The following is a 91908-nucleotide window of genomic DNA, read 5'->3' as shown; positions in this document are numbered from 1 at the left end:
GGCTTGATGGCCCGGGGCGCCCCCTTTCGCGTATCCGGACTAGGCCGATCACACCCCCCTGAAGAGCGCCAATCGGGCAATAGCGATAATTAGTAGGATGAGCCGGTAACTGACTGGAGGGACGCATGGGAGCGATAGGTGAGCGGGGGACGCCGGAGGCGCGACCCGATGTGTCCGTAGGCGGGCCCATGGATGTGTCCGTGGATGTGCCCGTAGATGTGTCCGTAGTGGTGATCGTCTACAACGACGCCGAGCGGCTGCCGACCGCCGTACAGTCGGTGCTCGACCAGACGCTGCACGGCGTCGAGATCGTCATCGTCGACGACTGCAGCACGGACGACTCGTACGGGACGGCACAGCGCCTGGCCGCCGAGCACCCCGAGCGGATACGGGCCTACCAGCTGCCGGAGAACAGCGGCGCGGGCGGTGAGCCCCGCAACGTGGGCATCGGCCACACCGTCGGCACGCACGTGATGTTCCTCGACAGCGACGACGTCCTTGAGCGCAACGCCTGTCGCAACCTCCTCGAAGCCGCCGAGCGCGACGGCTCCGACATCGTCTCCGGGCTCTGCGTACGCCTTTCCATGGACACCCGCAACAAGAAGCGCGACCAGTGGTACCCCTGGCTCTACGCCACGACCCGCACCCTGGAGTCCGTCACCGAACTGCCCGACCTGTTCGTCTGGGACACGCTCTCCACGAACAAGCTCTACCGCCGTGACTTCCTCGTCGAGAACGCCCTCCGCTTCCCCAAGGGGATGTTCTACGAGGACCTGATGTTCATCGCCGAGGCCTACCTCGCGGCCGGGCGCATCACGCTCATCCCCAACCAGGTCTACTTCTGGCACGTCCACGAGCGCGCCGCCGCGAAGTCGGTGACCAACCGGCGCCACGAGATGACGAACTTCCAGCACCGCCTGGAGATCCACCGCCGGATCGACGCGCTGCTCGCGGCGCGCGGCCTCGACGAGCTGCGGCTCTTCAAGGACATCAAGTTCCTCAAGCACGACCTGGTGCTCCACCTGCGCGACCTGCCGTTCCGCGACGACTCCTACCGCCAGGAGTTCGCGGGCCTCGCCGGCGACTACCTCGCCGGGATCAACCGCGCCGCCTACGCCGAGGTGCAGCCCACCCAGGCCATCTGCGCCTACCTCCTGGCGCAGGGCGACTGGGAGAACCTCCTTCCCGCCGTCGACACCCTCACCAACCGCGACAAGATCTCCTCGCCGCTCGCCGAGCGGGACGGCCACGTGTACTGGTGCGCCGACCACCTCGACGACCCGTTCGGCCGCCAGGTCCTCGACGTGACCGCGCTCGGCTATCACAGCAAGCGCCTCGACCAGATGTTCCTGCGCAATGTGCTGACCGGCTACGAGGAGTCGGCCGGAGTCGTGAAGATGGCGGGCCGCATCACCAACCCGCTCGGCGTCGTCGGCCCGGACGCCGTGCTCACCGCCGAGCTGGAGTTCAGCGCCCGGCGCCGCAGCCTGCAGTCCTTCCGCTTCCCGGTCTCCGCCGTGCGCTACGAGGGGGAGAGCGTGACCTGGGAGGCCTCGGTCGACCTCGCGCGGGGGCTGCGCCCGCTCGGCGTCGTCGACGCGGTGTGGGACGTACGCCTCCACCTCGTCGCGGACGGCGTACGCACCCGGACGCGGCTCACCCCGAGCACTCCGGGTCTCGCCGAGGGAATGCTTCCGGTGCGGCCGAGGCTGACCCGGCTCGTCGCCGATCATCTGGAGCCCGAGGTCTCGCAGCGCGGGCACCTCGCGTTCCGGCTCGTCACGCGGGACGCGGCGGGCGGCCGGATCCAGGACCTGGTGGCGCGCGGCACGCAGGGCGCGCCGGGGCGGGTCGCCAAGTCCGGCTTCCGCAGGGCGAAGAAGCTCCGCAAGGACCTCACGTCCGGGCGGAGCAGACTGCGCGTGTACGACGAGGTGTTCAGCCGCCTGCCGGTGAAGAAGGGCACGGTCGTCTTCGAGAGCCACCTCGGCAAGCAGTACAGCGACAGCCCCCGGGCGATCTACGAGGAGATGCGCCGCCAGGGTCTCGACTTCGACGCCGTGTGGTCCTACGCCGGGAAGCCCGAGGGCTTCCCCGAGGACGCGACGCTGGTGCGGCGTTGGTCGTTGCCGTACCTCCGGGCCCTCGCGCAGGCCGAGTTCTGGGTCGACAACCAGAGTTACCCGCTCAAGCTCACCAAGCGTCCCGAGACGACGTACATACAGACCTGGCACGGCTCGGCGCTCAAGCGCATGGGCTTCGACGAGCCCGCCTGGAAGCTGCGCAGCAAGGCGCGGCAGGACGAGCAGGAGCGGGTGCTCGACCGCTTCGACCGCTTCCTCATCCGGTCCGAGCACGATGTGCGGACCCTTGCGAAGGCCTTGCGTCTCAAGGAGAAGGTGCTGCTCCGGGTCGGCTATCCGCGCAACGACGCCCTGGTGCGGGCGAAGCGGGCCGAGGACGCGAGCGGCGTGCGGGAACGCGGGCCGCTGGCAGCGGAGTTGGGCATCCCCGACGACAAACGGGTGCTGCTGTACGCGCCGACCTTCCGGCGGCACGGCGGTCGTTACGGGCGCTTCGAGCTGCCCTTCGACGTGGAGCGGTTCGCGGAGGAGTTCGGCGACCGGTATGTGCTGCTCGTGCGCTCGCACTACCTGAACCACGTGGTGCTCCCGCCGTCCGTGCGCGGACGCGTCATCGACGTCTCCGCACACCACGACGTCACACCGCTCTATCAGCTCGCCGATGCGATGATCACCGACTACTCGTCCGTGATGTTCGACTACGCCCTCCTCGACCGGCCGATGCTGTTCTTCACGTACGACTACGAGGAGTACGTCCACGAGGGGCGAGGAACGTACTTCGACCTGCGGGAACGGGCTCCGGGGCCGGTGCTCGACACCGAGGACGAGCTGTTCGGGGCGCTGAAATCGCTGAACGCGCTGGATGAACAGGCCCTTGAGTACCGGGCGGCGCGGGCGCGGTTCGTGGCCGAGTTCGGCGAGTACGACCGGGGCGATGCCGCCAAGAGCGTCGTGGATCAGTTCTTCTCGCACTGGAGCGGCAAGTGAAACGGGACATCTTCTTCGTCTCCAACAGCGTCAACGAGCTGGGCGGGATCACCAGTTGGTCCCATCAGATGGCCCGCCTCTTCGTCGAGCGCGGCCACCGCGTGCACGTCATCGGCATCACGGAGCCCGGCGAACCGCAGGACATCGGAACGGACCTGCCGTACCCCACCACGACCCTGTACGACGAGCATCCGCCGCGCGTCGGTCCGGCGCGCGGCATCAAGGGGCGGCTCAACGTGGCCGAACACCGGCTGCGCACGCGGCGCGCGGAGGGCATGCTGGAGCAGGCCGCCAAGCTGAGCGCCATGTTCGCGCAGGCCGGACCCGGCGCCGTCGTCATCGTCACCCAGGTGTGGGCGATGGAGTGGGTCGAACTCGCCGACACCGACGGTCTGTTGGTCATCGGCATGAGCCATGAGTCGTTCGGCTACTCGCGGTCGTCCTCGCGCGGCGCGCGCGTGCGCAAGCACTACAAGGAAATCGACCGGATGCTCGCGCTGACCCGCGAGGACGCCGACCTGTGGATCAGACAGGGCCTGGACAACGCGTCCTTCATGCCGAACCCGCTGCCGTTCATGCCCGATGTGCCCTCGCGGCGTACCGAGAAGGTCGTCACCAGCATCGGCCGCCTGCACGATCAGAAGGGCATCGACATGCTCCTCGACACCTGGGCGGAGGTCGCGCCGCTGCACCCGGACTGGAAGCTGCGGATCTACGGCTCCGGCGAGGACGAGGAGATACTCAAGAAGCAGTGCACGGCCCTCGGCCTCGACGGCTCCGTGGAGTGGATGGGGCGCACCAGCGATGTGCCGGGCGCGCTGCGGGGCGGATCGGTGTTCGTGCAGTCGTCGCGGGGCGAGGGGTTCCCGCTCGCGCTGATGGAGGCGATGGCCACCGCGGTGCCGTGCGCCGCCTTCGACTGCGCCCCCGGCGTGCACGAGATCGTCCAGGACGGCGTCGACGGGCTGCTCGCGCGGCTCGGGAACACGGGCGAACTGGCGCGCAGGCTCGACACGTTGATGTCCGACAAGGAGCTGCGGGACCGGATGGGGGAGCTGGCCAGGGTGAACATCCAGCGCTACACGACGGGTGAGGTCGTGCGGCGCTGGGAGGAGTTGTTCGCGTTCCTGGAGCGGTAGCCGGGCGGGGCGGCTCGGCTACTTCTTGCCGCCCGTGAAGCTCTCGTACTCCTTCAGTACGTCCTCGGTCGGGCCGTCCATGCGCAGCTCGCCGTGTTCGAGCCAGAGCACGCGCTCGCAGGTGTCGCGGATGGACTTGTTGTTGTGGCTGACCAGGAAGACCGTGCCCGCGCGCTTGCGCAGCTCGCGGATGCGGGCCTCCGAACGCTTCTGGAAGGAGCGGTCGCCGGTCGCGAGGGCCTCGTCGATGAGGAGTACGTCGTGGTCCTTGGCGGAGCCGATGGAGAAGCGGAGGCGTGCCGCCATGCCGGAGGAGTACGTGCGCATGGGGAGCGTGATGAAGTCGCCCTTCTCGTTGATGCCGGAGAAGTCGACGATGTCCTGGTAGCGCTCCTGGACCTGCTCGCGGGTCATGCCCATCGCCAGGCCGCCGAGGCGGACGTTGCGCTCGCCGGTCAGGTCGTTCATCAGGGCCGCGTTCACGCCGAGGAGCGAGGGCTGGCCGTCGGTGAAGATGCGGCCGTGCTCGACGGGCAGGAGCCCCGCGACCGCCTTCAGGAGGGTCGACTTGCCCGAGCCGTTCGTGCCGATCAGGCCGATGGCCTCGCCCTTGTGGGCGGTGAAGGAGACCTTCCTGACGGCGTGCACCTTGCGTACGCCGGACTCTTCGCCGCCCTTTCCGCCCTTGCCGCGCTTGAGGATGCGGCCGAGAGCGGCGGTCGCGCTGCCCCGGCCCGTGGGGGATCCCGCGCCGTGCACCCGGTAGACGATGTCGACCTCGTCGACGATGACCGTGGGGGCGGGGGTGGCGGTCGGTGCGGGGGTGTCGGTGGAGAGGTTTGTCTTTGCGAGGGTTGCTGTTGTTTCAGCCACGGCCGTACGTCTCCTCTGCCTTCCAGAAGTAGATGAATCCGCCGACTCCGGCGAGCAGCGCCCAGCCGACGGCCCACGCCCAGACGTGGTGCGGGAGCTGGTCCGCGTGGAAGCTGTCGATCAGCGCGAACCGCATCAGGTCGATGTAGACGGCGGCCGGGTTGCACTCCAGGAGGACCTGCAGCGCGTGCGGCAGGTGCTGGTCCTTGAGGACCGCGTCGATGCTCCACATCACGCCGGACACGTACATCCACGTACGCAGCACGAACGGCATCAGCTGGGCGATGTCCGGCGTCTTGCTGCCCAGGCGGGCCATCACGAGGGCCAGGCCCATGTTGAACGTGAACTGCAGGGTCAGGACCGGGAGCACCAGGAGCCAGGACAGCGTCGGCGGTACGCCGAAGCAGAGCAGGATCACGACAAGCGCGCACATGGAGAAGAGGAGCTGCTGGAGCTGTTGCAGGCAGTACGAGATCGGCAGCGCGGCCCGCGGGAAGTGCAGGGCGCGGACCAGGCCGAGGCTGCCGGCGATGGCGCGGGTGCCCGCCATCACGGAGCTCTGCGTGAACGTGAAGATGAAGACGCCGGTGACCAGGAACGGGACGTAGTCCGGGACGTCGTGCTTGGTGTTCATCAGCACGCCGAAGATGAAGTAGTAGACCGCCGCGTTCAGGAGCGGCGTCATCACCTGCCAGACCTGTCCGAGCTTCGCCTGGCTGTATTGGGCGGTGAGCTTGGCGGTCGCGAAGGCGGTGATGAAGTGGCGTCGCTGCCACAGCTGCCGGACATACGCGGGGAGCGTGGGGCGGGCACCGCTGACGGTCAGGCCGTACTGAGCCGCGAGCTCGGCGGGGTCGGGCGCGGCGACCGCGTCCGCGGTGCGGGATGGAGCGTCGAGGACCTGACTCACGTCCGCTGCTTTCACTCGGGAGCCATGGAGCATGGGGGTGCGTATTGGCGTGCGTACTGGCGTGCGCACTGGGGTGCGTACCGGCGTGCGTACTGGTGTCCCCACGTCGGGACGGGACCGTATCGTCGCCACGTCGAGAGTAGGGTCATTCAACGTCGGAACGCAACCGTATCGTCGTCACGTTCTATGCTGTCCGTATGACGACGAGCAGGCCAGGAGATGAACAGTCGCGCGAGCAGTCGCGCCGCAGAGCCCCCGCAGGGGCCGCGGTGCTCCGTGAGGATGTGACCGAGGCCATCAGGTCCGCCGTCTTCGAGGAGCTGGCGGCGGTCGGGTACGCGCGTATGTCCATCGAGGGCATCGCGCGCCGCGCGGGCGTCGGCAAGACCGCCGTCTACCGGCGCTGGCGCTCCAAGCTGCATCTCGTGCTCGACCTGGTGTCGGCGATAGCGGTCCAGGGCCTGCCGATGCCGGACAGCGGCTCTCTGGAGGGCGACCTGCGGCTGCTGTACGAGGTGACGTCGCGCGCCCTGCGCCACCCCGTGGCCTCGCAGGTGATCCCCGATCTGCAGGCGGAGGCGGCACGCAACCCGGAGATCGCGGAGGCCATGCAGAAGGCCCTGCGGGAGGGGCAGCACGGGGTGGCGAACGGCATCGTGCGGGCGGCAGTGGCGCGGGGCGAGGTGCGGGAGGGGGCCGACGAGGACCTGGCCCTCGACCTGGTGTCGGGCCCGCTCTACTGGCGCTCCGTGGTGGTGCGGGCCGAGCTGCCCAAGGGGTACCTGGGCAGTCTCGCGACGGCTACGGCGGCGGCGCTTCGGGCGCTGTGAGGGTTGGGCGTACTCAGGCGTGCTTCTCCCGCATCAGGAACAGGGCCGTGCCCGAGCCGAGTGTGGCGATGCCGGTGGCGATGCTGATCAGGACCTGCTGCACCCCGTCGAAGGCGAAGCTGGTGGAGACGTTGACGACCAGGGCGATCGCGAGGACGAGCCAGAGCAGGGCCTTCATGGCGGGGCCTTTCAAGTCGGAGGCGGGGCGCGGGTCGTGTCCCGCTGTGTGATCAACTCTCCCGGATCGCGGGCCGCGTGACGATGGTGTCCTCTCCCGGACCGGGGGTGTAGTGCGCTACACCCTCCCCCGGGGAGCGGCCTCGCCCGCGCGTGCGAACGGGGTCGCATAGCCTCATGACCCATGACCATGCGAGGCATGCGGGAGACAGTGCGACGGACGGAACGGGCCCTGGAACAGCTGGGCGCTGCGGCGCTCCTGTCCCTCGCGTCGTACCTCTTCATCGGGGTCATCCTCCTCACCCTCGTCACCACGCTCCTCGTCGTCGGCGCGGGCATCATGCCCGAGACGGTGCTGATGCTGCGTCGCATGGCGGGCTTCAAGCGGCGCCGCGTCGCCCTCTGGACGGGCAAGGAGATCCCCGAGGCGTACGTGCCGCTGACCGGCACACTCACCCACCGGGTGCGCGCGGGGGTCACGGACCCGGCGACGTACCGCGATCTGCGGTGGCTCGGCCTGCACTTCTTCTACGGCTGGCTGTTGTTGTACGTCGCCCTGCCGGTGTTCATCGTCGGGATGCTGGTCGACGGTGTCTGGTGCGGGCTGCTCGGCCGCCGCGCCGTGGTCCTTCCGCTGGTGGCGCGCATCGCCGATCTGGAAGCTCGGTGGTCGGGTGCGCTGCTCAAGGCGTCGCCCGAGGCGGAGCGGGCCGCGCGGCTCACCGAGCGGGTCGAGGAGCTGACCGTCACGCGGGCCGGCGCGGTCGCCGCGCACGGCGCCGAACTGCGCCGCATCGAACGGGACTTGCACGACGGTACGCAGGCGCGCCTCGTCTCGATGTCGATGCGGGTGGGGCTCGCGAGGCGCGCGTTCGACAAGGACCCCGAAGCGGCGCGGAAGCTCCTCGCCGATGTGCAGGACCAGGCCGAGGAGGCCCTGACCGAGCTGCGGCACGTCGTGCGCGGCATCCATCCGCCGATCCTGACGGACCGGGGCCTGGTGGGGGCGGTGCGGGCGCTGGCCGCGAGCAGCGGGCTCGATGTGGCCGTGCGCGCGGAGGGGGTCGAGGATGACGCGGTTCGTGCTCCGGCAGCAGTGGAGGCCGCCGCGTACTTCGTCGTCGCGGAGGCGCTGACCAACGCCGCCAAGCACAGTGGGGCGGAGCGGGCCTCCGTGGAACTTGTCCGGACGGGCGGGGTGTTGAGGATTTCGGTGCGTGACGAGGGGCGGGGCGGGGCCGACGACGCGGGCGGCACCGGGCTGCTCGGGATGCGGCGCCGGGTCGCCGCGCTCGACGGGACCGTGGAAGTGGCGAGCCCCGTCGGGGGGCCGACCGTGATCGAAGTGGAGCTGCCGTGCGCGTGGTGATCGCCGAGGACAATGCCTTGCTGCGGGAGGGGATGGTGCTGCTGCTGTCCTCCGCCGGGCACGAGGTGGTGGCGGTGGCGTCGAGCGGTCCCGAGGTGCTCCCTGCGCTTCTGGAGCACCGGCCCGATGCCGCCGTCCTGGACGTGCGGATGCCGCCGGGGTTCCGGGACGAGGGGTTGCGGGCCGCGCTCGCGGCCCGGGAACGGATTCCCGGCCTTCCGGTGCTCGTGCTCTCGCAGTACGTCGAGGAGACGTACGCCGCCGAGCTGTTGGGCGGGGGTGCGAGTGGCGTCGGGTATCTCCTGAAGGACCGGGTGGGGCGGGTCGACGAGTTCCTGGACGCGCTGGAGCGGGTGGCAGGGGGCGGCACCGCGCTTGACCCGGAGGTGGTCACGGAGCTGCTTACGCGGCGCAGGGACGACCCGCTGGACTCGCTGACGCCTCGGGAGCGGGAAGTGCTTCAGCTGATGGCTGAGGGGCGGGACAACGGGACGATCGCGTCGGCGCTGGTGGTGTCGGACCGCGCGGTGAGCAAGCACATCGGGAACGTGTTCGCGAAGCTGGGGCTGCCGCCGAGTGACAGCGGGCATCGGCGGGTGTTGGCCGTGCTGGCTTACTTGAACAGGGGGTAGGGCCGGGTCCGGGTCAGCTCGTGGTGCGGGTCCTGCGGTGCGGGTCCGTCTGTGGGGGCGGGGGCGCGCCGGTATGTCCGTCCTCGCCATCCGCTGGTGGGCGCTTGGCTGCTTCGGTCCCGGAGTACTGCGAACCGTGCTCCGGGCGGAAATACCGACACACCCCCTCACGTCTCGATGCCGACAGCGGGCGCGTGGGGCTCACTCATCGCCCTCTGCTTGTTCCCCCACGGGTGCATGCGGGGCAATCGGGCGGGTGGGAGGGAGAGCTTGTTCGTTGAGGTGGGGACGCGGGGTGAACGGGCGGGCGGGTGGGTGGGAGAGGACTGTTCGTACGGTCAACGCCCCTGCGAGGGATAGCGCCCCCGCAGCACCCGCCAGGCCGGCGGCAACGTGCCCGCGGCGGTGGTCGCCGTGACCACCAGAGCTATGAACCCCGCCTGCGTCACCGCCACGTGCGGCACCGTGCGCAGCATCCCCACGCTGAAGGCGAGTAGCGGGATCAGGGCCACCACCCCGCCCACCGCGAGGCCGGTGACCGCGGAGGCCGCCGCCTCCAGGCGCAGCATGCGGCGCAGTTGGCTCCGCCCCGCCCCGGCGAGCCGGAGGAGGGAGAGCTCGGGGCGCCGCCCGATGGTGATGAGGCACAGCGTGCTGAGGATGGCGATGACGGTGAAGCCGCCGATCGCTCCGACCGCCGCCACGGTCACCACCTCACCCAGCGCCCGGTCCTCCGGTTCGAGCAGCTCGGGCGCGGGGTCCCGTTCGACCCGCGCCCCGGGTGCGGCCGCCCGCAGGGCAGAGGCATCGGCGCCACTGCCGTCCGCAGCGACCAGGATCCGGTCCGCCGACCCCGGCGAGGACAGGTGACGTAGCAGCTGTTCCTGCGAGAAGAGGAAGGCGCCGAGCGCCAGTTCGCGCTCATACGTCGCCACCACCCTGAGCCGCGCCTCGACCCCGTCCCCGAACCGCACCGTCACCGTCGAGCCGGGGTGCGCGTCCAAGGAGCGAGCCTGGTCACGGCCCACCGCCACCGTGCCGGGGCGCAGCTCGCCGATGTCGCCGTCCCGGACGCCGGGGTCGAGGGTCCGGGCCAGGCCGTCGGGGGTGACGCCGAGCACCGGCAGGCGGTCGAGGCGGGGCGAGCCCGTCTCCCGGCGGGCCAGAACCACCGTGCTCTGCGTGACGCCGGTCGCTGCCGCCACCCCGGGTACCTCCCGGACCCGCTCCAGCGTGCCCTCGGGCAGGCCACCGCCCTCCGCGCTCACCGCGAAGTCCGCCCGCGCGGCGTCCCGCGCCTGCGTACCCGCCGCCTGCGTCACCGTCGCGCCCGCGGAGAGCTGGACCAGGATGAACGCCGTCACCAGGATGATCGGGGTGATCGCAGCACCCAACCGCCGTGCCGATGCCGTGCAGTTGGCCGCCGCGAGGTGACCTGCCGCACCGCCGAAGCGGCGCATCGGCGCCCCGAGCACCCGCATCGCGCCCTCGGCGATCCACGGACCGAGCAGCGCGCAGCCGATGGCGAGGACCACCGTCGCCGCACCGGCGGCAGCCGCCGCGGCCTCCCCGCGCTGGAGTGTGGCGGTGCCCGCCGAGCTCACACCGAGGAACAGCAGCACCAGGCCGGTGATCCTGCGGGCCGTGCCGGGAGCCGCCTCGCGCAGCGCCTCCGCGGGGCGTACCTTCGCGGTCCTCGCGCAGGCGATCAGCGCGGCCAGGCGGGCGACGAGAAGCGTCAGGCCCGCGGTGGCGAGGGGAGCGGGCAACAGCCAAGGGGGGAGGGGTAGTTCGAGGCCGGGCGGGAGCGCGTCACGCGCGTCGAGGAGTTCGCGGAGGCCGAGAAAGGCGGGGATCGCCGCGACCGCCCCCACAAGCCCCGCCACCGTCGCGACCCGGCCGACCTCCCGGCCCACCGCCCCCCGCAGCTGCCCCGGCGTGGCACCGACCGCCCGCAAGAGGCCCAGTTCGCGCGAGCGTTGCTGCAGTGCCTGCACGATCGTCGACGACACGACGAGCAGTGCGATGAGTACGACGGTGCCTGCCACGGAGCCGAGCAGCGCGAGCATGCCCGCGCGGGCGGGGGCGGCGTGGAGGAATTCGGCGCCTCCGCGCCCGTCCCCGGTCAGGACGCGCAGCCCGGCGCTGTCCCCGTCCGCCCGGTGCCCCACGCTCTTGAGTTTCGCGGTGTCCAGAGCGTGCCGCACGCGCGCGTGGAGGGTGGATGTACTGGTGCCGGACTCCGCCGTGACGCCTATCGCCGCCACCGACCCGGGGCGACCGGCAAGGCGGTGGGCCTCGGCGGTGGTGAAGTAGACGGCGGCGCGCGGGCCTTCGGCTACCCCGGTCACCTTGTACGTCGCGTCGGTGCCGGACGTGCGGACGGTGATGCGGTCGCCGACGCGGGCCGTCCCCTCGCCCACGACGACCTCGCGGGCGCGCTCCGGTCCGCCCCCGTCTCGTAGGGCATGGGGAGCCAGCCGGGCGGCACTCCACGGCCGCCCGGTGGCCTCGCCGCCATGTACGCCCGCCACGCCCACCTGGAAGACCTCGTCGGCGATGGCCGAACGGACGCCGGGGACCTCGCGCACGGCCTTGAGCGCTGTCTGCGGGACCCGCACGCGCTCGGTCAGGCCCGCTGTCGCCGTCTCGGGCTCGCTGCCCCACGGCTTCGCCGTGAAGCGGGTGTTCTGGTCGCCGGTGACGACGAGGTCGGCCCCGGCGTAGCGCTCCACGCGCGCGTGCCCGAGTCCGGCCGATGCGAGTGCCAGGCCGAAGGAGCCGAGGAGGAGGGAGGTGAGGGCGAGCGAGGCGAAGACCGCTGCCCAGGCCTTGCGGTGCATGCGGGCGGCGCGCGAGGCCAGGAGCCGGGTGACACTCGGGTTCGCCGCCATCACGCCGATGCTCCCTTCAAGTTCCGCATGATGCCGTGCACTTGCTCGCTGTCCGGCTGGAGGAGCCGGTTGGCGACGTGACCGTCGGCGAGGAAGAGGGCCTCGTCCGCCCAGGCCGCGGCGGCCGGGTCGTGGGTCACCATCACCACGGTGTGGCCGTCCTGGTCGACGGCCTGGCGCAGCAGCGCGAGCACGCCGTGTGCGGTGACGGGGTCGAGGGCGCCGGTGGGCTCGTCGGCGAAGACGACTTCGGGCCTGGTGACGAGGGCGCGGGCGATGGCCACGCGTTGTTGCTGGCCGCCGGAGAGTTCGGCCGGGCGGTCGTTCCCGCGGTCGCCGAGCCCGACTTCGGCGAGGCCGAGCGCGACGCGGTCGTCGTCGGGCTCGCCGCCCAGGAGCAGCGGCAGGGCGACGTTCTCGGCGACGCTGAGCGAGGGCACGAGGTTGTGGGCCTGGAACACGAACCCGACGCGTTCGCGCCGCAGCCGGGTGAGTGCGGCTTCCTTGAGGGAGCCGATGTCCACGCCCCCGATGCGTACGGTCCCGGCGCTTGGCCGGTCGAGCCCGGCGGCGCACTGCAGCAGCGTGGACTTGCCGGACCCGGAGGGCCCCATCACGGCGAGGAACCTGCCGCGGGGGAGGGTCAGTCGGAGGGGCGCGAGTGCGGCGGGCCCGCCGCGCCGGTAGGTCCGGGTCACCCCTTCGAGACTGAGTGCCTCGGTGGCACCCGAGGGGCCGCTTTCCAGGGTTCCTGCCACGGAACCTTGCCGCCTGAACATCGCTGAGAGCTCCCTGCCGCCGACCGTCACTGCCACCGGAAACGCTAGGCAGCGAGGACCGCGGGAACGAGAGAGCGCGGTCCCGGAACGGGGGTGTAGCGGGGTCCACCAGGGGCGGGGGTGCGGGCGTGAGGGTTACTCCCGCGCCGCCCCCGGATGCGTCCGCACCCATCCCGCCCACGCCGACGCGACCATCTCGCGCACGTCCCGCTTGGCCGACCAGCCGAGTTCCGCGGCGATGCGGTCCGCCGACGCCACGACGCGGGCCGGGTCGCCGGGGCGGCGGGGGGCCACGGTGGGCGCGCGGTCGTAGCCCGCGACCTCGTTGATCAGGGTGGCCATCTCCTGGACCGAGACGCCCTCGCCGCGGCCGATGTTGAGCGTCAGGTCGGTGCCGCGCGGTGCCGTGGCCAGCTTGCGGGCCGTCGCCACATGGGCCTCCGCGATGTCGACCACGTGGATGTAGTCGCGTACGCACGTGCCGTCCGGCGTCGGGTAGTCCGCGCCGAAGACGCGCGGGGCCTCGCCGTCCGTGAGCTTCTCGAAGACCATCGGGACCAGGTTGAAGACGCCCGTGTCGGCCAGGTCGGCGCTCGCCGCGCCCGCCACGTTGAAGTACCGGAGCGACGCCGTGGACAGGCCGTGCGCCCGGCCCGTGGCGCGGACGAGCCACTCGCCCGCCAGCTTCGTCTCGCCGTACGGGCTCATCGGGAGGCAGGGGGTCTCCTCCGTCACCAGGTCCACGTCGGGCATGCCGTACACCGCGGCCGACGAGGAGAAGACGAAGGAGGCGACACCGGCCTCGGTCACCGCCGAGAGCAGGACCCGCAGGCCCTCCACGTTCTCGTGGTAGTAGTGCAGCGGCATCTCCACCGACTCGCCCACCTGCTTCTTCCCCGCCAGGTGCACGACACCGGTGACGGCGTGCTCCGTCAGCGTGCGGGACAGCAGGTCCGCGTCGAGGGTCGACCCTGTCACCAGCGGTACGCCGTCCGGGACGCGCTCGGCGATGCCCGTGGACAGGTCGTCGTAGACCACGGCCCGCTCGCCCGCCTCCGTCATGGCGCGGACCACGTGGGCTCCGATGTAGCCGGCCCCGCCGGTGATCAGCCAGGTCATCGTCAGTCAGCCAGCCTTCTCTGTCGTCAGCGGTTCGGACGTGCAGTCTCGCAGAGCCCCGTGTACGGGCGACGTCAGCGCCCGCCGACGCCCGCCCACCGCGCAAGGCGTCTGCGCGCCACCCCCGCCACGCCCCGCAACCCCGGCGCGAGCCGCACCGCGAGGTTCCCCGCCTGTGTCGCGTACGGCTGGGCGAGCAGGAGGCCCCGGCGCGACGGCAGTGCCGTGCGCCGCAGCAGGCCCGGGCCCGCGACCGCCCGCGCCGTCGTCTCGCGCGCCGTACCGTCGCCGAAGTGGAGGCGCAGCCGCAGGTCCCATACGCCGCCGCCGAGCGAGCCCAGGTCCAGGACGACGTCCGTCAGCCAGGTGCCACCGCCTTCTGAGGGATTGAACGCGGTCGTGCGGCGCAGCACCGGGCCCTCGCCGTTCCTCGGCGCGAGCTCCACGTCGACCGTGGTCGGGCCCGCGTCGGCCACCCGCCCGTACAGCTCGTGCAGCCGCAGCGTCAGGCGGCTGCCGTGCGCCCGGGGACGCAGTTCGGCGTCCACCGCCAGCGGGAGCAGACGGATGGGGCGTACGAGGAGGTGTTCCAGGGTGACCTGGGGGAGGTCGGGGGACCAGAGCGGGGTGGTGCCGTCGGGCGAGCGCGCGTACGGGGGTGAGAGGCGCGCGGGGCGGGCCGCCACCTCCTGGAGGCGGGGCAGGTCGCGCGGCTCGGGGGACGCCAGGATCACGCGGGCGATGATCCTGCCCGGCGCGGGCGCCGCGTCCAGGTCGGCCGTGTCGAAGGTCGCGAGGTACGCGCGCGTGGCCGTCCACCACTCCTTGCGGTACTCGGGGCTGCGCGCGGTGAGCTCACGCGCGTACATCCGCAGGCTGTGGTCGACGAACTTCGCGCGGGAGGCCTGCGCGAGCCGTTTGCCCGCCGTGCCCGTCGGGCTCCGCGCCTCGCGGAGGATGTCGACCGACAGGCGGTGGGCCTCCATACGGGCCTGCCAGTTGTCGATGCCGGAGCGGTCGAGGGAGATCGACAGTTTGGCCGCCGTGCGGCGCACGTTCCACACGTAGACGTGGTCGGTGATCAGCGCGATGCGCGGGCCCGCCGCGAGGACGCGCGCCGTGAAGACGAAGTCCTCGTACGTGAAGCGGCCCTCGGGGAAGCGGAGGGCGTGTCGTCGGAGGAAATCCATGCGGTAGAGCTTGTTGACGCAGAGCGTGTCGTGGACCAGGCGGGTGCGCAGCTCGGGGCGGGCGATGAAGAGGGCCTTCTTGTAGAGCATGGGCTGCCAGGGGGCCTCGCATCCGGAGGGCAGTTCGCGGCGTACGCACAGGCCGGTGACCACCTCGGCGTCGTGGCGTGCGGCGGCCTTGAGGAGGGCGTCCACCGCGCCGGGCGGCAGGACGTCGTCGCTGTCGAGGAACATCACGTACGCGGACGTCGTGGCCTCGATCCCGTCGTTGCGGGGAGTGCCGCAGCCGCCGCTGTTCTCGGCGCGGCGGATGGGCTTGACGCGCGGATCCTCCTGGGCGAGCGCCGCGAGGAGCGCGCCGCTGTCGTCCGTCGAGCAGTCGTCGACGGCGATCACCTCGCGGACGGCGGGGCCCTGGGCGAGCGCCGAGCGCACCGCGTCCGCGAGGTGCGCGGCGTCGTTGTAGCCGATCACGACGACGCAGACCTGGGGCGACGGGGGCGAGAGAGACAGAAAGGGATCCACGGGGGAAATTTTAGAGGTTGCTGGTAATTATCCGATTAGGGGGGTTAGTGGGGTTAGGGGGATTTCTGCTCACTCTTGTGCTGGCCCGCCTTGTGGTGCTTGTGCTGGTCCGCCTTGTAGTGGTCCGCGTTTCCGCCGCTCACCCGCGCGAGCACCTCGCCCGTCCGCGGCCCCCACGCCACCACCACGGCCTCCTCGGGCACCTTCTGGTCCGGCGAGAGCAGCAGCCAGCGCACGTGGTTGCGGCGGACCGTCTGCGTGCGTTCGGCGCGGGTCGAGTCCGGGGCGAGGTAGTCCCGCACCTCCTGGAGGCGCCGGTTGCGTGTGTCCTCGGCCAGTGAGGCGTCAGGCCAGGCGGGCGCGACGAGGTTCGCGCCGTACGCCGGGAGGGAGCGGGTGGGGTAGTAGCCGTCGGTGAGGACGACGTCCCCCTTGTGCAGCCGGCTCACCGCCCAGCCGTAGCCGGGCCAGCGCGGCGGCTGGTCGAAGCCCACCGGGTCCACGGCGCGCGGCACGACCGCACCCGCCTGGAGCGTGAAGAAGCCGATGGCCGCTCCGGTGGCCGCGACGCCCCCGAGCGCCATGCGCCACCGGCGCCAGGGCCGTGGCGCCGCCAGCTCGATCGCGAGGGCGAACTGGAGCGGGACGAGGGTCAGGCCCAGGATGCGGCCGTAGGTGTAGTGGCCGCTCACCCAGCCGTACGCGACGACCGCGCAGTCCAGGGCGAACATCAGGACCAGGGGGTCGCGGCGGTTCTTGCGGAACCTCAGGGCGAGGGCCGGGAGGCCGATCAGCGCGAGCCAGAACCTCCCGGGCATCTCGGTGTAGAGCTGCTGATGGATCCAGTCGACGCTCTCGTCGCCGACGAGGGAGAACACGGAGTAGTAGGGCCAGCTCGCCGCGATCACCGCCGCCGTCACCGCGGTCACCGCCCATTTCCACAGCGCGGAGAAGGGGAGGGGGCGCCGGGCCGAGGCCGCGAACGCCACCACGCCGGTCACCGCCGCCACGGACGAGATCGGGTGGACGAGGAGGATGACCCCGCACAGCACGCCGAGACCCGCGTACGACATGACGCCCCGAGGCGCCTTCGCGAGCGAGCCCGCCAAGGCCCACGCCCAGAACGCCAGGCCGATCGCGAACGTCGACGGATACCCGAGGTTCCCCGTCATCGACATCAGGCCGAGGTAGCCGCTCCACCACGCCATCCGGGTGCCCCAGAGCACCACCATCGCGAACAGGGCCAGGACAGGAGCCCATTGACGTGGCGTCAGGACTTTCACGAACCGGCCAAGGCCCGTGAGCAGCACAAGCAGGTTCAGCGGCCCCGCGAGCTTGACGATCTCCCAGCCCGCGAGCCCTGTGACCCGCGCGAAGGCACCCTGCGCGACCGCGTACGGCGAGTAGTACGGGCTGCCCGCGCCCGGCAGGTCCGCCATCGGGTGGCGCGGGTGCAGGAGGTCGGCCTTGAGCCGCTCGATCACCGCCGCGTGCTGCCCGAAGTCGCAGCACATCGGCACCCGCCAGAAGGCGAGGGACATGACGATCCAGAAGAGCCCGCCGAACACCACGTACGGGCTCGGCCGCCACCGCCCCCGCCCGTGCAGGGCCGTCGAGCCGTGGACCTGGCGCCGCGTGAGGAGCGCGGCCCCCCGCGTGGCCATGGTCATCGCATGAGCCTCTCCGCGACGCGCGCCGACGCCCGCCCGTCGTCCAGGTCGCAGTAGGCCTCGCGGAACGCCGCGTACGCGTCCGCGTGCCGGGCCGTCAGGGAGTCCAGGTCGCGAAGGGCCTCGACGACCTCGCCGGTGGAGGCGAGCAGCGGGCCCGGCGCCCGGGTCTCGAAGTCCAGGTAGAAGCCGCGGACCGTGTCGCGGTAGTGCTCCAGGTCGTAGGCGTGGAAGAGCATCGGGCGCCCGGTGTGCGCGAAGTCGAACATCAGGGACGAGTAGTCCGTCACCAACACGTCCGAGATCAGGAGGAGTTCGGCCGTGCGGGGGTGGGACGAAACATCGCGTACGAAGGGCGCCCGGGCCCCGGCCAGGCGGCCTGCCGTCAGTGGGTGCTTGCGTACGAGGAGGACGTGGTCGTCGCCGAGTACTTCCTGCGCCGCGGCGAAGTCGAGCGCGGGTTCGTAGCGGAAGCGGCCGGGGGAGTAGGCGAGGTGGTCCCGGTAGGTCGGCGCGTACAGGACGATCCGTTTGCCGGGGTCGATGCCCAGGTCGCGGCGCACGCGTTCGGCGACCTTGCCGCGGTCCTCGGAGAAGAGGACGTCGTTGCGGGGCGAGCCCGCCTCCATGACCTCGCCCTCGTAGGCGAGCGCGCGCCCCAGGTGAGGGGTCGAGAAGCGGTTCGGGGACACCAGCACGTCCCACTGCCGTGAGAGCTTCGGCAGGGCGTCGAGGTGGCCGTGGTCGGCGTAGAGGGTGTCGGTGAGATCGGTGCCGATGCGTTTGAGGGGCGCGCCGTTCCAGGTCTGTACGACCGTCTGCCCGTCCCGCCTCTCGAAGAAGTCGGGCAGATGGCCCGCCGTGACGATGCGCCGGCAGCGGGCGAGCGCCTCGTACCAGGCGGCGCTGTGCTCCTCCACGCCCTTCGCCCCGGCAGGGACCCGCGTCTGCTGGTCCTGTGTCACCCACAGGTGCTCGACGTCCGCGCCGCGCCGCACCAGCTCCTCGTGGACCGCGCGCGGGGAGTCCCCGTCGAAGTAGAGCACCGCGTCCCGCAGGGGCTGTGTGCGCCGGCTCGGGTAGTGCGCGGTACGCAGCCGGTGCCGACGGTAGGCACCCCGCTCGCCCCGCGCGAGCACGGACCCGGACTCCAGGAGCAGCCGGTCGCCGAAGCGCCGGTCGACGGTGAACTCCCGTCCCTGAACGGTCTGGTGGAGCGGGAAGGCGGCGGACACGGAGGCGAGGAGGCGCACGGGCATGCCGTCCTGCGGAACGCCGTGCGCGGCGGCGTCACCTCCCACCTCCCGCAGGAACGCGTACCACCGCCCCTCCCGCAGCACCCCGCCCCCGGGCGCCACCACCCCTCGGAAGCGACCGGCGGCGCGCTCCACCGGCACGGTCAGTTCCTCGTCCCTGCCGCTGTGCCGGAGCACCAGTTCCGCCGCGTCCCAGCTCGCGTCGGACACCGTCCCCTCGACCGTCAGGGTGCCGTCCTCGCTCCACACCACCCGGTCGGCGATCGGCTGCCGGGTCAGTTCGACGACGAGCTGCCCCTGGTCGTTGGCCGATGCGCACAGCTCACGGCCACTCGCGTCACGGCCGCTCACGCGCGAGGCGTAGCATCCCGGCGGCAGGTCGAGGGCGGCGGCGAGGGACTTCAGCTTGCCGTCGGGCAGGACCAGGTTGGCCTGCCAGCGGTCGCCGTGCGGGGGCTCGACCTCCTTGGGGGCGAGGTGCGGGGTCGGTGCGACGTCCTCCAGGTCCGGGAGGCGCACGCGGACGTCGAAGCGGTCGTCGTCCGAGAGCGCCACGGGGTAGTCGAACTCCGCCGACGAGTGCTTGTGCGTCAGGCGCAGGGCCGTGGGGCGCAGATGGCTCGGCAGGTGGCCGCTGAGGACCATCTCGTCGCCGTCCTGGTGATGGGCGTCGACCCGCGCCACGTAGTCCTGGATCCGCAGCACGAGGCGGCCCTTGCTGTAGCCGAGTACCAGGCGGAGACCGTCGCCCAGTTCGCGCAGGACGGACTGGGCGGCCGAACCGTCCAGGGGGCGGACCGCGGCCCGCCGCACCGCACCGTGGCCCGCCACGACCACGCCGAGCAGCCAGTTGCCGGGCCGCCACCGGCCGCCCGTCTTCAGCTGCTCGGGGTCGATGGTCAGCTCGAACCCGGAGAGGTCGTAGCAGTGCAGCTGCTGCTGGGAGTTCTCGGTGGCCTGCGGGGCGGCGACGGTCCGGGTGGAGACCTTCCTCAACTGCGCCCTGCTGTGTGCCGACTTGAGGACGGCCGCCTTGATGGAGTGCCCTGGACGCGTCGCCTCCAGGTTGCGCACGTACGCGTATCCGCTGATCCGCAGCAGCCCGTCCGCACCCCAACCGGCCTCCCGGACCCGCGCGATGACCGGCAATTCGCCCCGCCCGATGCGGGCCAGCTCCTGCGGCACCCGGATATGACCGCCCGACGCACGGGGGTACGCGGCACTGCGCCGCACCACCCCGCGGATCTGGAAGGCGCTCCCGTTGCGCTGCTCGAACGTGAGGAGGTCGATCAGGTCGGCGGTGCGGCCCTCGCGCACGAGATGCCATTTCACGCGCAGGGACACCGGGAGCCCCGTGATCACCTCCGGATCGGCGCGGCGCAGGAACGCCGACGCGCCCTTCATGAAGGTCGCGCGGTACTCGGGCCCGCCCATCGGCAGACCCTGGAGGAAGTACACGAAGTCGTCGCGCAGGCAGGAGGTGTCGTACGTCTTGCGCATCTCGGGCGCGTGCTCCGCGAGGAACGCGCTGACGTGCGCGCACGCCGCGATCCGGTCGCGCACGCCCTTGACGTCCGTGCGCCGCCGGGTGATCGAACCCTCGCGCACCCGCCAGTAATAGACGTGGTCGCTGAGCACGTCCACGGAGCCCGCGAGGAAGTGCGCGGGGATCATGACGGGCGTGTCCTCGTAGAGCTTGCCCTCGGGGAAGGTGAAGCCGTGCCGGTCCCAGAAGGCGCGGCGGAAGACCTTGTTCCAGGCGACGCGGTCGGCGAGCAGCTCCAGGTCACGGCTGATGTGGGTGCGCGAGCGCGGCTCGGTGAGCCATTTGTACTGCCAGGCCTGCTGGCGTCCGCGCTCGTTCAGGCGCCAGACGTTGCCGCTCGCGAAGTCGGATCCGGTCGAGTCGAGGCTCGCGGTCATCCGCGCGTACGCGTCGTGCGGCACGACGTCGTCGCTGTCGACGAACGTCAGATACTCGGCGGTCGGGGTCGCGTGCCGCACCCCGGTGTTACGGGCGGCGCTGAGCCCCGCGTTCGGCTGGCGCACATAGACGAACCGTGGATCCTTCGCCGCGAACTCGCGTGCGATCCGCGGACTGCCGTCCGTCGAGCCGTCGTCGACGAGCACGGCCTCCAGGTCGGCCATGGTCTGCCCGGCGATCGACTCCAGGCACTCTTCCAGGAACTCTTCGACGTTGTAGATGGGCACGACGACGCTGAGACGGGGCTGCACGGCGACCGGCCTTTCGTACGCTCCCGGGCATGGGGGCATGGGAGTAATCATGGGAATACGGGCGTATTCATCCCCTTTGCCCCTTCTCGTCAATATCTTTGCCTTCCTTCACCCCAATGAGTGAGGCAGGGTCTTCGACAGGACGTGTTCGGTTGACTACCTTCGGTGTTCATGTCGCGCTTCTCGGTCGTCGTCCCCGCCCACCGCGTCCAGGGCTATCTGCGGGAGTGCCTGGACTCCGTGCTCGCCCAGAGCAGCCGCGATCTGGAGCTGATCGTCGTGGACGACGCGTCGCCGGACGCCTCCGCCGCGATCGCCGCGGAGTCTGCGGAGCGCGACCCGCGCGTGCAACTCGTGCGCATCCCGGCGCACGCGGGTCCGGGCCCGGCCCGCAACATCGGCGCGGACCGCGCCACCGGCGACTACCTCCTCTTCCTCGACGGCGACGACCTGCTCCTGCCGGGCGCCATCGAGGCGATCGCCGAAGCCCTGGACGAGGCCGAAGACCCGGACGTCCTGCTCTTCGCCCACGACCGCGTCGACTGGTGGGAGAACGTCCGCGCGGGCGGCGACGACCTGACGGGCGACCCCCTTGCCGTCACCGTCGCCGCCTGGAACCGCGTCTTTCGGCGCGGCTTCTGGCAGGAGCGCCGCCTCGCGTTCAGCGACGGGGCGTACGAGGACGTGGTGCCGGTGCGGCGCGCGACCCTGGCCGTGGGCGGACGCACCGTCACCCTCGACAAGGCGTGCGTCCGCTGGCGCGAGCGGCGCGGCGGCAGCTTCGCCACCTCACCGGGCCGGGCCCACTTCGCCGTCATCGGGCGGTACGAGGAACTGCTCGCCGCCGCCGACCCGGCCGACCGCGCCCGGCTCGTCCCGCACGCCGCCGCGCATCTGCTCGCGGTGCTCGACGACGCCGGGCGCATCACGCCGCGCGACCGGCGGGACTTCTTCCGCGGGGCGGCCCGCCTCTACCGGACGTACGGGCCGGTGGAGGCGGCGGCCACACCGGGAGAGAGGGCCCTGGCCACCGCCTCGTACGCCGCCTACGAAGCGCAGCGCAAGAGCCGCTCCCGCAGGAAAGGCGTCACTCAGAAGCTCAAGGAGCAGAAGAAGAAGCTCCGCGCCCGCGCCATGCGCCTGACCTACCGCACCGACCTGCGCCGCCCCCTCGACCCCCACCTCGCGGTCTACGGCGCGTACTGGAACCGCGGAATCTCCTGCAACCCGGCCGCCATCCACACCAAGGCCCGCGAACTCGCCCCGCACATCAAGGGCGTATGGGTGGTCTCGTCCCGGCACAAGCACCGCGTACCCGCCGGGGTCGAGTACGTCGTCGAAGGCTCGCGGCGCTACTGGCGGACGATGGCGAGGGCGACGTACCTGATCAACAACTCCAGCTTCCCCGGCGGCTTCACCAAGCGCCCCGGCCAGGTCTACCTCCAGACCCACCACGGGACACCGCTCAAGAAGATGGGCCTCGACCAGCGCCGCTACCCCGCCGGCACGCACGGCATCAGCTTCCAGAAGGTCCTCGACCACACCGACCAGTGGGACTTCAGCCTCTCCGCGAACCCGCACTCCACGGAGGTCTGGGAGCGGGTCTACCCCTCGACGGCGTACCAGGCCCTGGAGGCGGGCTACCCCCGCAACGACGTCTACTTCACGACGGGCGAGGGCGAAATCAGCCGCATCCGCGAGGAGCTGGGGGTCGCGGACGGCCGCACGGTGCTGCTCTACGCACCCACCCACCGCGACTACCAGAAGGGCTTTCTGCCCCGCGTCGACCTGGAGCGCTTCGTGGGCTCGCTCGGCCCCTCGTACGTGGTGCTCGTGCGCGCCCACTACTTCTACGGTGCCGACGCGGGCCTGCGCCGCCACCCGCAGCTCGTCGACGTCACCGGGCACGCGCGCGTGGAGGACCTCTGCCTGGCCGCCGACGCCCTTGTCACGGACTACTCGTCGCTGATGTTCGACTACGCCTGTCTGGACCGCCCGATCGTGACGTACGCCCCCGACTGGCAGGCCTACCGCCTCGCCCGCGGCACCTACTTCGACCTCCTGTCGGGGCGCGCGGGCGAGACGCCGGGGGCCGTGGCCACCACCGAGGACGAGCTCGCCGGGCTCTTCCGCAGCGGCGAGTGGGACACGGCCGAAGCGGCACAGCTGCGCAAGGCCTTCCGTGCGCGGTTCTGCCCGTACGACGACGGGGGCGCCGCCGAACGTGTGGTCCGGCGGCTTTTTCTGGACGGTCAGCCCCGCTCGTAGGGCGAGCGGACCGGGAAGTACGCCGCAAGGAACGAGCGCATGGCAAGGGCCATCTCCTCGTCGGCGAGCTCGCTGTCCGGGGACTCGCCGATGCAGAACGCCGTCTTGCTGCGGCCCTGGAGCAGCTGGCCGAGGCGCGCGTGGTCGGCGCGGGTCCCGATGTCGATGAAGTCGTAGGAGATGCCCGCAGGTACCGCGCGCCCGGTGAGGTAGGCGTAGTGGTGGTGCAGGGACGACACCAGGGCGAGGTCGCTGTTCGAGCGGAAGCGGCTGCGCGCGGTGGCTCCGAGCTCGTCCGGGAAGCGCTCGGTGAGCTCCGCGAGGACGCTGCGGTGCAGGGCGTAGGGCGCGTGGAAGAAGCTGTGCGTCGTCGTCCTGCCGAACTCCCGCCGGAGCAGTTCCCGGTTGTTCTTCGCCGCGGCCAGATAGCCCTCGTCGTCCGGCGATACGGGCAGGGCGGGCACGGACGCCGACGACCAGAAGAAGCGGGAGGTGCCCGAGCTGAGGAAGAAGGTCTCCGGGGTGGTGGGGCGGCCGAGGAACATGTCGTCGTTGAGGTAGAGGAAGTGCTCCGACAGGCCCTCGATGCGGTGCAGTTGGCTCTCGATGGAGTGGGAGTTGAAGGTGGGCAGCGCCGAGTCCGGATCGGCGAACAGGTCGCGGTGGTCGACGACCGTGACGCCCGGGTGGGCCTCGTTCAGCCAGGACGGGGTCTGGCCCGCCGTGACGAGGTAGATGTGCCGGATCCAGGGTGCGTGCATCGCCAGGGAGCGCAGTGAGTAGCGCAGCTCGTCGCGGTTGCGGAAGCGGACGCTGCCGTGGTCCGGCGACGACTCGTCGTCGGGGCGGCCGAGTGCCGCCTTGCGGCGGGCGTGCCATTCGGGGTCGGAGTCGTCGACCCAGGTGTAGACCGCGTCGATCGGGAAGTCGATGTCGCCGATGAGGAGTTGGGAGAAGACGTTGAGCGTCGGATACGTGCGGTCGGCGACGCGCAGGGTGGCGGTGGGGGAGAGGGAGGGCAGCTCGGACCCGGCGAGGGTGCTGCCGAAGGGCGCGCGCCGGGTTTCGCTCACGTCGCTCACGTCGGTCCTGCCGGTCCTGCCGGTCCTGGCGGTCCTGGCGGCCCCGCCGACTCCGCCGTCTGCGAGTCGCGGCCAGAACGCCACCGTGCAGGACTGCCCGACGCCGTGCCGCAGGGAGAGCGTCGTCGTGGTCACCGGCTTGAAGATCTTGATGCCCGCGACCTCACCGATGCCGTCAAGGCGCTCGGCGAGCACGACTCCGGGTGCGGCGTCCCGCGGATGGATCAGCTCGGCGTAGACGGGCTGCCCGTGCAGGGACTCGGCCAGCGCCTTGAGCGCGCCATCGCGTTCGTCGTCGGCCACGGCGAGGGTGTGTGTGGTGCCTGATGTGCGCACGAGGACGTAGGGGATGTCCTCGGACTCCAGGGCGGTGGCGGTGAGTTCGAGGTTCCAGTCGGTCATGTCGGGCGCGAGGACGTCGTCACGGCGCTCGGCGAGCCTGCCGACCGAGCGGATGAGGATGCCGCTGGTGTCGGTGGCGATGATCTCGTCCTCGCGGGCCCGCTCCTCGGCGTTGGGCGCGGCATCCAGGGTGTACGGCGTGGTCGGGCGGAAGCCGCACCCGCCGGACGCGACCCCGAGCGCCACCCGGTCCGCGCGGTCGTCGAGCCGTTCGGGGGCGTCGCGCCTGGCCACGAGCCGCGAGTACAGCTCCTGCCAGCGCGCGGTGACGTCGGTGGAGGAGAAGCGGGCGTAGACGCCTTCGCGGGCGGCGTGGGCATAGCTTCGGCGGGTCTCCGGATCGCCCATCAACTCGCTCATGGCGGATGCTAGTTCATGAACCTCGCCGGGTGGTACGAGCAGGCCGTCGACGCGGTGCCTGACGATCTCCGCGGGCCCGGTCAGGACGTCGTACGCCACGACGGGCACACCCGCGGCGAGCGCTTCGAGCAGCACGAGCGGGAAGGCCTCGTTGTGCCCTGCGGTCATCAGGGTGAGCCCCGCCTTGGCCCACTCGGCGGCCATGTCCTGGCAGGGGCCGAGGAGTTCGACGCGGTCCTGAAGACCGAAGCCGTCGACCAGGCGGCGCAGTTGCTGCTCGCGGTGGCCGCCGCCGAAGACGCGCAGGGTCCAGTCCGGGTAGGCGTCGGCGATCTCGGCGAAGGCCCGTACGGCGTGGTCGACGCGCTTCTCGCCGGTGAGGCGCGCGGCCATGACGATGACCTTGCTCTCGCCGTCGGCGCGGGGCCTGAAGCCGTCGGGCACGGCGTTCGGGATGACCGCGAGCTCGGGGGCGGTGGCGCCGAGGGACTCCGCGATCCAGTCGCGGGTGCGCTCGGTGAGGGTGACCAGGGCGTCAAGGCGCGGCGCGTGCAGGAGCAGGGGTTCGCCGGAGGGGCCGCGGCGCTGGGTCGGGCGGTGCTCCTGGTGCACGGTGACGACCCTGGCAGGGACGAGTCCGACGGCGGCGGCCATCAGGGCGGGCGTCGTGGTGACCAGGACGTCGGTGTCCAGGGTGGTCAGGGCGGCGGCCATCTCGACGTCGGAGAGCCGGTCGAAGGCGGACTCCCAGGAGGGCTTGATCAGTTCGCTGGGCAGCGCGGCCAGGGTGCGGCAGGCGGCCTCGTCAAGGCGCGACGCGCGCACCGGACGCTCGGGGGCCGCCGTGCGGTCGACGAGATAGCGGACGGGGAGGCTGCGGGCCTCGGGGAAGAAGGGCTCGGGGCGGGTCCGGAAGACGGAGATGACCTCGACGTCGTGCCGGTCCGCGAGGTGCTGCGCCTGGGTGTACGTGGCCAGCTCGGTGCCGCCCATCTCGTCGCCCCAGCCGAGGAGGTACGTGATTTTCATGAGGTCTCCTTCGAGATGTCCCAGCACGTCAGGGCGAAGGCGCCGGACTTGGTGAAGTGGGCGTGGGCGCGAACCAGGGCGCCGCTCGGCAGGGCGAAGACACGGAAGGGGGTGGGGCAGGCGGTCGAGGGGTCGCGTACGTCGGAGAGCCACCGCCCGAGGGGGAGCGGGGTGCCGCGGCTCTCCGCCTCCACGTGGAAGTCCCACACCCACTGCCCGGGGCTCGCTCCTGCCATCTCGCCGAGGGGCAGCCGGAAGCTGAAATCGGTGCCGTGCCACATCGCCCCGACGGGCACGGTGACCCCGTCGCGCCGCCGCACGGCCTTCGCCCGCCACTGCCGCCGGTCGCCCGCCATGACGAGCCGTCCGTGCACGGTGATGCCGTCGCCGCCGGGCACGAACCGTACGAGCTCGGCGCGGGGCCTGGACCGGGTCACTTGAAGGACCGCGCGCCCGCTGCGGCACCGGACGACGCGGATGAGCGTGCCGGTGCGGGGGTCCGGGGCGTGCGGAAGGGTGGGCGTGGGCGGCAGTTCGGTGTTCCCGTCGATGCCGATGCCGATGCCGATGCCGATGCCGCGCCGCAGGACGCGTCCGCGGGCGTCGGCGGTGACGACCGTGAGCCGCCAGACGCCTTCGCCGAGACGCGGGCGGGCGGGGGTGGCGGGGTCGTCGAGCAGGTCGCGTACGTCGCGCAACGTCGCCGTTCCGGCAAGCAGCAGGCCACCGTGGGCGTGCTGTTCGAAGGCGAGCGGGATCCGGAACCGGCGGTGGCCGCGCGAGACGACCAGCTGGGCCCGGTCGATCTGCTCATCGGGGAGGGCGGCGACGGCGAGGTTGAGCGTACGGCTGTCCCGGATCGACAGATGCACGGGCGCCAGGAGCGCCTGCGCCCCGCCGCCGGACCGGCCCGCCGCGGCGCGTTCCGCGCGGAAGCGGGTGGACCGGGCGGTGGTGAGGAGCCGCCGTGCGGCGGGCGGCAGAGCCGGGGTCATGGCGTGAACCCAATGTGGTGCATTGGGCCACTTTGCCCGTTGTTCGCTCCGATGTGCCCGGTGTTCGCGCCGGTGCGGGGTGTGGCCGCGTGCGGGTCACCCGGCTGGCGGACCGGAGCGTAACTTGTGGCGATATGTGTAAGTTGACCCCTTAATGGTTATTTCTCTCGCGCAGTTCCAGCGCCGTAAGCAACCATCCGCACCACCGGGGTCCGCGCAACCGGCCGAAGCCCCCTCTTCGGCCCGCCCGCCGCGCGCAGTCGCCCTGTGCCGCCGCTGGGCCGACCCCGCGGCCGTGGCGCTCACGACCCTCCTGGTCACCTGGCGCGCGAGCTCGCTCGGCCAGTGGATCGTCGACGACGCGGCCATCACCTTCGCCTACGCCCGCAGCATCGACGAGGGGTTCGGCCCCGTGCAGCAGCCGGGCGCCGACCCCGTCGAGGGATACTCCAACCCCGCCTGGCTCGCCCTGCTCGTCATCGGCCGCAGGCTCGGCCTCTTCGACCACGGCGCACTCCTCGGCGTCAGTGACCTGGTGCTCTACCCCAAGGCCCTCGCGCTGCTCTGCACGGCGGGCGTGCTCGCCTGCGTGGCCGCGACGGCGCGGGCCGTCCTTCGGGGCCGGGCCTGGGTGGTGACGCTGCTCGCCGGTGGCGTCCTCGCCGCGAACCTCTCGTACGTGGCCTGGTCCTTCTCGGGACTTGAGAACCCGCTGTACGCGCTGACCGCCGCCGCGACCGGGGCGCTGCTCGTCCGGGGCGCCGTGCGCGGCACCCTGCTGCGGCCCGCCGTCGCCGCGGGCGCGGGCGCCCTCGCGCTGCTCGCCGCCCTGACCCGCCCTGACGGCGCGGTACTCGCGGCGGCCTACCCGGTGACGGTGCTGCTCTTCCTGCGCCGGGGCGACCTCGTGCGGTCCGCGCGGGCGGTGGCCCTGAGCTGCGGCACGTTCGCGCTGCCGTACGCGGTGTTCCTGCTCTGGCGCCACGCGACCTTCGGGCTCTGGGTCCCCAACACGGCGGTCGCCAAGTCCCAGAAGGCCCCGCAGCTCGCCCAACTGTCCTCCGCCGGTGAGCTGCTGACGTACGGCGGCTGGGCGCTCGCCCTGATCGGCGCGGCCTGTGCCGGCCTCGCGCTCGCCCGCCGGGGACCGGCACGCAGAGCCCTGGCGGCGCTGCTCGTCCCCCTGGCCCTGACCCTCTTCGCGTACGGCGTGCTGGGCCGGGACTGGATGAAGCTGTACCGCTTCGCGACCCCGGTGTGGGTGCTCGCGGCGACGGCGCTCGCCCTGGCCGCGGTCACCGTGTGGCATGCGGAACAGGAGCAACGCCCTCGCGCGCGCATCCTCCTCGGCTGCGTCCTCGCGGGCGCCCTGCTGCTCTCGGTCACCGGACAGGCCGCGCAGGACCGGAAGTTCGTCCAGCGCCCGACCTTGTCCATGTGCTTCGTGGCCGAGCGCTACGGCGAGACCTTCAACGCGTACGCCCGCCACCTCGGCCTGCGCGACGCCACCGTCGCCCTGCCCGACCTGGGCGGCACCCTGCTCACCTCACGGCTGCGCGTCGTGGACGTCGCGGGCCTGACCGACCGTCGCGTCGCCGACACGTACGCCGCCGCCGACACGGCCGCCCTGCGCCACTACGTACTGAACGAGGTGCGCCCCGAACTCCTCCACGTCCACGCCGCCTGGACTCGCAGAACGGGCCTGACCCCGCCCCTCCTGGCGGCTGCGGGCTACTTCCCCCTCTACACCGAGGGCGACGGCGGCGACTTCGTACGGGCCGACGCGGTGAAGGACCCGGCCCGGATCACCGCGGTGCGCGAACGCGTCCGCCCGGCCCTGGACGCCATGGTCGCCGAGATGCGCCCGGCAGGATGCGGCCCGGCCCTGCGCGCCGGAGAGGGGTCCCCCGCATGACGACGGCTCTCCCGCGCCAGACCCGCCCGCTTCCCGAACTCCCCGCCGCCGACCCGGCGCCCCGGGTCGACTCCCTCACCGGGATGCGCTTCCTCGCCGCCTTCGCGGTGTTCGTGCACCACTTCACCGGCCTCAGCGCACAGGGCGGTGTCGCCCACGCGCCGCTGCTCTTCCCGTACTCGACGCTCGGCGCGAACGGCGTGGGGTTCTTCTTCGTGCTCTCCGGCTTCCTGCTCACCTGGGGGCACCGCCCCGGCACCCTCGCCCGCCTCTTCTACTGGCGTCGGGCCGGTCGCATCCTGCCCGCCCACCTGGTCGCGACCATCCCCTGCATCTGGGTCTTCTACCTCTGGGCCGGTGTGCCGACGGACGACTTCAGCTTCGTCGCCTCGCTCTTCCTCGTGCAGACCTGGTTCCCCGGTGTCGTGCCGACGCTCCCCGGCAACGGCGTCGCCTGGACCCTCAGCGTCGAGGCCTTCTTCTACCTCCTCTTCCCGTTCGCCATCCGGGGCGCCCTGCGCCTGCGCACCCGCACCCTCGCCCTGCTCGCGGGCGGCGGACTCGTCGCCATGTGGCTGGTCAAATGGTGGACGGCCGTGCACCTCTCGCCCTTCGCCAGCGAGTGGATCATGCGCAACCCGGTGAGCAGGCTCCCCGAGTTCGGCGTCGGAATGGCCTGCGCGCTCGCCCTGCGCCGGGGGCACCGGCTGCGGCTCAGCCCGCCCGCGCTGCTCGCCTGCCTCGCCGCGTACGCCGTCATCTACTGCCACCGCACGACCTGGTTCGGCCCGCACACGGCCGAACAACTTCTGTGGACCCTGAGGCCGTTCGCCGCTCTCTTCTCCGTCCTCTTCATCGCCGCCTACGTCCAGCGCGAGCTGACAGGGCGGCGCGGCTGGCTCTGCTCGCGCCCGATGGTGCTGCTCGGGCTCTGGTCGTACGCCTTCTATCTGCTGCACCAGACCCTCAACCGGCTGATCCTCGACACCTGGGGCCGCCCGCAGCCGGGGAACTCCGCGCTGTTCATGCTCCTGGGCGTCGCGGTCACCGTGGTCGCGCTGTCCTGGGCGATGTTCACGTACGTCGAGGAACCGGCACGGAAGTGGTGCGCCCGGCGCACTCCGGACGGCTGGCGCCGCTGTGTCGGTACGCGGTAAACGCAGGTATTGCAGAGAAGATCCCTGTTGAGGCCCATGTAGGAGGAGACGTGCACCAGTCCGCGTACGAACAGATGGAACTCTGTGTGGAGCGGTACATGCCCACGGGGAAGCGCCACCGGGTGGTCGATCTCGGCGCCCGGGTCTCCGACGGGCAGACCCGCACCCACAAGGCCCTGCTCGATGGGCGCGACACGGAGTACGTGGGCGTCGACGTGCTCGACGGCCGCAACGTCGACGCGGTGATGACGAAGCCGTACCGCATCCCCGTGAAGTCCCGCAGCGCCGACTACGTCATCTCCGGACAGGCGTTCGAGCACATCCCCTTCTTCTGGGCGACGATGCTCGAGATCGCCCGCGTCCTGAAGCCGCAGGGCATCGCCTTCGTGACGGCGCCATCGCGCGGCCATGTGCACGACGCGCAGGACTGCTGGCGCTACTACCCCGACGGGTTCCGCGCCATGGCCGCGTACAGCAGGCTCGAACTCCGCGAGGCCTACACGGACTTCCCGCCCATGAAGGGCATCCGTCACGCCTACGGAAGCATCGACGCCAAGCACGCCTACTGGGGCGACTCCGTGGGCGTCTTCCAGCGCCCCAAGAACTACCCGGGTCTCACCATGGCCTTCGTGCGGGGCACGACCACGTGGTGGGCGAACAGGATCGGCGGGGTCGACGGCGTCCCGCTGCCCGAGCCCATCGAGGGCCGCGCCCTTTGCGGCAGGCCGAAGACGGTGGTGGCGCCGCGCTCGGTGGACGAGCAGTCGGATCAGCCCGTGCAGTCTCCCGTGCAGTCTGCGCAGCCCGTTTCGACACCAAGTGACGCCACATGAACCTATGTTGACGAAATGTGACATCGCGGATGAGATGGGCGTATCGTCCGCTTCCATGGCATGGCGACGCGCTGTGAATGGCGCACTGAAGCAACTGACCGGATACCAGCTGACGCGCAAGCCCGTACCGGCCCCGCGTACGGCGGCGGCCCCGGCGCCGAAGCCCACCCCCGCATCGAAGCCGAAGCCCAAGCCGAAGGCCCTGAACCTCCCCGCCGACTACGACGACGAGGCGAAGGACATCATCCGTGCGGTGAAGCCGTACACGATGACCTCCCCCGAACGCCTCAACGCCTTCATCCTGGCGACCCGGCACGTCGTCCGGCACAACATCCCCGGCGACATCGTCGAGTGCGGTGTGTGGCGCGGCGGTTCGATGCAGGCGTGCGCGAAGGCGCTGCTCGCCGTCGGGGAGACCGAGCGCGACCTGTACCTCTTCGACACCTACGAGGGCATGACCCCGCCCACCGAGGAGGACCTGCGCCTCGACGGCAAGTCCGCCGAGGAGCTGCTCAAGACGCAGGGCAAGGACCGTCCGATCTGGGCGGTCGCCTCGCTCGACGACGTCAAGTCCGGCTTCGAGAAGGTGCCTTACCCCAAGGAGCGCGTGCACTACGTACGGGGAATGGTCGAGGAGACCATCCCGCGCGAGGCGCCCGAGCGGATCTCCATCCTGCGTCTGGACACCGACTGGTACGCCTCGACCAAGCACGAACTCGAAGAGCTGTACTCGCGGTTGGTCAGCGGCGGAGTCCTGCTCATCGACGACTACGGCTACTGGCAGGGATCGCGTCAGGCGGTCGACGAATTCATGGACAAGACCGGCGAACGGCTGCTGCTCCTGCGCATGGACGAGGGACGCATCGCCGTGAAGCCCTGACCCGGGCGGCAACCGACTGTATGTGGCAGGTATTTGAGCGGGCCCTGTGTCCGGCAGCCCCGAGCTGCCCGGCGCAGGGCCCCTCGCGTGATCACTCGAATGGCCCTGCGCGGGTGACCCAAAAGGGCGGTGGTTGTTAACCGAGTGGCCCCCGCAGGACGCGCAGCCGTGCCCGTCAGTACTCCGGAAGGAATGTGCGCAGCGCATGACACCCCGACTCGCCGTCGTCGTCCCCGTCTACAACGTCGAGGAGTTCCTCGGCCCCTGCCTACGGTCACTGGCCGAGCAGACCATGCCGGACCTCGAAGTCGTCATGGTCAACGACGGTTCCACCGACGGGAGTGCGCGCATCGCCCGCGCGTTCGCCGACGGGGACGACAGATTCCGGCTCGTCGAGCAGGAGAACGCGGGACTCGGGGCGGCCCGCAACGCGGGAGTGCGAGAGGCGCGGGGGACGTACCTGGCGTTCGTCGACAGCGACGACGTAGTACCCAAGGACGCGTACGAGCGGATGCTCGCGGCCCTGGAGAAGTCAGGATCCGACTTCGTCACCGGCAACGTCCACCGGCTGCGCTCCGGCGACAGGACCGAGCAGTCGCCGATGTTCCGCAAGGTGATGGAGAGCGACCGCAGCGGCACGCACGTCACCCGCGACTGGGACCTGCTCGGCGACCGCATCGCCTGCAACAAGGTCTTCCGCAGGGACTTCTGGGACCGGCACGCGTTCGTCTTCCCCGAGGGCGTGCTGTTCGAGGACACCCCCGTCATGATCCCGGCCCACTTCCTGGCCGAGTCCGTCGACGTACTGAAGGAGCCCGTCTACCTCTGGCGCGACCGCGACGGCTCCATCACCAGCCGCCGCGCCAAGCCCCGCGCCGTCCGCGACCGCACGGCCGCCGTCCTCGCGGCCAGCGGCTTCCTGGCGGCGCAGGCCGCGGAGGCGGCGGGCACACCGCGCGCCAAGGTCCTCGCCCGCGCCAAGCGGCGTTACGACACGACGGTGCTCTCCGGGGATCTGTGGCTGTTCATGGAGGCCCTGCCGCACGGCGACGCCACGTACCACGACGTCTTCATGGAGCAGGCCAACTCCTTCGCCGACACCGTCGACCCCGCGGTCCTCGCCGCACTGCCGCTCCCCCTGCGCGTGCGCTGGCAGCTCATCCGCCAGTTCCGCGTCACCGAGCTCCTCGCCTTCATGGCGTTCGAGAAGTCCCACCCCGGCGCCTTCCGCGTCCGGGGCCTGCGCGCACGCCGGGCCGACTTCCCCGGCATCGGAAGCCTGCCGCGCGAGACCGTCGCCCTGAAACGCTCCGACCTGCCGCTCACCGCGGAGCTCACGCACGCCGCCTGGGACGAGCAGGGAAAGCTGCGGCTCAAGGGCTACGCCTACATCCCCAACCTGCCCGCCGGGCGGATCGGGGCGCGCGCCAGGGTCGCCTGGCTGCGGGCCGGGCGGCGGCGGGTCCTTCCGCTGAAGCTGCGCACGGTGCGGGCGCGCGAGGCGACGTACCGCTCCAAGCAGGGCCTGCACAGCTACGACCGGTCGGGGTTCGAGACGGTCATCGACCCCCGCAGGACCGTCACCAAGGCGCGCAGCACCACCTGGAAGGTGGAGATGGGTGTGGTCAGCGGGCTCCTGCCGCGTACGGGGCCGGTCCGGACGAGCGCGGCACCCCGGCTTCCCGTGCGGTATCTGGAGGAGTTCCTGCGGGTGGCCGTCACCCTCAGCAAGGGGCGCCTGAGACTGCGTACGGAGCGGGTCGCGGCGCGGCTCGTCGCGCACGAGGGGTGCGGCGGCGTCGTCCGGCTGCACGGCAGGCTCGCGCCGGGGGAGTCACAGGCCGTCGACGCCCTGCGGATCGAGAACTGGCACACCAAGGAGGCGCACTACGCCCCGGCCCTGGTCAACGGCCGTGACTTCAGCGCCGATGTGCCGCTCGGCCTCTTCCACGCCGGTGAGGACGCGCGCACAGGACGGCCGCGAAAGGCCGACCCGTGGGGCGTCGCGATCGTCCGCGAGGGCGGCAGCCGCACACCGCTCGCCGCCCGCCCCGATGTGCCGCCGGGGCGCTACGGCCTGCTGCCGGGGCGTGAACTCCTCGTCCTCGCCAACGCGTCGGGGAACCTGGAGCTGCGCGACCAGACCGTACGGCCGCTCGTGGACACCGTGACCTGGCAGGACGAACTGCTCATCGAGGGCAGCCACCCCGACACGGCGGCCCGCGCGGGGGAGCTGATGCTCGTGCACGGCGGCCACGGCGACGAGGCCGTGGCGCCGGTACGGATCGAGGGCGGCCGGTTCACCGCGAAGCTGCGCCCCGAGGCCGTGCCGGGCCCCGGCGGCACCCTGCCCCTCGCCGAAGGACGCTGGAATCTCTTCCTGCGCGAGCCGGGCGAGAGCGACCCCGAGCAGTACACCCCGGTGTGCGTGGCGCCGGGCAAGGGCGGTGAACTCCCGCTCGTACGCACCAGGTCGGGCCGTGACATCAGCCTGAAGCGCCACGCCCACGACGGCCTCCACCTGCGCTCGGGATCCTCGCTCCCCATGGCCGACCGGGGCGGCCCGCGCCAGCGCCGCCTTCGCGAGGTGTACGCGGCGCGGCGCGGCGGGCCGCTGCGGGACGCCGTCCTGTACTGCAGCTTCGACGGACGGCAGTACTCGGACTCACCCCGCGCCGTGCACGAGCACCTCGTCGCCAAGGGCGCGGACCTCGAACACCTGTGGGTGGTCCGCGACCAGCAGGTGGGGCTGCCCGGGAGCGCGTCGCCCGTCGCCCTGTGGAGCGCCGAGTGGTACGAGGCACTCGCCCGCTGCCGCTACATCGTCACCAACACCCAGCTGCCCGAATGGTTCGAGCGCGCAGAGGGCCAGTACGTCGTACAGACCTGGCACGGCACCCCCCTCAAGCGCATCGGGCTCGACCTCGCGGGCCGCTCGTCCGGAGACCGCGCCTACATGGACACCCTGCCCGGCAGGGCGGCCCAGTGGAGCGTGCTCGTCTCGCCGAACCGCTTCTCGACGCCCGTCCTGCGCGGCGCCTTCGGCTACACCGGCGAGGTCCTGGAACGCGGCTATCCGCGCAACGACCTGCTGCACGCCGCCGACCGCGCGAAGGTCGCCGCCTCCGTGCGCGAGCGGCTCGGCATCCCCGAGGGCAGACGCGTCGTCCTGTACGCGCCCACCTGGCGCGAGAACCAGCCCAAGCAGGCAGGCCGCTACGGCCTCGACCTCCAGCTCGACCTCGACGCCGCCGAACGCGCCATCGGCGACGACCAGGTGCTCCTCGTCCGCAGGCACTACCTCGTCGGCGGCGCCGTCCCCGGCTCGGACTTCGTCCGCGACGTCACCCGCTACCCGGACGTCAGCGAACTGCTCCTGATCAGCGACGTCCTGGTCACGGACTACTCCTCCCTGATGTTCGACTTCGCGCAGACCGGGCGCCCGATGCTCTTCCACACCTACGACCTCGACCACTACCGCGACACCCTGCGCGGCTTCTGCTTCGACTTCGCCGCCCAGGCGCCGGGACCGCTGCTCGCCACCAGCGACGAGGTGATCGCCGCGCTGCGCGACCCGCGGGCGGCCACCGCCGCGTACGCCGACGCGTACGACAGGTTCCGCGAGGTCTTCTGCGATCTGGACGACGGGAACGCGGCCGCAGGAGTCGCGGACGCCATGCTTGAGGGAGGCCGCGCATGAGCACGCCGGAACTGCACGACGTCAGCTGTGTCGTGGTCGCGGGCCCGGACACCGACGCCCTTGAGCAGTCGGTGCGGTCGGTGCTCGACCAGACGATGGGCAACGTCGAGGCGGTCGTCGTCGACCCCGGGGCGGACGGCCCCGCCCGCGCCGCGGCCCAGGCGCTCGCCGCCGATCAGCCGCACCGGGTGCGCCTGGTCCGTGCCCCGAGCCCGATGTCCGTCGGCGCGTCGCGGAACCTCGGCCTCGACGCGGCACGCGGGCGGTACGTCATCGTGCTCGGCGACGGCGAACTCCTGGAGCGGCACGCCTGCCGCAACCTCTTCGACGCCGCGCGCACCACCGGGGCCGACCTGGTGGCGGGGCGCTGGACGCGGCTCACGGCCGGCGGCAAGAAGGAGCGGGGCCCCGGCTGGCATCCTCAACTGCACGCGAGGACGAGGAGCGTCGAGAATCTCGCGGACGTCCCCGAACTCGTCGCAAGGGACTCCCTGGTCACCGGGTTCTGCGTCCGCAGGGACTTCCTGCGCACAGCGCGTCTGCGGTACGCGGAGGACCTCGCCCACAGTGAGGTCCTCTTCGGCGTCGAGGCCGCCGTCGGGGCCCGCGGCATCACCCTCGTACCGAACCTGATCACCACCCACCGCGCGGAGCCCGATCCCGCCCGCGAAACCCCCGCCATCGCCGAGGCCAACGACCGCGTCGCGGGCCTCCTCATCACCCTGGGCCGCCTCGACCTGTGCGACCGGCGCGAGCGGGCCTTCCTCGTCGACCACGTACTGCCCTGCGCCCGTACGTTCCCGCAGCTCACCGCGGAGGCCCGGCGCCGCGCCACGGCCGGACTCGCCCCGCACCTCGAAGGCCGCGTCGACACCCGCGCCCTGGACGCCCTCGAACCCGTGGAGCGGGTGTGCGTGCGGCTGCTCGCCGAGTGCGACACGGACGGTGTGCTCGCGGCCGCGTACGCCCTTGGACGACCGGGCACCGTCGTGTCGGAGCTGACCGAGTGGGAGGGGAAGGTCTACTGGCGCGCGCACGGGCTCGACGATCCCCGCGTACGAGAAGTGCTCGACGTCAGTGAACTCGGCCACCAGCACCGGACGTTGGGCGAGGTGCGTCTCCTGAACCGCCTCACCAGGTGCGGCGTCGAGGGCGGCAAGGCGGTACTCGAAGGGCAGGTCGTGCTGCCCGGCGGCCTGGTGCCCGACCGGCCGCCGCTCACCGCCTGGCTCGACGTGCGGGTGCGCGGCACGGGACGGCGCGGATTCCGCGTACCCGTGGAAGAGGTGCACTACGACGGCGGCGCGGTCGTCTGGCGGGCCACAGTGGGCCTCACCGCCCCACTGCGGGACGTCGGCATCCGCGACCGGCCCTGGGAGCCGCAACTCCAACTCGGCGCGGGCGGGCAGGACATCACCACCGAACTCGTCGCCGAACAGGAGACGGTGGGCACAGGCCACGGGCTCACCGTCACCGGCACGAACAGACTGGAGCTGCGCCTCGCACCCCGCCACCGCGCCGCCCGCACCGCGCGCGCGGCCCTGCACTACGCCACGCACTTCCGCCCCGCACGCAAGGTGAGGCTTCGGCTGCGTGCCCTGCGCAAGAGGTGGGGCAGGCTCAGCGGCAAGGCGTTCAAGGTGCGCGTCTACCGGCGTGTGCTGCGGCGCCTTCCCGTCAGCAAGGGCTCGGTGGTCTTCGAGAGCCACACGGGCAAGTGCTACGGCGACAGCCCCCGCGCGGTCCACCAGGAGATCCTCGACCGGGGCCTCCGGCTGCGCTGCGTCTGGTCGTACGGCGCTTCGGCCGAAGGATTCCCCGACTCGGCCCGGCTCGTGCCCCGTTGGTCCTGGCGCTATCTGTGGGCCCTCGGCCGGGCAGAGTTCTGGATCGACAACCAGGGCTTCCCGCACGCACTCGCCAAGCCGCGCCACACCACGTATCTGCAGACCTGGCACGGCTCCGCGTACAAGCGGATGGGCTTCGACGAGGCGCGCCTGAAGACACAGAACGCCCCGCAGCGCGAGCGGCTCCAGGAAGCCGTCGACCGCTTCGACCACTTCCTGGTGCGCTCCGAGCACGACGTGAACACCCTGGCCCGCGCCTACGGCATCGCCGACGAGCGGCTGCTGCGCTGCGGCTACCCGCGCAACGACAGCCTGGTCGCGGCGCGCGCCAGGGACGAGTCGTCGGGCCGCTTCCCGCGGCCCTCCGTGGCCGCGGAGCTCGGCATCCCCGACCACAAGACGGTGGTGCTCTACGCGCCGACGTTCCGCGGTCTTCCCTCGGGCAACAAGCCGGTGCGGCTGCCCCTGGACGTACGCGGGTTCGCGGACCGCTTCGGCGACACCCACGTACTCCTGGTGCGCGCCCACTACATGGAGGCGGCGAGCCTCCCGGCGTGCCCGCCAGGCACCGTCGCGGACGTCTCGGCCCACCACGACGTGAGCGAGCTGCTCTGCCTCGCCGACGTCCTGGTGACCGACTACTCGTCGATCATGTTCGACTTCGCGCTCCTGGACCGGCCGTTGGTGCACTTCGCGCCCGACCTCGACGCGTACGCGGCCGAGCGTGGCAGCTACTTCGCGCTGCGGGACGACGCGGGCGGGCCCGTCGTCGAGACGGAGGAGGAGCTGCTTCGCGTGCTCGCCACCCTGAAGCAGACCGACGGCGCGTGGGCAGAGGCGCGGCGGGCGTTCGCCGTGCGGTTCGGCGCGTACGACCAGGGGCGGGCCGCGGCCGGCGTGGTGGACGCGCTCTTCGGCGAGCGGTTCGGGAACAGCGAGCGGTTCGGGAACACGGAGAAGAGGGACGGCGCATGACCACGACGACGACGATCGCGAGCGGGCCGAGCACGACGAAGAGCCGCGACCTCTTCCTCGTCGCGAACACCGTCGACGAACTCGGCGGCGTCACCGCCTGGGCCCACCAGATGGCCCGGCTCTTCCAGGGCAACGGCCACCGGGTGCACGTCATCGGCGTCCACGAGGCCGAGCTGAAACTGGCGCTCCCCGACGACATCGGCTACCCCGTGACCAGCCTGTACGACGAGCACCCCGCGACCCCCCGCCCGGCGCGCGGCCTGGGCCGCCTGAACGTGGTGGCGCGCTGCCGCGAGTCGGCGAGGGCCGCCGCCCAGCGCCGCGTCGTGGACCGGCTCTCGGAGCTCTTCCGCGCCGCACGCCCCGGCGCCGTCGCCATCGTCACGCAGGTCTGGCCGATGGAGTGGATCAGGGAGGCGGACACCGCGGGCCTGCGCATCATCGGCATGAGCCACGAGTCGTACGCCTACACCCGCGCCTGCCACCGCTACCGCGCGGTCAAGCGCAGCTACCCGTCCCTGGACCGCTGGCTCGCCCTCACCCAGGAGGACGCCGACGACTGGATCGCCGACGGCATGCACAACGTCGGCGCGATGCCCAACGCCCTCGCCCACCTCCCCGCTGTGCCCTCGCGGCGCCGGGGCAATGTGGTGTGCAGCATCGGCAGGCTCGCCGACCAGAAGGGCGTCGACATGCTCGTCGACACCTGGGCGCTTGTGGCCCCGCAGCGCCCCGACTGGACGCTGCGGATCTACGGCGCGGGCGCGGACGAGGCCGACCTCAAGCGGCAGTGCACGCGGCTCGGCCTCGACGGTTCGGTTCAGTGGCGGGGCCGCACAAGCGATGTGCCGGGCGTCCTCGCCGAGAGCTCCCTCTTCGTGCAGTCATCGCGGGGCGAGGGCTTTCCGCTGGCCCTGATGGAGGCCATGGCGAGCGCGGTGCCGTGCGCCGCCTTCGACTGCGCGCCAGGCGTACGCGAGATCGTGCGCCACGGCGAGGACGGCCTGCTCGCCCCCGCCGGCGACATCGAGGCCCTCGCCGACCGCATCCTGCGCCTCACCGGCAATCCGCGGCTGCGGGACGCGATGGGGGAGCGGGCCCGGATGAACGTGCAACGGTTTTCGCAGGCACGGGTCCTTGAGCGCTGGGAGGCGCTGTTCGAACTCCTGGAACGCTGAGTACTCACCGCGCCTCTTACGAGGCGCGGGGACCCGGCGTCAGGAGCGCCCCGAGCGGGCGAGCAGCGATGACAGCAGGCCCCTGGCACGGCTCCCGGCCCCGGCGGGTTCGGGCGTCGCGTCCCGCAGCTGGGGGACGGCCTCGCCCGCGTGCCGTGACACCGGCTGCTCCGGCGGCTTGGCCTTCTTGCCGCTGATGCGGATCATCGGGAGGCCCGCGACATCCTCGGCGCCGTGCCACATGTCGTCGCGCCCCTTCAGGAACGCGGCGAGATCGGCGTGGATCGCGTCGTAGTCGCCCCACGTCCCGTAGAACTTCGTGGCCGTGATGCACAGCGGTTTGAGCCCGGTGCTCGCCACCGCGCCCCAGGTCGCCGCGGCCACCCCCGGACAGTGCTCGGCCCGGAAGTCGTCGAGCACGACGATCCCGTCCTGCCCGAGCACCTCCTGGGCGGCGGCGATGTCCGCGTGGACGTGCTCGTACAGATGCGAGGCGTCGATGTGCACGAAGCGGCAGCTGTCCGCCTCCACGTGCGCGGTGATCCCGGAGGACGGCTCCTGGACGATCCGCGGCAGACCTTCGTGGAAGGAGCGGTAGTTGGCCTCGAAGGCGCGGCGCGTGAGCGTGGCGTACGAGCGGCCCATCTCGGCGGAGTTGGCCTCGTCGGGGGCGGGCGAGTCGAAGAGGTCGCAGACCGTGAAGGTCTCCTCCGCGCGCAGATAGGCGCCCATGAAGATGGCGCTCTTGCCCAGATACGCGCCGAGCTCGAGGAGGTCACCCCGCTGGCTCTTCTCCAGCTGCCTGCTCATGATCCAGTCGAAGAGCACCTGGTCGACGGGATGGAACCAGCCCTTCACATCGGAGAGCCCGCGCGGCCGCGGCAGCTGACCGGGGGCGTCGGCGGGCGTGGTGGCTGAAGCGTTCTGCATATCTGGTCCCGGAGGTGGGGGGAGATGAGGACGGTGCGGCAGACGCGTGGGGGGCGTCGGAAGCTCGGTGCGGCTAGAAGCGTGGGGTGGGCCGGGAGGCGTCGGCCCGCGGCAGCGGCTCATCGGCCGTCCCCGCGGCAGGCGCGGGGTGCCGGTCCGCCAGTGGCGCCACAGACGGTAGACCCCCTGCCTCGCCGAGCACCACATGCCTCACAACCCGTTCAGCCGCCCGCCCGTCGTCGTACACGCAGAAGCGGTCTCGGAACGCCGCGCGCAGCTGCGCCGAGCGCGAGCCGCGCCAGTGCCCGGTGGCGAAGATGTCGGTGAGCTCGTCCTCGCTGCGCGCGACCGCGCCCGGCGGGAACCGGCGCACGTCGAAATAGGTGCCGCGGGTCGCCTCGTACGCCTCCCAGTCGTCGGCGTGCAGGACGATGGGGCGGTCGAGGTTGGCGTAGTCGAACATCAGCGACGAGAAGTCCGTGACCAGGGCGTCCGATGCCAGGCAGAGGGACTCGACGCTCGGGTGGTCCGACACGTCGATCAGGCGGCCCGCCGAGGGCGCCATGGGTGCCCCGTACGTGTGGTGGGCGCGGGTCAGGATGACGAAGCGGGGACCGAGGTTCTGCAGCATCCGCTCCAGGTCGAGGGAGCGCAGCTGCGTGTGGCGGTAGTCGCGGTGGGTGGGCGCGTACAGGATGGCGACGGCACCCCGGGGGATGCCGATGGTCTCGCGGAGGCGGGCCACGTCGGCGGAGCTCGCCCGCTGGTAGATGTCGTTGCGCGGGTAGCCGTACTCCAGGGTCGTGTAGGAGGCGGGGAACACGCGCTCCCAGACCAGTGTCGAGTGCCGGTTCGCCGACAGGAGGTAGTCCCATTTGTCGGCGTTGCGCATGAGGGCGGCGAAGTCCATGCCCCGCGCGGCGGCCGGGCGGTCCTGGAGGTCGAGGCCCATCAGCTTCAGGGGTGTGCCGTGCTGGGTCTGGATCATGATCTGGCCGGGGCGTTTGACGAGCCTTCGGTCGAAGTTCACGTTGTTCACGAGGTACTTGGAGCGCGCGAGCGCAGTCCAGTACGCCGCCGTGCCGGGGCGGAGCCTGCGGGTCGCCGTGGGCAGGGTGTGGTGGTGGACCTGCTCCGCGATCCACGCGGTGCGGATGTGCGGGGCGTGCTCGCGCAGCGCGGCTTCCAGGGCGCCGGGGTTGCAGCCGTAGCCGCGCCCCCAGTACGAGGAGAAGACGGCACGGTCGGCGCGCACCGGCAGGCGCAGCTGGATCCGGTAGTGCAGTTGCAGCACGGCGCCCTTGGAGCGGCGCCGCGCGGTGGCCGCGTACCGCCTGGCCCTGGTCCTCAGCCGCAGCGCCGTCCACAGCGTCCGGTACGTGCGGTGCGTGCCCAGGCGTACGAGGCCGTGCCGCAGCCGGGTGCGGGCCCCCGGGCGGGCGCCGGGGACGCGGTAACGGCGGTAGTGGGTGCGGGCCTTGCGCAGGAACGCGGGGCGGCTGCCGCGCGGGAGGCGGTCCCGCTTGGTGAAGACCGTCGAGAGGTGGTCGACCATCCGTCTGAAGAGGAGGGACCGCCAGGCCGCCGAGAGCTCCGGGTGCTGGTCGAGGAACGTGAAGACCCGCTCGTACTGGTCGAAGATGTCGAAGTGCCGGCGGGTCGTGGTCCGCAGGATGCTGCCGCGGCGGCGCTGGAGGTAGTGCACGCAGACCCGGTCGAGGGTGGCGATCGTGCCCGCCTTCATCAGGACCGGGTACGTCCAGGGCGTGTCCTCGTAGAGGCCGGGCGGGAAGGTGAAGCCCTCGCGCTCGATGAAGTCGCGGCGGTAGGCCTTGTTCCAGGCGACCATCAGGAGCCTCAGCAGGCCGGGCCGCTCGCTCAGCCGGAAGGGGACATCGCCGTCTTCCTTGAGGAGCCCCGAGAACTGGTTGCGCACGGCCTCGCCCGACCAGAACACGCGCGCGTAGTCGTAGATCAGTACGTCCGGCTCGTCCGTCTCCTTGATGCGGTCGGAGATCGCGTGCAGGGAGTCGGGGGTGAGGGTGTCGTCGCTGTCGAGGAAGATCAGGTAGTCGCCGGTGGCGTGCTCCATGCCCGCGTTGCGGGCTCTGCCCAGGCCCACGTTCTCCTTGAGATGGACGGCCTTGACCCGGGTGTCACCGGCCGCGCATTCGTCGATGAGGGCGCCGCACGCATCGGGTGAGCAGTCGTCGACCACGATCAGTTCGAGGTCCGTGAACGACTGACCGAGGACGGATCCGAGGCATGCGTGCAGATAGGCCTGCACCTTGTACACGGGCACGATGACACTGAACCGGGGCAAGGCACATCCATGGGTCGACGGTGGCATACCACCATAAAACGCCCCGGCGGCCGGTCGGGTTACGCCGCTCCGGCATCCGGGGGACGCGGCGAGCGGTGACGGACGCGGGTGAGGCGGCCCCCGTCGTGGGCCGCCTCACTCGTCGTCGTCGAACTTATGTGCCTAGACGTATGCGCCTCTTCGTGGATGACCGGCTACTTGACCGCGCCCGCCATCACGCCGGACACGAACTGCCGCTGGAACGCGAAGAACACGGCCAGCGGGATCACCATCGAGATGAACGCGCCGGGCGCCAGGATCTGCACGTTGTCGCCGAAGGAGCGCACCTGCTGCTGGAGCGCGACCGTGATCGGCGGGCTCTTGGAGTCGGCGAAGATCAGCGCGATCAGCATGTCGTTCCAGACCCAGAGGAACTGGAAGATGCCGAGCGAGGCGATCGCGGGCGCGCCGAGCGGCATCACGACCCGGAAGAAGAGCCGCAGTTCACCGGCTCCGTCCAGGCGCGCCGCCTCCAGGAGTTCGCGGGGGATCTCCGCGAAGAAGTTCCGCAGGAGGAAGATCGCGAACGGCAGACCGAAGGCCACGTGGAAGACGACCACACCGACCGTCGTCTCGAAGATGCCGATCGCGCCGAAGATCTTCGACACCGGGAGCAGCGCCACCTGCACGGGCACCACGAGCAGCCCCACGACACCGAGGAACCACCAGTCGCGCCCCGGGAACTCCATCCAGGCGAAGGCGTACCCGGCGAGGGACCCGATGACCACGACGAGCAGCGTCGCCGGGACGGTGATCATGATGCTGGACAGGATCGAGTCGGTGATCGTCTCGTCCTTGAGGAGGTTCGTGTAGTTGTCGAGGGTCATCTGCGACGGCGCGCTGAACACCTTCCACCAGCCGCTCTCGGCCATGTCGGCCGAGCTGCGCAGCGACCCGAGAAGCAGACCGACCGTCGGCACCAGCCAGAAGAGCCCGACGAGGACCAGGAAGACGCGTACGGCGGTGCCGCTCAGGACGGACGCGATCCGCCCGCCGAGGGACTGCTTGGCCTTCACTACTTCGACTTGGGTGGTCATCGCTGTCGCTCCCGCCGAAGTCGCCGGACGTTAAAAAGCATCACCGGGATGACGAGTAGGAAGAGCAGCACGGCGATCGCGCTCGCCACGCCGGAATCGTCATCGAGGAACGCGGAGTTGTAGAGCTGAAGCGCCAGGACGTTCGCGTCGTCCTTCGACGAGTTCGGCGGGATGATGAAGATCAGGTCGAAGATCTTCAGTACGTTGATCATGAGCGTGACCGCCACCACCGCGAGCACCGGCGCGAGGACCGGCACCGTGATCCGGCGGAACACCTGCCACTCGTTGGCGCCGTCCACGCGGGCGGCCTCCAGGAGTTCACGCGGCACACTCGCGAGCCCGGCCGCGATCAGGACCATCGCGAAGCCCACCCAGATCCACAGGTACGAGCCGATGACCGCGGGCGTGATGAGGGAGGGGCCGAGCCAGTCCACTCCGTTGTACGGCTCGCGGAAGTTCGAAGCGGGGAAACGGAGTTGAGCCCCGTCGGCCTCCTTGGGAAGCGCGAAGGTGCCGTCGCCCGCCGCCTCGGTCGAAGCCACCACCTTGCCGTCCTTGACGGCTTCGACCTTGATCCCGTCATAGCCGAACTCGGCCTTGTCCGGGGCGTTCATCTCGCCCCGGCCCTTGCCGCGCGTGAAGTCCTGCCAGGCCGTCCCCGTGACCTTGTCGGGGTCCGGCTTCGCGGCCGCCGCGGACTTGGCGCCGTCCGGCATGTTGTCCGGCGCGACACCCGTCAGCGGCAGCGCCACCGGAGTGCCCGCGCTGACCGGCTCGCGCGTGATGAACGCGCCGCCGCCCGCGGGCTTCAGGGGCGACTCCGTACTGGGGTGCGCCTGCGGGAAGGATGACGACTCGGCGAACGTGTCGTGCACGCCCACGACGACGGCGTTGGCGACACCCCGGTCGGGGTCGGACTCGTACACGAGCCGGAAGATGATGCCGGCCGCGAGCATCGAGATCGCCATCGGCATGAAGATGACCAGCTTGAACGCCGTGCCCCAGCGGATCCGTTCGGTGAGCACGGCGAAGATCAGGCCGAGTCCGGTCGCCAGGGTCGGGGCGACGACCACCCAGATCGCGTTGTTCTTGACCGCGGTCAGGATGGTGTCGTCCGTGAACAGGGTCTTGTAGTTGCCGAACGCCGTGAAGTCGCCCGACTTGTCGAAGAAGCTGCGGAAGACGGAGTACCCGATGGGGTAGAGGACGAGCGCGCCGAGCAGCACCAGGGCGGGCAGCAGGAAGAGCACCGCCATACCCTTGTGCGTTCCGGTCACGCTCTTGCGCGGCTTGGGAGCCGGGGACAGCGCCGCACTCGGCGTGCCCCCGGCGTTCGCGGACGCCATCGCGTCAGTCCTTGTAGGCCTTGGCGGCGGCCGTCTCCAGCGCCTTCTGCGTGCCGGCGACGTCCTTCGGGTTCTTCAGGAAGTCCTGCAGCGCCTTCCACTCGCCCTTGCCCGGCGTGCCGCCGAAGGCCTGCGGGGCCTGGTCGGACATGTCGAAGCGGATGTCGTCGCCCGCCGCGATAAGGGCCTTGGCGATGCTCCGCTGCACGTCGTTCGGGTACGCCGTCATGTCGAGGCTCTTGTTCGGCGAGACGAAACCGCCCGCCTCGGCCCAGATCTTGGCCGAGTCGGGTGACGCGAGATAGGTGAGAAGGGCCTGGGCGCCCTTGCTGTCCTTCAGCGCCACGGCTGCGTCACCGCCGACGACCGCGGGGGACTCGGCCCCGACCGCGGGGAACGGGAACACCTTGGCGTCCGTGCCCACCTTGGCCTTCGTCTCCGAGATCGGCAGCGAGACCATGTCGCCCTCGAAGACCATGCCCGCCTTGGGCTGGTCGCCGCCGGTGAAGGTCTGCTTGACCGACACGGGGAACTCGGTCTGCAGCGCGCCGTCGGCGCCGCCCGCGACGAAGCCCTTCGTGCCGAAGACCTGGCCGAGCGTGATCAGTGCCTTCTTCACGGACGGGTCCGTCCACTTGATCTCGTGCTTGGCGAGCTTGTCGTACTTCTCGGGGCCAGCCTGCGAGAGGTAGATGTTCTCGAACCAGTCGGTGAGGGTCCAGCCGTCGGCGCCCGCGACCGAGATCGGCGGTACGCCGGAGTCGTACACGGTCTGGGCCGTCTTCATGAAGTCGTTCCAGGTCTTGGCCGGCTTGGCGCCCGCGTTGTCGAAGACCTGGGTGTTGTACCAGACCAGGGACTTGTTGGCGGCCTTGAAGTACACGCCGTACTGCTTGCCGTCGACGGTCCCGAGGTCCTGCCAGCCCTTCGCGTAGTTCTTGTCGATCTCCTTCTGCGCCGCGGGCCCGACCGGCTTGGCCCACTTGTTGGCCACGGCCTGCTTGATCGCGCCGACCTGCGGAAGCATCGCGACGTCCGGCGGCTGACCGCCCGCGACCTTCGACTCCAGGAAGCTGATGATGGGGTCCTGGGCGGGTACGAAGGTGACCTTGGCCCCGGTCCGCTTCTCGAACTCGTCAAGAACCTTGAGGAAGACCTTCCGCTCCGAGCCGCCCCATACGGCGGCGACCGAGACGGTCTGGCCGTCCAGCTTGGGCAGTTGGACCGCGGCACCGCTCTCCTTGCCGCTGCCCTTGTCCCCGCCGTCCTTGTCGTTGTCGTCGTCCCCGCCACCGCACGCGGTGACGGTGAGCGCGAGGGCGCTCGCGACGACTGCCGCGGCGATTTTGGCTGTGGTACGCCGGTGGTGCGTTGCCCTGCGTGTACGAAGAGTGCTGCGCATCACTGCCCCGTTCTCTTCCCTGGTCCCTGGCGAGTCCGTGCGGCCTGTCTACGCCCGCGCGGGGAGTAGCGGCAAGAGCACAAACAGTGCCAACCAGCTGATCGTGATGGCGTTGTGACGTGCCGTCATGAGCTGCGGGGCGCCCACGTTGTGGATGGGTGAGCCGCTCCCGTTGTGGGCAGGCGTTTCGCAAGGCGGAACGGGTGGGCACAACGCGGCAGCACCGGGCACAGATAGGAGAGGTGCCCGGTGCCAGTAGCAGCGCAGAGCTACAAAAGGGACGGCACCTGATCCGCGGCAACAGATCGCGCAGCCCGCTCCAGCGCACTGGCGAGAAGGGCCAAGTCGGTGGGCCCATTACCGAGTTCACGGACGGGACGGCGGGCCGGGGGATCGCCCATCCGCTCCCACTCCAGAGGAACAACCGTGGGCCGCAAAGTGGACGTACGAGGGATGCGGCCGGTAACCCGCCCCGCCTGAAAGGGACTCACCCGCCCCTCGGCGGTACGAAGCTCCCCCCGCCCGGGAGCAGGCTCCTCCGCCCCAGGAGAAACCGCGTCCAGAGCGATCCGCAGAGCGGCACGCCGCCCGAGCTCGGTCTCGGACATCCGCTCACTGAGAGCCGTGGTGGCGACCAGATGTACCCCGAGCCGCTCACCGTCCCTGGCGACAGCCTCGAGCGCCCGCACGACGGACCCCGCGGCAGGCCGCCCGGGCGACCCGAGTGCAGGCGAGAGCAGTGCGTCGAAGTCATCGACGAGCACGACGAGCCGAGGCAACGGAGGCCCGGGCTCGACCCCCTTGCTGACGGCGACGGGCCGCAGCCGCATCGTGGAACTCGGCGGCGGCTCAAGATCGCCGCCCCCACCACTGCCGACGCTGCCGAGGCTCCCGCCACCCCCGCCGGCCGCAGGCGCACGCGTATGCCACTCGGCGAACCCGAGCCGCCCGAGCAGCTCGGCCCGCCGCTTCAGCTCGGCGGTCAGGGACTGGGCGAACTCCCGCATCCGCACCGGGTCGTTGGCGGCCAGATGCGTGGTGACATGCGGCAGGTCCATACAGACCGCGAGGCCTTCGACCAGCCGTATGTTCCCCCCGTTCGTCCCGCTGTTCCCGCTCCCTGTGCTGTCCCGTCCGTCGATGAGGACCATGCCGAGGCGGTCGGGCCGCTCAGCCGCGGCCAGCGAGGCGGCGATGGACCGCAGCAGTTCCGTACGACCGCTTCCCGAAGGGCCTTCGGCCAGCACATGCGGGCCCTCGGCGGCGAGGTCCACGACCACGGGTCCGCGCGGCCCCGCCCCGAGCACCGTCCAGGCCCGTCCGCCCGACGCCTCCGTGTCGTCGGCGGCAGCGGCCCACCGTGCCATCAGGGATGCGGGGGTGGCCCGGGCGAGCCCCAACTCGTCGAGCAGCCGTGCCATTTGGGGCAATGGAGCAGACACGCGCGCGTGCCCGTCGCCGGGCGCCCCGTCCGTGCGGAAAGGCGCCAGGGCGCGGGCGAACCGCTCGGCCCAGGCCTGCGACACCGCGTCCACCGCGGCGACGGTGCCGTGCCCCGCCGGGTGCCCGTCCACGGTCCGCAGCAGCCGCAGCGCGGTGGCCACGTCGCCGCTGAGCAGCGCTACAGCACCGCAGGCGCGGAAGGCGGGCGACACCGAACAGGCGGCTTCGTACGTGGCGGAGACCGGGGACGCGGGCGACGCGGCGGGCGTCTCCGCCAGGCAGACGACATGGATCCCGGCGCTGCCCCCTTCGCGCGCGAGGCGCGTCACGGCTTCGCGCAGACCGGCGGAGCCGGGATCACCGTCCACGACGACGACGGTGCGGGCCCCGGCGTCCAAGGGGCTTTCGGCAGTGCGGTCGGCCGTGCCGGCGGACGCCGATGCCCTGTCCGCCACGTAATCCTCCAGGCGCCGCAGCAGCTCTCCCGTGCGGGCGGCCGCCTGCTCGCGGTCGTAGGCGAGGAGGAGGCGGCAGTCCTGGCCGTGCGTGGGGCGCAGGTGCGGGAGCCAGCCGAGCCAGGACCACTCGGCGGCGCGCTCCGGTGTGGGCCGTGCGCGGTCCGTGCTGAGCAGCACGATCTCCAGGGCGTCGGGGGAGTGCAGCGCCGCGAGCTGGGCGACGACGGCACGGGCGAGCCCCGTGAGCCGCTCGCGCGGTCCCGCGAGGCCGAGTGCGCCCGCCTCCCGCAGGCTGACCGTCACGGGGACGGCGGGCAGCAGGCCGCGCTCGTCCGGGGCCGTGCGGTCGACCGTGCCGAGCCGGACCGCGAGCGCCTCTGGGTGGCCGGGCCCGCGCTCCCAGAGCCGGGGCCCTGGACCGAGCGCCGTGAGCAGCAGGGCCGCGGGATCGGGCCAGGACTCCGGGGTCCGCGCGGCGGCGGCCACCGCGAGGTCCTCGGGGGTGGGAGCCGCCGACTGCGGGTAATCGGCGTCGCTCCCCGATGTTCCGTACGCGTCGTCCTCGTGGCCGGTCTGTCCGGGCTCCTCGTCGCGGGCGCCCGTGAACCGCCGGGCCCAGGCGGAGAGGCCGCCCCGCTTGCGGAGGGTGCGCGGCACGGTCGTCCCGCGCGCGGGGGTGCCGGTGCGGGTGCTCTCGGTGTCCGGGGCGCCGCCCTGCTGGGGCACGAGCGGCACATCGGTGAGGGAGGTCTGGCCGTACGCCCCTTGCGCTCCCTGCGCCCCGCCCCAGCCGTCGTCGCCCGCGGAACCCCAGCCCGCGGAGCCGAATGCGTGATGGGTGCCGCCGGAGGGCGCGTGGCCCGCTTCAGGGGGCGCACTCCGGGGGTCGTCGCCGCTCGGGCCGCTCGCGGCGACCCGCACGCGCACGTGCCCCTCGCCGTCGGCGGCCGTCGGCAGCGCGCCGCCCGTTCCGTCCCCGGTGGTGAGCCGCAGCGCGGACTCGCCGAGCCGCAGCAGGGAGCCGGGGGAGAGGCGCACCGGGTGGTCGGTGATCTCGCGGCCGTCCACCGTCGTGCCGTTCGTGGACCCCAGGTCCGTGACGGTCACCTGGCCGTCCGGGGCGAGCGTCACCGCGCAGTGCAGCCGCGAGACGTCCGGGTCGTCCAGCGGGACATCGGCGTCCCCGGAGCGGCCGACGCGGATCTGGCCGCCGTGCAGGAGGTGCACGCCGCCCGCGTCGGGGCCCGCGATCACGTGCAACTGGGCGGCGGCTGCCGCGAGTTCGGGTCCGGGTTCGGCGGGGGAGCCGAGCGAGAGCACCGCTCCGTCGATGAGCGGGGGCTCCCCGACGGTGCAGCGCTGGGCGTCGAGCCGCTCCGACTCCGCGTACAGGACGACGGGTCCTTCGCCGCCCGCGACGGCCGCGGCGAGACCGGAGGCGACAGTGGCGAGCGCGGTCCCGGCCGGGGCGGTGACCAGCACGTCACAGGCGCCGCGCGGCACGGCAGGGCGGCCTTGGGGCTCGGCGGTCTGGCCGCTGCGCGGCCCGAGGACGGTCAGCCGGATCTGCATCGCCGTCAGCGGTCCCTTCTGCCCTTGCCGCAGGGCGCGGGGACGCGCGCTGTACTCGCGCTGTGATTCCCCCCACCGCACACGGCCACGTCGGCCAGTAACAAGAAGGCATCTTCGCACCTGCCGCTGACAACACGCCCGGCGGCCACCCGTAAGTGATCTTGATTGGTCGGCTCTGCTCGGAAAAGTGCCTGCTTGGACCGTTGCGATCGTCAGTCGGCGCATCGTGACGAAGGTCAATTCGACGCCCATCGGCAACCAACGGCCCCGGTGGAGCGTCTTTCCACCGAACAGCTATCCGGTCACCTGTCCGGTCACCCGGTGGCCGGGTCGGAATGAGACCGGCCGGTGCCCCGTTCGGCGGCACTAGAGTGGGTCGGAACACCTTCCGGCGGGTAGCCGGGTACGGACAGACCAGTCAGATCAGTAGATCAGCAGGGAGCCTGACGTGCGGCCGGTAGGCAGCAAGTACCTGCTCGAGGAGCCGCTCGGTCGCGGCGCCACGGGCACCGTCTGGCGGGCCCGCCAGCGCGAGACCGCGGGTGCCGAGGCGGCAGTCCCGGGCCAGCCCGGCGAGACCGTCGCGATCAAGGTCCTCAAGGAGGAACTCGCCAACGACGCGGACATCGTGATGCGCTTCCTGCGCGAGCGATCCGTCCTGCTCAGGCTCACGCACCCGAACATCGTGCGGACCCGTGACCTGGTCGTCGAGGGAGAGCTCCTCGCCCTGGTCATGGACCTGGTCGAAGGCCCTGACCTGCACCGCTACCTCCGCGAGAACGGCCCGTTCTCGCCGGTCGGTGCGGCCCTCATGACCGCCCAGATCGCCGACGCCCTCGCAGCGAGCCACGCGGACGGAGTCGTGCACCGCGACCTGAAGCCCGCGAACGTCCTGCTCAAGCAGGACGCCGACGGCTCGATGCACCCGATGCTCACCGACTTCGGCATCGCGCGCCTCGCCGACTCCCCGGGTCTGACCCGCACCCACGAATTCGTCGGCACGCCCGCGTACGTGGCGCCCGAGTCCGCCGAGGGCCGCCCGCAGACCAGCGCGGTCGACATCTACGGCGCGGGCATCCTCCTGTACGAGCTCGTCACCGGCAGCCCGCCCTTCGGCGGCGGCTCGGCCCTCGAGGTCCTGCACCAGCACCTGAGCGCCGAACCGCGCCGGCCCTCCACGGTCCCCGACCCGTTGTGGACGGTCATAGAACGCTGCCTCAGCAAGAACCCCGACCACCGCCCCAGCGCCGAGAACCTCGCGCGCGGCCTGCGGGCCGTCGCGGAGGGCGTGGGCGTGCACGCGTCCAGCGCGCAGATCGCCGCCGCGGAGGGTGTGGGGGCCCTTCTCATGCCCGACCCGTCGCCCGCCGCGGTGCCGGGCACGGCCGGTGCGGCCGACCCCACCCAGGTGCTTCCGAACAACGCGGGGTCGTACGACCCGAGCGCGGCGACGAGCGTCATGCACAGCACCGGCGGCCCCGGTTCCGGGGACGCCGACCCGACGTCGGTGCTCCCCACCGGCAGCGGCAACCGGGGTGGGGCCGATCCGACGGCGGTCATGCCGCCCGTGCCGCCTGGCCAGCCCGGCGGCACCCCCGACGACCAGCATCCCTGGCAGAACCAGATGCGGGCGGCCCGGGACCGCAACGAACAGACGCAGGTCCAGTCGTACGTGGACCCCAACGACGACCCGCTGCGCCGCCGCCCCCAGCGCCAGGTGGCCCGCCCGCCGCAGCAGCAGCCGCAGCAGCGCCCCCAGCAGTACGCGCCGCAGCAGCAGCGCCAGCAGCGTCCTCAGCAGCAGTACGCTCCCACGCCCCAGCCCCAGCAGCAGTACGCGCCGCCGCAGCAGACGCCGCCCCAGCAGCCGCCCGCGGGACGGCCGCCGCGTGAGCCCAGGGAACCCAGGCAGCGCGGCTCGAACCCGAACCGGATGAAGATCCCGGGTCTCGGCTGCCTCAAGGGGTGCCTCTTCACGATCATCATCCTCTTCGTGGCGAGCTGGCTCGTCTGGGAGCTGAGCCCGCTCCAGGAGTGGATCGGCACGACGAAGGGTTACTGGGAACAGCTGACGGACTGGTACGACACGGTCTCGGGCTGGATGGGCAAAGTGAGCGGCAACTAGCCGTGCCCGGCTGCCCTGCGGTCAGTGATGGGCGAATCCCCGACCGACTCTGGGGATTTGTCGACACCTGCAGGGTGATTTCTGCTCCTGGAGTGAAGGTTGGCGTCGAGGCCGCGTAGCTTTGTCGCCAACACGCATCCGTAGGAGCAGTCTTGGCACGCAAGATCGGCAGCCGGTACACCGCCCACCAGATCCTTGGTCGGGGCAGCGCCGGCACGGTGTGGCTCGGCGAGGGACCCGAGGGTCCCGTCGCCATCAAGCTGCTGCGCGAGGACCTGGCGTCCGACCAGGAGCTCGTCGGCCGCTTCGTCCAGGAGCGCACGGCACTCCTCAGCCTCGACCACGCGCGCGTGGTGGGCGTCCACGACCTGGTGGTGGACGGCAACGACCTCGCCCTGGTGATGGACCTGGTCCGTGGCACGGACCTGCGCACCCGCCTGGACCGCGAACGGCGCCTGGCTCCGGAAGCGGCGGTGGCGATCGTCGCGGACGTCGCGGACGGCCTCGCGGCGGCGCACGCGGCGGGGATCGTGCACCGTGACGTGAAGCCGGAGAACGTGCTGCTCGACATGCAGGGCCCGCTGGGCCCCGGCGGCTCGCACCCCGCCCTCCTCACGGACTTCGGCGTCGCCAAACTGATCGACTCCCCGCGCCGCACCCGCGCGACAAAGATCATCGGTACGCCCGACTACCTCGCCCCGGAGATCATCGAGGGCCTGCCCCCGCGCGCGGCCGTCGACATCTACGCGCTCGCGACCGTCCTGTACGAACTCCTCGCGGGGTTCACGCCGTTCGGCGGAGGCCACCCCGGGGCGGTCCTTCGCCGCCACGTGACGGAAACGGTTGTGCCGCTGCCCGGCATCCCGGACGAGCTCTGGCAGCTGATGGTCCAGTGCCTGGCGAAGGCCCCGGCGTCCCGCCTGCGCGCCTCGGAGCTCGCGGCACGGCTGCGGGAGCTGCAGACGCTGGTGGCGGGGATGCCGCCGCTCGACGTGGACGAGCCGGATACGGAGCCGCTCGCCGAGGAGGCGGAGGAGGAACCGGCGCCGGAGCCGGCCCAGGGCGCCCCGCGCCGCGGAGCGGTCCCCCTCGTCCCCGGGTCGTCCCCCGACTCGAACCGCGACACGCACACCTCCATGCGCGTCCCGGGCCCCGACGAACTCGCCGGGGGCGCCCGCGGCACGGCCCGCGCCCCTCGCGCGTCCGGGGCGGCCCGCCCCGGCTCGGCGCGTCATCGGGCATCGGCGCGGCGCCGCAGGATCACGCTCGGCGTGGCGGGGGCGGTCCTTGTGGCCGCGGCAGGCATCGGCACCTGGGCCGCCACGAACGGCGACGACGCCGACGCAACCCCCCAGGACCAGAAAAACTCCTCCCCCGCAACACCGTGACCCCCACCCGGAGATCCCCCTGCCCGCCGCTTCGCGGCGGATTTCCCCGCCCACCCACCCGTTTACCCCGGGTGATCGGGTGGGCGGGCGGGGAAATTCCGTCGCGAATCGGCGGTTCAGGCTTGGCCGGAGCGGGCCGGTAAGCGGAGGCAGGGGCCGGGCCTGGCTGGGGTGGCCGGGCGGGAGACGTCCGCCGCGGAGCGGCGGGCCAGGGCCAGGGCCTGGGCCCGGGCAAGCCGCCCGGCAGGGGCGGCGACCATGCCCCCGTAGCCGCGAGGGAAGACCGCTTGCCCCCAGCCGTTAGGCTGGACCCGTGGCAGTCGTCGATGTATCCGAAGAGCTCAAGTCCCTCTCCTCGACCATGGAGTCGATCGAGGCCGTCCTGGACCTCGACAAGCTGAGGGCAGACATCGCTGTGCTCGAGGAGCAGGCGGCCGCGCCGTCCCTGTGGGACGACCCCGAAGCGGCACAGAAGATCACCAGCAAGCTGAGCCACCTCCAGGCGGAGGTTCGCAAGGCCGAGGCGCTCCGTAACAGGATCGACGACCTCAGCGTGCTCTTCGAGATGGCCGAGGAGGAGGACGACCCGGACACCCGCGCCGAGGCCGAGACCGAGCTCACGGCCGTCAAGAAGGCGCTGGACGAGATGGAGGTCCGCACCCTCCTCTCCGGCGAGTACGACGCCCGCGAGGCGCTCGTCACCATCCGCGCGGAAGCCGGCGGCGTGGACGCCTCCGACTTCGCCGAGAAGCTGCAGCGCATGTACCTGCGCTGGGCCGAGCGCCACGGCTACAAGACGGAGCTCTACGAGACGTCGTACGCGGAAGAGGCCGGCATCAAGTCGACCACCTTCGCCGTCCAGGTCCCGTACGCCTACGGAACGCTCTCGGTCGAGCAGGGCACCCACCGTCTCGTCCGCATCTCGCCCTTCGACAACCAGGGCCGTCGCCAGACCTCCTTCGCCGGAGTCGAGATCCTCCCGGTCGTCGAGCAGACCGACCACATCGAGATCGACGAGTCCGAGCTGCGCATCGACGTCTACCGCTCGTCGGGCCCCGGCGGCCAGGGCGTGAACACGACCGACTCCGCGGTCCGCCTGACGCACCTGCCGACCGGCATCGTCGTCTCCTGTCAGAACGAGCGCTCGCAGATCCAGAACAAGGCGAGCGCGATGAACGTCCTTCAGGCCAAGCTCCTCGAGCGCCGCCGCCAGGAGGAGCAGGCGAAGATGAACGCCCTCAAGGGGGACGGCGGCAATTCCTGGGGCAACCAGATGCGTTCGTACGTCCTGCACCCGTACCAAATGGTCAAGGACCTGCGCACGGACTGCGAGGTGGGTAACCCCGAGTCCGTTTTCAACGGCGAGATCGACGGTTTCCTCGAAGCCGGAATTCGCTGGCGCAAGCAGCAGGAGAAGTAAGCGCCGCTTTATCGACAAGGCAACGTGAGGCAACTGCGGCCCAAGAGGCGGCAGTTGCCTTTTACGTCACAGTCACATCTCCGTACGCCGGTCAACTGCTGCTATTTCAGACATCGCTCGCGCAACGACCTTGACGTTGCTCTGGAAACTGGAAAGGCTAGCGAGCGGCATGCGTATCTCTGGGGCGCGTGTGATCTGTGGGGGGCGGATTCAGCGCTCCTGACGAACGCGGACCCGGACGCTGCCTCACTGACGATTCAGCTACTGGGGGTAGCAGCCAGATGACCAAGAAGACGCGGATCCGCGTTGCACGCATAGCGGCCGGTGCGGTGATAGCCGCCGGTGCTTCGCTGACCGCCGCGGGTGCCGCTTCGGCCCTCGACGTCGGCGTCGACCTCGGCGGCGGTGTGGGCGCAAGCGCCAGCGCCGACGAGAACGGCATCGGGGTCGACGTCGGCCTCGGCGGCGACGAGACCGAGGACCCCACTGACCCCACTCCGCCCACGGAGATCCCGACGGAGCCCACCGAGGACCCGACGGAGCCCACCGAGGACCCGACGGAGCCCACCGAGGAGCCCACGGAGCCCACCGAGGACCCGACGGACCCGGGTACGCCCACCGACGACCCGACGGACCCCTCGGACCCGGGTACGCCCACCCAGGACCCCAGCGACCCCGGTAACGGCAACGGCACCGGTGGTGGCGGCAACGACAACGACCCTGACGGCGGCGCCAACAACCCCGTCGAGCAGGGCAAGGGCAAGGACAGCCTGACCGACACGGGCACCGCCCCGGTCGAGCAGGGTGACAAGGCCGACAAGGGTGAGCTCGCCGAGACGGGTGCCGCCGAGACCACGTTCCTGCTGATCGGTGCCGCGACGATGATCGCCGGCGGCATCGGCTTCCGCATTCTGCCGCGCTTCGTCGGCAACCGCGGTGCCGCTGCCTGATCCAGGGCGACGACATGAAAGAAGGGCCCGGAGCATCCAGCTCCGGGCCCTTCTTTTTCATGTCCTGGCACGCGCTCCGGCGTACTGGGCGGCGTGCTCTAAGCGGTCTGGTGCGCCAGCAGAGCCACCGCCGCTATCAGCACGACGAGTACCCCTATCAGAGCCGCAGGGCTGAGGCCGCCGAACGGCCCCTCTTGCTGCATGCGCTCGCGATTGACCCGGCACACGGGGCAGCGGCCTTCGCTCACGGGCGCCGCGCAGTTCGCGCACACCAACCTGTCGTAGGTCATGCGCTCCTCCTCCCGCACAGTCACAGCCTGCCCAACGCTAGGGGGAACTCAACCGTTCCCCCTACCACTGTGCCAGCTTCCACGAGTTTCGGCGCGGCCCGCCCGTCCTCGTCGGTTTCCGACTGTTACGTTCCGTGGTATATCCGCGACAATTTGCGCAACTCAGGACGCTGACTGCGCTCGCGTACCGGCTTCGCGTATGGTCACGCTCACCTACCCCCGGCGACCCGTGGTGCATCCGTGATCCGATTCGACAACGTCTCCAAGGCCTACCCCAAGCAGACCCGGCCCGCCCTCCGGGATGTCTCTCTGGAGATCGAAAAGGGCGAGTTCGTCTTCCTGGTGGGCTCTTCCGGCTCCGGAAAGTCCACCTTCCTGCGTCTTGTCCTGCGCGAAGAGCGCACCAGCCACGGCCAGGTGCACGTCCTCGGCAAGGACCTCGCCCGCCTCTCCAACTTCAAGGTGCCGCACATGCGGCGCCAGTTGGGCACCGTCTTCCAGGACTTCCGTCTCCTTCCGAACAAGACGGTCGCCGAGAACGTCGCCTTCGCGCAGGAAGTCATCGGCAAGTCCCGCGGCGAGATCCGCAAGTCCGTGCCGCAGGTCCTCGACCTCGTCGGCCTCGGCGGCAAGGAGGACCGGATGCCCGGCGAGCTCTCCGGTGGTGAGCAGCAGCGGGTGGCGATCGCGCGAGCCTTCGTCAACCGTCCCAAGCTCCTGATCGCCGACGAGCCGACCGGCAACCTCGACCCGCAGACGTCGGTCGGCATCATGAAGCTGCTCGACCGGATCAACCGGACCGGCACGACCGTCGTCATGGCGACCCACGACCAGCAGATCGTGGACCAGATGCGCAAGCGGGTCATTGAGCTGGAGAAGGGCCGTCTCGTCCGCGACCAGTCGCGCGGCGTTTACGGCTACCAGCACTGACGACCCGTACTGATCCACTGAAAGGACGCCATGCGCGCCCAGTTCGTCCTGTCGGAGATCGGCGTCGGTCTCCGCCGTAATCTCACGATGACCTTCGCGGTCATCGTCTCCGTGGCCCTCTCGCTCGCCCTGTTCGGCGGCTCGCTGCTCATGCGTGACCAGGTGAGCACGATGAAGGGCTTCTGGTACGACAAGGTCAACGTCTCGATCTTCCTCTGCAACAAGGGTGACGCCGAGCAGGACCCCAAGTGCGCCAAGGGCGCGGTCACGAACGAGCAGAAGGAACAGGTCAAGGTCGACCTGAAGAAGATGCCCGTCGTGGAGAAGGTCGAGTACGAATCGGCCGACGACGCGTACAAGCACTACAAGGAGCAGTTCGGCGACTCCCCGCTGTCCAGCTCCCTCACGCCGGACCAGATGCAGGAGTCGTACCGCATCAAGCTGAAGGACCCGGAGAAGTACCAGGTGGTCGCGACCGCCTTCTCCGGGCGTGACGGCGTGCAGTCCGTGCAGGACCAGAAGGGCATCCTGGAGAACCTCTTCGGGCTGCTCAACGGCATGAACTGGGCGGCGCTCGCGGTGATGGCGCTGATGCTCGTCGTCGCGCTGATGCTGATCGTCAACACGGTGCGTGTTTCCGCGTTCAGCCGGAGACGTGAAACCGGGATCATGCGGCTCGTCGGTGCTTCCAGTTTCTACATCCAGATGCCGTTCATCATGGAGGCCGCCGTCGCCGGGCTCATCGGTGGCGGTGTCGCCTGCGGGATGCTCCTCGTGGGCCGGTACTTCATCATCGACCACGGCCTCGCGCTCTCCGAGAAGCTGAATCTGATCCAGTTCATCGGGTGGGACGCGGTCCTGGCCAAGCTGCCGCTTGTGCTCGCGATCAGCCTGCTGATGCCCGCGCTCGCCGCGTTCTTCGCGTTGCGCAAGTACCTGAAGGTGTGACAAAACCCGCTCGAGTGTCGGGGCGCTGTGCGGTTCAACCGACCGTACGGCGCCCTTCGTTGTCCTAGACTCACCGGCATGTCAGGCCCCGACCGGTTCTGCGACCGGCTCTCCCGGCCCCGCCGTATCCGCCGCGGGGCGACCCTGACGTTGGTGTTCGCGAGCGTGCTCGCCACCGGTGCGGCCACCGGGTCCTGGGACGACGTGGCCGACGAAGGCCGGAAGTCGCCTGCTCCTTCCACTTCCACCCGTTCCGTCGCCTCATCCACTGACGCCGCCTCCGAAGCGGCCGATGCGGCCGCGGAGGCGATGGCCGACGGCAAGTCCGGCGAGGAGGCCGCGGAGGACGCCGTCAGCCGCAGCGGTGACCGCTGGGGTGCGGTGTACTCCCCCGGGGAGTATCAGGAGTTCGAGCAGTCCCTGGACGGCGCGTACACCGGCGTCGGCCTCTGGGCCAGGCGCGCGGCCGACGGGCGCATCGAGGTGTCCCGGGTCCAGCGCGGTGGCCCCGCCGGACAGGCCGGCATCCGCGAGGGCGATCAGCTCGGCAGCATCGACGGCAAGCGCGTCGCGGGCCTTCCCGTCACCGAGGTCGTGTCCCTGCTGCGCGGCACCCGCGCGGGCAGCCCGGTCGAGCTCGGCCTGAAGCGGGGCACGCGCGCGTGGAGCGAGACGCTGCACCGGGCCCGCCTCTCCACGGACTCCGTCACGGTCACGCAGCTCGCGGGCGGCGCCGTCCTGATCAAGGTCGAGGCCTTCACCAAGGGGTCGGGCGAGCGCGTACGTTCCGCGGTGCGGGACGCTCCCAAGGGCGCCGGGATCCTGCTCGACCTGCGCGGCAACTCCGGGGGTCTGGTGTCGGAGGCGGTCACCGCGGCCTCGGGGCTCGTCGACGGGGGCCTGGTGGCCACGTACGACGTACGCGGGCGGCAGAAGGCCCTGCACGCGGAGCGGGGCGGTGACACCACCAGACCCGTGGTCACCCTGGTCGACGGCGGCACGATGAGCGCGGCCGAGCTGCTCACGGGCGCCCTGCAGGATCGAGGCCGCGCGGTCGTGGTGGGCTCGCGGACCTTCGGCAAGGGCTCGGTCCAGATGCCGAGCCGGCTGCCCGACGGCTCGGTCGCCGAGCTGACGGTCGGGCACTACCGCACACCTTCGGGGCAGGCGGTCGACGGCCGGGGCATCACCCCGGACCTGGAGGCCGAGGACAGCGCCGAGAGACGGGCCGAGACAGTATTGACTGGCCTCGGACCCCCCTCGTAGTGCGAAAATGGCCTGACTATGGCCAAGGAAAAGGTAAAGCGCAAGGCCGCGAAGGCCGCTGAGAAGGCCCCTGCCCGGAAGATGATCGCGCAGAACAAGAAGGCGCGGCACGACTACCACATCATCGACACGTACGAGTGCGGCCTCGTCCTGATGGGCACCGAGGTCAAGTCGCTGCGGATGGGCAGAGCCTCCCTGGTGGACGGCTTCGTGCACATCGACGGCGGCGAGGCGTGGCTGCACAACATCCACGTCCCGGAGTACGTGCAAGGGACCTGGACCAACCACTCCGCCACGCGGAAGCGCAAGCTCCTGCTGCACCGCGCGGAGATCGACAAGCTGGACTCCAAGTCGCAGGAGACGGGTCACACGATCGTGCCCCTTGCCCTGTACTTCGTGGACAGCCGGGTCAAGGTCGAGATCGCCCTTGCCAAGGGCAAGAAGGAGTACGACAAGCGCCAGACGCTCAAGGAGAAGCAGGATCTGCGCGAGACGAACCGCGCGGTCGCAGACGTCAAGAAGCGTCAGCGCAGCGCCTAGCTGGCGGCGCCCGGCCCGCGGCCGGAGGGGCACGCGGGAATTGGCTGGCCCCGTCGGGCGTTGGTCACGTACGATGGGCACTGCCCCGCACAGCCGGGGCGCGCATTGATAAAAAAACATGGGGATGATCGGTTTCGACAGCGGATGTCGAAGCAGGGGAAGCGAGCCGAGGAAGCGACAATGATCTCGTAAACCACCTGTCGCAACCAATAATCGCCAATTCCAAGAGCGATTCCCAGTCCTTCGCCCTCGCTGCTTAATTAGCAGTGAGTGAAGGACCCTTAATGGGTGTCAGCCCGGGGGTGTTCCCGACCCGGATCCTGGCATAATTTAGGGAACTAAACCGTCGAGCCCGGTCACGGGGTTCGGCGGGAAATCAAACAGTGACTGGGCCCGTCGGAGACTTGTTCGCGAGATCACCGGGGCCGAGAAAATCGTAGCGAACTGCGCTCGGAGAAGCCCTCCTTTTGCACCGTTGGACGCGGGTTCGATTCCCGCCATCTCCACAATTCCCATGTGAGGTTGAAGCCTCCTGGCCACTGGCCAGGGGGCTTTTTCCGTGTCCGGGGAACGGAAACGGAGCGGGAACGGTGGGGCGGGGCGGGCGCTGGGGCGAACGGGCGGGCACATCCTCTGGGCATGTGACTCGTTACTGCATCCGAGTGCAGGTTCCAGACAGCCCGGCGCGCAGAGGCCGGGCTGAGTACGCAAGTGCAGGAGGCAGTCGCTTGGATGCCACCGTCACTCTATTCGGCTCCCTTCTCGCCAGCCTCGGAGTTCTGGGCGCGGCAGTGGTGGCGTATCTCGGCAAACGCGGGGAGAACGCGCTTACCGGTTACTCCAGCCTCACGGAGAAGCTCCAGACAGAGCGGGACCGGTTGGAGCGCCAGGTCGCCGAACGCGACACGAAATTAGCCGAGTTAAACGCTCTGCACGTCCATGACCAGAGCGAGATCGCCCGGCTGCTCAACGACAACCAACGGCTCGGAGGCACTCCGTGATCCAGCTCGAGCGTGTCCTGGCCCACCGTTGGCGCAGTGTGTTCCTCGTCTGTGTGCTTGTGGCGCTCTCCGGTGTCGCGGCGCTGCTCTGGGCCCGTATCGACGCCGGTGACCGCCGTGCGGACCGGCTGTCCACGGAGGCGGACCGGCGCGGCGAGGCCGTGTCCACCCTGGCCCGGGATGTACGGACCCTGCGCGCGCAGGTCCGCGCCCACGGTGACACCCCCGCCGCGCCGGACCCCTCCGACGCCGTGGACGACCTCCTGACCCGGGTACGGGTGCCCGCATCGGCGCCCGGTTCGCCCGGCGCGGACGGCGCGGACGGGACACCGGGGGAGCAGGGCACGCGGGGGACCGGCGGCCGGAACGGGGATCGGGGCGCGGCCGGGGGCCCCGGGAGACCGGGATCGCCCGGTCGGCCAGGACCGACCGGGGCCGCGGGCTCGGACGGCACGACCGGCGAACAGGGTCCGGAAGGACCGGCAGGGGCGGCGGGCCCTTCGGGCTCGGACGGCGCCGACGGTGCTGACGGCTCCCATGGCTCCGACGGCGCGGGCGGCGCCTCGGGTCCCACAGGCCCCCAGGGACCGGCCGGTCCCGCGGGCCCCCGCGGCGAGCGTGGCCCCAAGGGAGAGACGGGCGACGCCGGTTCCCCCTGCCCCGGGGGCTACAGCCTCCAGCAGCCCCCGGGCGACCCCGACGCCCTGGTCTGCCGCCGCGACGGCGTGACCCCCGCAGACCCCGCACCGGCCCTCCTGCTGCTGCCCGCGCTCCTGCCCCGGTGCCGCAGGATGCCTGGTGCGGCGGACTGACGGGGTGCTGTGCGCACGGGCGGGGTGATCCGAAGCCCCGCCGCCCCGCTGACCCGCCGCGCCGCCCCGCTCTCCTCCGGCTCCCCGCGCTCCTGCCCGGTGCCGCCGGACGCCTGTCGCGCCGGACTGACAGCGGGCCGCGGCGCCACAGCGGAGGGTGCGGCGCCCAGCGAAGGACACGGCAGAGATGTCCGGAGTGGGGTCTGTCGCGGGGGGCCCGAGTCGGGGATGCTCCTGGGTCATGAGTAGACCCGTGAGACGCGTCAACGCCCGTATGCGCCACTGGATCTGGCCCGCCGTGCTCGGCGTCGCGGCGGCCACCCTCTCCGTCAGCTCGCCCGCCGGGGCCGACTCCGACCGCAGCGGCCTGCCCGAAGCCATCGACACCGTCCTCGGCGATCCGAGGATGGAGGGCGGCGCCGCGAGCGTCGTCGTCGCCGACGCCGCGTCCGGTGACGTGCTCTACCAACACCTGCCGAGCGGGCGCCTGATGCCCGCGTCCAACACCAAGCTGCTGACCTCGACGGCGGCCATGGAGCAGCTCGGCCCCGACCACCGCTTCACCACCGATGTGCTCACCGACGGCAAGCAGCACGGCCCCGTCCTCTCCGGTGACCTCTACCTGCGCGGCACCGGCGACCCGACGACGCTGGCCAAGGACTACGACCAGCTCGCCGCGGAGATCGCCGACTCGGGGGTCCGGAAGGTCTCGGGGCGGCTTGTCGCGGACGACACCCGGTTCGACGACAAGCGCATCGGCGACACCTGGTCCGGGGACGACGAATTCGCGTACTACGCCGCCCAGATCTCCGCACTGAGCGTCGCCCCGGACACCGATTACGACACCGGCACCGTCATCGTCGAGGCCACGCCAGGAGCGAAGGCCGGGGACAGGCCCAAGGTGACGGTCACCCCGAAGACGGACTACGTGGACGTCGACAACAGCGCCAAGACCGTCGCCGCGGGCGGCGAGGACACGCTCACCATCGAGCGCGAGCACGGCACCAACACGATCACGGTCACCGGCACCGTTCCGGTGGGGGGTTCCGCCACCAAGGAGTGGATCACCGTCTGGGAGCCGACCGGATACGCGGCGGCGATCTTCCGGGACGCGCTGAAGGCGCACGGGGTGCGGGTGAGCGGGCCGACCAAGGCCGGGCTCGCCACACCCAAGGGCGCGCGGCAGCTCGCGTCGCACGACTCCATGCCGCTGAAGGAGCTGATGGTCCCCTTCATGAAGCTCTCCAACAACATGCACGCGGAGAACCTCACGAAGGCGATGGGGCACGCGGCGACGGGCCGGCCCGGAAGCTGGCCCGACGGACTCGCCTCGATCAGCGCCTACTTGAAGACCGCCGGTGTCGACCCCGGCAAGGTGCGCCAGGTCGACGGCTCCGGGCTCTCGCGCAAGGACAACGCCCCCGCCGAGCAGCTGATCAAGCTCCTTCTCTCGGTGAAGGGCGAGCCCTGGTACGCCGACTGGTACAAGTCACTTCCGGTGGCCTGCGACCCGGACAAGTTCGTCGGCGGGACGCTTCGCACGCGCATGTGCGGGACTCCGGCGGCCCTGAACGTACGGGCGAAGACGGGGTCGTTGACCGCGGCGTCCGCGCTTTCGGGGTACGTGAAGGACGCGGGCGGGCGTGAGCTGGTGTTCAGCATCATCCTGAACAACTACATGCCCTCTTCGGTGAAGGCCCTGGAGGACGCGATCGTCGTGACGCTCGCCAAGTCGACCGAGGACAAGGCCGTGCCGGTCATGCCGCGCTCGCGGCGCGCGGCCGAGCCGAGCGGGGATCTGGAGTGCTCGTGGCGCAAGCCTGCGCGATGCTGAGCAGCAGGGCGCAGCACGCGGCGGTGACCGGGACCGCGTAACCCTGGGCGGGGCTCAGGTGCTCCACCGTCCAGCCGCCCGCCGCGGCGCCGCACGCGATGCCCCCGAGGATGCCGGTGACGGCGAGGGTCATGCCCTCGTTCAACCGGCCCTCGGGGGTCCGCTGTTGGACCAGGGTCATGCCGGTGACCATCGTCGGTGCCGTCGCCATTCCGGCGACAAGGAGAGCCCCGGCGAGCACAAGGAGTGATCCGGTGAGCGTGGCGGCCAGGAGCGGCAGCGTCATCAGGGCCGCCATCGCGGTGACGCACAGGATGTGGCGGCGGTGCAGGGGCCCGCTCGGCTTGAGCGTTCCGTAGAGGAGGCCCGCCGCGCAGGAGCCCGCGGCCTGGAGCGCGAGGATCGCACCCGCGGCCGCCTTGTGCCCCTGCGTGTCCGCGTAGGCGATCGTCACGACCTCCATCGAGCCGAAGACGGCGCCGGTGGCGAGGAAGGCGGCGAGCAGTGCGGGCATCCCGCGCGCGTGGAGGGGCGATTTCTCCTTCGTGGTCGTACGTCCCCGGGGCGGCGGTTCCGTGGTGCGCTGGGCGGCGAAGAGCAGGACGCCGGTCAGGAGCAGCACGACTCCGATGAGGGTGCCCGCCTCCGGGAAGAGCGCTCCGCACAGGAAGGCCGCGAGTACGGGACCGAGCATGAAGCACAGCTCGTCCGCCGCCTGCTCGAAGGAGTTGGCGGTGTGCACGGCCCGCTCGTCGTCCTTGAGGAGGTGGGCCCAGCGGGCGCGGGACATGCCGCCGGTGTTGGGGGTCGTGGCCGTCGCTGCGTACGAGGCGAACAGGGTCCAGTCGGGCGCTCCGTAGTGCACGCACAGCAGCAGGGAGAGCGAGCCGAGCGCGGCGATCGCGGTGGCGGGGACGGCGATCCGGGCCTGGCCGTACCGGTCCACGAGGCGGGCGGTCCATGGGGCCACGAGGGCGGTGGTGGCGAGGCCCGTCGCAGTGACGGCCCCTGCGAGGGCGTACGAACCGCGCGCCCCGGCGATCATGATGACGGCGCTCACGCTGAACATCCCCATGGGGAGGCGGGCGATGAGGTTGCCGATGGTGAAGGCGGTGGCTCCGGGTATGCGGAAGAGGCGGGCGTAAGGGTTGCGGCGGCCAGGTGTGTGGTGTTCGGCGGGGCGGCTGGGCGCATGGGGTTCGGCGGGCGGCATGGGATCACCCTCACCGGGGCGGTGGTGTGGGGTCCAACACCTTGTGGGGCCCGACTCACGCACTTCTGTTGTCAGTTCCCGTCTCGTGCCTCCTCCCTCCGCCCCCGCCCCCGCCCCCGCCCCCGCCCCCGCCCCCGTCCCCGTCGCCGTCCTCCGTCTCAGTCCACGTCCCCGTTGTACGTTCTCGGCGTGACAGACCTGGAACCCCGCCTCCTGCGCGCCTTCATGGCCGTCTCCGAAGAGCTGCACTTCACGCGGGCCGCCGCCCGGCTCTACGTCGCCCAGCAGGCGCTGAGCCGTGATGTGCGGCGCCTGGAGCGGGAGTTGGGTGCCGAGTTGTTCGTACGGACGACACGGCAGGTCACGCTGACGGTCGATGGCGAGCGGCTGCTGCCGTACGCGCGGCGGGTGCTCGACGCGCAGGACGACCTGGCCGCCGCCTTCGCGCGGGGCGCGCGCTCCGGCGGCGCGGCGGCCCGCCCGCTGCTCGTGGACCTGAACAGCGAGGGGCTCATCAGCGGGCGCATCCTGGAGCGGGCCCGCGAACTCGCCCCGGACTGCGAGCTGATGGCCCGCTTCGAGAGCGGCCTCACCTGGGCCGCCGCCGAGATGGTCGCCGGTCGCCTCGATGTCTCCTTCGGGCGGTACGCCGGACTCGAACCGGCCCTGCGGTCACGGCTCGCCCAGCAGCCAGTGCGGTACGAGCCGATGGCGGTGCTTCTGCCGCTCGGCCACCCCTTGGCCGATCTTGACGCGGTGCCGCTCGGCGCGCTCGCGGGGGAGAGCGTGTACGCGGGGGCGGGCAATCCGCGGACGCTGGAGTGGACCGACCTGGCGCACCGCCTCTTCGAGGGACGCGGCATCGAGGTGGCGCCGCCCGCGCCGCTCGCGGTGGGAGCCGAGGAGTTCGGGCGGGTCATGGCCAAGAACCGGAACCCCGTGCTCGCAGCCGTGGATTTTCCGGCCATGCCCGAGTCGGTCCTGCGGCCCTTGATCGATCCGGTACCACTGTCGCCTGTGTCGATGGTGTGGAGAAAGGGGCTCGTGCATCCGGGGGTCGACGCGCTGCGCGCGGCCGCGGCCGAACTCTCCGCGGCCGAGGGGTGGCTGCGCAGGCCCGAAGACGCATGGGTTCCGGCCACAGATGCGCTCATCATGGTGATACGGGACTGATGGATTAGTACGACTGTCACCGCTGTGCGCTACATTCATGGTCCGGGCGCGGTGTGATAGGGGGGCGCTCGGATCGGGTGGGGGCCCGGTCCGACGGCAAAAGTTGCCCGGAGTCGTGCGCGCCCGAGCCAGGTGATGTGGGGGTTGTGCGTACGCATGGAGAATTGGCGAGAAGATGCCCTACCGGAACACACCCATGATCCGAACGAGGTCACCGTTCAGATCGACGGGGTGGGGCGACAGCTGGCGGACCTGTCCGTCGAGAGTGGCCAAGAAGCGCCGGACGGGCCGGTTTTCGTCGACGAGACGGGCCGCCGCAGCCGGAGATACCGCCGAATAGGCGTGCTCGTCGGCATAGCCTGCGCCGTGTACGCGGTGATCATCGTAGGCACCCTGCTCTCGGGCAACTCCGACGCACCCTGGATCCCGGTCGACCCCAAGGACGAGAAGCCGGCGAGCAAGGTGGACACACCGAACCGCCCGGCCGACCCCCTCGACCCCTCGGCATCATCCGGCACGACACCGTCGCCCGGCGCTTCGGAGAGCGGCACCACCGCTCCCGCGACCGGTGGCGACGGCTCGGCCGACCCGTCCGAGACGGACGACGACAAAGCCGACGCGGGCGACGGAAAGCCCGACCCGGACCCCACGGGTGGCGGCGACCCCGACCCCGACCCGACGGACGGCGGCGGTAGCGGCGGCGGAGATCCCGACCCGACCGACGACCCCACGAAGCCGGGCACGGATCCGGACCCGACCGACGACCCCACCACGCCGGCACCGGACCCGTCGACCGAACCCCCGGGCGACGCGGGCGGCGGCGCCGGCGAAGTCCCCGTAATGCAGCCCGCCGGCGAACAGCAGTCCCCGCTGCGCGTCCAGGCGGCCGTCTATCAGTCCCCGCTCAGCTCCGGCCAGCAGCCCTCGGAGGGCTCACAGCGATGAACTCCCGCACCAACAGGGGCCGGTCCGCCGGTTCCCGGAACGGTCACGCCCAGACCCGGATCGGCCACGCCCAGACCCGGGGCAGTGGCGGCCAGACCCGGGGCGGTGGCGGCCGACGCCGCGCGCAGCCGGCCCGCGGCACCAAGCGGCGCAGACTCCCCCTGCGCTACCTCCTGCCCCTGCTCCTCCTCGTCGCCCTGATGGCGATGCTCATGCTGCGCGGCTACACGCACAGCGAGATCCTCGCCGACCACCGCGTCCGCCCGCCCGCGGGCACCGGCAAGGTCCCGGAGAAGATCCTCGAGGGCGGCCCGGTCATCGACACCCGCGGCGGCCACGAGGGCACGCTGAGCGTCCCCCGTCACCGGCTCGTGCTGACCTTCGACGACGGCCCGGACCCCGAGTGGACCCCCAAGGTCCTCGACGTGCTGAAGAAGCACCACGCGCACGGCGTCTTCTTCGTCACCGGCACGATGGCGTCGCGCTACCCCGACCTCGTCGAGCGCATGGTGGACGAGGGCCACGAGGTCGGCCTGCACACGTTCAACCACCCCGACCTGTCGTACCAGTCGCCGGGCCGCATCGACTGGGAGCTCTCGCAGAACCAGCTCGCCCTCGCGGGCGCCGCGGGCATCCGCACCTCCCTCTTCCGCCCGCCGTACTCGTCGTTCTCCGACGCCATGGACAACAAGTCCTGGCCGGTGACGAAGTACATAGGCGGCCGCGGCTATCTCACGGTCGTCAACAACACCGACAGCGAGGACTGGAAGCGCCCCGGCGTCGCCGAGATCATCCGCCGTGCCACGCCCAAGCACGGCGACGGCGCCGTCGTCCTGATGCACGACTCCGGCGGCAACCGTTCGCAGACGGTCGCCGCGCTCGACACCTTCCTGCCCGATCTGCAGGACAAGGGCTACCACTTCACGAACCTCACCGAGGCCCTGGACGCCCCCAGCGCGCACGCGCCCGTCTCCGGCATAGAGCTGTGGAAGGGCAAGGCCTGGGTCTTCCTGGTCGGTGTGTCGGAGAAGATCACCGGCGTACTCGTCGTCGCCCTCGCCGTCATCGGATCCCTGGTCCTTTTCCGCTTCGGCCTGATGCTGCTGCTCTCCGCGGTGCACGCGCGCAAGGTGCGCAGACGCGGCTTCCGCTGGGGCCCGGACATCACCGAACCGGTGTCGGTCCTCGTCCCCGCCTACAACGAGGCCAAGTGCATCGAGGCCACGGTCCGTTCGCTCATGTCCAGCGACCATCCCATCGAGATCATCGTCATCGACGACGGCTCGTCGGACGGCACGGCGCTGATCGTCGAGGGGCTCCGCCTCCCGAACGTACGCGTCGTGCGCCAGCAGAACGCGGGCAAGCCCGCAGCGCTCAACCGCGGTATAGCCAACGCCCGTTTCGACCTCATCGTGATGATGGACGGCGACACGGTCTTCGAGCAGTCCACCGTGCGCGAGCTGGTGCAGCCGTTCGGCGACCCGCGCGTGGGCGCCGTCGCGGGCAACGCGAAGGTCGGCAACAGGGACTCGCTGATCGGCGCCTGGCAGCACATCGAGTACGTGATGGGCTTCAACCTCGACCGCCGGATGTACGACATGCTCGGCTGCATGCCGACCATCCCCGGCGCCGTGGGAGCCTTCAGGCGTTCGGCACTCGAGCGGGTCGGCGGCATGAGCGACGACACGCTCGCCGAGGACACCGACATCACGATGGCGATGCACCGGGACGGCTGGCGGGTCGTGTACGCCGAGAAGGCGCGCGCGTGGACCGAGGCGCCGGAGACGGTGCAGCAGCTGTGGTCGCAGCGCTACCGCTGGTCGTACGGCACCATGCAGGCGATCTGGAAGCACCGCCGCTCGGTGATCGAGTCGGGCCCTTCGGGCCGCTTCGGCCGGGTCGGCATGCCGCTGGTGTCGCTCTTCATGGTGCTCGCGCCGCTCCTTGCCCCCCTGATCGACGTGTTCCTGCTGTACGGCCTTGTCTTCGGCCCCACACAGAAGACGATCATCGCGTGGCTCGGCGTGCTCGCCGTCCAGGCGGTGTGCGCGGCGTACGCCTTCCGGCTCGACCGCGAGCGCATGACCCATCTGATCTCGCTGCCACTGCAGCAGATCCTCTACCGGCAGCTGATGTACGTCGTGCTGCTGCAGTCCTGGATCACCGCCCTGACCGGAGGCCGCCTTCGCTGGCAGAAGCTCCGGCGCACGGGAGTCCTTGGAACACCGCCCTCGATTCCGCAGCAGCGGACGGGCAGCCCTGATCGGAGGCCCGTCGCATGACCTACCCCACGCAGCCGCTGCCCCAGGTGCCGCCGCCTCCGGGCCTTGCGGTGACCCCGGTGGGCTCGGCCCCTGCTCAGGTGGCTCCCGCCGCGGCCAAGAAGCCGGGCGGTCGGGACCGCTACTTCGACGTACTGCGCTCCCTGGCCCTGGTGCGCGTCGTCATCTACCACCTGTTCGGCTGGGCCTGGCTGACGATCATCTTCCCGTCCATGGGCGTGATGTTCGCGCTGGCGGGCGCCCTGATGGCGCGCTCCCTGAAGCGCCCCGCGTGGGGCGTGATCAGAGGCCGCATACGCCGGCTGCTCCCACCCATGTGGGCATTCAGCGCGGTGGCGCTCTTCCTGCTGTTCTACGGCGGCTGGAACGTGAGCAAGGACCCGGACCACGGGGGCACCTGGGGCCTGGTCAGCATGGTCAACTACGTCTTCCCGATCGGCGCCCCGCCCTTCCCCTGGCACATCGGGGACAAGGCGGGCCTCCTGGAGGACACCTGGCCCGCGCAGGCGGCGGGCCCGCTCTGGTACATCCGCGCGTACCTCTGGTTCGTGATCGCGTCGCCGCTGCTGCTGTGGGCGTTCCGCAGGGTCCCGTGGGCGACGCTCTTCGCGCCCCTGGCCCTGACGGCGGTGCTCGCCACGGAGATCGTCAAGATCCCCGGCGAGACGGGCAACGCTGTCTCGGACTTCGCCGTGTACGGCAGCTGCTGGGTGCTGGGCTTCGCCCACCAGGAGGGCGTCCTCGCCCGCGTCCCGCGCTACATGGCGGTATCGGTATCAGCCCTGATCATGGCCTTCGGCCTGTGGTGGGCATCGGGCCACCTGGGCCCGGACGGCTGGGACCTGAACGACATCCCGCTCGCCCAGGCGGCATGGTCCTTCGGCTTCGTCGTCATCCTCTTCCAGTACTCGCCGTCGTGGCAGGAGCTCCCTGGCCGCCTGAAGCGGTGGGACAAGCTCATCACCCTCTCCAACAACCGAGCGGTGACGATCTACCTCTGGCACAACCTGCTGATCATGGCCACGGTGCCGATCATCGACCTGGCGTACGACCTGCCGTTCATGGAGGACGAGCAGTGGAGCTCGGCCCTGGACACCACGTACATGCTGTGGATGACCGTGCTTGTCTGGCCGCTGATCGGGCTGATGGTGATGGCGGTGGGCTGGATCGAGGACTTCGCGGCCAAGCGGAGCCCCAGGCTGTGGCCGAACGGGGCGAAGTCCCGTCGCTCCGCGGCGCCTTCGCGGGGCGGTGCGCACCGGGGCTGAGGCTCCGTCGCTTCGGGGCCGAGGCTTCGCCATGTCGGGGCGAGGCTCCGCCGCGGCGGGCTCAGTGGTGGTCCAGGCCCCCAGGTGCCCAGCCGCCGGATTCCGACCAGCTGTACAAGGGGCGCCCCTCTCGGCCGCTGGTCCGGAACGGCTTGCCCTGGTCGTCGATGCGCAGCACGTCGTGCCGCTCGCCGCTCGACCACTCAAGTTCCAGGTACCAACGCACGTCGTGCAGGTCGGAGTTGGCCTCGATGTAGAAGACCTGGGGGTCCTTCTCGCTGACCTTGTACGGGAAGTCGCGCTGGTCCGGCTCGGGCACGGCGCGCGGCGTCGCGTCGTCGAGATCGACGGTGAAGATCTTGTTGAACAGCTTGTCGCCGCAGTGGGTCCCCATCTGGAAGTTGTTCCAGGCCAGCGGTGCGCCGCTGCTCTGCACGCGGACGTTCATGTCCCGCAGGGTGACGGTCTCCTCGCCGGTGCCCTGCACGGTGAACGCGATGTACTGGTTGCGGGCCGAGACGGCACCGAGTTCCCCCACCCAGGCGGGCACGTCACCCTCGGAGGGCGGCTCCGGCATCTTGTCCGGCTCCCGGTTCACCAGGAAGCTGTGCTCGCAGTCTTCGTAGAGATACGGGCTGATGCGTGCCGTAAGGGGTACACGGAGGTTCTTGCTCGGTCCGCCGACGGGCACGGGCCCCTTGCCGCCGCCCCGAGAGCCGTCGGGCGCGGGGCTCCCCTTCTCGCTCTTGCCGTTCCTGCCGTCCTTGGACAGTGATGCGGAAGGGTCGCTCTTCGTGCCCTTGCCATCGGGTCGGCCCTTGGCGCCGGGCCGGTCCTGGCCCTCAAGTTGATCCCTGTCGGCGCTCTTGCCGGGCCGGTCGTACGGCGAGGCACTCGGGTCCGGCGGGGCGGTGGGCCCGGCGTTCTCCTTCTGCGTCTGCTTGTTCGTGTCGCCGTCACCGCCGCCGTTCATGGCGAGAGTGACGGAACCGATCCCGACGACCGCGGCGACGGTGGCCGCGAGGACGAGGGCCCGCCACCTGCGAGACGGGGACAGGGGGGAGGGGGGTGACGAGACTGTCTCGGGGGCCGGAGCGGGGGTGGGGGCGGAGGTGGGGGCGGGCGCGGCGGGCTCTGCCTTCCGCCCGCGATCCGCGTCCGCAAGTACCCACCGCCGGTGGACCTCCACCAGCTCCTCCGGCGTAGCTCCGCAGAGGCGGGCGAACTGCTTCACCGGAGTGAACTCTGCAGGCGGGGGACCCCCGTTGCAGTATCGGTGCAACGTCGACGTACTCATGTGAAGCCGCGTGGCCAGCACTCCGTAGCTGAGGCCGGACCGCTCCTTGAGCTCCCGCAGCAGCTCCGCGAGAGACGACATCTCCGCCCTCCACCGTCCCAGTCAGTCGTTTCCACCGCCCAGTCGGATCGGCGCTCACTCGTGGGCGCTGACCACACCACCGGCGCTGAGGACGATGTACACGCCGTTGGCGACGGCCCCGTCGTCGTGCTGGTTGGCCTCCAGCGTGCCTTCCACCGCACCCTCGTTGCCGATGACGTCCGCGCGGTAGTGGAGGTCGCCGACCTTCGTGACCTTGACCGTCCAACCGCCCGCGACCTTGAACGTGCCCGGCCCCTGGTGCTCGCCGCCCATCCAGGACTGGACCTTGCCGTCCAGCGTGAGCACCACGTACATGCCGTTGGCGTCGAGCCCGGCGTCTCCACCGTTCGCCTTCAGATCGCCGACGACCTCACCGTCACTGACGATGTCGGCGCGGTAATTCTGCTCGCCGAGCTTGTAGATCTTTGCCGTGCTGCCGTCCGCCAGCTTCTGGGTGCGGTCCGGCGAAGCCGCCTTGGCCGAGTCGGACACCACGTCGGACCCTGCCTTGCCCGTGCCGGCCTTGGCGTCGTTGGCCGCACCGCCGTCACCGTTGGAGTGCGCCGCGGAGGCGGAGTCCTTCTTCTCCGCTCCTGCGGCGCCGTCATCGCCCCCACCGCAGGCGGTCAGTGAGAACGCGGCAGCGGCGGCAACGGCCACCAGGGCGGCGGAACGGACGGTACGACGAGCACGGTGGGCACGGCGAGTGGTCATAAGTGAGTTCCTCCATGGAATATCTGTTCGTTCGTTCGCTACACCTCATTAGACGATCTCCGCTCAGGACTCGTTCGCTGGTTTGCGTCCGCACTCGGTAACAAGAGATCCGCATTCGGTAACACGAGAACAGGGCGCCTCAGCGCCGGCCCTTCAGTACCCGGCGGTGAAGCGGGTGCGGTGGTGCTTGGGGCGTTCGGCTTCGTCCAGGAGTGCCACCGCCAAGTCCTCCATGGAGATCGCGGAGTTGCCGTCGGCGTCGACGATCAGCTCGTCGGCGCCGAGCCGGTAGGCGCCGGTGCGGACGCCGGGCTCAAGCAGGGCGGACGGGCTCACGTACGTCCAGTCGACGTCGGTGTCGGCGGTGCGGACGGCGTCGTACTGGGCGTTGGACGCTTCGGCGATGTGCCGCCAGGCGGTGGGGACGTAGGCGGGATCATCGATCGCGAGGGTGCCTCCCGTGCCCGGCACGGTAAGACTCCCGGCTCCGCCGACCACCATCAGGCGTACGCCGTCGACGCGGGCGAGTCCGGCGAGCAACGCCCGGCTGATAGCAGCGTGTTCGGCCTCGCGGCCGGGGGCGGGTCTGGTGGCGTTGACCACGAGATCCTGCCCGGCACTCAACTCGGCCACCTGCTCCGGGGCTCCGGCGTCGCCTGTGCGGTGCGCGGCGCCCGGGTGCAGCTCGCCGAAGCGTGCGGGGTCGCGGACGACGGCGGTGACGTCGTGGCCGCGGGTGAGGGCCTCGGCGACGACGCGGCTTCCGACGTTTCCGGCTGCTCCGAAGACGGTGATGCGCATGGGTCTGCTCCTTGAGTCCAGGGGAGGGGGATTACAGGTTCTGCGCGGTCGTGGGTGTGGCTGTGGTCGTAGCTGTAGGTGTGGCCGGACGGCCTCGGCGGCCCTGCCCGACCAGGACGCTCGCCACGACGAGCACGAGGCCGCCCACCTGCCAGAGGGTGAGGGTCTGCCCCAGGAGGAGCAGCCCGGCGAGGGTGGCGACGACGGGGTTGGTCAGCCCCAGGAACGAGACTGACGAGGCGGGGAGCCGCTCGATGCCGCGGAACCAGAGGGCGTACGCGATGGCGGTGCCGATGACGCCGAGGTAGGCGTATCCGGCGAGGTTGGCGCCGGTGAAGTGGTCGGGGAGCCCTTCGAAGCCGAGGGCGATGGGCGCCAATACAACTCCACCCACGGTGAGTTGCCACCCGGTCAGGGCGAGCAGCGACACACCTTCGGGCCGTCCCCAGCGCTTGCTCAGTACGACGGCGAGGGCCATCAGCGTGGTGGCGGCCAGCATGGCCACCAACCCCGCGAGGTCGAAGGACGCGCTGCCGCGCAGGACGAGCAGCGCGACGCCGACAACGCCGACGAGCCCGGCGGTCAACGTGCGACGCGTCGGGCGCACTTTCAGCACGCCGATCCCGAAGCCGGCGACGAGCAGCGGCATGACGGCGCTGATGGTCGAGGCGACGCCGCCGGGGAGGTGGTAGGCGCCGAAGAAGAGGAGGGGGAAGAACGCCCCGAAGTTGAGCAGCCCCAGGACCGCCGCCTTCCACCACCAGTCACCGCTGGGCAGCCGCCGGGTGAGGGCGAGCAGGATGAGCCCGGCGGGCAGGGCGCGCAGGGCCGCGGCGAGCAGGGGGCGGTCCGGGGGCAGGAGTTCGGTGGTCGTGACGTAGGTGGTGCCCCAGGTGGCGGGCCCGATGGCGGCGAGGCCCGCGGCGGCGAGTGCGTGGCTCCGCGGTGCTTGTGGGCTGGGGTGACCTTGGCTCGTGGAAGGTTCCGCGGTGCGGGCGCGTGGGCTGCGGATGGACATGGTGGCTCCCCCTCAACTTCTGCTCAACGCTGTTATTCTTAACGTTGAGATAAATATGAAGCCTGGGTCTGCGAACGTCAAGTATCTCAACGTTGAGATATATGGTTCCGGCCTGCCGAGAGAGGGGCACGACAGTGGCTGAACCCGAGGTGCTTGCGGCGTCCGCGACGGCGGACGCCGGCGCGGATGTCGATGTCGATGTCGATGTCGGTGCCGACGCCATCGACGAGCTGCGCGCTCAGTGGCACCGTGAACGCCCGGACATGGACGCGGCGGGCCTGGACGCGATGGCCCTGGTGGGCCGCATCAAACGGGCGGATCACCTGCTGAGCAAGGGAATGAAGCCGATCTTCGCCGAACACGGCCTGGAGTTCCCGGAGTTCGACGTGCTCGCCACGCTGCGCCGGGTGGGCGCCCCGCACGAACTGACGGCGGGCGGCCTCCTGAAGACCACGATGGTGACGTCAGGGGCGATCACCAACCGCCTCGACAAGCTGGAACGCAAGGGCTTGATCGAGCGCCACCCCGACCCGTCCGACCGCCGGGCGATCCGGGTCCGCCTGACGGAGGCGGGCCGCGAACTGGTCGACCGCGCGGTGGTCGACCACGTGGCGAACGAGAAGCGGATGCTGGAGTCTCTGTCGGCTGATGACCGGCGGGCGCTGGACGGGGCGTTGCGGAGGTTGCTGGTGTCGCTGGGGGACACGCACCTGGGTTAGCTGTACGCGCCGCTGGTCAAGACGCCGTCTGCGAGCGGGCTCCCGGGCTGTCGCCCTTGAAGCGCTGGCCCGCGGCGATCTCATCGCCGACCACCGACCAGACGGTCTCGTCGTCCTGGAAGGGGAGCGGGTCAACGCTGCTCGTCTCCTGACGGATGCGCTCGACCTCGCGCTCCAGGCGCTCGAAGTCGGCTTCCTCGTCACTGTCGTCGCCGTCGTCACCGCTGAAGGTGAACTCCTCCAGCAGGCGCTGGAACCGGAGAGTGACGTGGACGAGGGAGGAGACGTCCGTGTGGAGTTCCTGCACGGTCTCCTCGTCGGCATCGAAGGCGTGCACCTTGCCGGAACCGGGGTCGAGGGCGAGGTGGGCGTTGAGCAGCCAGCCGACGACGGGCCATTCGCCCGCGTCCTGCGGGGCGTCCTCGAAGTCCTCGGAGTGGACGACGTCCTGGACGAGGGGCAGCAGGCCGGAGTCCTCGTCGGGCTCCCGCAGCCAGAGCGTGTCGGTGGGGACGCCGACGGTCTGCAGGAGGCGGGCGCCCTCGGTGCCCGCGGTGGAGGGCGGGAAGGCGGTGGCGGGCAGGGTCGCGAGCCGGTCCTCGCCGAAGGCGTCGGCGAGTTCGCTGCGGGTGACGTCGAAAAGCACTGCCGGAACTCCGAACTCGGGCGCGGCGCGAACGCCGTGAAACTCTTGGAACTCTTGGTGGATGGAAGCGGTCTCAACAACAGCGTCGCGGATCGAGGCCCTTCCGGCGAATCCGCTGCCGTCCCGCGCTCGGCGCTTTCGCGGACGTGAAGCCTGTGGTCCGGGGTGCCGCGTCCTGCCGTAAGTGATCAACCAGCTGCGCTGGGCGACCGATGTGCGCCAGAGGGGACATCGCGTGGTCGCTATGCCCACGTATGTCTCGCCGACGACGAACCTCCACGTGGCATCGTCTCCGGCTCATGGATAGCTTGGTTCACTCCAGAGAATCCTCGCCCCACCAGGAGCTGACTGTGAACCGCCGACCCACCCTGCTCGCAACGGCCGTCCTGACTGTTGCCGCGGTCCTTTCGCTCTCCGCCTGTGGAGGGAGCGATGACGGTGGTTCCAAGGGCAACGACAAGATCGAGGGTGCGGGGTCCGGCGACGAGAAGAGAGAGTCGCCGTCCCCGAAGGCGTCCGACGACGGGATCGAGCGACCGGAGATCAAGCTGCCGAAGGACGTGAAGAACGTCTTCGAGGGCGGGAAGACGGGGGACGCGAAAAAGGATGCGATCCTCGCGGACAATGAGCGGCGGATCAACTCGGTTGATGAGGCGATCACGGTCGATGCCGAGAAGCACCCGGCCCTGAAGTTCTATTCGTCGGGCGATGCGCTGCTGTCGGCAGCAGACTACGTTCAGGGCTTCTACAAGGACGGTAGGAGTTTCGAGGGGACCACTCGGTACTTCAACCGCCAGGTGACGTTCCTCAAGTCGGGTGCTACGGCAGTGACGTACTGCGTCGATGAGACGAAGTCGTATCCGAAGGACCGGAAGACCGGCAAGGTGGACAAGTCGATTCCGGCGTCGAAGGATGATTACGCCTTTTACAACACCAGGCTGAAGAAAAACGCCGAGGGTGTTTGGCAGACGGACTCCGTCACGTCCACGTCTGGAGCCAAGCAGTGCATGTGAGGCGCCACGTGGGTTGGCGGTTGCTGGCCCCCGCCATGGCGTTGTCCATGGCCGCAGTACCGGGATTTGCTTACGCGTCCGGCAAGGCCGGCAAGGGTGGTACCCGCGAAGGCGAGGCCAAAGCAGGTCGGCAGGCCCAGAACCTCAACGTCCAGACAAAGATCCAGACCACGGTCGAGGGCAGCCCCAAGTCTGCGAAGACCGGCTCGCTCACCCCCGCCAACAGCAACTGGGATCCACCGGCCTGCTGGTACGAGCCCGCTTATTCCCCGAAGCAGATCCAGGCCGCGGTCAAGGCGATCCGGCAGATGAAGGTATTCGGGGTCGGCGACTTCGTCGGCGGCGCATTCGACTCGTACTTCAAGGAAGGCCACCCCTACAAGGACTACAACCTCGACAAGCAAGGCGACGGGCAGTTCTGGGCGGCGGCCATCAACGAAAAGCGCAAGGACGAACCTGAGGCCAAGTCCTGCGACAAGATGCCCTTCTGGGTGCGCGATGGCGAGACTCCCAAGGAACCGCTCGCGGTCTCGCCCAAGATCCTCGCTGAGTACGCATACGACGAACTCCCCGTACCCAGCACCGAGATCGCGATGGCCCCCGAGGGAACGACGAAGGTCAATCTCCCGACCTGGGTCTGGCTGGACAGAGCGAAGTTCAAGAAGGTCGCCGTCACCGCGAGCATCCCGGGCTCGGGGCTTTCCGCGACGGCTACCGCTGAACCCGTGTCCCTCGCGATCGACCCGGGGACGAAGGACGCCGAGACCTACCCCGCGTCGGGCCAGTGCCCCATCGAGAACGGCAAGATCGGCAAGCCCCGCGCCAAGGGCACGCCTGCGGACACGCTGCCGCCGTGCGGCGTGCAGTATCTGCGGTCCTCCGGTGACGACTCGTACAACCTCCAGGCCACCCTCACCTGGAAGATCAGCTGGACGAGCACGACCGGCGAAGGCGGCAATCTCCCGGACGGCGAGTTCGGCTCGGACCAGGACGTCACCGTCGAGGAGATCCAGTCGATCAACCGCGGCTGACAGAGGTCGGTTGCAGGAAAGTCCCGGCGGAGCGCGGCATTTAGCGGCGTGTCACCGGGACTTTCCTGCAGTCGGTCGGCGGGGTGAGGGCCTGCCCAGGACCACTTGTTCTTGGCCCGTCCCCGTTAGGAGTCTCGGGCGTCCTCGACGTTGGCTACCATCCTGCGCAGGACCGTGAGTGCGGCCACGTACTCTTCGTCGCTGATGCCCTTGTGGACCACGGCGCGCAGTTCGGTCACCAGCTCGCGCAGCCGCACCCTGGCGGCCTCCCCGGCATCGGTGAGATGCAGGCGGTGCTCGGCGTCGATTCGCAGCCAGCCACGGTGGATCAGTTGGTCGACGACTCGCCCCATCTCATGTGGCCCGTCCGCGAGGGGCGTCAGCTGGATGACTATCTCCTCGCGGCTCGGCGCCAAGGGCCCGCCGTTCACGCGGTTCAACACCCAGTACTGCGGCTGTGTGACGTCGATCCTGGCCATGGCATCACGCAGATGCCGGGTGACGGCCTCATGGGCGAGGCCGCTCCAGTACCCGACGGGCTGGGTGGCCAGCATGCCGTCGGTGGCGTCCGGATCGGCCGGTGCCTGATCGGTGGCGGTATCGGTCGGCGGATTCATGATCCGACGCTATATCCCCCAAGTACGGTCGGTCACAAGGAGACTTCTGCCAGTGGGGTTCGGGTGTTGGGGCCTCAGCGTGGGGTGGCCTTGAGGGTGCGTATCAGGTTGTGCAGGCGGTCGGGGGTTGTCGTGAGGGCGACGTCTGGGGTGTCGCTTTCGCGGAGGTGGATTGTGCCGTCGGGGGTGGCGGCGACGTAGACGCAGTTCGATGCGTCTCCGCTGTACGTGGACTTCTGCCAGTGGGGTTCAGTCATGGCGGCCTCGACGCGGTGTGGTTTTGAGGGTGCGTATCAGGTTGTGCAGGCGGTCGGGGGTCGTTGTGAGGGTGATGTCGGGGGTGTCGCTTTCGCGGAGGCGGATTTTGCCGTCCGGGGTGGCGGCCACGTATACGCAGGAGGAGGCCTCCTGGCTGTGGGACGACTTCTGCCAATGGAGTTCGGACATGGGGACCTCAGCGTGGGGTGGCCTTGAGGGTGCGTATCAGGTTGTGCAGGCGGTCGGGGGTGGTTGTGAGGGTGATGTCTGGGGTGTCGCTTTCGCGGAGGTGGATGGCCCCGTCGGGGGCGGCCGCTATGTAAACGCAGTTGGAGCCATCGGGGCTGTAGGTCGACTTCTGCCAGTCGTAGGTGTGCAATGCGGTCCCTTCTCAGATGCTTCGCATGATGCGTTGTATGAAGTCGCGCGACTTCTGCGGCGTGAGTGCGCAGGCCTCCATCCGGTCCAGCACCGTGCGGTATTTGTTCAACTGAGCCTCCGCATCCAGAAATTCGCAACCGTGGTGAGTGTCCAGCTGAACGGTGTCGAGCTGCGGGACGGGCCCGCGAACGTAGTCGAAGGACTGGCCGTTGCCGGGGAAGCTGGGCGTGGTGAAGGGGATCACGCGGACGGTGACGTTGCCCTGTTCGCTCAGTTCGAGGATGTGGGCGAGCTGGCCGCGCGCGGTTTCTGAACCGCCGTACTGCATGCGCAGGGCCGCTTCGTGCACCAGCGCGGAGTAGGGGAGGGGATCGGAGCGGTGAAGCAATGTTTGCCGCTTGATCCTGAACGACAACCAGTGTTCGAGCTCGTACGACCTGAAGGCCGGGACGGCCTCGCCGAGCATGGCGCGGGCGTGGTCCGTCGTCTGGAGGAGCGCCGGAATGTGCAGAGTTAGAGCCACTTGGAGCTGCGAGGCGTGGTGCTCAAGTTCCGCCAAGTCGATGAGGTCTGGACGTAGGTGCTCGCGGTACTCCTCCCACCAGCCGCGCGTGCGCCGTCCCGTCATCGCGGCGAGGGCGTCCACCAGGGAGTCGTCGGTACACGTATAGGCGCGTGCCGTGGCGCGGACACGGTCGGCGCTGATCGGGGTGCGGCCTGTCTCGATCATGCTGACGCGAGCTTGGTTGACGCCGAGGTGCACGGCGGCCTGAGTGGCGGTGAGCCCTGCTCGTTCACGGAGCTTACGCAGTTCGGCGCCCAGTCTCCGCTGGCGCAGTGTCGGCGTACTGGTGGGCGGCAAGGCGCCTCCTTTCATGCCGTGTTGCGGCTCTCCCGTCCCTCACACGAGTGAAGGGGTGATACATCTCAAGCTATAGGTGAGAAGTATCTAACTCTCTGCTCTACGGTAATTCATGAACCGCTCAACTCGCGGCGCCAATAAGGCGGAAGAGCACCACGACCCGTGGCACTGCCACCGCGCGACGGATCCGCGAGCGAACTGAATCCCCTTTTCTGGGAGGCCCCCATGGTCACCGTAGCCCCACCCCAAGGCTGGTCCTATGCCCTTCATCTGCCCCACGATCCAAGAGCACCCCGCGTCGCCCGTATGACCTTGAGGGCCGCGCTCACCGGGCACGGCATGGGAGAACTCCTCGACGTCGCCGAGTTGTTGACGTCGGAGATGGTCACCAATGCTTACCGGCATACGAAAGGGCCCTCCTCGCTGCGGCTGCGGTCCGTTCGGGGCGGGCGGCTTCGGGTCGGGGTGTGGGACAGCGACCCCCACATCCCCGCCCCCTTCGACAAACCACCTGGCCCGTTCGGCGCCCCGCCCGTGCCGACGGACTCCGACAGCGGGCGTGGGCTCTTCCTCGTACAGGAGTGCGCGGACGCGTGGGGCGGGTGGCCGCTCGGGGATCAGCTCTTCGGCACCGGGGGGAAGTTGCTGTGGTTCGAGGTGGGGGAGGACGGGGGTTGTGTCTCCGATGCCGCGTAGTGGATGTTGGGGGTGGGCGGGGGCAGGGGGTCTCCGTCGGGCTCTGCGAGGAGTCAGTCGGACAGCGAGGGGATCCGAGCCACATGACCCAGCCGCCGCATGGCCAGCCGCCGCAAGAGGGGTTCGGGCCTCCTCAGGAGCCCCAGCCGCCGGTACCGGGGCCGCCCGCCGGTCCCTACGGTGCGCCGCCGCCTCCGCCCCAGCCGCCCGACGGGCAGAACCCGTACGCGCAGGGACCGCCGCCCCCGCAGTCGCCCTACGGCCAGCCCCAGCCCGGCCCCTACAACCAGCCGCCCCAGCCCCCGTACGGGCAACCCCAGCCCGACCCCCAGTACGCCGGCTACCCACCGCCCCCACCGCCCCCACCCGGCGGTGCAGGCGCCCCCGGGAAGAAGAAGCTCGCCCTCATCATTGGCTCCGTCGTCGTGGCCGCCGCGCTCGTAGGCGGCGGGATCTTCCTCGCCACCAGCGGCGGCGACAGTGACGACGATCAGAAGCCGAAGGCCGACAAGAGTGCGTCGGCCGGGCCTTCTGACGGTCCTTCGGCCAGCCCCTCCGTCTCCGAGTCCGCATCCGAGTCCGAAGGGGTGCCCTCCGAAGATCCCACCACCGAGGACCCCCTCGACGAGCCGACCGGCGGGAGCAGGCCCGCCGGTGACACCGGGTATCAAGGCCAGTGGCAGAGCAGCGACGCCAAGACCCTCACCGTCGGCGACAAGCTCACCTCCGGGCAGGGCAAGGGCAAGCACTCGGTGTCGTACATCGACGCCGGTGGTGACGGGCTCTGCATGGGGCTCGGGCAGGAGCAGGGCGGCGACGGTTTCCGTATCGCCCTCAAGTGCGGCACCGGCGACGACACGAAGTACATCTCGGCCGACGTCACCCAGGCCAATGACGAAGTGACCCTGAAGTGGGACAAGGGTGGCGGCACCGATGTCCTGCCGTGGGTGAGCAAGCCCTGAATAAGGCCCGGGCAAGGTCTGAGCAAGGTCTGAGCAAGACCTGACCTGCGTAGACGCCGCCCGGCGATGGCCCCTCACCGCCCACCCCACCCCCAGGTGAGAGCAAAGTTCCCCGCCGGTCACCGCGTGCCACAGGACTGAAACCCGCCCTCCCTACCTTCGGGCCATCAGCCGTCGGCTGTGGTGATGCGGAGGTCTGGCATGTGGATCCAGCGGTGGGACCCGGAGGACGAGAGTTTCTGGAAGGAGGAGGGAGGCGAACGCGTCGCCCGGCGGAATCTGGTGTTCTCGATCCTCTCGGAGCACATCGGGTTCTCCATCTGGACCCTGTGGTCCGTGATGGTGCTGTTCATGGGGCCCGAGTACGGGATCGATCCCGCGGGGAAGTTCTTCCTCGTGTCCATGGCCACCCTGGTCGGGGCCATCGCCCGCGTCCCGTACACCTTCGCCGTCGCCCGCTTCGGCGGGCGCAACTGGACGATCATCGCGGCCAGCGCGCTCCTCGTGCCGACCGTCGCGGCCTTCATCGTCATGGAGCCGGGGACCTCGTACACCACCTTCATGGTGTGTGCTCTGCTCACCGGCGTCGGCGGCGGTAACTTCGCCTCCAGCATGACCAACATCAATTCCTTCTTCCCGTTGAAGAAGAAGGGGTGGGCGCTCGGGCTCAATGCCGGGGGCGGCAACATCGGCGTGCCCGTCGTGCAGCTCGCCGGGCTCGCGGTCATCGGGGCCGGGGGAGGACCGCGTGTGCTTCTGGGGATCTACATCCCCTTCATCCTCGTCTCCGCCGTCTGCGCCGCCCTCTTCATGGACAACCTCGCCACCGTGAAGAACGACACCGGCGCGGCGAAGGAGGCCGTCCGGGACGCGCACACCTGGATCATGGCCTTCCTGTACGTCGGGACCTTCGGATCATTTATCGGGTACAGCTTCGCCTTCGGGCTCGTGCTGCAGACCCAGTTCGGGCGTACGCCGCTGCAGGCCGCCGCCGTCACCTTCATCGGGCCGCTGCTCGGCTCGCTGATCCGGCCCGTGGGCGGGCGGCTCGCTGACCGGTTCGGCGGGGCCCGCATCACGCTGTGGAACTTCGTCGGGATGGGCGCGGCCACCGCTGTCGTGGTCGTCGCCTCCATGCGGGAGTCGCTCGCCCTCTTCGTCGGCGCGTTCGTCGTCCTCTTCGTGCTGACCGGGCTCGGGAACGGGTCCACGTACAAGATGATCCCCGGCATCTTCCAGGCCAAGGCCCTGCAGAAGGGGCTGGAAGGAGAAGCTGCCGCGGCCTACGGGAGGCGGCTCTCCGGGGCCTCCATGGGGCTCATCGGCGCCGTCGGCGCGCTCGGCGGCCTCGGGATCAATCTCGCCTTCCGGCAGTCCTTCCAGACCGTGGGGTCGGGGACCGGCGCCTTCGTCGCCTTCCTCGTGTTCTACGCCGCGTGCTTCTGCGTCACCTGGGCCGTATACCTTCGCCGCCCGACGGCCGCGGCGGACTCCGGGCAGACCGCGGACCTGGACGCGGAGACGAAACCCCAGCTCACGTACGCGCGAGTTTGAGGGAGGGGTGGCCGTAGCCTGGTGTAACACGTACGACATCGTGATGATCCGGGGTTGTCACGGGCTGTTGGCAGGCTCGTTCAACTCCGGGCCACCCACCACGCAGTACTAGCGGGACGAGAGCAGCTGCCATGCACGCGACCCCTCAGAACGGTCACCAGAACGGTCACCAGAACGGGCACCCGAACGGTCAGGACGGACGCGACGGACACGAGAACGGACCCCTCGCCGGGTTCACCGTCGGCGTCACCGCCGCGCGGCGCGCCGAAGAGCTCGGCACGCTGCTCCAGCGGCGGGGCGCCACCGTCCTGCACGCGCCCGCACTGCGTATCGTCCCGCTCGCCGACGACAGCGAACTCCTCTCCGCGACCAAGCAGCTGATCGACCACGCACCCGATGTGGTGATCGCCACCACCGCGATCGGTTTCCGGGGGTGGGTCGAGGCCGCCGACGGGTGGGGGTTCGGCGAGGCGCTCCTGAAGTGTCTGAAGGGCGTCGAGGTGCTCGCCCGCGGGCCCAAGGTCAAGGGCGCCATCCGTGCCGCCGGGCTCACCGAGGAGTGGTCGCCCTCGTCCGAGTCCATGGCGGAAGTGCTCGACCGGTTGCTTGAGGAAGGGGTCGACGGGCGGCGCATCGCGCTTCAGCTGCACGGCGAACCGCTGCCCGGCTTCATCGAGTCGCTGCGCGCCGGGGGAGCGGACGTCGTCGGCGTGCCCGTCTACCGGTGGATGCCGCCCGAGGACCTCGCGCCCGTCGACCGGCTCCTCGACGCCACCGTCGCGCGCGCCGTCGACGCCCTTACCTTCACCAGCGCGCCCGCCGTCGCGTCCTTCCTGGCCCGCGCCGAGGACCGTGGCATGTCCATCGAGCTCTTCGCCGCCCTCCAGCACGACGTGCTCTCCGCCTGCGTCGGCCCGGTCACCGCGCTGCCGCTCCAGTCCCGCGGCATCGACACGGTGCAGCCCGAACGCTTCCGGCTCGGCCCCCTCGTGCAGACCCTGTGCAAGGAACTGCCCTCCCGCGCCCGTACGTTGCCCATCGCGGGGCACCGCGTCGAGATCCGCGGGCACGCCGTCCTGGTCGACGACGAGCTGCGGCCCGTTCCGCCCGCGGGCATGTCGCTGCTTCGGGCACTCGCGCGGCGCCCCGGGTGGGTGGTCTCCCGCGCCGAACTCCTTCGCGCGCTGCCCGGCACGGGACGCGACGAGCACGCCGTGGAGACCGCGATGGCCCGGCTGCGTACGGCACTTGGGTCGCCGAAGCTCGTCCAGACGGTGGTCAAGCGCGGCTACCGGCTCTCGCTCGACCCGGCCGCCGAGTCCAAGTACGCGGACTGACGGGCCCTGTTGTCCCGGCCGAGCAGCACAAGGGCCCGCGCGAGCAGGCCGATCGCGACGGTGGAGAGCAGGGTCCGCACGACGTTCCAGGCCAGCCACGTGTCCTCGAACTTCTCGCGCACGGCGGCCAGATCGGCGATCTTCGCCGGGTCGCCCGCGTCCGCGAGCTCGTTGTTCAGCGGCACGTTCACGACCGATGTGATCGCGAAGGTCACGAGGTAGACGACGAGCGCCGCGAGCACCCACCGGTACGGGCTCGTCCCGCGCAGCTGCCACGCCGAGACCGCCGTGAAGAGCAGCGCCCCGAAGAAGCTCGCGAAGAAGACCGGATTGTTGAACGCGTCGTTCATGTTCTGCATGACCTCGATGAAGACGCGGTCGTCGCTGCGCCCGAGGCCGGGCATGACTCCGCAGGCGAAGATGTAGAAGGTTCCGGCGATCAGGCCCATGCTCACGACGGCCGCCCCCAGAACGGCCCCGGCGCTGCCCTGCCCCCGCTGGTTCGTCACTCGGTTCTTTCTCATGGGGCCGAGTCAACCGGCCGGGCGGGCGCCGGACCATGGTTCCGAAGCGCACCCCCATAAGCGGGCGTCTCAGCCCCGTACGCGCCCGTACGCGCCCGTACGCGGTGGCAGGGGTTCCGCCGCCGCCCAAGGCGAGGCACTGTTAGGGGGAGCACTCACCGGTAACCCCACAAGGCGGTGACAGGCGCATGGCACTGGGCATGGACCCGGCCACGTACGAGCTGCGATTCGACTCCGGTCGGAGTTGTCTGGACCTCGTGGCGACGAACCATCCCGTGGAACGGCTCGACTGCGTGGACCGGCTGCTTGCCTGGCTCGCGGGCGCAGGGCTCATCCCTGATCGCACGGACCTGCCGGGTGCGGGTCCGGTCTGGCTCGTCGCCTTCCGTGAACTGCGGGGACATGTCGAGCAGTTGATGCTCGCCGAACTCGAAGGGCGTCATGAAGAAGTCGCGTTGGCGGGTGTCAACGCCCTCGCCGCCACCGCGCCGCCCGCACCGCGCGCCGTCCGGCGTCCCGACGGCAGCCTGGTCCGCGCCCTGGACGGCGACCCGGGCTGCGCGGCCCTGCTCGCCGCCGTCGCCCGTGACGCCGTCGACCTGCTCACCGACCCGGCCGCGCGTGCCCTGCTGCGCCAGTGCGAGGGCGACAACTGCCCCATCGTGTATCTGGACACGTCACGCGGGCGCCGCCGCCGCTGGTGCTCGAGCGAGGTGTGCGGCAACCGGGAGAGGGTGGCGAGACATCGGCGCCGCGCGGCCCTCGCGCGGGCCTGACGAAAAGTCAGGAACACGCCGTCGAAAACTCGTGTGATCTCCGTTGAACGCAACTCCGGCTCCCTACGTAAGTCCAGGGTGAACAGCCGACAGGGCGAAGCCCGACGAAGAGCGGACACCGGAGGCAGACGTGCGCAAGGATTCCGCCGTGGCCGATGAGCGCCCGAAGGAACGCCCGCACCGACACCGTCTGGTCCCTCAACGCAACGGACCGGACGAGGAGTTGATGCGCGCCCTGTACCGCGAGCACGCGGGGCCACTTCTGGCCTATGTGCTCCGTCTGGTGGCGGGGGACCGGCAGCGCGCCGAAGATGTCGTGCAGGAAACACTCATCCGTGCCTGGAAGAACGCCGGTCAGCTCAATCGTGCGACCGGTTCGGTACGCCCCTGGCTGGTGACGGTCGCCCGGCGCATCGTCATCGACGGCCACCGCAGTCGGCAGGCCCGGCCGCAGGAGGTCGACCCGTCGCCGCTGGAGGTCATCCCCGCGGAGGACGAGATCGATAAGGCGCTGTGGCTGATGACTCTCTCGGACGCACTCGAGGACCTGACTCCCGCACACCGGGAGGTACTTGTCGAGACCTACTTCAAAGGGCGTACGGTCAATGAGGCGGCCGAGACGCTGGGTATACCCAGCGGGACGGTGCGTTCGCGGGTCTTCTACGCGCTTCGCTCGATGAAGCTGGCGCTCGAGGAGCGGGGGGTGACGGCATGAACGAGTCCTACGGACATGACGCGCGGGGCCATGCGGAGGCGGGCGACGTGCACGAGACCGTCGGCGCCTACGCCCTCGGCATCCTGGACGACGCGGAAGCGACGGCGTTCGAGGTACATCTGGCGGGCTGCACCTACTGCGCGCACCAGCTGGAGGAGTTCTCCGGCATGGAGCCGATGCTGTCCGCGCTCGCGGACTTCCCCGGCGCACGCGGTGCACCGGCGATCGGCGAACAGCTCGCGGCGAGGCCGAGCCCGCACCTCGCGGACCGGCTCGTGGACGAGGTCTCCGTGAAGCGCGCGCAGAAGCGCAGGCGCGGCATGTATCTGGTGGCCGCCGCGGCCGCGCTGATCGTCGGCGGACCGCTCACGGTCCTCGCGGTGAGCGACGACGGCGGTTCGCACGACGTGGCGGGCGAGCCGCACCCCACGAGCCCCGCCGAGGACGCCTTCTTCAACCACATGAGCGACAAGATGAAGGCCACGGACCCGAAGACCAAGGTCAGCGCAACGGTCGGCACGGAGGAGAAGCCCTGGGGCACGCACGCGGTCCTTGAGCTGAAGAACGTGAAGGGCCCGCTCAAGTGCTCCCTCGTCGCGGTCGGCAAGGACGGCGAGAAGGAGACGGTGACCACCTGGTCCGTCCCGAGGTGGGGCTACGGCATCAAGGACAGCCCGAACAAATGGTCGCGCAGTCCCCTGTACGTCCACGGTGGCGCCGCGATGGATCGCAACCAGATCGACCATTTCGAGGTGACCACCTTCGACGGTGACCGCCTGGTGGAGGTCGACGCGTAGGAGAAGTGCACATAGGGGCCCCCTTTCGCGTACGGTAGACGGCTGCTCAATAGAGCAGCTGCACGTCCGGAAAGGGGCCTCGGTGGCCGACGTACGCGACCGTGAGATCAGCGTCGAACAAGAACATCTCGACCAGGTCTACCGGCGTCTCGAGGAGAAGATCCACGAGGCCGAGTTCCTCATGACCGACGCGGCCAAGCGCTCCCAGGTCGGCACGCCCGGCGCGCTCGCCGAGCGGGACGCGCAGGTGTTCCGCGCGGGGGTGCATCTCAACCGCCTCAACAGCGAGTTCGAGGACTTCCTCTTCGGGCGGATCGACCTGCTGCTCGGCAAGGACGGCAAGAAGGGCCCGGACGGCGCGTACACGTCGGTCGAGCCCGCCGAGGACGCGGTGAGCGAGAACAACACCGCCCAGATCGCCGAGACCCTGCACATCGGCCGTATCGGCGTCCTGGACGCCGACTACTCCCCGCTCGTCATCGACTGGCGCGCCCCGGCCGCCGCGCCCTTCTACCGCTCGACGCCGGTCGACCCCGGCCGTGTCGTACGCCGCCGGGTCATCCGCTCCAAGGGCCGCAAGGTCCTGGGCGTCGAGGACGACCTGATGCGTCCCGAGCTGACGGCCACCCTGAACGGCGAGTCGCTGCCCGTCATCGGCGACGGCGCCCTGATGGCGGCGCTCGGCCAGGCCCGCAGCCACACGATGCGGGACATCGTGGCGTCGATCCAGGCCGAGCAGGACATGGTGATCCGCGCCCCCGCCGCATCGGTGACGTACGTCGAGGGCGGCCCCGGCACCGGCAAGACCGCCGTGGCCCTGCACCGCGCGGCCTACCTGCTCTACCAGGACCGCCGCCGGTACGCGGGAGGCATCCTCATCGTCTCGCCGACCCCGCTGCTCGTGGCGTACACGGAGGGCGTGCTTCCGTCGCTCGGCGAGGAGGGGCAGGTCGCGATCCGCGCGGTCGGCGCGCTTGCCGACGACGCGGCGGGCACGGTGGAGGCCACGGTCTACGACTCGCCCGCGGTGGCGCGGGTCAAGGGTTCGTCCCGGATGCTGCACATCCTGCGGAAGGCCGCTCAGGGCGCTCTCGAAGGCACCGCGGGCACGGCCGTCAAGGCCGCCAAGGCCGCCTCACAGGGCGGCCAGCTGTCCTTCGGCGCCTTCGGCGACGAGGACGAGGACGAGGGCCCTCAGACCCCCGCCGAGACGCCCACACGGCTGCGTGTGGTCGCTTTCGGCCGCCGCCTGGAGCTGGAGGCCGACGCCCTGGGCCGCATCCGCCGCAACGCGCTCAGCGGCACGGCTCCCGTCAACCTCCTGCGCCCGCGCGCCCGCAAGCTCCTTCTGGACGCCCTGTGGTCGCAGTCCGGCTCCGCGGGCCGGCACAGCGACCCGGAGCTGGCCGCCGAGCTGCGCTCCTCCTTCGACGAGGACATCACGTCCGAGGACGACTTCATCCGCTTCCTCGACGCCTGGTGGCCCGAACTCACCCCGCGCGCCGTGCTGTCCGCGATGGGCGACGAGCGGCGTCTTGGCCGCTGGGCGCGCCGCGTCCTGAACCCGGGCGAGGTCCGCAAGGTCGCACGCTCCCTCAAGCGTGACGCCCTCTCCGTGCACGACGTGGCGCTCATCGACGAGCTCCAGTCGATCCTCGGTACGCCGCACAAGCCCCGCAAGAAGAAGGATCTCGACCCGCTCGACCTGCTCACAGGGCTCGAAGAACTGATGCCGCAGCGCGAGGAGTCCCAGCGCGAACGCGCCGAGCGCCTCGCCGCGGAACGCACCGAGTACGCCCACGTCATCGTCGACGAGGCCCAGGACCTGACGCCCATGCAGTGGCGCATGGTCGGCCGCAGGGGACGGCACGCCACGTGGACGATCGTCGGCGACCCCGCCCAGTCGTCCTGGTCCGACCCGGACGAGGCAGCCGCGGCCCGTGACGAGGCCCTGGGCAGCCGCCCGCGCCGCCGCTTCACCCTCACCGTCAACTACCGCAACCCCGCCGAGATCGCCGACCTGGCCGCCAAGGTGCTCGCGCTCGCGATGCCGGGCGCCGATTCGCCGTCAGCCGTCCGGTCCACCGGAGTGAAGCCCCGCTTCGCCGTCGTACGGGACAAGGACCTCGGCGCGTCGGTGCGCGACGAGGCGGCACGGCTGCTCGAACAGGTGGACGGCACCGTCGGCGTCGTCGTGGCGATGAACCGCCGTGAGCAGGCGGCCCGCTGGCTCGCCGGGCTCGGCGACCGGGTGGTGGCGCTCGGCAGCCTGGAGGCCAAGGGACTGGAGTACGACGCCACGGTCGTCGTCTCTCCTGCGGAGATCGCGGACGAGTCCCCGGCGGGCCTGCGCGTCCTCTACGTGGCCCTGACCAGGGCCACCCAGCAGCTGACGGTCCTGTCGGGCGAGCGCGACGAGCCGGACGCCGAAGGGGTGCCGGACCTGCTCCGCGAATGACTTTGCGGTACGGGAATTGCCTTGCGGGGATCGTTTGTTACCGTTGATGTGGCACCGGCCCGATCCAAGCCCCCGGGCCCAACCTTCGTCGCTACGAGCGACCACTTGCCGCGAGGCGAGCATGGCGGGTCGGTGTCATTAACGTAGGGAGAGGCCCTCGTCACCACGTGACGAGGGCCTCTTTTCCGTTTGCCCTGCTGATTTCCCCTGCCGATCCCCCTACCGACCGCGCGCAACTTCTCGTATGGTGGAAACTCGTTTCCGAAAAACCGGTGAACGAAAAGTTCGCAATCCGAGGCGGCTACCACGTACTCAGTGGTAGGTGCGACGATCGGACGGCAAGAGCAACACGGTGAAAGCAGAGGAAGTCGGCCATGGCAACGGCGCCCAGCGTCTCCTACTCGAACACGGTCCGGTTGGAGGTGCCCGCGAGCGGCACCGCGGTCTCCCAGATCACCACGGCCGTCGAGTCCCACGGAGGCTCGGTGACCGGCCTCGACGTCACGGCTTCCGGCCATGAGGCACTCCGGATCGACGTCACGATCGCGGCGACCTCCACGACGCACGGCGACGAGATCGTCGCGCAGCTGCGCACCATCGAGGGCGTCACCGTCGGCAAGGTCTCCGACCGTACGTTCCTGATGCACCTCGGCGGCAAGATCGAGATGGCGTCCAAGCACCCCATTCGCAACCGTGACGACCTCTCCATGATCTACACCCCGGGCGTGGCCCGCGTGTGCATGGCGATCGCGGAGAACCCCGAGGACGCACGCCGCCTCACGATCAAGCGAAACTCCGTTGCGGTCGTAACGGACGGCTCCGCCGTTCTCGGGCTCGGCAACATCGGCCCGAAGGCCGCGCTGCCGGTCATGGAGGGCAAGGCGGCCCTCTTCAAGCGCTTCGCGGGCATCGACGCGTGGCCGCTGTGCCTGGACACCCAGGACACCGACGCGATCGTCGAGATCGTGAAGGCGATCGCCCCCGGCTTCGCCGGCATCAACCTCGAGGACATCTCGGCGCCGCGCTGCTTCGAGATCGAGGCCCGCCTGCGCGAAGCCCTGGACATCCCCGTCTTCCACGACGACCAGCACGGCACGGCGATCGTCGTGCTCGCCGCCCTGACCAACGCACTTCGCGTGGTGGGCAAGGGTGTCGGCGACGTACGCGTCGTCATGTCCGGTGCGGGCGCGGCCGGTACGGCCATCCTCAAGCTGCTCATCGCGGCGGGCGTCAAGCACGCCGTCGTCGCCGACATCCACGGTGTCGTGCACGCGGACCGCGAGGACCTGGTGGACGCCGCGCCGGACTCGCCGCTGCGCTGGATCGCCGACAACACCAACCCCGAGGGCGCCCGCGGCACCCTCAAGGAAGCGGTCGTCGGCGCCGACGTCTTCATCGGCGTCTCGGCTCCGAACGTCCTGGGCGCGGACGACGTCGCGGCCATGGCCGACGGCGCCATCGTGTTCGCGCTCGCGAATCCGGACCCCGAGGTCGACCCCGCGATCGCCCGTCAGACGGCGGCGGTCGTGGCCACGGGCCGCTCGGACTTCCCGAACCAGATCAACAACGTCCTGGTCTTCCCCGGCGTCTTCCGCGGCCTGCTCGACGCCCAGTCGCGCACCGTCAACACGGAGATGATGCTGGCGGCGGCAGGCGCCCTCGCGGACGTCGTCGCCGAGGACGAGCTCAACCCGAACTACATCATCCCCAGCGTCTTCAACGACAAGGTCGCGGGCGCCGTAGCCGATGCGGTGCGCAGTGCGGCGAAGGCCGCCGGGGTGACTGTGACAGGTGCCACGGGCCAGTAGTACGGCGCGTCGCGGAACCCGGGGCCCGCAAAGGCCCTCTAGGGTGGCGTGGAAGCGCGCCCCCGACTGCCACCTTCCAGGGGGCGGTGAAGCTGTTCGTGTGACCCCCCAAGGGCTCCGGATTGGCTTTCCCGCCGCAGGTGGGGGCAGGATGCCTTTCTGGGCGCGAGGGTCCGGAATGACGGACCCGGGTCCGGGGCCTGACCGAGGACCCTGGCAGCATCGGCTTCGCTGTGCCCATCATGCGGCTCCGCCGCGTGGCACGCCTCAACGGCAAGAAGAACACGGGAGTACAAACATGAACCGCAGTGAGCTGGTGGCCGCGCTGGCCGACCGTGCCGAGGTGACCCGCAAGGACGCCGACGCCGTGCTGGCCGCGTTCGCCGAGACCGTCGGCGAGATCGTTGCCAAGGGCGACGAGAAGGTCACCATCCCCGGCTTCCTGACCTTCGAGCGCACCCACCGTGCCGCTCGCACCGCACGGAACCCGCAGACCGGCGAGCCGATCAACATCCCGGCCGGCTACAGCGTCAAGGTTTCGGCGGGCAGCAAGCTCAAGGAAGCCGCCAAGGGCAAGTAGCCTCAAGCAGCAATAGAAGGGGCGGCCACCCGGTTGGG

The 91908-nt window shown here is 70.6% G+C and carries 71 protein-coding genes and 1 other RNA gene; 42 read left to right on the top strand and 30 right to left on the bottom strand.

What is annotated here, in order from left to right; translation table 11 throughout:
* Positions 1-188: 188 nt before the first annotated feature.
* Both ACFQ7F_RS10775 and ACFQ7F_RS10770 read left to right on the top strand, forming a co-directional pair.
* Positions 189-3071 carry a CDP-glycerol glycerophosphotransferase family protein gene (locus ACFQ7F_RS10775; RefSeq protein WP_383269097.1) on the top strand — a complete coding sequence of 961 codons (2883 nt, stop codon included), beginning with the start codon at positions 189-191 and terminating at the stop codon, positions 3069-3071.
* Positions 3068-4210, top strand: coding sequence for a glycosyltransferase (locus tag ACFQ7F_RS10770; RefSeq protein WP_383269096.1), 1143 nt, complete (start codon positions 3068-3070; stop codon positions 4208-4210). The genes ACFQ7F_RS10775 and ACFQ7F_RS10770 overlap by 4 nt, the downstream gene beginning before the upstream one ends.
* An 18-nt stretch (positions 4211-4228) precedes the next feature.
* On the opposite strand, the gene ACFQ7F_RS10765 is transcribed toward ACFQ7F_RS10770, so the two are convergent.
* Positions 4229-5083, bottom strand: coding sequence for an ABC transporter ATP-binding protein (locus ACFQ7F_RS10765; protein WP_383269094.1), 855 nt, complete (start codon positions 5081-5083; stop codon positions 4229-4231).
* A complete protein-coding gene (locus ACFQ7F_RS10760; protein WP_383269092.1) occupies positions 5076-5993 on the bottom strand; it encodes an ABC transporter permease in 918 nt (305 codons plus the stop codon). Before ACFQ7F_RS10760 ends, ACFQ7F_RS10765 begins: the two co-directional genes overlap by 8 nt.
* A 197-nt stretch (positions 5994-6190) precedes the next feature.
* Here ACFQ7F_RS10760 and ACFQ7F_RS10755 point away from each other — a divergent pair, with 197 nt between their 5' ends.
* Positions 6191-6823, top strand: coding sequence for a TetR/AcrR family transcriptional regulator (locus ACFQ7F_RS10755; RefSeq protein WP_383269090.1), 633 nt, complete (start codon positions 6191-6193; stop codon positions 6821-6823).
* Positions 6824-6836: 13 nt separating this feature from the next.
* Here ACFQ7F_RS10755 and ACFQ7F_RS10750 read toward each other — a convergent pair whose 3' ends face one another.
* Entirely contained in the window at positions 6837-7001 is a 165-nt protein-coding gene (locus tag ACFQ7F_RS10750) for a hypothetical protein (protein ID WP_383269088.1), read from the bottom strand.
* A 198-nt stretch (positions 7002-7199) separates the two neighbouring features.
* Here ACFQ7F_RS10750 and ACFQ7F_RS10745 point away from each other — a divergent pair, with 198 nt between their 5' ends.
* Together ACFQ7F_RS10745 and ACFQ7F_RS10740 are read left to right on the top strand one after the other, a co-directional pair.
* Positions 7200-8369, top strand: coding sequence for a histidine kinase (locus ACFQ7F_RS10745; protein WP_383269086.1), 1170 nt, complete (start codon positions 7200-7202; stop codon positions 8367-8369).
* Positions 8357-9001 carry a response regulator gene (locus ACFQ7F_RS10740; protein WP_383269084.1) on the top strand — a complete coding sequence of 215 codons (645 nt, stop codon included), beginning with the start codon at positions 8357-8359 and terminating at the stop codon, positions 8999-9001. Before ACFQ7F_RS10745 ends, ACFQ7F_RS10740 begins: the two co-directional genes overlap by 13 nt.
* Before the next feature lie 338 nt (positions 9002-9339).
* Here the strand turns inward: ACFQ7F_RS10740 and ACFQ7F_RS10735 are convergent, their stop codons facing one another.
* The 6 genes from ACFQ7F_RS10735 to ACFQ7F_RS10710 all read right to left on the bottom strand — a co-directional run bounded on the left by ACFQ7F_RS10735 (position 9340) and on the right by ACFQ7F_RS10710 (position 20708).
* Positions 9340-11895, bottom strand: a complete 2556-nt coding sequence (locus ACFQ7F_RS10735) for an ABC transporter permease (protein WP_383269082.1) — start codon at positions 11893-11895, stop codon at positions 9340-9342.
* On the bottom strand, positions 11895-12674 hold the full coding sequence (locus ACFQ7F_RS10730; protein ID WP_383269080.1) for an ABC transporter ATP-binding protein: 780 nt from the start codon (positions 12672-12674) through the stop codon (positions 11895-11897). Before ACFQ7F_RS10730 ends, ACFQ7F_RS10735 begins: the two co-directional genes overlap by 1 nt.
* A 135-nt stretch (positions 12675-12809) precedes the next feature.
* Entirely contained in the window at positions 12810-13793 is a 984-nt protein-coding gene (galE, locus tag ACFQ7F_RS10725; RefSeq protein WP_383269079.1) for a UDP-glucose 4-epimerase GalE, read from the bottom strand.
* A 74-nt stretch (positions 13794-13867) separates the two neighbouring features.
* The gene (locus tag ACFQ7F_RS10720) at positions 13868-15508 is read right to left on the bottom strand and encodes a glycosyltransferase family 2 protein (protein ID WP_383269077.1); all 1641 of its coding nucleotides are present in this window, start codon (positions 15506-15508) and stop codon (positions 13868-13870) included.
* Positions 15509-15561: 53 nt separating this feature from the next.
* Positions 15562-17178 carry a hypothetical protein gene (locus ACFQ7F_RS10715; protein ID WP_383269075.1) on the bottom strand — a complete coding sequence of 539 codons (1617 nt, stop codon included), beginning with the start codon at positions 17176-17178 and terminating at the stop codon, positions 15562-15564.
* Positions 17175-20708 (bottom strand): CDP-glycerol glycerophosphotransferase family protein, encoded by a 3534-nt coding sequence (locus ACFQ7F_RS10710; RefSeq protein WP_383269074.1) that lies wholly within the window; start codon positions 20706-20708, stop codon positions 17175-17177. Before ACFQ7F_RS10710 ends, ACFQ7F_RS10715 begins: the two co-directional genes overlap by 4 nt.
* 132 nt (positions 20709-20840) lie before the next feature.
* Here ACFQ7F_RS10710 and ACFQ7F_RS10705 point away from each other — a divergent pair, with 132 nt between their 5' ends.
* A complete protein-coding gene (locus ACFQ7F_RS10705; protein ID WP_383269072.1) occupies positions 20841-22937 on the top strand; it encodes a CDP-glycerol glycerophosphotransferase family protein in 2097 nt (698 codons plus the stop codon).
* Here the strand turns inward: ACFQ7F_RS10705 and ACFQ7F_RS10700 are convergent.
* Positions 22922-25810, bottom strand: coding sequence for a stealth conserved region 3 domain-containing protein (locus ACFQ7F_RS10700; RefSeq protein WP_383269070.1), 2889 nt, complete (start codon positions 25808-25810; stop codon positions 22922-22924). The two genes, ACFQ7F_RS10705 and ACFQ7F_RS10700, sit on opposite strands and share 16 nt — an antisense overlap.
* Positions 25807-26805 carry a hypothetical protein gene (locus ACFQ7F_RS10695; protein ID WP_383269068.1) on the bottom strand — a complete coding sequence of 333 codons (999 nt, stop codon included), beginning with the start codon at positions 26803-26805 and terminating at the stop codon, positions 25807-25809. The genes ACFQ7F_RS10700 and ACFQ7F_RS10695 overlap by 4 nt, the downstream gene beginning before the upstream one ends.
* A 295-nt stretch (positions 26806-27100) precedes the next feature.
* Here ACFQ7F_RS10695 and ACFQ7F_RS10690 point away from each other — a divergent pair, with 295 nt between their 5' ends.
* The 7 genes from ACFQ7F_RS10690 to ACFQ7F_RS10660 all read left to right on the top strand — a co-directional run bounded on the left by ACFQ7F_RS10690 (position 27101) and on the right by ACFQ7F_RS10660 (position 39290).
* Positions 27101-28720, top strand: a complete 1620-nt coding sequence (locus tag ACFQ7F_RS10690) for a hypothetical protein (protein ID WP_383269066.1) — start codon at positions 27101-27103, stop codon at positions 28718-28720.
* A complete protein-coding gene (locus ACFQ7F_RS10685; RefSeq protein ID WP_383269064.1) occupies positions 28717-29877 on the top strand; it encodes an acyltransferase family protein in 1161 nt (386 codons plus the stop codon). Before ACFQ7F_RS10690 ends, ACFQ7F_RS10685 begins: the two co-directional genes overlap by 4 nt.
* A 50-nt stretch (positions 29878-29927) precedes the next feature.
* A complete protein-coding gene (locus tag ACFQ7F_RS10680; protein WP_383269063.1) occupies positions 29928-30710 on the top strand; it encodes a class I SAM-dependent methyltransferase in 783 nt (260 codons plus the stop codon).
* 55 nt (positions 30711-30765) lie between these two features.
* Positions 30766-31590: a TylF/MycF/NovP-related O-methyltransferase gene (locus ACFQ7F_RS10675; protein ID WP_383269062.1), complete on the top strand. Its 825-nt coding sequence runs from the start codon at positions 30766-30768 to the stop codon at positions 31588-31590.
* 205 nt (positions 31591-31795) lie between these two features.
* On the top strand, positions 31796-35290 hold the full coding sequence (locus tag ACFQ7F_RS10670) for a CDP-glycerol glycerophosphotransferase family protein (protein ID WP_383269060.1): 3495 nt from the start codon (positions 31796-31798) through the stop codon (positions 35288-35290).
* On the top strand, positions 35287-38112 hold the full coding sequence (locus tag ACFQ7F_RS10665) for a CDP-glycerol glycerophosphotransferase family protein (protein WP_383269058.1): 2826 nt from the start codon (positions 35287-35289) through the stop codon (positions 38110-38112). The genes ACFQ7F_RS10670 and ACFQ7F_RS10665 overlap by 4 nt, the downstream gene beginning before the upstream one ends.
* Entirely contained in the window at positions 38109-39290 is a 1182-nt protein-coding gene (locus tag ACFQ7F_RS10660) for a glycosyltransferase (RefSeq protein ID WP_383269056.1), read from the top strand. The genes ACFQ7F_RS10665 and ACFQ7F_RS10660 overlap by 4 nt, the downstream gene beginning before the upstream one ends.
* A 39-nt stretch (positions 39291-39329) precedes the next feature.
* Here the strand turns inward: ACFQ7F_RS10660 and ACFQ7F_RS10655 are convergent, their stop codons facing one another.
* From ACFQ7F_RS10655 to ACFQ7F_RS10630, 6 genes are all read right to left on the bottom strand, one after another.
* The gene (locus ACFQ7F_RS10655; protein ID WP_383269054.1) at positions 39330-40220 is read right to left on the bottom strand and encodes a class I SAM-dependent methyltransferase; all 891 of its coding nucleotides are present in this window, start codon (positions 40218-40220) and stop codon (positions 39330-39332) included.
* Between the two features lie 73 nt (positions 40221-40293).
* A complete protein-coding gene (locus ACFQ7F_RS10650; protein ID WP_383269052.1) occupies positions 40294-42543 on the bottom strand; it encodes a CDP-glycerol glycerophosphotransferase family protein in 2250 nt (749 codons plus the stop codon).
* A 194-nt stretch (positions 42544-42737) separates the two neighbouring features.
* Positions 42738-43619: a carbohydrate ABC transporter permease gene (locus tag ACFQ7F_RS10645; protein ID WP_383269051.1), complete on the bottom strand. Its 882-nt coding sequence runs from the start codon at positions 43617-43619 to the stop codon at positions 42738-42740.
* Positions 43616-44965 (bottom strand): carbohydrate ABC transporter permease, encoded by a 1350-nt coding sequence (locus tag ACFQ7F_RS10640; protein WP_383269049.1) that lies wholly within the window; start codon positions 44963-44965, stop codon positions 43616-43618. Before ACFQ7F_RS10640 ends, ACFQ7F_RS10645 begins: the two co-directional genes overlap by 4 nt.
* A 4-nt stretch (positions 44966-44969) precedes the next feature.
* Entirely contained in the window at positions 44970-46367 is a 1398-nt protein-coding gene (locus ACFQ7F_RS10635) for an ABC transporter substrate-binding protein (protein WP_383269047.1), read from the bottom strand.
* 269 nt (positions 46368-46636) lie between these two features.
* A complete protein-coding gene (locus tag ACFQ7F_RS10630; RefSeq protein WP_383269045.1) occupies positions 46637-49840 on the bottom strand; it encodes an FHA domain-containing protein in 3204 nt (1067 codons plus the stop codon).
* Positions 49841-50288: 448 nt separating this feature from the next.
* Here ACFQ7F_RS10630 and ACFQ7F_RS10625 point away from each other — a divergent pair, with 448 nt between their 5' ends.
* From ACFQ7F_RS10625 to ACFQ7F_RS10610, 4 genes are all read left to right on the top strand, one after another.
* Positions 50289-51965, top strand: a complete 1677-nt coding sequence (locus tag ACFQ7F_RS10625; protein WP_383269043.1) for a serine/threonine-protein kinase — start codon at positions 50289-50291, stop codon at positions 51963-51965.
* Between the two features lie 152 nt (positions 51966-52117).
* Positions 52118-53353: a serine/threonine-protein kinase gene (locus tag ACFQ7F_RS10620; RefSeq protein WP_383269041.1), complete on the top strand. Its 1236-nt coding sequence runs from the start codon at positions 52118-52120 to the stop codon at positions 53351-53353.
* A gap of 313 nt (positions 53354-53666) precedes the next feature.
* Entirely contained in the window at positions 53667-54773 is a 1107-nt protein-coding gene (gene prfB / locus ACFQ7F_RS10615) for a peptide chain release factor 2 (protein WP_383269040.1), read from the top strand.
* Between the two features lie 281 nt (positions 54774-55054).
* Positions 55055-55723, top strand: coding sequence for an LPXTG cell wall anchor domain-containing protein (locus tag ACFQ7F_RS10610; RefSeq protein WP_383269039.1), 669 nt, complete (start codon positions 55055-55057; stop codon positions 55721-55723).
* A 98-nt stretch (positions 55724-55821) separates the two neighbouring features.
* Here ACFQ7F_RS10610 and ACFQ7F_RS10605 read toward each other — a convergent pair whose 3' ends face one another.
* Complete coding sequence (locus tag ACFQ7F_RS10605) at positions 55822-56013, bottom strand: hypothetical protein (protein ID WP_383269037.1); 192 nt, start codon at positions 56011-56013, stop codon at positions 55822-55824.
* A 240-nt stretch (positions 56014-56253) separates the two neighbouring features.
* Here ACFQ7F_RS10605 and ftsE point away from each other — a divergent pair, with 240 nt between their 5' ends.
* The 8 genes from ftsE (at position 56254) to dacB (ending at position 63344) form a co-directional block, all read left to right on the top strand.
* Positions 56254-56943 (top strand): cell division ATP-binding protein FtsE, encoded by a 690-nt coding sequence (ftsE, locus tag ACFQ7F_RS10600; RefSeq protein WP_358584549.1) that lies wholly within the window; start codon positions 56254-56256, stop codon positions 56941-56943.
* Between the two features lie 30 nt (positions 56944-56973).
* Positions 56974-57891, top strand: coding sequence for a permease-like cell division protein FtsX (ftsX, locus tag ACFQ7F_RS10595; protein ID WP_383269035.1), 918 nt, complete (start codon positions 56974-56976; stop codon positions 57889-57891).
* Positions 57892-57969: 78 nt separating this feature from the next.
* Positions 57970-59157 carry a S41 family peptidase gene (locus ACFQ7F_RS10590; protein ID WP_383269033.1) on the top strand — a complete coding sequence of 396 codons (1188 nt, stop codon included), beginning with the start codon at positions 57970-57972 and terminating at the stop codon, positions 59155-59157.
* Between the two features lie 18 nt (positions 59158-59175).
* Positions 59176-59697 (top strand): SsrA-binding protein SmpB, encoded by a 522-nt coding sequence (gene smpB, locus ACFQ7F_RS10585; RefSeq protein WP_383269031.1) that lies wholly within the window; start codon positions 59176-59178, stop codon positions 59695-59697.
* A 120-nt stretch (positions 59698-59817) separates the two neighbouring features.
* Positions 59818-60206, top strand: a transfer-messenger RNA (tmRNA) gene (gene ssrA / locus ACFQ7F_RS10580).
* 219 nt (positions 60207-60425) lie between these two features.
* A complete protein-coding gene (locus ACFQ7F_RS10575; RefSeq protein WP_383269030.1) occupies positions 60426-60698 on the top strand; it encodes a hypothetical protein in 273 nt (90 codons plus the stop codon).
* Positions 60695-61510: a collagen-like protein gene (locus ACFQ7F_RS10570; protein ID WP_383269028.1), complete on the top strand. Its 816-nt coding sequence runs from the start codon at positions 60695-60697 to the stop codon at positions 61508-61510. The genes ACFQ7F_RS10575 and ACFQ7F_RS10570 overlap by 4 nt, the downstream gene beginning before the upstream one ends.
* A 241-nt stretch (positions 61511-61751) precedes the next feature.
* Positions 61752-63344 carry a D-alanyl-D-alanine carboxypeptidase/D-alanyl-D-alanine-endopeptidase gene (dacB, locus tag ACFQ7F_RS10565; protein WP_383269026.1) on the top strand — a complete coding sequence of 531 codons (1593 nt, stop codon included), beginning with the start codon at positions 61752-61754 and terminating at the stop codon, positions 63342-63344.
* On the opposite strand, the gene ACFQ7F_RS10560 is transcribed toward dacB, so the two are convergent.
* On the bottom strand, positions 63268-64557 hold the full coding sequence (locus ACFQ7F_RS10560) for an MFS transporter (RefSeq protein ID WP_383269024.1): 1290 nt from the start codon (positions 64555-64557) through the stop codon (positions 63268-63270). The genes dacB and ACFQ7F_RS10560 overlap by 77 nt on opposite strands.
* A gap of 189 nt (positions 64558-64746) precedes the next feature.
* Between ACFQ7F_RS10560 and ACFQ7F_RS10555 the strand changes: the two genes are divergently transcribed.
* The 4 genes from ACFQ7F_RS10555 (at position 64747) to ACFQ7F_RS10540 (ending at position 70225) form a co-directional block, all read left to right on the top strand.
* Positions 64747-65730 (top strand): LysR family transcriptional regulator, encoded by a 984-nt coding sequence (locus ACFQ7F_RS10555; RefSeq protein ID WP_383269022.1) that lies wholly within the window; start codon positions 64747-64749, stop codon positions 65728-65730.
* Between the two features lie 156 nt (positions 65731-65886).
* Positions 65887-66675, top strand: a complete 789-nt coding sequence (locus ACFQ7F_RS10550; RefSeq protein WP_383269021.1) for a hypothetical protein — start codon at positions 65887-65889, stop codon at positions 66673-66675.
* Complete coding sequence (locus ACFQ7F_RS10545) at positions 66672-68957, top strand: glycosyltransferase (RefSeq protein ID WP_383269019.1); 2286 nt, start codon at positions 66672-66674, stop codon at positions 68955-68957. The genes ACFQ7F_RS10550 and ACFQ7F_RS10545 overlap by 4 nt, the downstream gene beginning before the upstream one ends.
* Positions 68954-70225, top strand: a complete 1272-nt coding sequence (locus ACFQ7F_RS10540; RefSeq protein WP_383269018.1) for an acyltransferase — start codon at positions 68954-68956, stop codon at positions 70223-70225. The genes ACFQ7F_RS10545 and ACFQ7F_RS10540 overlap by 4 nt, the downstream gene beginning before the upstream one ends.
* A 61-nt stretch (positions 70226-70286) precedes the next feature.
* Here the strand turns inward: ACFQ7F_RS10540 and ACFQ7F_RS10535 are convergent, their stop codons facing one another.
* The 4 genes from ACFQ7F_RS10535 to ACFQ7F_RS10520 all read right to left on the bottom strand — a co-directional run bounded on the left by ACFQ7F_RS10535 (position 70287) and on the right by ACFQ7F_RS10520 (position 74136).
* Positions 70287-71603: a helix-turn-helix domain-containing protein gene (locus ACFQ7F_RS10535; RefSeq protein ID WP_383269016.1), complete on the bottom strand. Its 1317-nt coding sequence runs from the start codon at positions 71601-71603 to the stop codon at positions 70287-70289.
* A gap of 54 nt (positions 71604-71657) precedes the next feature.
* Entirely contained in the window at positions 71658-72317 is a 660-nt protein-coding gene (locus ACFQ7F_RS10530) for a hypothetical protein (protein ID WP_383269014.1), read from the bottom strand.
* 153 nt (positions 72318-72470) lie between these two features.
* Complete coding sequence (locus tag ACFQ7F_RS10525) at positions 72471-73118, bottom strand: NAD(P)-dependent oxidoreductase (RefSeq protein ID WP_383269012.1); 648 nt, start codon at positions 73116-73118, stop codon at positions 72471-72473.
* Positions 73119-73149: 31 nt separating this feature from the next.
* On the bottom strand, positions 73150-74136 hold the full coding sequence (locus ACFQ7F_RS10520) for an EamA family transporter (RefSeq protein WP_383269011.1): 987 nt from the start codon (positions 74134-74136) through the stop codon (positions 73150-73152).
* A gap of 263 nt (positions 74137-74399) precedes the next feature.
* Between ACFQ7F_RS10520 and ACFQ7F_RS10515 the strand changes: the two genes are divergently transcribed.
* Positions 74400-74855 (top strand): MarR family winged helix-turn-helix transcriptional regulator, encoded by a 456-nt coding sequence (locus ACFQ7F_RS10515; protein ID WP_383269099.1) that lies wholly within the window; start codon positions 74400-74402, stop codon positions 74853-74855.
* Between the two features lie 16 nt (positions 74856-74871).
* On the opposite strand, the gene ACFQ7F_RS10510 is transcribed toward ACFQ7F_RS10515, so the two are convergent.
* The gene (locus ACFQ7F_RS10510) at positions 74872-75501 is read right to left on the bottom strand and encodes an SUKH-4 family immunity protein (RefSeq protein ID WP_383269009.1); all 630 of its coding nucleotides are present in this window, start codon (positions 75499-75501) and stop codon (positions 74872-74874) included.
* 350 nt (positions 75502-75851) lie between these two features.
* Here ACFQ7F_RS10510 and ACFQ7F_RS10505 point away from each other — a divergent pair, with 350 nt between their 5' ends.
* On the top strand, positions 75852-76514 hold the full coding sequence (locus ACFQ7F_RS10505) for a hypothetical protein (RefSeq protein WP_383269007.1): 663 nt from the start codon (positions 75852-75854) through the stop codon (positions 76512-76514).
* A 47-nt stretch (positions 76515-76561) separates the two neighbouring features.
* Entirely contained in the window at positions 76562-77545 is a 984-nt protein-coding gene (locus tag ACFQ7F_RS10500) for a hypothetical protein (RefSeq protein WP_383269005.1), read from the top strand.
* Between the two features lie 125 nt (positions 77546-77670).
* Here ACFQ7F_RS10500 and ACFQ7F_RS10495 read toward each other — a convergent pair whose 3' ends face one another.
* The 5 genes from ACFQ7F_RS10495 to ACFQ7F_RS10475 form a co-directional block, all read right to left on the bottom strand.
* Positions 77671-78162, bottom strand: coding sequence for a MarR family winged helix-turn-helix transcriptional regulator (locus tag ACFQ7F_RS10495; protein ID WP_383269004.1), 492 nt, complete (start codon positions 78160-78162; stop codon positions 77671-77673).
* 74 nt (positions 78163-78236) lie between these two features.
* Positions 78237-78419: a DUF397 domain-containing protein gene (locus ACFQ7F_RS10490; RefSeq protein ID WP_383269002.1), complete on the bottom strand. Its 183-nt coding sequence runs from the start codon at positions 78417-78419 to the stop codon at positions 78237-78239.
* A complete protein-coding gene (locus ACFQ7F_RS10485; protein WP_383269000.1) occupies positions 78412-78609 on the bottom strand; it encodes a DUF397 domain-containing protein in 198 nt (65 codons plus the stop codon). Before ACFQ7F_RS10485 ends, ACFQ7F_RS10490 begins: the two co-directional genes overlap by 8 nt.
* Positions 78610-78616: 7 nt before the next feature.
* Positions 78617-78799, bottom strand: coding sequence for a DUF397 domain-containing protein (locus tag ACFQ7F_RS10480; RefSeq protein WP_383268999.1), 183 nt, complete (start codon positions 78797-78799; stop codon positions 78617-78619).
* Positions 78800-78811: 12 nt separating this feature from the next.
* A complete protein-coding gene (locus tag ACFQ7F_RS10475) occupies positions 78812-79663 on the bottom strand; it encodes a helix-turn-helix domain-containing protein (RefSeq protein ID WP_383268998.1) in 852 nt (283 codons plus the stop codon).
* A gap of 225 nt (positions 79664-79888) precedes the next feature.
* On the opposite strand from ACFQ7F_RS10475, the gene ACFQ7F_RS10470 reads away from it, so the two are divergent.
* The 4 genes from ACFQ7F_RS10470 (at position 79889) to ACFQ7F_RS10455 (ending at position 84212) form a co-directional block, all read left to right on the top strand.
* On the top strand, positions 79889-80359 hold the full coding sequence (locus ACFQ7F_RS10470; RefSeq protein WP_383268996.1) for an ATP-binding protein: 471 nt from the start codon (positions 79889-79891) through the stop codon (positions 80357-80359).
* Between the two features lie 83 nt (positions 80360-80442).
* Positions 80443-81321: a hypothetical protein gene (locus ACFQ7F_RS10465; protein ID WP_383268994.1), complete on the top strand. Its 879-nt coding sequence runs from the start codon at positions 80443-80445 to the stop codon at positions 81319-81321.
* A 186-nt stretch (positions 81322-81507) separates the two neighbouring features.
* Complete coding sequence (locus ACFQ7F_RS10460) at positions 81508-82875, top strand: nitrate/nitrite transporter (protein WP_383268993.1); 1368 nt, start codon at positions 81508-81510, stop codon at positions 82873-82875.
* A gap of 131 nt (positions 82876-83006) precedes the next feature.
* Positions 83007-84212, top strand: a complete 1206-nt coding sequence (locus tag ACFQ7F_RS10455) for a uroporphyrinogen-III synthase (protein ID WP_383268992.1) — start codon at positions 83007-83009, stop codon at positions 84210-84212.
* Here the strand turns inward: ACFQ7F_RS10455 and ACFQ7F_RS10450 are convergent.
* On the bottom strand, positions 84164-84736 hold the full coding sequence (locus tag ACFQ7F_RS10450) for a DUF1772 domain-containing protein (protein WP_383268990.1): 573 nt from the start codon (positions 84734-84736) through the stop codon (positions 84164-84166). The two genes, ACFQ7F_RS10455 and ACFQ7F_RS10450, sit on opposite strands and share 49 nt — an antisense overlap.
* 188 nt (positions 84737-84924) lie before the next feature.
* Here ACFQ7F_RS10450 and ACFQ7F_RS10445 point away from each other — a divergent pair, with 188 nt between their 5' ends.
* The 6 genes from ACFQ7F_RS10445 (at position 84925) to ACFQ7F_RS10420 (ending at position 91870) form a co-directional block, all read left to right on the top strand.
* Positions 84925-85512: a CGNR zinc finger domain-containing protein gene (locus ACFQ7F_RS10445; protein WP_383268988.1), complete on the top strand. Its 588-nt coding sequence runs from the start codon at positions 84925-84927 to the stop codon at positions 85510-85512.
* A gap of 130 nt (positions 85513-85642) precedes the next feature.
* Positions 85643-86227, top strand: a complete 585-nt coding sequence (locus tag ACFQ7F_RS10440; protein WP_383268986.1) for a sigma-70 family RNA polymerase sigma factor — start codon at positions 85643-85645, stop codon at positions 86225-86227.
* On the top strand, positions 86224-87024 hold the full coding sequence (locus ACFQ7F_RS10435) for an anti-sigma factor family protein (protein WP_383268985.1): 801 nt from the start codon (positions 86224-86226) through the stop codon (positions 87022-87024). The genes ACFQ7F_RS10440 and ACFQ7F_RS10435 overlap by 4 nt, the downstream gene beginning before the upstream one ends.
* An 82-nt stretch (positions 87025-87106) precedes the next feature.
* Positions 87107-89482 (top strand): HelD family protein, encoded by a 2376-nt coding sequence (locus tag ACFQ7F_RS10430; protein WP_383268984.1) that lies wholly within the window; start codon positions 87107-87109, stop codon positions 89480-89482.
* Positions 89483-89856: 374 nt separating this feature from the next.
* Positions 89857-91290: an NAD-dependent malic enzyme gene (locus ACFQ7F_RS10425; protein WP_383268982.1), complete on the top strand. Its 1434-nt coding sequence runs from the start codon at positions 89857-89859 to the stop codon at positions 91288-91290.
* 298 nt (positions 91291-91588) lie between these two features.
* The gene (locus ACFQ7F_RS10420; protein ID WP_016645140.1) at positions 91589-91870 is read left to right on the top strand and encodes an HU family DNA-binding protein; all 282 of its coding nucleotides are present in this window, start codon (positions 91589-91591) and stop codon (positions 91868-91870) included.
* Positions 91871-91908: the final 38 nt, after the last annotated feature.

It is taken from the genome of Streptomyces sp. NPDC056486, from assembly GCF_042795295.1.
Classification (GTDB): Bacteria; Actinomycetota; Actinomycetes; order Streptomycetales; family Streptomycetaceae; genus Streptomyces.
This window is presented reverse-complemented; position numbering and strand designations above follow the sequence as displayed.

What these genes read in the sequence shown, in the direction of transcription:
- ACFQ7F_RS10775 (WP_383269097.1), top strand. Translation starts at nt 189, where the DNA reads ATGGATGTGTCCGTGGATGTGCCCGTAGATGTGTCCGTAGTGGTGATC.
- ACFQ7F_RS10755 (WP_383269090.1), top strand. Translation starts at nt 6,191, where the DNA reads ATGACGACGAGCAGGCCAGGAGATGAACAGTCGCGCGAGCAGTCGCGC.
- ACFQ7F_RS10750 (WP_383269088.1), bottom strand. Translation starts at nt 7,001, where the DNA reads ATGAAGGCCCTGCTCTGGCTCGTCCTCGCGATCGCCCTGGTCGTCAAC.
- ACFQ7F_RS10745 (WP_383269086.1), top strand. Translation starts at nt 7,200, where the DNA reads ATGCGGGAGACAGTGCGACGGACGGAACGGGCCCTGGAACAGCTGGGC.
- ACFQ7F_RS10735 (WP_383269082.1), bottom strand. Translation starts at nt 11,895, where the DNA reads ATGGCGGCGAACCCGAGTGTCACCCGGCTCCTGGCCTCGCGCGCCGCC.
- ACFQ7F_RS10730 (WP_383269080.1), bottom strand. Translation starts at nt 12,674, where the DNA reads ATGTTCAGGCGGCAAGGTTCCGTGGCAGGAACCCTGGAAAGCGGCCCC.
- galE (WP_383269079.1), bottom strand. Translation starts at nt 13,793, where the DNA reads ATGACCTGGCTGATCACCGGCGGGGCCGGCTACATCGGAGCCCACGTG.
- ACFQ7F_RS10715 (WP_383269075.1), bottom strand. Translation starts at nt 17,178, where the DNA reads ATGACCATGGCCACGCGGGGGGCCGCGCTCCTCACGCGGCGCCAGGTC.
- ACFQ7F_RS10710 (WP_383269074.1), bottom strand. Translation starts at nt 20,708, where the DNA reads ATGCCCCCATGCCCGGGAGCGTACGAAAGGCCGGTCGCCGTGCAGCCC.
- ACFQ7F_RS10705 (WP_383269072.1), top strand. Translation starts at nt 20,841, where the DNA reads ATGTCGCGCTTCTCGGTCGTCGTCCCCGCCCACCGCGTCCAGGGCTAT.
- ACFQ7F_RS10700 (WP_383269070.1), bottom strand. Translation starts at nt 25,810, where the DNA reads ATGAAAATCACGTACCTCCTCGGCTGGGGCGACGAGATGGGCGGCACC.
- ACFQ7F_RS10695 (WP_383269068.1), bottom strand. Translation starts at nt 26,805, where the DNA reads ATGACCCCGGCTCTGCCGCCCGCCGCACGGCGGCTCCTCACCACCGCC.
- ACFQ7F_RS10685 (WP_383269064.1), top strand. Translation starts at nt 28,717, where the DNA reads ATGACGACGGCTCTCCCGCGCCAGACCCGCCCGCTTCCCGAACTCCCC.
- ACFQ7F_RS10675 (WP_383269062.1), top strand. Translation starts at nt 30,766, where the DNA reads ATGGCATGGCGACGCGCTGTGAATGGCGCACTGAAGCAACTGACCGGA.
- ACFQ7F_RS10670 (WP_383269060.1), top strand. Translation starts at nt 31,796, where the DNA reads ATGACACCCCGACTCGCCGTCGTCGTCCCCGTCTACAACGTCGAGGAG.
- ACFQ7F_RS10665 (WP_383269058.1), top strand. Translation starts at nt 35,287, where the DNA reads ATGAGCACGCCGGAACTGCACGACGTCAGCTGTGTCGTGGTCGCGGGC.
- ACFQ7F_RS10660 (WP_383269056.1), top strand. Translation starts at nt 38,109, where the DNA reads ATGACCACGACGACGACGATCGCGAGCGGGCCGAGCACGACGAAGAGC.
- ACFQ7F_RS10655 (WP_383269054.1), bottom strand. Translation starts at nt 40,220, where the DNA reads ATGCAGAACGCTTCAGCCACCACGCCCGCCGACGCCCCCGGTCAGCTG.
- ACFQ7F_RS10645 (WP_383269051.1), bottom strand. Translation starts at nt 43,619, where the DNA reads ATGACCACCCAAGTCGAAGTAGTGAAGGCCAAGCAGTCCCTCGGCGGG.
- ACFQ7F_RS10640 (WP_383269049.1), bottom strand. Translation starts at nt 44,965, where the DNA reads ATGGCGTCCGCGAACGCCGGGGGCACGCCGAGTGCGGCGCTGTCCCCG.
- ACFQ7F_RS10635 (WP_383269047.1), bottom strand. Translation starts at nt 46,367, where the DNA reads ATGCGCAGCACTCTTCGTACACGCAGGGCAACGCACCACCGGCGTACC.
- ACFQ7F_RS10630 (WP_383269045.1), bottom strand. Translation starts at nt 49,840, where the DNA reads ATGCAGATCCGGCTGACCGTCCTCGGGCCGCGCAGCGGCCAGACCGCC.
- ACFQ7F_RS10610 (WP_383269039.1), top strand. Translation starts at nt 55,055, where the DNA reads ATGACCAAGAAGACGCGGATCCGCGTTGCACGCATAGCGGCCGGTGCG.
- ACFQ7F_RS10605 (WP_383269037.1), bottom strand. Translation starts at nt 56,013, where the DNA reads ATGACCTACGACAGGTTGGTGTGCGCGAACTGCGCGGCGCCCGTGAGC.
- ftsX (WP_383269035.1), top strand. Translation starts at nt 56,974, where the DNA reads ATGCGCGCCCAGTTCGTCCTGTCGGAGATCGGCGTCGGTCTCCGCCGT.
- ACFQ7F_RS10590 (WP_383269033.1), top strand. Translation starts at nt 57,970, where the DNA reads ATGTCAGGCCCCGACCGGTTCTGCGACCGGCTCTCCCGGCCCCGCCGT.
- smpB (WP_383269031.1), top strand. Translation starts at nt 59,176, where the DNA reads ATGGCCAAGGAAAAGGTAAAGCGCAAGGCCGCGAAGGCCGCTGAGAAG.
- dacB (WP_383269026.1), top strand. Translation starts at nt 61,752, where the DNA reads ATGAGTAGACCCGTGAGACGCGTCAACGCCCGTATGCGCCACTGGATC.
- ACFQ7F_RS10560 (WP_383269024.1), bottom strand. Translation starts at nt 64,557, where the DNA reads ATGCCGCCCGCCGAACCCCATGCGCCCAGCCGCCCCGCCGAACACCAC.
- ACFQ7F_RS10550 (WP_383269021.1), top strand. Translation starts at nt 65,887, where the DNA reads ATGGAGAATTGGCGAGAAGATGCCCTACCGGAACACACCCATGATCCG.
- ACFQ7F_RS10545 (WP_383269019.1), top strand. Translation starts at nt 66,672, where the DNA reads ATGAACTCCCGCACCAACAGGGGCCGGTCCGCCGGTTCCCGGAACGGT.
- ACFQ7F_RS10540 (WP_383269018.1), top strand. Translation starts at nt 68,954, where the DNA reads ATGACCTACCCCACGCAGCCGCTGCCCCAGGTGCCGCCGCCTCCGGGC.
- ACFQ7F_RS10535 (WP_383269016.1), bottom strand. Translation starts at nt 71,603, where the DNA reads ATGTCGTCTCTCGCGGAGCTGCTGCGGGAGCTCAAGGAGCGGTCCGGC.
- ACFQ7F_RS10530 (WP_383269014.1), bottom strand. Translation starts at nt 72,317, where the DNA reads ATGACCACTCGCCGTGCCCACCGTGCTCGTCGTACCGTCCGTTCCGCC.
- ACFQ7F_RS10525 (WP_383269012.1), bottom strand. Translation starts at nt 73,118, where the DNA reads ATGCGCATCACCGTCTTCGGAGCAGCCGGAAACGTCGGAAGCCGCGTC.
- ACFQ7F_RS10520 (WP_383269011.1), bottom strand. Translation starts at nt 74,136, where the DNA reads ATGTCCATCCGCAGCCCACGCGCCCGCACCGCGGAACCTTCCACGAGC.
- ACFQ7F_RS10515 (WP_383269099.1), top strand. Translation starts at nt 74,400, where the DNA reads ATGGACGCGGCGGGCCTGGACGCGATGGCCCTGGTGGGCCGCATCAAA.
- ACFQ7F_RS10500 (WP_383269005.1), top strand. Translation starts at nt 76,562, where the DNA reads ATGGCCGCAGTACCGGGATTTGCTTACGCGTCCGGCAAGGCCGGCAAG.
- ACFQ7F_RS10495 (WP_383269004.1), bottom strand. Translation starts at nt 78,162, where the DNA reads ATGAATCCGCCGACCGATACCGCCACCGATCAGGCACCGGCCGATCCG.
- ACFQ7F_RS10490 (WP_383269002.1), bottom strand. Translation starts at nt 78,419, where the DNA reads ATGACTGAACCCCACTGGCAGAAGTCCACGTACAGCGGAGACGCATCG.
- ACFQ7F_RS10485 (WP_383269000.1), bottom strand. Translation starts at nt 78,609, where the DNA reads ATGTCCGAACTCCATTGGCAGAAGTCGTCCCACAGCCAGGAGGCCTCC.
- ACFQ7F_RS10470 (WP_383268996.1), top strand. Translation starts at nt 79,889, where the DNA reads ATGGTCACCGTAGCCCCACCCCAAGGCTGGTCCTATGCCCTTCATCTG.
- ACFQ7F_RS10465 (WP_383268994.1), top strand. Translation starts at nt 80,443, where the DNA reads ATGACCCAGCCGCCGCATGGCCAGCCGCCGCAAGAGGGGTTCGGGCCT.
- ACFQ7F_RS10460 (WP_383268993.1), top strand. Translation starts at nt 81,508, where the DNA reads ATGCGGAGGTCTGGCATGTGGATCCAGCGGTGGGACCCGGAGGACGAG.
- ACFQ7F_RS10455 (WP_383268992.1), top strand. Translation starts at nt 83,007, where the DNA reads ATGCACGCGACCCCTCAGAACGGTCACCAGAACGGTCACCAGAACGGG.
- ACFQ7F_RS10450 (WP_383268990.1), bottom strand. Translation starts at nt 84,736, where the DNA reads ATGAGAAAGAACCGAGTGACGAACCAGCGGGGGCAGGGCAGCGCCGGG.
- ACFQ7F_RS10445 (WP_383268988.1), top strand. Translation starts at nt 84,925, where the DNA reads ATGGCACTGGGCATGGACCCGGCCACGTACGAGCTGCGATTCGACTCC.
- ACFQ7F_RS10435 (WP_383268985.1), top strand. Translation starts at nt 86,224, where the DNA reads ATGAACGAGTCCTACGGACATGACGCGCGGGGCCATGCGGAGGCGGGC.
- ACFQ7F_RS10425 (WP_383268982.1), top strand. Translation starts at nt 89,857, where the DNA reads ATGGCAACGGCGCCCAGCGTCTCCTACTCGAACACGGTCCGGTTGGAG.
- ACFQ7F_RS10420 (WP_016645140.1), top strand. Translation starts at nt 91,589, where the DNA reads ATGAACCGCAGTGAGCTGGTGGCCGCGCTGGCCGACCGTGCCGAGGTG.